Source organism: Pseudalkalibacillus sp. A8, from assembly GCF_045920555.1.
GTDB lineage: Bacteria > Bacillota > Bacilli > Bacillales > Fictibacillaceae > Pseudalkalibacillus.
In genome coordinates, this window is the sequence record NZ_CP174509.1 from 1,499,190 (window position 1) to 1,614,532 (window position 115,343).

The following is a 115,343-nucleotide window of genomic DNA, read 5'->3' on the forward strand; positions in this document are numbered from 1 at the left end:
CCTATACATTAGGAGATTTAAAATCACAAATATCAGCTAATGAAATTGGAAAAAAGAGAGTCTCGGAATTATACAATAAGTACTCTATTGAAGCCGTTGAAAATATTATACAGGCGTGGTCCAGTTATTCAGAAAATAGGATCAAAGACAAAATTAAAGAAATAAAAAATGGGATTTACACTGCTTCTGGCCATCTAGACGATGATGGGGTACAAAAAAATGAATCGATCCACCTTGAAGTTAATATCAAAATCAAAGATGACAAAATGATTTATGATTTTACTAATTGTGCATCACAAGCCAAAGGCCCGTTTAACGTGACTCAAGAAACGGTTAATGCAGTTGCCTATTTCGTGACACGATGTGTAACGGATTCAACAGTGCCTCAAAATGAAGGGGCGTATAAACAGATCGAAGTAAAAACGAAAAAAGGTACGATTTTAAACCCTAACTTCCCAGCACCAGTTAGTGGAAGGTATCACACAATTATGAGGTTAAGTGATATTTGCCTTGAAGCGATGTCTAAGGCAATTCCAGATAAGATTCCAGCCTCCAGTCATGCGCATGCGACAACTATTGCCATTGGGGGGCATAACCCAAAGACAAATGATTACTTTGTATATTATGAATTGAACGGTGGGGGCATGGGGGCACGCCCCAATAAAGATGGACTAAGTGGAATTGATGTTCATGTAGGTAATTGTATGAACGTACCAATCGAATCTGCTGAATTAGAATATCCACTCTTATTTCATAAATATGAGCTACACCAAGATTCAGGAGGGATTGGTGAATATCGGGGTGGATTAGGGGTTGTAAGGGAAATTGAGATGCTTGAAGACAATTTAACATTGACTACTCGAGGCGATGGAGAAACTACAAATCCGAAAGGATATTATGGTGGACATAATGGCCTTCCAGGAAAAAAAATATTAAATCCTGGCACAGAACATGAAAAAAGACTATATGGAAAAACGACTGGTTTAACAGTTAATAAGGGTGACGTCTTATATATTGAAACCCCAGGTTCAGGTGGATACGGTACACCTATAAATAGACCGAAAGATAAGGTTATTCAAGATTGGAAAGATGGTTATATTTCTGATGAAACATTAAAAAAATTAATAATTAACCCATGAATTTTTAATACCAAACCTTTGGAGGTGAAAAGATGCGGTTAGCTAAAAAGATTGCGGTAGTGACCGGAGCTACTGGAGGTATTGGCAAAGCTATTTCTGAAAAGTTCGTTAAAGAAGGTGCTCAACTATTATTAGTTGATATAGATGAAAAGAAACTTGAGGACTTAAAAAATCATTTATCACAATTTGATCAAAAAGTAGAAATACTTGCAGCCGATGTGTCTTTGAAAAAAAGTTGGGAGAAGATCTTAGAAAAAGTAGATGTCTATTTCGGAAAAATAAATGTTTTAGTAAACAATGCAGGCATTAGCGGTAATGAAGGGTTATTAGAAACAACCCAAGACAGATGGAATACTATTATTAATACGAATTTAAGCAGTATATACCTGGGCATGTACCAACTTCTACCTAAGATGATTGAATCAGGTGGCGGTTCAATTATTAATACATCATCAATATTCGCGATTATTGGCTCTGGAAAAAATGCTGCTTATACCGCAGCAAAAAGCGGAATGATGGGGTTAACAAAAACGGTAGCTGTCGAATTTGCTAAAGATTATGTAAGAATAAATACTATCCATCCAGGGGTAATAAGAACACCTATGACTAAAAAGAAGTTAGAAGATCCAAAAATTTTAAATCAATTTAGAACCTTTACACCTTGGCCGGAATTTGGAGAGCCGGATGATATTGCATATGGTGCTGTTTATCTTGCTTCAGATGAATCCAAATTTGTAACAGGTTCTGAACTAGTTATCGATGGAGGTTATGTAATTCAGTAAGAATGTAAAGGTGGCAAAAATATAATGAATAATTTTGAAGGTAAGAGAATTTTAGTTACTGGTGGTGCATCAGGGATCGGTTTAGCCACTGTCAATCATTTTCTAAAAATAGGTGCAAAGGTAGCTTCATTTGATATTAATAGAGAAAGTTTGAACAAACTCAGACATAAAGTAGAAAGTCCCGAACATTTACTAGTGATAGAAGGGGATGTTCGGCAAAAGGATCATATTTCAAAATCTTTGGATTTAATAATTGATAAATGGAAAGGTATCGATATTTTAGTTTATAGTGCTGGCATCTTCCCTGATTGTAGAATTACTGAAATGAGTGAAGAAGATTGGGATCAAGTCCTTGATATTAATTTGAAAGGAGCTTTTATCACTTGTCGAAAAGTAGCTCGAAGAATGATTAAACAAGGTGATGGAGGACATATTGTAACCATTTCTTCTGGAAGTTATCAATCTGCAAGAATTGGTTCTGGTCATTACTGTGCCTCAAAAGCAGGGTTAGTAATGCTCACAAAAGTACTAGCAATCGAATTAGCTAAGAATCGCATTCAAGTTAATAGTATTGCCCCAGGGTTAGTCGAAAGTGAGCGTTTGGATCTAAGTTATATTGAAAAATTTTGTGAAAGGATACCTTTTGCACGACCTGCTAACCCTTCTGAAGTCAGTTCTGCAATCGAGATGGTAACATCATCCCTGAACACATATATGACAGGACAGGTCATTGCGGTAGATGGTGGCTTATCCTCTGGACATTACGGGCTCCCAAATTCAAATAAATCCTTATGATAGTTTACAGATTTAAGTATAGTCCTAGTTTGTTCTAAGAACGAAATATATTTCATTCTATAAAGGAGGTAATAAAATGACCCAAAACAACTTTTCCGAAAAGACAAAAAAGAAGAGTAGCAAAATTTTTGATATTATCGTTTGGATATCCTGGTTAATTTTGATGTGGGGATTTTTAGGATTATTAGCTATCACTTCATCTCCTAAGGATTCCCCAGGTTTACACGAGGCAATTATTTTGGCTTACTTCTTAGGTTTTGGTTTCTTTTTTGGATTGCTTTATTACATTACACTTAAGAGGGGGATTTAATAATGCATCTTGCATGGGGGATTGTACTGGTATTATTAGCATTTGTGATTATAAGTATTGTAGTTAAGAAATACGTTAAAACCGCAGAAGATTATTGGATCATGGGTAGAAAAGCAAAATGGTGGATGTTCACAGGTACATTAACAGCGAGTTATGTCAGTCTATCCACATTTATTGGTGGTGTTGGCTCTGCATGGAATTGGGGACCTATGCCATTCCTACTCTTTTATACTAGTAGTTTTACTTTCGGATGGATCATTGCTGTAATATTAATCGGTTTAAGAATGAGAAAACTGGGTGTTACTAGTATCTCAGAGTATTATAAAGTGAGATTTGGTAACAATGGTAAACTAATGTACGCTGGACTGGGACTTAGTTTAGCAGGGATTCTATATTTCTACTTATTAGTGCAAATTCAGGGTGGTGGTTTAATATTATCAACCATTTTTGAGATTCCATTACCAATTGCGGTTACGATCATGGTTATTATCGTGGCATTCACACTCGGTTTGTCTGGTATGTGGTCTGTTGTTATCACCGATACCTTTGCGATGATATTGTTTATCATTATTGCCATTATCATTTTACCAGCTACTATTTCTGCAGTTGGAGGGTTAGAAACTGGTATTGCAGCGATCTCAGAATTTGGTGGATGGTCTGCAACAGGATCATCGGGATTAGATATGCCTTATTATGTAGGATTTGCTTTAGCTTGGCTTGCAATTGTTGGGGGCTCACCTCATATTATTAACCGTTCGCTCATTGTTGATCATCCCAAAAGTGTAATTAAAGGCTCCTTTATTTCCTATGTAGTAACTGTCGTTTTATCCATTTTAATTTTTATTTCTGCTGGTATGTTGATGGCTGTTATTGAGCCAGGGTCTATGCATCCAGATAGTATTTCTCCTTATGCTTCAATACATGTTTGGCCTTGGATTGTTGGTGTACTTATTATAGGTGCAGCGATGGCAGCCGCATTCACAACTGCAAATACACAAGCACTATCTATTGCACAAGGTATTGTTGACTTATTTAGATATTCATTAAAGCCTGATATGACAGATGCATCTAAGAAAAAATATACAACAGTTATTAGTATTATCGTATTAATAGTTGTTGGTGTAATGGCTTTCCAACAAACATACTTATTAATCATTGCGGGATCTTTGGCAGGAATTATAGCCTCATTAGGTTTGTTCCCAACATTAGTTCTTTCATTATATTGGGAGCGTCTTACCATTAAAGCTGTAAATATTATGATTTGGCTGAGTGTACCACTTGGCGCATTCATGATTATTACGAACAATCTTCTAGAGTGGTTCGCACCTTTCCCAACTGTTTATAGTTTCCCTATTGGTTTTGGAGGATTAATCATATTATCACTATTAACAAAACAAAAACCAGAAGAAAAAGAAGGCTTTAGGTTATTAAAAGAAAAAGGCTTTGCTTCAGAGAAAGCAAAAGTTGAGAAACAGGATTATGGTATTTTAATTGGTGGTTTTATCATTGTAACAGCCGTTTACTTCATGTTACTAGTTATGTTAGGAATTTTATAAGACTTTTAGGCAATAGCTTATTATAGGAGGATATATGTGATGCCTGGATTGTTTGACTTTTTTAGCTACAAAGGTCTTCATCTGAGAAACCGCATCATGATGTCATCGATGTGTCAATACCAAGCAGAAAACAAGGATGGAAATCCGACTGATTGGCATTTTGTCCACTATACGAGTAGAGCCATCGGAGGCATTGGACTTATTTTCTTAGAAATGACCAATATTGAATTAAGGGGAAGAATTTCGGATCAATGTCTAACATTTCATTCGAAGGATCAAGTCCCTCATTACAAACGAATTGTCGATGAGTGTCATAAATATGGATCTAAAATAGGTATACAATTGGCACATGCTGGACGCAAATCTGTCATTGATGGTAATGATATAGTTGGCCCAGGAGATGATCCCTTTTCAGAAGATTCGCCTATACCAAGGGCTTTAGAAATCGAGGAAATTAAAGAGATTATCGGAAAATATGGAACGTCAGCTTCATTAGCTGTACAAGCAGGGTTTGATACTATAGAAATTCACGGCGCGCATGGATATCTATTACATCAATTCATGTCACCAGCTTCAAACCATCGAAATGATCAATATGGCTCGTATCATGTTTTTCCAGTAGAAGTTATTCGAGAAATTAGATCCAATATTCCTAAAGATATGCCTCTAATACTAAGAATTTCAGCAGTTGAATACGGTAAAAACGGTTATGATTTTAATCATATGTTAAATTTTATTCCATATTTTCTTGAAGCTGGTGTTGATATGTTAGATGTTAGTACAGGAGGAAATGATCCTGTAAGACCAAAAGTATACCCGGCATATCAAACCCGTTATGCCCAAGAGATTAAAGAAAAATTCAACATACCTGTCATTTCTGTTGGGAGGTTAGAAAACCCTGATGTCGCTGAATCAATTATACGTGATGGAAGGGCTGACCTTGTTGCCATTGGGAGAGGTCTTCTTAGAGAACCCTATTGGGCCAAAGAAGCTGCGGTGAAACTTAATCAAGAGGTAAAACTACCAGGTGTTTATGACCTCGGTTTTTCTGTGTAAATAACTAATAAATTAACTAAATATTTTAAATATACCCACAATTAATTAAGGGGGAAGACTCGGATTGATTTGGAAGAATGATGTTAAAACTACTGTAATGCTTACGTTTGACTTTGATGCCGAAACGTTATGGATCTCAAGGAATAAAGATAATTATAAAAAACCAGGAACACTTTCACAAGGTGTCTTTGGTGCAAAAGTAGGTATTCCAAGTATATTGGAATTACTACGAAAACATGACATTAAATCTACTTTTTTCATTCCAGGTTTGGTTGCAGAAAAATATCCTGATCGTGTAGAACAAATCCTTGCAGATGGACATGAGATTGGCCACCATGGATATTTACATGAATGGGTAGATCCCGATGATCCAGAAAAAGAAAGAGAGATTTTTATCAAGGGATTAGCGTCTTTAGAAAATATAACAGGTCAAAAACCAGTAGGATTTCGATCACCTGCCTGGGAAACGAGTGACCATATGTTCGATTTATTAATTGAACACGATTTTCTTTATTCTAGTAATATGATGGATTCGATTGATCCTTACCGTGTCGTAAAAAATAACAAGGAAACAGATTTGATAGAAATCCCGGTACAATGGATGCTAGATGATGCGCCTTTCTTTTTGTTTAATGTTACAGGCCCATCAAGGCCCATCTTTCCAGCACAACATGTCATGAATGTTTGGAAAGAAGAATTTCATGCCATTTATAATCGAGGATGTCTATTTAATTTGGTGTGCCATCCTCAGATCATTGGTAGACCGTCTAGAATCGATATGTTAGATAATTTCATTCGTTATATGAAAAGTTATCCTAACGTTGAATTTGCTACCGGTAGTAAAGTGGCCAAATATGTTAGAGAATATTATTAACATGTTTTTACGAATCTTTGGATTACCTAACTTTAGAATATGAACAAAGGAGTCTGTGTATGAAAACTCTAACCTTATCAGGATCTGCCCATGACATAGGCAAGCAGCATGGTGAAATGGGGAAAGATGAAATTATCCAAAGTATAGAAACTTATGAACAGCTTTTCTATGACTATCAATCAATAAATTGGAATCAAGTACAAGAACGCGCAAAGCTACATATTCCAGCAATCGAAAAGTTTGATGAAACATTAATTGAAGAAATGCAAGGTGTTGCTGAAGGTGCATCCTTAGAATTTGAGGACATTTTGGTATTGAATGCAAGAAGTGAAATAGCGCTCACAGGAGATGCGCATTCATCTTTCACAGATGGGTGTACAAGTATTTTTACATGCAGTCCATTAACCTCAGATACGATCATAGGACAAAATTGGGATTGGAAAGCTGCTCAGAAAGATAGCTTGCTATTACTGAAAATTGAAAGAGAAAATCTACCAAATATATTAATGGTAACAGAAGGCGGTATAATCGGGAAAATTGGGTGTAATGACTCATCTATTGGGGTTGGATTAAATGCTCTTCATTCAAAGAAAAAAAGCGATGGTGTACCCATTCATCTAGGGCTTCGTGCTATTTTAAATTCTAACTCATTACACGAAGCCATGGGGAAAATACAGGAAGGACAAATGGCTTCTGCTGCTAATTTTATGATCGGATACAGTGAGGGGAAACATAAGGGATTAGGTTTTCATGTAGAGGTTTCTCCTTTTGGGATTGCTATAACAAATAACGAAGCTGAACACGGTGTTCATACGAATCATATCTGTTCTCCTGAAATTCAAATGAATGTCGGAGAAGGAAACAACTTAAGATATAGTGATTCTGAAATACGAAAAAGAAGAGCAGAACAACTTATCAATTACTCGATAAAAAATGAATTAGTGATAAATGAAGAAACTTTTAAAACATGGTTAAGTGATACATTTAATGCTCCAAATTCGATTAACCATTATATCAATCACCAAGCTCCTTCACATAGACATATTGAAACAGTTTTTTCAATCATCATGAATTTAACAAAAAAAAGTGTCTATATAAGCAAGGGCATGCCTTCGGATGTAAAATATGAAGAATATAGTATCTAGATTGTAAGGAGGGATAATTAATGGTTAATCCTCAAGAAGTGTTTAGTGAGTTAACTGAGCTGAAACAATACCTGGAGGCGTTCCCAGTCATAAACCAATTGCGAACAGATCTTTCAGAAGAAAGCTACCTTGAGATTTTGTCCCAAATGAGAAAGGATGGCTATCGACTATTTGCGATTTACAAAGAACAGGAAGTCATCGCCGTTGCAGGTCTCGCGATGAGAGTTAACTTCTATAATAAAAAACATGTCTTTATTTATGATCTTGTTACTGATTCACAATACCAGTCTAAAGGTTACGGTAATCAACTCCTGAATTTTATCGACACATGGGCAAAATCCCAAGGGGCTCAATTTATAGCGTTAGAATCAGGTATTCAACGCACAAAAGCTCATCGTTTTTATGAAGATAAACAACTTTACGACAAGTGGTGCTATTCCTTCCGCAAAAAACTATAAAGGGACAATGAGAGGTCACTTCTTAAGTTGTTTGTCCATCCCGACTATCAGAGGAATGGCGTAGGGAATCTCCTGTTAAATGCCATATACCGTACTTTAGATGAAAAATGCATTGAAGAGTATTGTTTGGATAGTGGATATCGTCTTGCACAAAAAATATGGAGGAAGAAATTTGGAGAACCTGATTACTGGTTAAAGGATTATTGGGGCGCTGGGTATGACCACATGATCTGGAAAATCAAAGTGAAGGATCGTATTAAACAGGAACAATAAATAATTTTCAATCGATAAATAGGCGCCAGTTAAAGGAATTGGGCTTCTTTTTCTTTTGGATTCCGTCGAAAGGGTTTCAGACGAAAAGAAAGAATTAATAATTATCTTTATAACCTGAGAAAGGAGAATATTGTGATGGCAGTGAAACAAAAACAGATCCAGTACCATGAAATTGCTACCCGGGAAGAGTGATAACTAATGGAATACATGATTAGAGGAAAGAAATTGGTAACTGTAAGCAAGCTCGATACAATCAAAGATGGTGCAATGGTGATAAAAGGTGGAAAAATAGCAGCTGTTGGCCAATGGAGCGAGCTGAAAGAAAGTTTCTCCGGTATAAAGGTGCTGGATTACTCTAAATATATCATCACACCTTCTTTGATAGATTGCCATACACATTTACTAGAGTTTGCTCCTACATCCTTATATCCTGTTACAGCAGAAACTCATTTTTTGGCAGGAAAAGCAATCCTTTTTCAAGCCTTGTCATCAGGCATCACTGCGCTTGGAGAACAGATATGCGGCCACCCGCAATGCGATTTTTCAATTGATGATTACAGAAAAGCAGTTAAGGATTTTCCTATGGACATTTCATTCGCAGCAACCAGCATATCGATTGGCTTTGAACAATTAGCCCATTTTACTTCAGTTACTCAATCAAAAAGTGTTAGTCAACTGGAATTAACCGATCTGAAGGTAGTTCAAGAAATTGCTGAGGAGAGTGACTATCCAGGGGAGAACATTTTTATTAATGCAACACCTGCAAATTTTACGGAAGAACAAGTTCCGAGAGCCGGTCAAATAATCTATTCATTTGAAGAGTTAAAGCAAATAGCAGATACCTACCACAAACTTGGCAAGAAAATCGGAGCCCATGTTGCCGGGGAAAAAGGAATCGAAATGGCTCTGGATGCCGGAATTGATGTCTTGCATCATGCTCAAGGGATAAATGATGAACTAGCAGAAAAAGCAGCGAAGCTTGGGGTTCATATCATAGCGACCCCTATAGGAGGAACCCACCTCCTACCTAACTCGCCAGAAGAAATTCTGAGTTTAATGGAAAATAATATTCCTGTTTCCATATCAACTGACGCTTACCTTCCGCCTCACCCGGATGCTTCCTGGCTGCCTTTCAATGATCGTTCTTTAAAAGGTCCGGATACCTTAATGGCTATTGCCCGCCCCGCTATGAAATTATTACATGATTATGGTTACGATGAAAATGTTCTGCTGGCCATGATTACAGCCAATCCAGCAAAGCTGTTAAGGAAAGATAAAAAGTTTGGAAGATTGGAAGCGGGACTTGATGCTGATTTTTTGGTAGCAGAAGGTGTTCCAGGATTGGAGATTACGGAGAATAGTGATATTAAGAAGGTTTATTTTAAAGGAAAAGAAGTTATAAATCGTGTTAGAAAATAGTATGATAAAAAGGCTTTATATACGGGTTATAAATCTTGTATATAAAGCCTTATTAATATATTTTAAAAGATTTTAAGTAGGTTATTGCATTTCATTCCAAATTTCCCGTCAAACTCAACTCATTACCTAGCTTTTCTTTTCGTGTAATTCTCCCTTTGTAAATTTTTATCGTTAACTTAAACTTAAAGTAATTACAATATTTATCGTTTTATAAATAATTATTAAAAAACATTTGCTTACATTTCCCGTGCACCGTTTCCAAAAATAGAGGCTTACAAAGCTCAAAAGAGTTGGAGCTTTCCATGGTACTCCTCTTATGGAAGTGACTTCAACTATGATTTCAACGTTACACTGGATGAATCTGTCGACCCTCTCGAATACAACTTCAGTACAAAGGACGAGTATGAACAATTTGGGATGCCATTAAACGTGGAGGAGAGGCAGTCGATGGAATTACTGGGCTAAGCTGTTTCCTCCGAAAAGGCGACGATGTCTTTCACACTTATTCAGTCTACGCACACTGGAGTAAATTGGCGGGGCATACTACTTTCTAGATGAAACAGCACTCGGTCGCCAAGAGGAATGGAAGGAGCCAAAAGGTCGTGTGAGTTTTAAAGACGATTCGGATTGAGCCTCGGATAAGTGTAGGGGGTTAATTTTTTCAGAGGGTACACTAAGGTATACCCAATACGAATCATATTTGAGTTAAGTCTTCTCATATGGTCTTTTTCTATATTTACCTAACTAAAGTCAAGGTTGATAGCCTCCTAAATATGTAGATTAATTTTAGGAGGCTAAACGAAATTTGTTCAATTTTCTTGTTCTATAAGTAAAGTGATCCTGACCCAATAATTACTGATTTCCCACCTATTTTAACTTTTGTGATTTCATTTCCTTCTTTTATTATCGTGATATCTATAAAACTCGGTCTACCCATTTCCATTCCTTGTTCGCTTCTTATCGTAGAAATTCCACTATCAACAGAGGGTACGACACCATGCTTGACTAAATAAGCCCCTAAAGGTCCGCTTGCTGCACCTGTTGCAGGATCTTCTGATATTCCCATTGCGGGTGCGAACATCCTGCTATGAACGGTCGATTGTGGTTCTTGTGTCTCAGTTGTAAAGGTGAAAATATGCTTCGTATTTGGGCTCCCGCTAAAATATTTCTCCCATACATCAGTACGGAAATTGATCTTTTTCATCGCAGATAATGATTGTATTGGGATATACAAAAAGGGTACACCTGATGAAACAGTTTGAAGTGGAAGCGATGGATCCAATTCCTCTAAAGAAAGAGACAACAACTCTGCCGCTAGTTCCCTCTCTGAATAGTAGTCACCAAAGGAAGGTAATGGTTGTTCCATTTCTACTTTTGATATGCCGTTATCAACCATTTCTACTGTTACAGGAACATCCCCAACGCCTTCTTCAAAGATCCACTCATTGGCACCTGTTTTCGTATCAATGATATCTTTCTCAGCCATTACGTATGCTGCACCGATCGTTGGATGACCAGCCATAGGCAATTCGACTTGAGGGGTAAAGATCCTTAAACTTTTTTCTTTTTTTGGATCAGTAGGTTTACGGATAAATACCGTTTCCGATAAATTCAATTCCCTTGCGATCCTCTGCATGAGATCAGGACTTAGGTTGGTTTCTTCAAACACCGCCAATTGATTTCCGCCAAAAGGTTTGGTGGTAAACACATCGACTAACGTATAATTCAATGTTTTCATTTTTCTCCTCCTCGAATTTTTTGATCGTCTCCTTGCATTCATCATATGTCACCCTTTTGCATTAATCAAATGAATGTTTATAATAGTTAATATGAATTGAATTAATGAATCTGTCAGGAGGTACTGATATGACCCTACTTCAATATGAAATTTTCAAAGAAGTGATAGAATTGGGGAGTTTTACGAAAGCTGGAGACAAACTGGGTCTTACGCAATCCGCTGTGAGTCATGCTGTAAAGAGCCTGGAAGCTGAACTTGACCTTACTCTTTTGAAGAGAGGACGTTCTGGCGTTTCTTTAACGTTTGAAGGGAAAAGGATCCTTACTTATATTAGACAAATCCTGAATCTAACAGAAAAAATGAAACAAGAGGCTGGCAGGTTAAATGGTTTGGAGATTGGAACGATTCGAATTGGTACGTTTCCTAGTGTTTCAGCGTACTTGTTGCCTTCCATCATAGAAAAGTTTCATTCTACGTTTCCTTCAATCCAGGTTGAATTCTTTGAAGGCGGGTACCATGAACTTAGACAAATGTTATCGTCCAATGCCATTGATATTGGTTTTTTGACGACTAACCATGCTGAGAACCTTGATTTCATTCCATTATTTGACGATCATCTCCATATTATTTTGCCTGATTCACATCCCTTGAAAAATGAAAAACAAGTCAGTGTACAAGATATAGCTGCAGAACCATTCATAATGCCAAAGGCTGGCTGCGATGATTTAATAAAGGAACTCTTCAAGTCGAATAATCTTAAGCCCAATGTGTATTGTGAGATTGCAGATAATCAGACAATTATAGCCATGGTGCAAAAAAATTTAGGGATCAGCATCGTACCGGAAATTGTCATGCACGCTGCTAAAGATTTGGCCTCCGCGGAGTTAAAAGAAGAATCCTATCGGACAGTTGGATTGGCTCTACCCGACCTTGATACTGTTTCTCCAGCGGTTGCAGCATTTATTGAGTTAACGAGGTCCATGATCAATAGAAAGAAATAAAAGCATTGACTCTGTGAAAGAAACTTTTTAAATGCCTGTGAAGGGAAGTCGAACACCTCTCAGGATTTTTTGTATCCAACTTGTGAGGTACCAAAGGGGAAGTCCACAGATGATCATGGGGAAGAGACTGAAATAATGCCAAATGGGGCACCAAAGGTTTTGGGCTCCTTTTTCTTTTATTACCCCGTCTATCAATACAAGTGCATAATCTGGTAGTTTAATAGGATATTACGCTTTGAAGGTGTCCGTTACCATGTGATGGTCCAAACAGAAAAACTTTTAATAATGGTCACGCTTTATAGCATCATAATGTTAAAGGTTTGTCGGAAAATTGATACTATAACTATAAATTGATAGGCTATGTGTGACTGGTGAACACGGATTACCGTGAGGGAGCACATAGTGACGAATAGCCGTTCGCCTAGGTAGAGGTAAGGGAAATTGATCCCTTGCCTCTTTGTGTTTATAGGAGGGATGTAGCTAGTCGCAAATGTGCACACTCCTTGTTAAATTAGTAAACAAAACTAAATTATTATTTTTGTAGATGTAAGATGAGTTCATTCATATTTCTTCTAATATGGTATTCGATTGTATTTTTTAGTAGAGTTGTATCCCCTTTACTTACTGCATCAAAGATTTGTTGGTGCTCGATTTTTACCTTATCATGATGCTCAGTTAGTATAAGCGTTGTTCCAATTGATAGATAGTGTCCCCAGAAAATACGTGCATTTTGTACAACCCTTCTCCAAGGGCACTTTTCAATCAATTTATTGTGGAAGTTTTCATTGAGTCCTGAATAGTACTCTAATGTATCATCGTTCATTTCAATATCTTCCATTTCTATTAAAATACTTTCTAATTCTTTGATATCCTCTTTAGTGATATGGGGGAGGGCTTTTTCTACAGCTAGGCTTTCATGGATTAAGCGCAATGTATAAATCTCTTCAATATCCTTGAGACCTATAGGGTAGACAAATGTACCTCTTCTAGGTTCACTTTTTACAATTCCCTCAAATTCCAGTTTTTTGATCGCTTCACGAATTGGCATTCGACTGACCCCATATCGTTTGGCTAATTCATCTTGAACAATTCGATCACCTTGCTTAAATTCTCCAGTAAGAATTGCTTTTCTTAGGTTATTTGTAACAATATCTTGGGTGGTTAGTTTTTTTCTAATTTGGCTACTCATGGTCTATTCATTCCATTCTTTTTTCTTGTTTGCAGTTTAAATAACTGGTCTATTCTATTAGTAACAAATAATGCGAAAATTCAAAATTGGATCCGATATGAAGAATTATATCACAGAAATAATTTTCGAACAATAAGAAAAATCAGTTTATAACCTTGACATTACAATATTTTTATAATTTAATAAATTCATACGCATCATCTATATAATCATTTTTGTATCAAAATTGGATCCGAAACTAACAGTTTTGAAGGGATAATTGAGAAGATGCTTTTTCGTTTAAAAATAATGTAAGCCTTTTCAAAATGTGATATTTGAACAAAGGATGATTGAATTTGAGGCCGGGAGGGTGCTTTTGTTACCTATCCCTAACTAGACGAAAGGGAGAGAGAGATGAAGATTACTGAAGTGAAGACACAATGGGTTCGAATTCCATTAGAAAGACCAGTTGGATTTTCCATTAAGACTCTTAAATATCGTGAATATCTGCTTGTTCGCGTACGATCAGATGAAGGCATTGAGGGTGTTGGGTTCTGTTTGCAGGATACGAGTGCAAGGCCAGCGAAGGCTGTAGTTGACGAATTATTAGCTCCAATGTTGATCGGGGAAGATCCTAGAGATATTGCAAAGCTGTGGGATAAAATGTATTTTCAAACCGTTCGAGCAGGAAGAAGAGGAAATGTCCTAGTTGCCATATCCGCAATTGATATAGCACTTTGGGATCACCAGGCAAAGTTAGCTGGAATGCCGTTACATAAATTATTAGGCTCCTACAGGGATGAAGTTCCTTGTTATGCATCTGGTGGATATTATTACGAAGGCAAAGAAGTCTATTCCAAATTAGAGGAAGAGATCCAAGGATATATGGATCAAGGGTACAAAGCTGTAAAAATCAAAGTTGGAAGATTGAGTGCAAAAGAAGAAGAAAAGCGTGTAGAACTTACAAGAAATCTCATTGGACCAGATGTGAAGCTGATGATTGATGCAAACCAATCATATCTAGATGTAAACGAATGTCTAGAACTTTGTAGAAGAATTGAAAGATACGACATCATGTTTTTTGAAGAGCCACTTCCAATGGATATGATTGAAGGGTTTAACCGTTTAAGCAAACAGACATCCATCCCACTCGCTACTGGTGAAGTTGGAGCAACTCGCTGGGAGTTCCAAGAATTAATACGCCATGGTGCTTTAAATTACTTACAACCAGATGCGACCCAATGTGGAGGAGTATCTGAGTTTATGAAAATTAGCGTCTTAGCCGGAGCTCAAGGCGTAACCATTACACCACATTATTTCTGGGATATTCACGTTCACCTTGCTTGTGCATCAAGAGAAGTAGCATTTGTGGAAAAATTTGTAGGTACTGATGTCACAAACTTTGACCACATTATGAAAAATCCGTATCAGTTATCATCACAAGGAACCTTAGTTGCTCCAAAAATAGCTGGTTTAGGTATTGAGTGGAATGAAGAAGCTATTCAGAAATACCTAATGGAAGAAAATATTGTTTCCGAGCAAATTAATGTAGCTAATTAAGTTTTTGGGAGTTGGAACGGTTGAGAATTGGGATTGATGCATTAGATAATTTTGTGAATCAATTGCTTATAAAAGCTGGTTTAACAGAAAGCGATGCTGCTAGCATGACCAATGTCTACCGAAGAGCAACACTAAGAGGTATAGGGCATCATGATATCTATGATTTGCCGAAAAGGTTACATGCTCTAAGTGAGGGCTTGGTTAAGATTAAACCAGAAATTACCATGGTTGGAGGATTTAACGCCATCGAAAATTACAATGGGGACAACGGTTTAGGGGAGATATGCACCTCCTTTATTATGAATCGCTCCAAAGCGTTAGCAGATTCATACGGAATAGGTTTTTGTACCATTTATAATAGTAATCACTTTTTGTCCGCTAGTCCTTATGTGGAGCAACTAGCAGAGGATGGTTATTTCTGTATGATCTGGTCTTCTACCCAGCCTGTCATGGGATGGCCGAATTCTGGTGATAAATTAATTGGGAATAACCCGATGGGTTTTGGTACACCGGGAAAAAGTAATTCTATTTTATTGGATATATCAATGGCTTATTCTTCCATTGGTGGATTACATACTACCAACAAAGAGGGGAGAAAGATTTCAAAACACACGGCTGTAGATGTAAATGGAAATTATACAGATAATCCTTTAGAAGCTTTACATGGAGCATCCCTTCCGATTGGAGAGCATAAGGGATTTGGTTTAGCTTTGTTAGGAGAGTTACTAACATCGGTATTAAGCGGTGGAGTCATGATAGAAGAAAAAAGTAAATTGAAGCAATTATTTGGTGAGTACATTCACGCTCAGACGATGATCACTATAAAAACAGATGTTTTTATGAGCGAAGAGCAATACAAACAACGAGTAAATCAACTGCAGGAATTTATTAAGGGAAAAGAAAGTAATGTCCGTATTCCTGGAGAAAGGTCTTTATTTAAAAAGGCTGAGTTGGAGCAGAAAGGTGTATGGATCAATGGAGAGTTAAGAGAAGAATTGAATGTATGGGCTGAAAGATTCCATCTGTCAGCTCGAATATAAAAAAGGAGGATGTAACAATGAAATTACGTTCGATCTTATTTATGGTGTTTTTTGCAGGTATTCTATTGGTAGCTGGATGTAGTAGTGATGAGGAATCATCAGGTAATGGAAAAGGTGGCAATGGTGATCAACTGCGTGTAGGAGGAGCAGCAAATACAACATTTGCATATGGTTTCTTGTCTTCATGGGCTGAAGTAATAGAAGGGGAAAATAACGATCTTGATTTTGTTATTCAAGCAACACCAGGATCCAGTGTGCATTACGAAATGTTTGAAGAGGATCAGTTAGATTTAGGAGCCGGGTTTGCTCCAAATGAATATATGGCGATCCAAGGGGAGAGGGAACCATTTGAAGGTGGCGGCTTTGATAAAACTCGTATTTTATTCCCTACAACCGTATCTCGTGCCCATGTAGTAACTACAGCAGATAGTGATTTAGAAACAGTACATGACTTAGAAGGAATGAAGCTAGGTGTACCAGGAAGAGGATCTGCAAGTACGGTAACAACGGAATACCAGTTGAAAGCCCTAGGTGTAAATGCTGAATTCGTTTATGCTCAACCAGATGAGATTAGAAATATGTTACAAGATGGTCGTGTGGATGCATTTTGGCATTATGTTGGAGCTCCGTATTCTGGTGTACTTGATCTTTCTTCCCAAATTGATTTAAAATTTATCTCCTTTACGGAGGAAGATATCCTTAAAATCGCAGAAGCTGAGCCGTACACAAGTGTTGGCAACATCACTTCTGATCATTATGATTTTGTTGAAGGAGAAGTAATGACTCCTGTAACATTCCCAACGGTTTTAGCAAGTAGTGATGTTAATGAAGATCAAATCTATGAACTTACGAAAGCAACCTGGGAAAACTGGGATGCAATCGTGGAATTAGTTCCAGCAGCAGGGCAAGTAACAATTGAAGATGCGGCAAAATTAATTGGAAAGATGCACCCTGGAGCTATTCGTTATTATGAAGAGCAAGGTGTTGAAATTCCTGACGATATGAAATGATGATGGATGATTAAAGACTTCATTTTTCGTTTTTAACTCATTGGTGAGGGAGTGAAAAAGTTGAAAACTGGCACTGTCTGGTTCATCGATAAATTTTTGCAGGTCATACCAATCCTATTCGTATTAGGATTAATCTCGTATATGTTCGGAATTATCCCTCCTGAAGCATGGCATTTTGAGGCTTTTACCATTATGGTTATTTTAACTCTTGGGTATGAAGGATATATTAGGTCGGGTATGTCAGAGAATAAATACTTTCTTTCTGTGATTGCTTTCTTAATCTACCTTGGTGGTATGGCATCGTGTATTTATCTATTCTTTGAGATACCGAGATTAGAATGGTATTATGGATCGGTTTGGAATACATCGGACATTGTTTTTGGTACGTTGCTGATAATATCTCTACTTGATTTAACGAGACATAAATTTGGTTGGCCACTACCACTCATTGCAGTTTCTTTTTTGTTATATTCCTTATTTGGACACTTGTTACCAACTAGTTACTTTGGGCATACTGGTATTTCCTATGGAAGAGTAATAAGTTTTCTGTATAGCCCAGCTGGAATCTTTGGTATTGTGTTCAAAACCTTTGTGAGTATCATCTTTATTTTTATGTTATTTGGATACTTTCTTCAAAAAACTGGAGTGGGTCAATTTTTAGTTGATTTATCCTTTGCGATTGCAGGGAAATATCGTGGTGGTCCTGCAAAAGTAGGAGTGGTCGCTAGTGCTGTGTTAGGATCTATAAATGGAAATTCCGTTGCGAATGTTGCGACAACAGGGTCTATTACGATTCCTTTAATGAAGAGAACCGGTTATAAACCAGCCTTTGCTGGGGGTGTAGAGTCGGCAGCTTCTACAGGGGGACAAATCCTACCACCTATTATGGGAGCTGGGGCTTTTATTATGGCGGAATTTCTATCGATTAGTTATCAAACGGTATTGGTTGCGTCCCTGGTACCAGCACTTTTATATTTCATCGCTATCTTCTTAATCGTGGATTTAGAAGCGGTAAAGAATAATTTGAGAGGGTTAACAGAAGTACCGAATTTGATAAAGGTATTAAAGAGTTCATATTTAGGTATTCCGATAGTTGTTTTAGTTTGGGCCCTGCTTATTGCTAATTATTCGGTAACTCGTTCAGGCGTTTACGCGGTTGTCGCTTGTATTATTATTTCATGGTTTACCAAAGAATATCGTATGGGTCCTAAAAAAGTTTCAGAAGCGATGATTAAAGGGACAAATAGTGCTATTGGAGTAGGGGCGCTATGTGCCACAGCAGGTATTGTAATTGGAACAGTTTCGATGACTGGGTTTGGGAATCAGTTTAGCTCGGCCGTAGTAAATTTAGCTGGAAATAATCTATTTCTTGTGGCTATCTTTACAGCGATTATGTCGATTATTCTTGGAATGGGCTTACCAACCACAGCAGCCTATATTATTAGTATGTCGGTAGCCGTCCCTGCCCTGACTGCTTTAGAAATTCCACCGTTATCTGCTCATTTATTTGTGTTCTATTTTGCTGTTGTATCTGCGATTACTCCACCAGTTGGGGCAGCATTTTATACCGCAGCAGCGATTGCTAAAGCAGATACCATGCAGACTGGTTTACAGGCCGTTCGTCTCGGAATAGGTGCGTTTACGGTTCCGTTTTTCTTTATTATCAACCCGGTGTTGTTACTGGATGGTTCGATTGGAAGAATTGCTATTGGAGTAGCCACTGCTTTGTTAGGTATTATAGCTGTCACCATGGCGATGCAACGAATTACATTCTTCGGTAATCAATTACATGTGTGGCAATCGATTGCGTTGATAGCATCCTTTATCCTATTAGTTTACCCTTCCCAGCATACCGATATTTATGGATTTGGACTATTCCTAGTCGCTATCCTTGGAGGGGTGAAAGGGATATGGAAATTGTTTAAGAAAAAGAGTGTGGATGGAGATAATAAAGAGAAAATGCTGGTTAAATGAGCACCCAAAAGAGGTGCTTTTTCTTTTTCTGAACAGGGTGGTAAGAAATTTTAAAGCTTTTGTTTTAGTGACTTGTAGTAGTTTTTGTTCGTGATGGATGGGAAGTTGACTGTGGAAGTGGAGGGGGACAAAATTGAACTTGATGAACAGTTATCGTTCATGTTTGATGCTAGAAAAGCGCCTTACTGTTATAACTTTTCTAAACATGATATACGGTTTTTAGTGTTTCTTCCAAGTGAAAGGGCTGATCTTTAATTTTTGACAAAGAAAATTATCGAGAATTGATGCAACAAAATGTAGGGAATTATCTTCTATGCAAAAAATAGAAATTAGTTATATAAGAAGCAATTTCTGTGAAATTCGAGCTCTGTAGCGAAGATCTACAGATTTTTTTTATTTCCATCCCCACTTTCCCATTTTAAATTTATTTGTCTGACAAATAAATTATTTTATATTTAGAATTGACAGAATATTTTATTTGTCTTACAATTAGACACAACACAAAATGATACATAGACAAACGTTGAAACGAGATTAATCAGAAAGAAAGAGAAAGTAGGAGAAATTATGAGCCAAACTAGAGATCACTTGAGGATAAAATCTGTAAAGAGAGAAACTTTATCGAACCAGGTGATCGATCAAATCATCGAATTGCTGTTGAGCGGTCAGTTGAAGCCAGGGGATAAGCTCCCATCGGAAATGGAATTGCTCGATATGTTCATGGTGAGTCGTCCAGTCCTGCGGGAAGCAATCAGTTCACTTGAAACAATCGGGATTGTCCGCAGGAAGACGAGGGAAGGAACGTATTTCACCAATAAAATCGGAAGCAAGCCCTTCAAAATCATGCTGTCGTTATCGGTGGGCGATATCAAAGCATTCATCGAAACGCGGATCGCACAGGAATTGGGCCTTGTCACACTCGCAGCTGAAAAGATCACCGATGAAGATCTAGGAAGACTGAAAGACAACATCGAGAAGATGGAAGCGCAAGTTGGAAGCACGATCGAGCTCGATAAAGAGTTCCATCGCATCATCGCCTATAGTGCGAGCAATCCGATCATCGAAGGGATCATTGATCCTTTGTTGAGTATGATCGATCAGACGCAGGAAACCATCCCGCCAGAGGACCGTGACAAATCGTACACGATCGAACAGCATAAAGAAATTTACGCTGCCCTGGAAAAAAAGGACCCTATTGAGTCTTACTTATGTATGTACCGACACTTGGATCATGCGAGGAAGAGGATCTTTGCTCGACATGAAGCGAAGAAATCTTTTGACCTCGATCAAAAATAGAAAGGATGAAAAGGATGACAAAAGAAAGAAAAGCACCCACAGGCATTTTAGGATTCCCGATTACACCGTTTATTGAAAGCGGTAACATTGATGAAAAGGCGTTGAGCCGCAATATCGAATTTTTATTGGAAAATGATCTGGAAGCGATCTTCATCGCTTGCGGGTCTGGCGAATTCAATGCCGTGAGCCTGAAAGAGTATGAGAGAATGGTAGAATTGGCAACCTCTCTTGCCGATCAGAAAGTCCCCGTCTATACAGGTGTCGGCGGCAATTTATCCGAAGCAGTGGAAAAAGCCGAGATCTCTGCCAAGCATGGAGCTGACGGCTATCTGGTGCTGCCGCCTTATCTGATTGAAGGGGAACAGGAAGGCCTCTATGAGTATTACAAATCGATCCTATTGAGCACGAATTTGAATGCGATCGTCTACCAGCGCGCGAATGCCGTTTTTCAGCTTGATACATTAAAGAGATTAATAGAGTTCCCGCAGGTTGTCGCCGTGAAAGATGGCGTCGGCAATATGGATCTCAATATCGAGCTTACCCAAACGATCGGTGACCGTCTCGGCTGGCTGAACGGGATGCCGATGGCGGAAGTGACGATGCCTGCTTATGTTCCTTTAGGCTTCAATTCGTATTCTTCCGCGATTTCGAACTATATCCCACATATCTCAAGACGTTTCTATGATGCTCTTCTGAATGATCGGAAGGATGAAGTGCGGGAACTCTATGAAAATGTAATTCTGCCAATTAATCGGATTCGAAAACAGAGAAAAGGCTATGCTGTCTCGTTGATCAAAGCGGGGATGGAAATCATCGGATTGCCTGTCGCTAACACGGTAAGACCACCAATCGTCCCGGTTGAAAAAGAGCATTATCAGCAGCTCGAAAAGGTATTGAACAAGGCATTTGAAAAGTACCCAGCCGACAATAAGGTGACCCAATCATAACCAAGCTATTTTTTCGAGAAACAATATCAGAAAATTACCAATACAATAAATATTAATCCTAAATAGGAGGCGAATCATGACCATTCAAACAAAAAGCAAACAACACTTGAACTACATAAACGGGGAATGGATTGCATCAAGCACAAACGAATGGATTGAAAACACCAATCCGGCGAATACAGAAGAGGTTGTCGGTTATGTACCGAAGTCGAGTAAAGAGGACCTGGGCAAAGCAGTGGCTTCTGCCAAATCAGCTAAGAAGGCATGGAGGAAATTATCCGGGGATGCAAGAGGAAAGTATCTGCATAAAGCAGCTGACATTCTTGAAAGCAGATTGGATGAAATTGCCGAATCCATGACAAAGGAAATGGGCAAAACCTTGCCGGAAGCGAAAGGTGAAACAGCACGCGGTGTAGCGATCCTTCGCTATTATGCAGGCGAAGGGCTGCGGAAGGTCGGGGATGTCATCCCTTCGACGGATAGTGAAGCGTTGATGTTTACCACCCGTGTACCACTAGGTGTTGTCGGCATCATCACGCCCTGGAACTTCCCGGTCGCAATTCCGATTTGGAAAGCGGCTCCTGCCCTGATCTATGGCAATTCGATCGTGTTGAAACCAGCGACAGAGACGGCGGTGACATGTGCGAAAGTGTTTGAATGCTTTGAAGAGGCTGGCTTTCCGGCAGGTGTCGTGAACATGGTGGCAGGTCCAGGTTCCGTCATCGGACAAGGGCTTGCCGATCATCCGGATGTGAACGGCATCACCTTTACAGGCTCCAACGCGGTAGGCAAGCAAATCGGTCAAGCTGCACTCGCGAGAGGTGCGAAATATCAGCTTGAAATGGGCGGGAAAAACCCTGTCATCGTCGATTCGGATGCCGATCTTGATCTTGCTGTCGATGCTACGATCAGCGGCGCATTCCGATCAACCGGGCAAAAATGTACCGCAACAAGCCGTGTCATCGTCTTGAAGGATGTCTATGACCAGTTCAAAGAAAAGCTGATTTCGAAAACGAATGAGATCACGGTCGGCGATGGCCTGCATGATGGCATCTGGATGGGGCCAAGCGTCAACGAAGGTCAGCTGAACACGGTCCTCTCCTATATCCAAAAGGGCAGAGAAGAAGGCGCTTCACTCGTTTTAGGCGGTGAAAGATTGACAGCCGGAGAATATGAAAAAGGCTATTTTGTCCAGCCGACGATCTTTGAAAACGTGACCTCGTCGATGACGATCGCCCAGGAAGAGATTTTCGGACCGGTCATCACACTCATCAAAGTCGACACGATCGAGGAATCGCTCGAGATCGCCAACGATGTCGAGTTCGGGCTGAGTGCTTCGATCTTCACTTCCAACATCAAAAAGATGCTGACATTCATCGACGATATGGATGCCGGGCTCGTCCGCATCAATGCAGAGAGCGCAGGGGTCGAATTACAGGCACCATTCGGTGGCATGAAGAAATCAAGCTCGCATTCCCGAGAACAAGGCCAGGCAGCGATCGAATTTTTCACATCGATCAAAACCGTTTTTGTAAAGTAAAAGGGAAAGAAAGCTGCCGCTGGGAACATCGGCGGCAGGCTTTCCATCAAAAAATGAATGAATAAGTGAACATTTGGAATAGGGAATCCGCCAAAGTGTTTAAATTAAAATTTTTATTCATGTAGTATTTTGGTGTTCAACAGCCATGGTTTTTTTAAGGATAATTGTATGCGGTTACAAAAATCGAAAGGGAGAGTGTACGATGAAGAAACTTTTTACGATTTTTTTGGCAGCTGTACTCGCGCTCAGTTTAGCGGCGTGCAGCGATACGACTACCGGGTCAGGTGAAGGGTCAGAGGTGGATGTTTCAAGGATCAGGCTGGTGATCGGTTCAACGTCAACAGGCGGGGATACATACCAGAATGCCGATACGATCAGCCGCTATTTGGAAGATCCTTTAGGTACGAACATCAAAGTGGACGCAGTTGGTGCTGTCCGGGCCTTCCAAGAGTTGGGGAAGGCTAAGGATGACGGCAGTACGGTGATGTTTTTCCATGACATGGCTTATTTGGGCGTCGAATATGGAAGCATCCAGGAAAACAACAAGCTGGAAAATTGGACAATCGGACCTGTCGTTTCGACGAATCCAGGGAATGCCTTTTTAGCGAAAGGGGACGCACCTTATGACACGATGGCGGAATCCGCAGAATGGCTGAAAAACAATCCAGATGAAACGATCACCGTCGCGATCGAATCAGGCGGGGTATCCGAGATCACGTTCGACGGTTACTATCTATGGGTGAAAGAGAAATACGGAACCGAGGTGTCTGACCGCATCAAAGCCTATGTGACAGGCTCCCAGGAGGATAAGAACCAGGCGTTATGGGATGGGAATGCAGACATCATCAACGGTTCGATCGGCGGTAACAACGAATATACGAAAGAAGGCGTAGAAGACGATATCAAGATGAAGTTCCTCGGGATTACAGCCGGGAAACGGGTGGAAGGCTATGACATCCCTACTTTCGCCGAACAGGGGATCACAGTAGACGGAAAAGAGTTCGTCTTCGATAAGGAATTCTTCTTCCTAATGCCTAAGGATGTGGAGGAAGACTTCGCTTCCAAGTTGGATGAAGCTATAGCCGAAGTGGAAGAGAATCCGGACTATGCGAAGGACCTCGCCAAGAACGCGTATATCACGAATTACGTACCGGCAGATGAAGCTAAAGACTACTTACTTGAGAAAAGAGCAACCTTCCAGAACATCATCAAAAACGCACCAGAGTTGGACAAGATCACCAATTGACCGGAAGAGACTGTCTGTATAAAAACCAGACAGCCTCACTCCTTCATTACGGCTATAGAAGAGGTGAAACCATGTGAAAGACCTGGTCACAGTTGAATTGAAGTTCAGTGAATACCATACCATCTTTCCTAAAATCATGCTGACGATCCTGATCTTCCTGGCGGTTTTGATGCTGCTGCTCAATATCGTTAAAAGGATAAGAGAAGGAACGTTGACAGCGCTTCGTTTCCAATTTTTCGTCGACAACTATGACAAGCTGAAGTTTTATGGAACGCTCGTGTTATTGATCGCCTATGCATTCATGCTTGAACCGATTGGTTTTTTACCAGCAAGCATCCTATTCATGTTCTTGATCAGTTTATTATTCATCGGAAATGTAAAAAAGAAATCAATCATTGTATCATTAGCGAACTCGCTGGCGACCTCATTCGCCATCTGGTATCTGTTCGGCCAGCTGTTCGATATTACTTTACCGTAAGGAGGGTGATTTCCAATGGACATATTCGAAATACTCAGCCCGCTTTCAGTCTTGTTATGTTTCCTCGGTGTTTTCATGGGCATCATTTTCGGGGCGATCCCGGGAATGACGGCTACGATGGCGATCGCCCTCTTTCTCCCGATCACCTACTCGCTCGATATGGTCGACGCGATCGCTTTATTGATCGGCTTATATGTCGGCGGGATCAGCGGCGGTCTCGTCCCGGCGATCCTATTGAACATCCCTGGTACACCTTCTTCACTCTGTACCACCTTTGACGGCTATCCGATGACCCAGAAGGGCGAAGGGGAAAAAGCGTTGAAAATAGGGATCACAGCCTCGATCATCGGCGGCTTTTTCAGTTTGACCGTATTGTATTTCTTCGCACCGGTGCTCGCTTCTGTTGCGATCAAATTTTCTTCCGTCGAAAAATTCCTGATCATCGTTTTTGCGTTGACCGTCATTGCATCCATATCAAAGGGCAGCTTGCTCGGAGGGATTTTCAGCGGTTTGATCGGTGTGTATTTAAGCCTGATCGGGATGTTTGCAGATAACAATCAGCTCAGGCTCATCCCGCCGGGCTTTGAAGAGGAATTGACTTACGGGTTTTCCCTTCTTCCGGTATTGATCGGGCTATTTGCGATCGCCCAAATCCTGCAGGAGTCTGAAGAGGGGATGAAGGCTTCTCCCCATCAAACCTTCGATTTCAAAAAAGCGAAGAAGAATCCGTTCACGTTCAAGATTTTCAACGGCCAGATCATCAATACGATCCGTTCCTCGATGATCGGTACGTTCATCGGAATGCTGCCAGGTGTCGGTGGAAGTGCTGCGTCGATTTCCTCTTACTCGCAAGCGAAGAACTTTTCAAAGCATCCTGAAAAACTGGGGACAGGAGAGCCGGAAGGACTCATCGCAAGTGAATCGGCGAACAACGGTCTGATCGGCGGTGCCCTGATCCCATTGCTGTCATTGGGAATACCCGGAGACAGTACGACTGCTGTATTAGTCGGGGCATTGCTGTTACAGGGAATCCAGGTAGGACCATTGTTCATCCCGACCAATCCAGACTTATGGGATGGCATCATCTATGCGCTCATTATCGCGAACATCGTGATGTTTTTCCTGATGTTCTTTTCGATCAGATATATGGCCAAGATCATCTATATCCCGAAATACATCATCTATCCGATCATCATCGTCATGTGCGTCGTTGGTTCATATGCCATCAACAATGGGGTCATGTTCGATGTTTGGACACTCCTGTTATTCGGGTTGGCAGGTTATGTGTTTATGAAAATCGGGATCCAGGTTGCGCCTTTTTTGATCGGCTTCATATTAGGAAAGGAATTGGAAAAATACTTTATTGATAGTTTAAAAGGAAGCGGTGGAGATTTGACGATCTTCTTCACTAAAGGGCCGATTGCGTGGATGTTATGGGTGTTGATCGCGGTTTCGATCATTTATGCGATCATGGATAACCGGAAGTCGAAAAGATCCGGCGACCAGAGCATCACACCCTCAACGTAAGAGAAAGCTTGTTTTATCAAAATTAGATAAGGAGAGGATAGGATGGAGTCTATTACGATGAAAAAACATGCGACGCCGACTATTTTGGAAATGTCCGTCATCCCTGTTGCCGGTCATGACAGCATGCTGTTGAATTTAAGCGGTGCCCACGGGCCTTATTTTACGAGAAACGTGGTTATTCTCAAGGACAGCAGCGGGAATGTTGGCGTTGGTGAAGTTCCGGGCGGTGAAGGGATCCGAAAGACATTGGAGGATTCCAAACCGCTGCTGATCGGAAGTTCAATCGGAAATTATAACAATCTATTAAAAAAGGTGAAGCAGTCGTTTGCCGACCGGGATGCACACGGCCGGGGCAAGCAAACATTCGATCTGCGGATCACGATCCATGCTGTAACCGCATTAGAGGCAGCTTTACTCGATTTATTAGGAAAACATCTTGATGTTCCGGTTGCCGCGTTGCTTGGGGAAGGTCAGCAGCGGGATAAAGTGAAAATGCTCGGTTATTTATTTTACATAGGAGACCGGAATAAAACGGATCTGCCTTACGTCAGCGGAGAGGGTGAAGAGGATGAGTGGCTACGGATCCGTCATGAAGAAGCGTTGACACCGGAAGCGATCGTCAAGCTGGCGAAAGCGGCTGAAAAACGCTATGGCTTCAAGGACTTCAAGCTGAAAGGCGGTGTTCTGGACGGGGAAGAGGAGATTAAAGCGATCCGTGCATTAGCGGAAAGCTTTCCTGATTCTCGTATCACGCTTGACCCGAATGGCGCATGGTCCCTGGAGGAGGCGATCGGGCTATGCCGGGATATGCATGGAACATTGGCTTATGCAGAGGATCCGTGCGGCGCAGAAAATGGCTATTCCGCACGTGAGGTCATGGCGGAGTTCAAACGGGCGACCGGATTGCCGACCGCAACAAATATGATCGCGACCGATTGGCGGCAGATGGGACATGCGGTCCAGCTGAATGCGGTCGATATCCCTCTCGCAGATCCTCATTTTTGGACGATGCAAGGCTCAGTACGGGTTGCCCAGATGTGCCATGTTTGGGGTCTAACTTGGGGATCCCATTCCAATAACCACTTCGATATCTCATTAGCGATGTTCACCCATGTCGCGGCAGCGGCCCCGGGGGAGATAACAGCGATCGACACACACTGGATCTGGCAGGATGGACAGCGCTTGACCAAGGAACCTTTTGTAATTAGTGAAGGTCATGTGAGGGTCCCCGAAAAACCTGGCCTGGGTGTGGAGGCGGACATGGACCAAATCGAGAAAGCCCATCGATTATATGAAGAGATGGAGCTGGATGCCCGTGATGACTCTGTCGCGATGCAGTATCTTATTCCGGGTTGGGCGTTCGATCCGAAGCGTCCAAGCATGGTCCGATGAAATCGCATAAAAGAAATACAGGGAGGCTTCATCTTGAATTTTAACGCTGATCAATTAATCCATTATGTGGACGATATTTTTAAAACAGTCGGCTTATCCTCTGAAGACAGTCATACCGTAGCAGAAAGTCTGGTAGCGGCCAATCTGCGCGGTGTCGATTCCCATGGAATCACCCGTGTTCCGATCTATGTGAAACGCCTGAAAGAAGGCGCGGTCAATCCACGTCCGGATATCAAAGTGATCCAAGAAAGTGATGCAACTCTATTAATTGATGGAGACGATGGCATGGGGCAGGTCATAGGCCGAAAGGCCATGGAGATCGGTATTGCAAAAGGAAAGAATAGCGGCGGGGTACATATCGGTGTAACCAGCTCCAGTCATTTTGGAGCAGGAGCGTATTTTGTAAAACGCGCCGTTGAAGAAGATATGGTCGCTTTCGCAATGTCGAATGCACCGTCGACAATGGCTCCATGGGGAGGAATCAAGCCTTACTTCGGGACAAATCCGTATGCCTTCGGAATTCCAGCCGGCAAACATGAGCCGATCCTATTGGATATGGCAACAAGTGTCGTCGCAAGAGGAAAAATCATCATGTCCGCCCAGGATGGAAGTGACATCCCGACTGGCTGGGCAATTGATGATAAAGGCCGGCCGACTACCGATTCGAACGCCGCATTAGCAGGATCAGTCCTGCCGTTCGGTGGGCCGAAAGGATACGGGATCGCCATGATGATCGACATCATGAGCGGGGTGTTGACTGGAGCCGGGTTTGGTCCTCACATCAATAATATTTATGGAGACTATGACAAACCGCAAAATGTCGGGCATTTCTTCCAGTTGATCGATGTCAACCGCTTCATGCCGGCTGAATTATTCAAGCAACGCGTTGATCAAATGATCGATGAAATCAAATCATCGCCAGCAGCCGAAGGGGTTGAAGAGATATTCGTTCCAGGAGAGATCGAATACAGGACAGAGCAAAAAAGGCTAGAAAACGGCATCGATTTACCGGAAGAAGTCTATGAAGATATCAAAAAAGTCGGAGCGGAATGCGGCGTGGATATACGAGATTATGAGAATGCGAACACCATCCGTTGATCGAACAAACTGGGTGGTAGTGGGGAAACTGCTGCTTTCGGTTCATGGAACAAATAGTTCGGTCGGACGGAAATCAGAAAGGGTGAATCATCTATGTCATTGGATAAGACACAAAACGAAACACCTCATTATATCAAAGTGAATGAAAATGATAATGTGGCGACGATCGTCAATTCAGGGGGATTAAAGGAAGGAACGACATTCTCTTGCGGGCTTCAACTGAAGGAGTATGTGCCAGAAGGCCATAAAGTAGCGTTGACCGATTTCGATCATGATGAAGCGATCATCCGTTACGGGGAAGTGATCGGCTATGCCGCAGCTCCGATAAAAAAAGGCAGCTGGGTGAAAGAAGCGTTTGTGAACCTGCCGACACCTCCTGAATTGGATGATCTGCCAATCGCAACACGAATACCTGAGGAACAGCCGCCATTAGAAGGGTATACATTTGATGGCTATCGCAATGCGAATGGCAGCGCAGGAATTAAAAATATCCTCGGTATTGCGACAAGTGTTCAGTGTGTGGTCGGGGTCCTTGATTATGCCGTTGCAAAGATCAAAAAAGATCTGTTGCCGAAATATCCTAATGTCCACGATGTAGTGGCACTCAACCACCACTATGGATGCGGTGTCGCGATCAATGCGCCTGAATCCGAGATCCCGATCCGTACGCTCCAAAGCATGTCGGCCCACCCGAACTTCGGCGGGGAAGTCATGGTCGTCGGATTGGGCTGTGAAAAACTTTTGCCTGAACGGCTGATCCCGGGTGATGACAAACAGCTCAACATCCTCTCCTTGCAAGACCAGCAAGGATTCACAAAAATGATCGACGCCATCATGGGAATGGCTGATGAGCGGTTGCAAAAGCTGAACCGGCGGGAGCGGGTGACCTGTCCGGTTTCAGACTTGGTGGTCGGTTTGCAGTGCGGTGGGAGTGACGCTTTCTCTGGTGTCACGGCTAATCCTGCTGTCGGATACGCTTCTGATCTGTTGGTCCGAGCCGGTGCGACGGTTCTGTTTTCAGAAGTGACAGAAGTCCGGGATGCCGTCCATTTGTTGACGCCAAGAGCTGTGAATAAAGAAGTCGGGCGTGCGTTGATTGATGAGATGAAGTGGTACGACGAGTATTTACAGAGGGGGATGGCGGACCGCAGTGCCAATCCGTCCCCTGGCAATAAAAAGGGTGGTCTTGTCAATGTCGTTGAAAAGTCGCTCGGATCGATTGCGAAATCGGGAAGCAGTCCGATTTCCGGTGTGTTGTCACCAGGAGAAAAAGCAACAAAGAAAGGGCTAATATTCGCCGCAACACCAGCCAGTGATTTTGTCTGTGGCACATTGCAGCTCGCATCCGGCATGCACCTTCAAGTTTTCACTACAGGCCGCGGGACACCTTACGGATTAGCGATGGCGCCCGTCATCAAGGTATCGACGCGCAATACATTGAAGACTCAGTGGGATGACTTGATCGATGTCAACGCCGGAAGGATCGCGACCGGAGAGGCTACCATCGAAGAGGTTGGCTGGGAGATTTTCCATTTCATATTGGATGTCGCGAGCGGCCACAAACAGACCTGGGCCGAGCACTGGGGAATCCAGAACGACTTGAGCCTGTTCAATCCAGCACCGATCACGTAGTTTCATTTAGGTAGTTAATGTATTTAGACTAATAATTTATTTGAAGTGACCTTACTAGAACGTCACTAAATATATTTCTTTCATTTTTTAACGATAAGTCGTAAAATAACTAGTGTACAAAATAATATTCATTGTTTATGAACTGGAAAATTGTAGCTAGGGTTCCGCTGTAAATATAGGTCTGTGACCGAGGGCTACATCTTTTACAAATGTAAAAGGCACCTATTGACATAAAAGGTCCGAGGGGAAAGGTTCAGCGTATTTGTCATGCGTTGGAATCTTTCCTTTCGGGCTTTTGTATTTTAAAGGAGGTTTTGATCATGAAGAGAATCGATCAATTAAAAGCAGGTGTTGCTGTCATCATTTTGAACGAAGAGAATGAGGTTTTGTTACAAAAAAGAGCGGATGTAGGGCAATGGGGAATCCCTTCAGGTCATATCGAAATTGGAGAAACTGTTTCTGAAGCAGCCATTAGAGAAGTAAAAGAGGAAACCAATTTGGATATTCTGATCAAAAAGTTGATTGGTGTCTACTCCGATCCTGGATCCCAAGTGTTCGCCTATCCAAATGGTAAAGTAGTACATTTTATAACAACTTGTTTCCTTGCTGAAATTACAGGTGGAGAACTTAAATGTAATTCAGATGAATCACTTGAAATCAAGTTTTTTGGATATCGAAGCCTGCCGCAAGACTTATTGAACATGCATCCTCGATGGTTAAAGGATGCACTTGCTGAAAGAGAACAGGCATATATCCGTTAAAGTGAAACCAGGCTCTTATTCAGTTGTTCCATTGACTACTTGGAAGCCTCTGAAAACTTATTACTTAACCCCCAAAATTAAAAGTTCAAATTAATAGAAAAAAAAGAATAACAATAATATTCAGAAAGTTTTATTGACATATAAATCTATTTGTCTTACAATTGAACAAAATTAAGTTATGACAAATTATAAAGGTGAGATTAATGAATTCGAATCAAAAAGAATTAAATATAACATCGGTGAAAAAGAAAACGCTTTCAAAGCAAGTTGTTGACCAAATTATCCAGTTGTTGAAAAATGGTCATTTCAAATCTGGTGACAGATTGCCGCCAGAACACGTTTTGATGGAAAAACTGCATGTGAGCAGGCCGGTTTTACGTGAAGCCCTGAGTTCTCTTGAAACACTTGGGATCATTCATCGCAAAACACGTGAAGGGACATTCTTTTCAAAGAGAATCGGGAGCGAACCATTCTCATTAATGTTAGCGCTTTCAACCGGAGATATCCCATCCATTATGGAAGCAAGAATATCCATTGAACTTGGATTGATTACATTAGCAGCAAAGAAAATCACGGATAAGCAATTAGAAGATTTGAGAAAAACAATCGAAAAAATGGCTGAAAATCCAGATGATTACTCTGGATTTGATAAAGAATTCCATCGAATTATCGCTTACAGTGCAAACAATGCAATTGTAGAGAATCTAGTAGATCCACTATTGAATATGGTAGATCAAGTTTTGAGCCAGGTTTCAGGTGAATATAAAGATCATGAAGCAACACTGGAACAACACATTGCTATATATAATGCTCTTAAAAAACATGATGTATTGGAAGCGTCTTCAAAAATGTATAAGCATCTTGAATACGGCCGCCAAAAAGTCATGGCCATCATTAATAATGAAAAATAATTAATAAATGAGAAAGGGAGTTGTGAAAATGGAAGAGAAGAGGCAAGCACCGACTGGGATTTTGGGATTTCCAGTTGCACCTTATAACAGGGAAGGGAAAATTGACGAAAAAGCGTTGGGTCATACATAGGAAATTTGATAGATGAAGGCCTTTCAGCCATTTTTATTGCTTGTGAATCCGGTGAATTTCAATCTCTCAACAGAACCGACTGTTTTTGAAAATGTAACACCACAAATGACAATGGCTCAAGAAGAGATATTCGGACCTGTTTTAGCATTGATGAAAGTGAGTAGCATTGATGAGGCGCTATCGATCGCGAATGATGTGGAGTATGGATTAAGTGCATCTATATTTACAAGGAACATTCAACATATGCTCTCATTTGTTGAGGATATCGAAGCAGGGCTTGTTCGAGTCAATGCTGAGAGTGCCGGCGTAGAATTACAAGCACCGTTTGGAGGGATGAAACAATCAAGCTCTCATTCCCGTGAGCAAGACCAGGCTGCAATCGAATTTTTCACTCCTTTTAAAACAGTATTTATAAAATAATTGAAAACAGGTGATGGGTATGATGAAGGTATCGATAACGGCAAACAAATTCGATTTGTCAGACAATGATTTGAAACAGATGAGTCAGCTTGGTGTCGATTGTATCGACTTTGGAAATGGCGCATCTTTTCCGGGAGTCACCGAACAAGGCTTCCCTGACCTTGATGAATTATTGAAGCAAAAACGACGGATTCGCTCATGGGGCATGGATATTAACCGTGTGACCTTGCCGGATATAACAGATGAATTTATGAAAGGTAAACAAGGGAGCGAACAGCAGATTGAATACAGTGTCAATGCTGTAAAAGTTTTCGGAGAAGCTGGAATTAAAATTGTCAGACAACGTTATGCTGGAGATGTTTTTCCAGGATTGACCACAAATTATCAAGCCGTACAAAGAGGTGGGGCTATATCACGAGGAGAAAGCCTGGGTTTTACTAAGTTGAAATCTGAAAAACCGACGCTTGAAGAATCGGAGCAATGGCGGAGCAAATTCCGTAAAGTCTACAGCAGAATTGTTCCAGTTGCAGAAGATTATGATATCAAAGTTGGCATGCATCCATCGGATACGCCAAACCACGATACACCATTTGGTGGATTGGGCTACCACCGTATTATTGACGAATTCCCAAATAAAAATGTTGGTTATATTTATTGTGTAGGGACAAGGGCCGAAGAGGGAGGCAGTTCGCTCGTATTGGACGAAATCAATCACTATGGTCGAAAGGGCAGGCTTTTTCTAATACATTTCAGAAATGTACGCGGTAGTTTACCAACAGCAGGTGCTTTTGAGGAAGCTTTGCTCGATGACGGAGACATGAATATGTTCAAGATCATTTTAGAGCTTCGAAAAATAGGCTACGACGGATGTATTAATCCGGATCACGTACCGCTTATGGAAGGTGATGTACCTGATATGAGCAAAAGCTGGGCTAACTCTAACATTGGATGGAGTTATTCAAGTATCGGATTTGCCTATTCTATTGGTTATATTAAAGCTTTACTTGCAGCATTAACAGAATTTGAAGGGTAATGCATACTTTTCTTAATAGTTTTTGAAATTAGTATAAATAAGGGGGAGGTGTTTAAACATCTAGGATCTATTCACGAGTGAGGTTTTTCTTAATTAGCTTCATAATACTAATGTAAGGGGATGTACTAAATTGAAAAAAATCTTTTCATTTGCCCTAGTATTCTTATTAGCGGGAGTTCTTGCAGCTTGTTCAAGCATTCATGAATCAGCATCAAGCTCGTCAGAAGGAACATCAGATTCATCGTCTGATTCTACTGAAAAAAATGAAGGTAAATTCCCGAACAAACCTATCAATATCATTGTTGCATATGATGCAGGTGGCGGAACGGATACGACAGCACGTTCATTACAGCCGTATCTCGAGAAAGAATTGGGAGTACCAGTGAACATTATAAATAAACCAGGTGGCAGTGGCTGGGTTGGTTGGACCGAAATCGCCAATGCCGAACCTGATGGGTACACTATAGGATATCTTAATTCCCCGAACTTTGCAAGCGGTTTAATTAATCCGACAATGGAGCGAAGCATTGATTTAGAAGACTTTACAATATTATCAAACCATGTAGCAGATCCGGGGGCGATCGTAATCCGAGTGGATGAAGATCGATTTACGAACTTTAAAGAATTAGTAGACTATGCGAAAAAACATGAACTAACAACCACAGCAACCGGTGTTGCAGGTGATGATCACTTAGTCACATTAAAATTAAACAAGAAGCTCGGTACAAAATTCAGAGCCATTCAGTTTGAAGGGACAGCTGAATCAAGAACTGCCTTCCTAGGTGGACATGTTGATGTTCTGATCACTAGTGTCGGGGAAGGTTATACAATGCACCAGAATAAACAACTAGAAGTAGTAGCTATAGCAGCGAATAATAAATCATCATTCTTACCCGAAGTCCCTACAATTAAGGAAGCTGGTTTTGATGAAATAATCTCTCAGTCTACGAGAGGATTAGTAGCACCAAAGGGCATCGACTCAGAAAAAGTAGAAGTACTTCAACAGGCGATAGAGAAAGCAATCAAGAGTGCAGAACATCAAAAGAAAATGAAAAAGGTAGGTACCCAGGTTGACTTCGCCAATGGCCAGGATTACATGAAACTATTACAACAGGATATAGAAGATGTCAAAGAAATAAAAGATTTACTAGGGTGGTAATACATGGGGCCCGGGTTGTATAGCCCGGGTCTTTCTATTAATAATCATTATAGTAAGGGAGCTGTTTTGGGTGAAAAACTTTGGAATGTGGATAGGGATTGGCATCCTTTTATTTGCAAGTTTTATATTTTGGGCATCTACACCTTTACAATATTATGGCCAATATGGTCCTGGGCCTGGTTTATTCCCTGCATGGCTGAGTGGTATGCTCGCACTGTTTTCTATATTGTACATTCTTGACTGCTTAAGGAAGGAGAATAATATTTCAATCTCAGACATAATTCCGAAAGGGAAGGTATTATTTCGAATCTTGACAGTCATTGCATCAATTATCGTTTTTATTGTGATCGCCCCTTTCACGGGATATGTGATTGCTGGCATCATTGTGATGGTTATGATGCTCCTTCCTGATTTTAAATGGTACTCGACTCTTGCCATATCAACTACAGTAACCCTAGTGCTGTTTCTTGTGTTTAAAACATTACTCAATATACCGTTGCCAGCAAATAGTTTGGGATGGTAAAGGAGGGGCGATAGTGGACACATTCAGTTTATTGATGACAGGATTTGAGATAGCGTTTACGTGGGAAAATTTATTATTTTGTCTAATTGGAGTATCGATAGGGATGTTAGTCGGCATTTTACCTGGGTTAGGTCCAAGTGCAGGCACCGCCCTGCTCATTCCAATGACCTTTGGAATGGATCCAATTTCGGCAATCATCATGTTGGCTGGGATTTTTTATGGGTCTATGTATGGAGGGACAATTACGACAATTCTAGTTAATGTTCCAGGTGAAGCAGCCTCCGTCATTACAAGTTTAGACGGATATCCGATGGCTAAACAGGGTCGTGCCGGTGTAGCTCTTGGAGTATCCGCAATTGGATCTTTTATTGGTGGTACTGTTGCCATTATCGGTGTTACCTTGGTTGCTCCACAGTTGGTCAAGTTTGCGCTGGCTTTTGGTCCTCCTGAGTTTTTTGCATTGATTGTTTTTGGAATGACGATGGTTGTGGGACTTGCTGGAAAATCCCTCATTCGTGGTTCAATAGCGGTATTGCTTGGTTTGACGTTAGCAATGGTTGGAATGGCGCCAGGCTCTGGAGTAGTAAGGTTTTCATTCGGAAGCATGCATCTAATTGAAGGTTTTAATTTTGTTACGATTGCGATGGGGTTGTTCGGTCTCTCAGAAATATTGTTAGGTATTGAACAGCAGATGAAAAAGCCTGAAAATCCCCCAGTTGTAAAAGGACTTTTTCCTACCAGGAAAGAGTTGAGGCCTTCTCTGATGTCGATTGGGAGAGGGACAGGATTAGGTTTTTTTATGGGGCTCATCCCGGGAACGAGCTCTGTTGTGCCGGCATTAATGTCATACTCTATGGAAAAACGTCTAACAAAAGATCCTAAACGTTTTGGGAAAGGGGCGATTGAGGGTGTTGCTGGACCGGAAACAGCTAATAACTCTTTCTGTGGTGGTGCATTAATTCCATTATTTTTATTAGGTATTCCAAGTTCAGCAACTATGGCCGTATTATTAGGGGCATTCATTTTACACGGGCTTCAACCTGGACCAACGATGTTTGTGCAACACCCTGATTTTGTGTGGGCAGTTATTGCCAGCATGTTCATTGGAAATCTACTATTATTATTCATGAATTTACCAATGGCTAAGATGTGGGCGAAAGTAGCAAGTGTTCCTTTTAAATTATTGTTCCCTATCATTATTGCGATCTCAATTGTCGGAACCTATTCCATCAGTAACAGCCTATGGGACGTCGGAGGCTTGTTAGCGTTCGGCTTGTTGGGCTACTTCTTAAAGAAAGCGGATATTCCTGTTGCACCGATCGCTTTGATGTTTATTTTAGGTGATCTAATGGAAAAATCATTGCTGCAGTCATTAGCTTTATACAAAGGGAATTTTCTCGCAATCTTTACTCGTCCAATATCCGGAACATTTTTAGCATTATCTATTTTGGCAATCACACTCAGTATTTTTGCAGGGTTTAAAAATAAAAAGGATAATCTAGTAGATGTTGAAGCATAAAAAGTGAACTTGCACATAACCCTGTCAAGTAGACAATACAAAAAGAGTATTTAAGCTGCGGCCCTTTCTCGATAATCAATCGGGGAAAGGCCGTTGAATTTTTCTTGAAAGCAATCCTGATTATAAAATAAAATATATTCTTGTAAAAGCTATTAGCTAAACCATTCCAAAACTCGCCGACTCGGCGGGTTTTTATTTTTACTTATTTTAAAAAATTAAATTTGAAAATTTCAAAAAATTAAAAAGGGTAAAGTGCTTTCATGGAGAATAGCATTTATAAAGACTTAATAAAGTCATTGGAAAAAGTAAGTAATTCAAGGAGAATTCGGATGAAAAGAACAGGCGACTTGAAGTTGATCCAGGAATTGAACCGCTTCATCATACTGGATACGATTAGGAAAAAGGGACCGATATCCAGGAGTGACATTGCCAAATTTAATAAATTAAGCCCGACCACCGTCACTTCAGCTGTTTCTGAATTGATCAGAGACGGCCTTGTCCAAGAAGGAGGGACAGGGGAATCAAAAGGAGGCCGGAAACCGATATTAGTCAGGTTTGTTCCTGACAGGCACTTTATCATCGCAGTATCCATTACGAATTCCAACATAACCATCGCTGAAATGAATTTGGATGCCAAGGTTTCGAGGAAAGAAACGTATCCAGTCGGAACATTGAAGGGAAGTCAGCTTGTCGAACACATTATAACAAGCTTAGAAACCTTTTTATTGTACTATCTTGATCTTATTCCATGCATCGGAATATCCATCATTACACCAGGTATCGTCGATCCTGCGAACGGAGTGATCCGTTACAACCCGAAATTGGACCTGAAGGACGTTCCATTGAAAGATATCGTCCATGAAAAGTTCCACCTTAAAACGATCGTTGACAATGATTCGAATGCACTGGTGCTCGCTGAAAAAAACTTCGGTGATTACAAGGATCACAAAAACCTCATCTATATTACGGTTGGAGAAGGGCTTGGTGCAGGGATCTATGTAAACGGTTCCATTTTCAGGGGATTTCATGGCGGCGCTGGCGAGTTCGGGCATATCAGCATCGACCGGAACGGCATCAGTTGTGACTGTGGTAACAGAGGGTGTCTTGAAAACTATGTGAATTGGCCAGCGATCTACTCTAGAATTTTATCTGCCATTGCGCGAGGCAGGAAAACGATCATTTTCGAAATGACGCATGGAGATATGAATCAAGTCACAATTGATACCTTCATAACAGCTCTTCAAAAGGGTGATGGGCTGGCAACAGAAATCATGTATGAAATTGCAGATTATCTCTCAACGGGGATCATCAATCTGATTAACTTGTTTAACCCGGATATCATCATCATCGGAGGGGATGTGTTCTGTCATGATCATTCTTATTTGAAAAGAGTGGAGAACCATGTAAAGGAAAACGGCATGTCGATTTTGACGGATGGTTTGAAGGTGAAGCCGTCATCTCTCGGTGAAAATTTTGAGCTTGTAGGGGCTGCAGCCATCCTATTGAATGAAGTATTTCAATTTTCTTTAGCTACTTAATTTTTGCAGTGGAAAAAGTTATGAGGTCCAACGAAAAAATCGCTTGATAAAACGTGAAGGAATGGAGTCTGATCCATAAAAACTAAAGGGGGAAAATCCAATGAAACGAATGGTTTCACTATTGTTGATGTTGATCATGTTGGCTGCGTGTACGCCAGCTGATACTATTTCATCTAATGAAAAAGAAGGGACAGCAGAGGATCCTGTGACGATTTCATATTTCCGACCAGGACTTGAACAGCCGAATGCCAAGGAACCTGTAGAGGAATTGATTAAACAGTTTGAGGAAAAAAATCCAGGGATTAAGGTCGATATCCAATCGGTTGGCTGGGGAGAATCGTATCAGAAGCTCGTGACCGGTTTCAGCAGTGGAACTGCACCTGATGTCATCCATGGTGGGACTCGATGGGTGGGTGCATTCGCTGCGATGGACGGAATACTACCACTGGATGAGTATGCATCAGAAAGGCTCTCTCTCTATCATGATCCACTTCAAGAGGCAGTGACCTACAAGGATAAAATTTATGCGATTCCGAGATCTTTCTCTGCACGTGCCATCATCTACCGTTCGGACTTGATTCCGGAACCTCCGAAAACCTGGGATGAACTGGTTCAGGTTGCGAAGAAAGTGCAGGAAGAGAATGAGGGAATGTATGGGTTTGCAGTCGCAGGGGCAAAACACGTCTCTACGACAACACAGTTTTTCAACTATGTGTTCCAAAATGGCGGGGACGTTTTTGATGAAGATGGGAACCCGGTCTTGAATTCAAAGGAGGCGGTTGAAGCGCTTCAATACTATGCAGATTTATACACGAAGCATAAAGTAGTTCCAAATCCGATCGAGTACAATCGTGAGCAGCTGCCGGTCTTGTTTAAAGAAGGAAAGATCGCTATGTTCGTTTGTGGTCCTTGGGCAAAGGCCAGCATGGGATTGGAGGCTGACAACCCGGAAACGCCGTTTAAAACAGCGGTGCTGCCGAAAGGAAAAGAGATGTCCAATACCCTTGTTTCCGACTCCTTGATGGTATCTGCGAAGACAGAGCATCCGGAAGCAGCATGGAAGCTGATCGAGTTCATGACATCTCCAGAAGAACAGAAGAAACACGATAAAGAACAAGGCATGGTACCGATCCAAAAGGAAGAAGCGAAAGATCCATTCTTTAAAGAGGATCCATATTTCGCTCCATTTGTAGAAATGGCTACGATGGGTCAAGGGCAGCCAGTGCCTGCAGCATGGGAGCCATTCCAGGATGTCGTCACTGAGGCGGTCCAAAAAGCGTTGAATGGAGAAGATCCGCAAAAAGCATTGGATGAAGCAGTCGAGAAAATCAAGAAAGAGAATTTAGCACCAACAAAGTAGGGCTTCAAGGGGTTGGCTCAAACATCAGCAACAGCATTTCAAGCAGAACCAAAAATTTCTGAATGCTGTTGATTCGCAGGAAGTCGGATACCAATGGGCCATCCCCTTGCCCACCTGATAGGAGGTCTTCAAATTGAAAACAGAAGTGGCAAAACCGATCAAGCCCCTCCCATCGGATAAGGGACGCTGGCGCTTTTCTCCAGAGCATTCTCCTGTACTGTATTTGCTTCCGATGCTTGTGTTCATGGCGGTCATGATAGGTTATCCGATTGGACGTGTCATCTACCTTTCGTTCACACAAAACATTTTGACGAGACCTGATTTGGGTGTTTCGTTCATCGGGTTGGAAAATTATCTAAACTTATTCACATCCGGTGAATTCTGGGAGACTGCATTGAGGACTGGCCTATGGACATCCTTGTCGGTCATCGGCAAGACGTTGGTTGGGTTTTTGATCGCCTGGTTGCTGGCGAAGGATATCGCCTTTAAAAAGTTTTATATTTTGCTGCTGCTGATTCCATGGGTGACGCCGATGGTCGTCGCGGCAGTCGCATGGAGATGGGTGTATGACGGACAGTTCGGGATGCTGAACTGGATTCTGATGGAAGCCAATATCATCAATGATCAGGTTATTTGGCTTGGAGGCAAAATGTCCGCCTTTTTTGCAACCGCCGCAACCGATATGTGGCTGGGCATTCCGTTCATGGCCATGGTGTTCCTGGCAGGGCTGCAAGCGATCCCGGTTGAGCTGATCGAATCTGCTGATATGGACGGCGCATCTTCATACCATAAAATGCGCTACATCATTTTACCGTTGATGAAGCCGATCACCCTAGTCGCTACGACATTATCAGCGATTTGGACCTTCAATTCATTCGGTGTCATCTGGCCGTTGACAAGAGGAGGGCCCGTCAATGCTACAGAGACGTTGATCGTTGATGCCTATAAGCGGTCCTTCGGCTCTTTCGACCTAGGAATGGGTGCAACGATCGCTGTTGTCATATTCCTGATTTTGCTTATGTTCACGATTGCGTATAAACGATTGTTGATGAAACAGGAATCTTAACACCATTGGAGGTGAAAAAGGATGACAAAACACTTGAATCACCTGTTCATCCATGCGACGCTCTTGTTCTTGTTCACTTTGCTGTTGTTTCCGGTCGTCGTCATGTTCTCTACATCCCTTCAAACCTTTGAAAATATTTTTTCATGGCCGCCGGATTGGATTCCGGCAAACCCGCAGTGGGTGAACTATTTCAATGTTTGGTTCGGAGACTATCAATTCAGTTTGCCATTTTTCAATAGTTTATTCATATCCACCTTTACAGCTGTCATTACTATTGTGCTGGCATTTCCAGCAGCTTATGCGCTAACACGGTTCACATTTTTTGGCCAAAACGCTTTATTGTTCATCGTCCTTGTGACCCAGATGTTTTCGCCTATCGTTTTAATTGTAGGGCTCTACCAGCTCATGCAAGCTTATAATCTATTAAACACGTATACGGCGATCATTATCACGAACTGTGCGTTCACGCTGCCGATGGCCGTATGGCTGTTGCATGGCTATCTGAAAAATGTCCCTGTCGAACTGGAGCAAGCGGCTTCAGTGGATGGGTGTTCACGGGTAAAAGGAATCATTAAGATCATCGTGCCATTGTCGGCGCCCGGCATTTCAATGGCGTCCATCTATGCCTTCATCATGTCGTGGAATGACTTATTGATTCCGTTGATTTTCATTTCCAAATCAGAAATGCGGCCGATCAGCCTGGCGCTGACAGACTTTGTCGGTCAAAACGTGATTTATTGGCATGAAATGATGGCGGCTAGCATCATATCGACGGTACCGATCGCAGTGATGTTCAGTTTTGTTCAAAAATACTTCATAAAAGGCTTCATGTCCGGAGCCGTAAAAGAATAGAAGGGAGAGGTTTCAATGCATCATGTTCTAATTCTGGGAGCAGGCACGATGGGGAAGGTGCATGCTGAGGCTTATGCTGAGATGGATAATGTACAAGTAGTCGGGATTGTGGACAGTGATTGTGAAAAAGCTGGCAAGATCGCATCACCATTAGGTGCCCCGATCTTTGCATCAGTCGATGAAGCACTATCCACACTGGATTATTTTAATGTGGTCGATATATGCTTGCCAACGTTAATGCATAAAGAGATGGTCTTCAGGTTTGCGGAAATCGGCATCGATATCATCTGCGAAAAGCCGATTGCCCGTACTCTAGAGGATGCGTGGGAGATCATCGAAGTCTGTAAAGAAAAGGACGTAAAGCTATTCGTCGCACACGTGGTCCGTTTCTTCCCTGAATATGAGCTGGCGAAGAAACGGGTTGAAGAGGGGGCGATAGGGAAACCTGCAGTGGCTCGTACGTTTCGAGGAGGTGTCTTTCCGACAGGCTGGAACGATTGGTATACCGATTTTAACCAAAGTGGCGGCTTGATCCTCGATATGATCATCCATGATTTCGACTATTTGCGATGGATGTTCGGGGAGGTAGAACGAGTCTATGCCAAAAGCTTGTTAGGAAGGAATATGCTGCGTGTTGATTATGCCCTGGTCACCCTTCGTTTCAAAAGCGGAGTCATCGCCCATGTGGAAGGCTCATGGGCTCATGAGGGATTCACAACGAGATACGAGATTGCTGGACAGACTGGAATCATCGACTATGACAGTGCAAAAGAAACGCCGTTCATTATGAAGAGCAAGATGGTTGGAAAGGGGATCGGCGGAGTGGCGGTTCCGGAAAGTCCCTTGAAAAAGAACCCTTATCATATGGAGCTTGAACACTTTTTGTCGTGCATCGAACGAAATGAAGAACCGAAAGTGACTGCAGAGGACGCGTATAAGGCGGTAGAAATTGCGGTTGCCGCCCTTGAGTCGATCCAATCCGGAAAGCCGGTTGCTCTGAATTCAGAAAAGGTACACCCGCGAGTTTAAGGAGGAGTTCTCATGAAAATCGGAATCATAAGTTTCGCACATATGCATGCTTATAGTTATGCCAGATCCATTCAACAGATCGACGGAGTCAAATTGGCTGGTATTACAGACGACAACACTGTCCGTGGTACAAAAATGGCTGACACTTTCCAAACCCAATACTACCGGGATGTCGATTCATTGCTTAGCACGGAAATAGATGCAGTGATCGTCACATCGGAAAACGTCCATCACGTCAATCATGTAGTCGCAGCAGCACAAGCAGGGAAACACGTCCTGTGTGAAAAGCCATTGGCGACCACTATCGGAGATGCCAAGAAAATGATCGCTGTGTGCAAAGAAAACGGCGTCATCCTCCAGACAGCTTTTCCAGTCCGTTTCAATACCTCGATCCTTCGGGCGAAGGAGCTGGTTGAAGCGGGGAAGCTAGGACGGATCCTCGCCATGAAAGGAACAAACCGGGGAACCAATCCAGGCGGCTGGTTCATTGATCCGAAAAAATCCGGCGGCGGTGCGGTGATGGACCACACTGTCCATGTTGTCGATATCATGCGCTGGCTGATGAAAGCAGAGGTAAATGAAGTCTATGCCGAAGTCGACCATCTGATCTCCGAGGAAAAGATTGATGATTGTGGCATTCTTTCATTGGAATTCACGAATGGCGTGTTCGCCACATTGGATTGCAGTTGGAGCCGCAACAAGACATACCCGACTTGGGGGGACGTCACGCTTGAAATCATCGGCACAGATGGCACCCTCTCGATCGATGCGTTAGCCCAGAAAGTGGATGTCTACTCTGATGACAAAGGATTCTTCTGGGATTTTTGGGGGGATGACATGGACTTTGGGTTGATCAAGGATTTTGTTGCAACTGTAATGAACAAGAAACAGCCTTCCATCACTGGGGAAGATGGGATGCGGGCCGTAGAGGTGGCACTCGCCGCTTATGAATCGGCATCCAGGAAAGAGCCAGTAAACATTGGTTGAATAAAGGGATTTTAGATAACTAAAAACGTTTCAATGTGGATTGGAGAGGGTGTGAATGAACAAAGGCATAAATGCTTGGTGTTTCCCTGAATCCTACTCAATAGATGATATATTCAAATCAGCCAGGGACCATGGCTATGAAGGGGTGGAGCTGAACCTCGCTGATGATCCATCTGCACCATTGCCGTTGAATATGAATGAAGGACAATTGATGGATATCAAACAGGAAGCTGTGGACGCTGGACTTTCCCTTCCAAGTTTATCGACAGATTTATTATGGAAGTACCCGCTGACAGATGAGGATGAAAGTGTACGTGAGAAAGGGATAGCCGTTGTTGAAAATATGATCTGGATAGCGGAAGTTTTTGAAGCGAAAACTGTTTTGGTCGTGCCGGGCATCGTCAATGAGCAAGTATCGTACGAAAATGCGTATGGAAGGTCCCAGGAATCATTGAAAAAGTTGCTCCCAATTGCCGAAAAAGCTGGCATTACAATCGGAATCGAGAATGTCTGGAATAAATTTTTATTAAGTCCAATTGAGATGCGTCAGTTTGTCGATGGATTTGAAAGTCCGAACATTGGGGTTTATTTCGATGCCGGCAATGTATATCCTTACGGATACCCAGAACAGTGGATCAGGATCCTTTCTAACCGTATAAAATCAGTTCACGTAAAAGACTTTAAATCAAGTGTTGGAAATATAAATGGGTTTGTTCCACTTCTGGCTGGAGATGTAAAATGGGAACGCGTAACGGAAGCGCTTGATGAAATAGGTTATGAAGGATTCATCATTCCTGAAATCCCTCCACACCAACAATTTCACCACCCCTTCATGAGAATCCTTTCGGAAACGATGGACGAAATCTTTCCTTTTAAGATGCGACAGGGGGGTCAGCATGAATAACATCAAACCCTACGCGATCGGACTGGATATCGGCGGAACCAACATTACCGGGGCAGGCATCGACAAAACGGGAGAGATCCTTGAGAAAATATCCATCGATACAAATCCTGACACCTGTCCAGATGAGGTGTTAGAGCGAGTCTACAGTTTGATTGATAAGCTGTTAGATAAGAGCAATGTCCAGATAGATGAATTGGCTGGAATCGGTGTAGCTGCAGCTGGTGTCATCGACTCGAAAGAAAAGGTGATTGTGTTTGCCAATAATCTTGGTTGGCGAAATGTCTCGATCGGCAGGTTGCTGCGTGAGCGATTTGATCTACCGGTCAAGCTGACCAATGATGCGAATGCAGCTGCCATCGCGGAGTGGATCTGGGGAGCGGGAAAGGGCTGCCAAGATATGATTTATATCACAGTAAGCACTGGGATCGGTTCTGGCATCATAAGCAACGGGCGCTTGATCACCGGAAGCGGCGATAGTAGTGGTGAATTCGGACACATCTCCATCAATCCCGATGGACCGCAATGTTTATGCGGAAACAAAGGATGTATGGAAAGGTATGCTTCAGGAACGGCCATTGCTGAAAAAGTGCAAAGCCAACTTGAGGCAAGGGTGCACCCCCATATGTTATTTGACTATGAAAAAGAAACCCTGATCACGTCTAAAATAGTCGGAAAAGCAGCGGAACAAGGCGACGAGCTTGCATTGAATGCATTCAAAGAGGCAGGCTTCTATCTTGGGATCGGGATGATCAATCTGATCAACCTGTTTAATCCTGAGGCGATCATCCTTGGTGGAGGCGTCATGAAAGCCCGACGCTTTATGCTCCCCACAATCAAAGAAACGATCAAAGAAAGGGGAATACCAGCTTTGACGAAACGGGTGCAATTATCGATTTCCTTATTAGAACAAGAGGCAGGCGTTCTAGGCGGTGCCGGCCTATTCTTTATGGGGCAACCAAGTTTTAGCGATAACTCCGCATTTATGTAAGAAAAATTTTAAAGCAGAAGTATAGTCCTGCCAGGGATTGTAGGAAGAGGATAAGACCTTCCTACAATCCCTGTTTTGTTGTTACCGATGCCGGTATTACGCTTCTTCTGTTTTTAACTCTTCATAATGATTGCTCATCACAAGGATGTGACCGACTAAATACTTCAAAAAGTATATCGGGAATGAATAAACGGGACTCCAATTGCTTGGGTTATAATATCCCAGCCATTGAAAAACCGGTTCACCAATGCATGTTCCAATAATTGAATAGAGAACGGCTTTCAAGATAGGAGACATCCTTGGTTTGACTTGCAAAAGGAACATGAAAATCACTGGAAGAAAGGATAAATCCCAGGGTATGAAAGAAGGTAAGAACGGAACGACTTCATACCGATAATCCCAAAAGCCTAATTCAGTCCCGAAAGAGTCAAGAAGCATTGAGATTGCAATAATATAAAATGCACCACTTAATAATCGATTTGTACTCTCTTTTTTCCTGAATTTTAACCATATCAACCAAGGGAGGATGGAAAGCAAGAAAGCTAAAAACCATTGCCAAGATAGCAGTTCATATTCAAACCATATTTGACGATCTTCTTCGTTAACAAGGGCTAATTTTTTATAAATCTTATCTATTTCAACAGCGACTTTTTCCGGGATAATCATTTTCCCCATCCTTTTCGTAACTGAAAATAGAACTATTAAAAAAGACTCTATTTCCTTTTACCCTATTCTTTGTCTTGTACCTATAAAGGTATACTTCTATATAAATGACCTGATTGTTTGTTATATAAAGGTTCTACAAATCGAAATGTTCATGGATATAATCAAGTCAGTAATCCCGCGTAACCTGTAATAAATTTTCACTCCAAATCAAAAGAGGTGTCGTCCTCTTTCTTCTGTATCGGATTAGGCATGATATTTGAATTATTGGATATTTTAAATAATCAAAGAGAATAAATGGGGATTTAAAAAATAAAGGATATGTAGGAGTTTTTATGCAAATCGTCTACCCGATCATCTTCTTCATCATTTCGTTGAGATGGGGAAAATGGAAGAACTGGCAAAAATATTATCCAACCATCTTATTCATGGTAGTGGGGAATTTATTCTATCTTTATTTATTTAAAGAGTATCCAATGTGGAGATTTGAACATACATTTGAAGAAAAACTACTACCAACGAGGATGAGCATCAATGTGTTGAAAGTTTTTACTTCCTTCCCCATTTTGACATTGATTTTCCTGTCCCATTACCCTGAAGATCGAAATGTGAAAAAGAAAGTTTCATACATAATATTTTGGTCGATTCTATTCGGTGTTATCGAGTATGTTTCTAAACTATTTGGCATGATCAGTTATCATCATACATGGAATATGTGGTGGTCACTTTTCTTCGACTCCGTAATGTTTTCTATATTAGCAGTCCATTATAAACGTCCTATTATCGCATGGATTGTTTCGGGTCTGTTCATTTTATTTTTATGGAAAGTCTTCCATATTGACTTTGAATTACTCGATTAATGGAACAAGTCTTTTTATTTTTACACGGTGGGGATTAAAGATGATGAACTCTTTTCAGAAAGAGTTGGATTAATGAAAATTATCATTTGGTAATCGCTGTGGATACGAAAAGATTGGTGAAGGATTGAATGATGATGGGAAACATTTTTGCCTATTATCCATTTTGAAAAGGTGAATTATAAAACTGATTCATAATATATAGAATTAGATTATTTAACCACTCCCTCAAGGCTTGGCTCTAGGGGAGTTGTTTTTAGGTATGCCAGGTTTGGATACCATTACTAGGTATATCTGAGTGAAAATGCCTATCCCAATGGGAGGGTGTGCGTAGGAATAGGCATTTGCTAAAAGCAGGTGTTATAACCAAAACCGTCATAATCCCTAAACCCTATATGATATAAGATGTACAAAAATAACCAATGGACCTAACTAAGATGGAAGATTTCCACTTTTATAACCCTGTTTCTTTGCATATACGATGTTCGAACAAACAATACTGACTTCATACAAAAGGATCAAAGGGGTCGTCACCAGTACGTGTGATACGATATCGGGCGGTGTAATCATCGCTGCCAAAATGAATAGGATAAGATAAGCGTTTTTCCTCATTCGCTTTAATTTTAACGGCGTTAAAAGCCCTAAGTGGGTTAAAAATAAGACGATCAGGGGTAATTCAAAAACAATCCCGATCGGAAGGATCAACCGGAACATGAAAGAAAAGTACTGATTGATCCCATAGACTTCAGAGGCACCGATTCGCTCTGAAAACGAGGTCATGAATTGAAATACGGCTGGGAAAACCAAATAATAGCTGAAGAGAATCCCAACTACAAAAAGGAAAAAAACAAATGGGATATAGAAAAGCGTTACCCTTTGTTCCATTCGGCTCAATCCCGGTGAGACAAATTTCCAAACCTGATACATGGCAAATGGCGTTGTTATGGCTAACGAGATAACAAAAGAGATCTTTAAATAGACATGGAACGCATCGCCAATCGCAAATACGTTCCAGTCAATCCTCTGCGAGATGGGGGCTGCTTTGATCTGTTGTAAGACGGGTTCTGCGCAGAGGAACCCGAATAGTAAGGATATCACAAACATTAACAGGATCCAGATAAGGCGTTTTCTTAACTCGTTTACGTGATGAATCGGTTGATCTCGCATACTTTTTACCCTTTCATGTGGTCCCCGTTTTTACTTTCCTCCGTTTGGGATGCACCCTCGGTGTCGGAGATAAGATCTCTGGTCGACTTTTTAAACTCTTTCATGGTAAGACCAACAGAACGGCCAAGCTCTGGCAATTTATTGGGTCCAAAAAGGATCAAGAAAAGGACCAGGATTAAAATCAAGCTTGGAAAACCGATATTAAAGGGATTCATAATGGAAGACACCTCCTTAAAATGAAAATTGGACACACCGTTACGTCTTGATATCTTCTACATGGCATTGTCGATTTTTTACAGACAATACGTTCCGAAATAAAAAGAGAGGAGACAGGGCGAAAAACAAATCTCCCACGAGACGGACATCGATTGGTTGCACTTGGAGAGAAGTGATGCATGCACCAATAAGTATGCCGATCAATAGAGAATGAAAGATTGTCTCCATTCTTTTTTCGGAAAAGGTATACAAAAAATCAAATGACTTCGTTAAGACAACAAATCCCCAAGTATAGGAAAAGGCAGCAGTAGGGAAATGGTCCAGTGGATGATCAAAGAGGAAAAAGACGATCACAAACAGCCATATAAGCAGTCGTCTTCCCCAATTCAGGGTTATCATCATGTGTTTCTCCTCCTCGTTTTCGGCTTAGGCGCAGGAGTAGCAAGTCTCTTCCCACCCCGTGCAGCATGTTGAGGCACAAACTGGACACCAGAGTAACACGCATGGAAGGCATCCAGCCCAGGTCCCACATGCCAGGGTGCAAGGGCCACAACATTGAATCAAACAACGAACACTCCAGGTTTTGCATTCCCTTCCTCCGCCATAAGAAAAGTTATCGATGGTGCAATTGCCACAGGCTGCCTGAATGCTGGCATCTTTCACCGGCTCACCGTTCACGATTTGATCGACCAGGGTAATCGTTTCCTTTTCTTCATCCATCTTGTATAAGTAACTTCCTCGACCAAAATGATAGATGGGAACACTTAAGGAATAGTAAACCGAAATATAATTCCCTTTTTGCGTAACGAGTGCTACTAGGGTATTGCCATCCTCTAACATGTGAAAGACGCCTTTAACACTTAAAGCATCAATGGAAAGTTCGGCTTCCTTAAAAGAGAGTGCATTTTGAACATCTGAAGTAAGATATTTATTTAATTCTTTAGGACTCAATTCCTTTGATTCTTTGATTTTCACCTTGGTTCTCCAGTTCTTAGGTGTCAGTGGATCTGAATCCTCTAAGGTGGCGGCCAGTGTGTTTTTGGTAAATCGTTGAGGAAGGATAGAGGTCAATAAGGGAGATAATAATACACCACCCAGAAGGATCCCTCCCTTTTTGACAAACGAACGTCTTCCCTGGTACTCGAGCGGAGTGAGCGACTTCTTTGTAAACCAGGGTACACCTGCCTCCCGGATCGTCCTGGAGATACGTAATGACTTACGAATACCCAATCCTTTAAGGATATACGTTTTTAATTGCATTCCTGTATAGACTTTAGGTGGTTTGTGAACGTTCACTTCAAGGATAGTAGGTTCAAATACCCAGTCGGTTTTGGCTTGATTTAACAGTTTTTTCATCTTAGGGTTATGAAGACTTTGAATCATCAGCCATCCGTTGCTTTCCTTTTCGATCGAAGCTGCCAAATGGCTGCATACTGAACAATTGGAATCAAAAAGTAAATAGCGTTTTACCATATAATCACCTCTTAAATTTTTTAAAAACATCCTATCAAGATGGAATTACAACTTATATTCTCGAGATAAAAGGGTAATGTTATTGTCCATGTAATCGATTGTATACATTTATGGATTTTTTAGAGAGCTATCATAGATGGCTTGTGATTCTAATTTTCTCAATGTAATTGAGGGAAGAATGTTTCATTTTTTATCACTTCTTATTGCAGTGAATTCTCTACAATTCTATTTCTTAGAAGTATATTTAGGTTATATAAAACAACCTTAACGATAAATTATTTATCATGAGGGTCAAAAAAAAAAGATCAGGAAATAGGTATTTCATGTTTTTTTGAAAGTAATTTTCATATTTAATCATTGTTTTAAGACCAGGGTTTACCACTCCTTTTTCAAGTTTCCTTACATAAATTGTAGAGATTCCAATACGGTTAGCCAGTTCTTTTTGTGTGAGATTTTGATTTTTACGTAATTCAATTAAATGTTTGCGTTCCATTTCTTCTCCTCATGATAAATTTTCTATCGTTGAACACACTATACCATGATAAGTTTTTTATCGTCAATGGTATTTTGATAACTATTTTATCTTTTAAGGAAAACGATACATTTTTTATCTATAATATAGAGTGTACAATCTCTAAAATATTCGATTTAAAGTGTTACCTGAAAGGAATGAACCATATGATGGGTTCACGATTGAAAAAACTTCGAGGAAAAAAGACGCAGGAAGAAATTGCTGGTAAATTAGGAATCTCAAGAGCTCGATATTCTCACTATGAAAATAATAGAGTAGAACCAGATTCAGAATTACTGGGAAGGATAGCAGATATTTTCGGTGTTACTACAGATTATCTACTTGGTCGAACGGATATTCCTAACCCAAATTATAAAGAAAATGAAAGATACACATGTCAAAATTATGAAAACCTTTCTGAAGAAGAAAAGGATTATCTTAAACTTCAATTAGAAATTTTCCGAAAGATAAAGGAAAAAGATAAGAATGAATCTGATGGCGGATGATTCTATATAGAATAGATCTTCTTGCGATGGCATCTTTTCTATATGAGAAATAATGACTAATTAATCTATGAATTAAGAACATGACCTTAATTTTATGTTAATTTAGCATGTCAATGACGATAAGGATTCTTGCTCAAGTTAACTTAGTGAAGCTTAATAAAATTACCAGTTGAAGGTTTGTCGCAAAATTGATAATATAACTTTAAAATCAAAAGGCTATGTGTGACTGGCGAACACGGATAACCGTGAGGGAGCACATAGTATCGATAGCCGTTCGCCTGGGCAGAGGTAAGGGATTTTAGATCCCTTGCCTCTTCGTGTTTTCAGAAGGGAGTGTCAGGGAACCGGAATCGATCCATTCTAAGCAGTGAACACAGGTCATCATGGTTGTAGACGTAAGGACAATTATCTATTTGATACAAATAAGACTACAAAAAGAAAAGAGGAGAAGATTCAATGAGCATAATGACGTTAGACAAAGTCAAAACGATCAAGACGTTAAATGGTATTGCAGCAAGCGGACTCAATGTATTCAATAAAGATGGTTTCGGGATCGATAATGATAGTGAAAATCCTGATGCCATTGTTGTCCGCAGTTATGACATGCATTCAATGGAATTTGGCAATAACCTGAAGGCGATTGCACGTGCTGGTGCAGGTGTCAATAATATCCCTGTTGAAAAGTGTACAGAATGTGGCATCGTCGTTTTCAATACCCCCGGCGCTAATGCCAATGCAGTCAAGGAACTGGTGCTGACATCATTGATGGCTTCATCCCGAAATCTTTTTACCGGTATAAGCTGGGTGAAGTCGTTGGAAAGTGAAGGGGCACGAATTCCTGAACTTGTAGAAGCCGGAAAAAAACAATTTGTCGGAAATGAAATAAAAGGAAAAACACTGGGTGTCATCGGCTTGGGAGCAATCGGTGCGCTTGTAGCGAATGATGCACTTGATTTAGATATGGACGTTCTGGGGTTTGATCCGTTCATCTCCGTGGATACGGCTTGGAATTTGTCCCGGAAAATACAACGAGCCATGACCATTGAACAGTTGTTTGCTGAGTCGGATTATATCACCGTGCACGTTCCGTTGACGGATGGCACAAAAGGAATGTTCAATAAAGCAACCTTTGACATCATGAAGAAGGGCGTCAATATTCTGAATTTCTCCCGCGGTGAACTTGTGGACGAAACACATATGGCTGATGCACTTGAAAATGGGAGAGTAGGCAAATATATTACAGACTTTCCAAGCGAAAAACTGCTAAACGTGGAAAATGTCATTTCAATCCCTCACCTTGGTGCTTCTACGAAAGAATCAGAGGAAAACTGTGCGGTCATGGCAGCTCGCCAAACGAAGGAATACCTAGAGACAGGGAACATCAAAAACTCTGTCAACTTCCCGAACGCTTCTCTGCCTTATACAGGAAAACGTCGAATCGCGGGTTTTCACAAAAACGTTCCAAACATGGTCGGACAGATTACATCCATTCTATCAAACCATAACTTGAACATTGCAGACATGGTGAACAGAAGCCGGGGAGATTATGCGTATACGATGATCGATATCGACAATCAAGTAAATGGAGATAACGTGATCGGCCTGGAGGAAGATATCAGACAGATCGAGGGAATCGTTACCGTACGTGTCATTTAACTTCGTACAGTACAGTTCACATATAAAAAAGCACGTGGTTTCACAATAAGAAATCACGTGCTTTTTTTAAAACTTATGTTGACAGATAGAAAAACTTCAAGATATAATTATCTCGAATTCGAGATATTCGAAAGGAACATTATTATGGATCGTCAGGATATTAATCAACATGAAGAGGAATTATCGTTAAAAATTTTCATTGTCTTATCTCGGGCGTTACAATCAATTAGAAAGCGTGTGGAGGAAGACATAAAATGTTTAGGTTTAAATCCAACCGAGTTCTCTGTCCTAGAGTTGATCTATAGTAAAGGGGACCAACCGATACAAAAAATAGGTGGTAAAGTGTTGATAGCAAGCAGTAGTATTACCTATGTTGTAGATAAATTAGAAAAGAAAAAATTGATAGAGAGGAAACCTTGCCCTGAAGATCGTCGTAAAACATACGCAGCAATTACAAAAAAGGGAATTGAATTAATGAATGAAGTTTTTCCAAAACATAAAGCAGCTATGAAAGAAATATGTGGGGGCTTAGATTCTACAGAGAAAGAAATTCTGATTGAAAAGTTGAAAAAACTAGGATACCATGCGCAAAGAATGTAAATTTTTTTATCCTAATATCTCGAATTCGAGATAACTTAATTCGTAATATTTACAAAAGAAAAACGAAAAAGGGAAAACTAAAATAAAAAGATGGGAGTGTGAATCACATGATTAAAAAAACAACTGGAATACACCACATCACAGCAATTGTAGGTCATCCACAGGAAAATGTTGACTTTTACGCTGGTGTTCTAGGTCTGCGCTTGGTTAAAAAAACAGTTAATTTTGATGACCCAGGCACGTATCATCTGTATTTTGGAGATGAAGGTGGAAAACCAGGAACCATTATGACTTTTTTTCCCTGGCCTGATGCTTATCAAGGAAAAATTGGCGATGGCCAAGTCGGGGTGACATCCTATGTCGTTCCAAAGGGGGCGATGCCATTCTGGGAAAAGAGACTTGAAAAGTTTGATGTTCCATTTACTAAAGTGGAACGTTTTGGTGAGCAGTATTTAACGTTCGATGATCCACATGGACTTCACTTAGAAATTGTTGAACGAGAAGATGGGGAAGCTAATAAATGGACCTTTGGAGGGGTAACTTCAGAAGTAGCGATCAAAGGATTTGGGGGTGCCACTCTATTTTCCGCACAGCCAAATAAAACAGCAGAATTGTTAGAAAAGGTAATGGGCCTTGAACTCGTTGGTAAAGAGGGGGATTTTATTCGTTTCCGTTCATCAGCAGACATTGGAAATATCATCGACTTAAAAGCAACTCCAGCTGGAGGAGGGTCAATGGGCATCGGTACAGTGCATCACATCGCGTGGAGAGCCATAGATGACAATGGTCAGTTGGTATGGCAGAAGTATGTTGCAGAAAATGGTTACAGTGTCACCCCTGTTCAGGACAGAAACTACTTTAACGCTATTTACTTTAGAGAGCACGGGGAAATACTTTTTGAAATTGCGACGGATCCACCAGGATTTGCTCATGACGAATCAAGGGAAACTATGGGAGAAAATTTGATGTTACCAGAACAATATGAACCGTTTAGAGGGAGAATCGAACAACATCTAATTCCATTTAAAGTTAGGGAGCTAGAATAAATAAAGTGAAAGGGTGATCTATTTGCTTTCGATAGACCCGGCCCAAAATACCGAAAGAGAAAATTATAAGTTTTTGATTGGAAGTATTATCCCTAGACCAATCGCTTTTGTCACAACGGTTTCGAAAGATGGAATATTGAATGGTGCACCTTTCAGTTATTTTAATATTGTTTCATCCAACCCTCCTATGATTTCGTTAGCCATTCAGAGGCCGGGAGGAAGGCTTAAAGATACATCAAGAAATATCTTTGATACCAAGGAATTTGTCGTTCATATTGTTGATGAAAAAAATGTGGAAAAAATAAATCAGACAGCTGCAAGCCTCCCGCATAATCAAAGTGAAATTGAACTAGCGGGATTAACACCCATCGACAGTGATAAAATTTCAGTTCCAGGTGTCAAAGAAGCAAAAATCCGTATGGAGTGTGTACTCGAGCATTCTATTTCCTTAGGAGGCCTGGATTCTCCAGGGAGTGACCTGATTATTGGAAAAGTCATTCAATTTCATATTGATGATGATATTTATGAAAATGGAAGAATCGATCCAAGAGGTCTAGGTGCCATCAGCCGGTTAGCAGGGCATTATTATGCGAAGATTGGTGAAGTATTCTCAATAGAAAGACCAAAATAAACTACTTTTTAATCCAAATATGGAATGGAGAGGGTAGAATGCTGAAAACCTCAGGTATCCATCATATCACAGCGATGGTTAATGATGCACAAAGAAATATAGACTTCTATGCAGGTGTACTTGGGCTTAGGCTCGTAAAAAAAACGATCAATTTTGATCGCCCAGAAGTGTATCATCTGTATTTTGGGAATGAATCCGGTGAACCTGGGTCTGTTATAACATTTTTTCCATGGCAGAAACAGCTTAAAGGCCGAATTGGTACAGGACAAGTTGGGGTTACAGGTTATATCATTCCGACAAATTCAATGGAATTTTGGGAGAATCGTCTGCAAAAATTTGGAGTGAAGGTTGAGACATCGGTTCGATTTGGAGAGAAGTATTTGAAGTTCAACGATCCAGATGGTCTTCAAATTGAATTGACGGAACGGAATGAAGGACCAACAAATAACTGGAGCTTTGGAGAAGTGGACTCTGAAGTCGCAATTAAAGGGTTTGGGGGTGCCACTTTAAATTCAGCGCAGCCTAATAAAACAGCGAATTTGCTTGAGAATATATTAGGATTCGGAAGCATTGGACAAGACGAAGGTTATCTTAGATTCAGGTCTGAAGCACAGCTTGGAAATACAATTGATATTAAATTATTACCGTCTGTTCGTGGATTGATGGGGGCCGGAACTGTTCACCATATTGCATGGAGAGCAAAAGATGAAGAAGAACATCATAAATGGAGAGCCCTCCTTGAGGAAAAAGGTTATCACCCAACAGAAATTCTTGATCGTAACTATTTTAAAGCTCTCTACTTTCATGAGGAAGGGGGAATTCTCTTTGAAATCGCAACCGATCCACCAGGTTTTACGGTCGATGAACCATTGGAAAAAATAGGTGAAAAATTCATGTTGCCATCATGGTTGGAATCAAAGAGAGATGAACTAGAAAGCGCCTTGCCTTCTGTAAAGGCTCGAGTATTGAAGGGGGAAGATTTATGAAACATATATTTCATAAAGGGAAAGATTCTGATAAACCGACTTTATTACTACTTCATGGTACTGGGGGAAACGAATTAGACCTTTTGCCTGTTGCAGGAAGAGTTGATGATGAAGCTTCCATATTAAGTGTTCGAGGGAATATTTTAGAGAATGGAATGCCGCGATTCTTCAAGAGGTTGGCAGAAGGTGTTTTCGATGAAGAGGATCTTATTTTCCGTACTGAAGAGTTGAATAAGTTCCTTGATGAAGCTGCTGAAAAATATGATTTTGATCGAGGTAATATGATTGCCATCGGTTACTCTAATGGAGCCAATATTGCAGCAAGTTTATTATTCCATTATCAAAATGCATTAAAAGGTGCTGTTCTTCATCACCCTATGGTGCCTAGACGAGGAGTGGATCTTCCTGATCTATCAGGAAAATCCGTGTTTATTGCAGCTGGAACAAATGACCCGATTTGTTCTCCATCTGAAACTTCTGAACTCCAAACATTATTAGAAAAAGCGAACGCAAAAGTTGAACTTCATTGGGAAAATAAAGGTCATCAATTGACAGCTGAAGAAGTTGAAGCTGCAACACAGTGGTACCGGACGATTATAAAAACAGATGAATAATTTTAAGAAAATATCTCGAATTCAATATAATTTAGATTAAAGGTAATAATTCTGGAATATTAGGTGTTATAGAAAATACAGCTTGTTGGTTTATAAGTGTAGGGATTCCAGGGTTCCAGTATGAATTGCAAGGAGCGCTGCCATCATGAATAGGAACTCTATTATAAATCCTCTGTAATGGGGACAATAGCAGAAGAACAGCAAAGCATTGAAAGCCATTAATTTTCAATGGAGGTGGTTCTTATAGGATATCAATAATTAAACTTAGGAGGTGTATTATTTGGGTTTTTTAGAAAAAATATTTGGGAAATCAACAAAGGAGATGGAAACTATGTCAAACGTCAAATTAGCAGTAATTTTTTATAGCATGGGTGGAACAAACTTTCAATTGGCAAAATGGGCTGAAGAAGGAGCAAGAGAAGCTGGGGCTGATGTAAAAGTATTAAAAGTAGAAGAATTAGCACCAGAATCAATCATTGAGAGGAATGAGGCGTGGAAGTCGACTGTAGAAGCCACAAAAGACGTTCCAGTAGCGACATCTGATGATATCGAATGGGCAGATGCTATTATATTCAGTGTCCCAACACGTTTTGGAAACGTGCCGTCACAAATGAAACAATTCCTTGATATTCAAGGTGGCCTTTGGGCGAACGGTAAGACAATAAACAAGGTTGTAAGTGCCATGACCTCTGCGCAAAATCCACACGGTGGTCAGGAAGCTACATTGTTATCATTATATACTTCTATGATGCACTGGGGTGCTATTATTGCCGCACCTGGTTATACGGATCCGGTACTGTTTGGTGCAGGTGGAAATCCATATGGAACAAGCGTAACAGTCGATCAAAATGGTAAAATGGTCGATGATGTTGAGGGAGCTGTCAAGCATCAAGCCAAACGTACTGTTACAGTTGCGGAATGGGTGAAAAATGGAAATCAATAATAAAAAGTACCAATAAATATAGGTAGAGCCAATCAAAACGATTGGCTCTTATTTTGCTGATTTTTTCTTTTTCTTGAGAAAGATATAGATGTTTAGCCAAATAAATAATAGTGGTATGTAACAATACACAAAAATTGAGCCGATGGTCGAAAGTAATGATTCAATGAATTCAATGCTGCTTTTATTTCTTAAATTAATCGCAATGATGAAAATGATGATGCTTGAAATCCATAATGAGGTTTTAGGTTTAAGGTCAACTGTAATCCTCAAGATCCTCGTCCCACTCCACAAACACACACAACATGTAGATAAAATGACCAAAAGCCATGTAAATATATAAATATACTCGAATCGTTCGATTAAAGGCAATTGAATAATTTTTGAAAATATCAAAGTTGGCCATAGTGTAGCCTCCAATTGGCCAACATTAAAATATAGCAATGAGACGATCATAATTATCATATATATGATGGTTGTGTAGACGATGGCAAAATGTGCCCATTTCTGTGACCGATGATTATTCTTAATAAATGGAAAATAAATCAACAAATATTCGGGCCCCAGGAAGTGGGTAATTGTTTGTTTCGATGAAACGATATAGTCACTTATGCTATGACTGAAAAAAGGGAGTAAATTATTCCAGTTAGCAAATTTCAAAGGAAAGTAAAGGCTTAGAAGCAATAGACTTGGTAGAAAAATACTCCAAAAACAAATACCCGTAACTACACGAAATCCCCTTGAAACAATATATGTAACCACCAAGACGATAAGTAGTGATAACTCCCATAGATGGATATGCTGAAAAACCCATACTTGTAAGATTTCTACATATGATCTTATTACAGTGGATACAATTATAATTGTATATCCATAGATACAAAAAGATAAAAAATTCCCTAACCATTTTCCAAACAATTGTTGATGTAAGGATATGATATCTCCATTATTGGAATTTTTTAATAGAAAATAGATCATCACAATGAGCAGATGAAAACTTAATCCAACTATTAAGAGGGAAATCCACGCGTCTTGTTCTGCTCCAATTATTAATTTACTTTGAAAACTCAGCATTCCGATACCAGTCTGTGTCCCATGAATCAGGAAAAATAAAAAAAACGGAGAAACGGTTAAACTTTCCTTTACTTGTTTGCTCATATTTCAACACCTGATTCTTAAGGATAATACTAATTGGTTTGAGTTATACTCCAGAGTAGTTGTTCGGGTCTTCTCACTGTTTTCAACTAAATAGATTTTTTACGTAAATCTTTCTATAGCTTTTCAATATTTATTCACTTGCACATTTTTCTTTTTGGCTAGATACCGTTTCAAACCTTTTTATGAGCGCTACTAATCCTCTAATCGTGAAAAGTGTAAAGTTCACTGAAATAAATGTATGAAGCGCTGTCCAATTTCTCCATTTAAATAGTCTTGTAAATTTTTCTAACAACCATTGCATGATGGACATCGGTATACTAAAGTAAAGACTTCTCAACAAAATAGTAAGAGGTTTGGCATTGTAGGTAATTTGCACCCAGATTATACTTAGGAGTGGGAAAAATAATAAATCATATAGAATATTTGTTTTGAAAATATTAGGGAATACACGGACTGGATATTTCACTCGTCCAGTATTTACGACGTAATTATCAACTAATGTGGATAAGACTCCTTTAGAGAAGAATACAATAATCCAAGTTTTTAAATTCGGTTTTCTAAACAAAAAAGGTAAGGAAGTAATACATAAAGCGAACAGTACTCTTAACATTAACCTTTCCATAGATATACGTCCTTTCTTTACTAGGCTGTTGTTAGTTTGTACAAACGAAAAGGGGGTATGCACAATATCCTTACTTGAGGAGTTATTGCCTGATGGGTCAATATACGTTGATTTTGGGGGTTATCTAAAAACTAAATACGTTGATCCAAAAAACAGGGGCTGTGCCTCTTGGTCAGACTTATGTCCAGTTAAGAACCGAGTCGGTTTACTCTGCTGGTCTTGGACCGGCATCCATCCCGGAGTTTCCTACTGTCATGATCGGGCAAACGGCCACGTCCTCGTTTACACGAATTTGACAGGATAAACGCAAATGATCCTCAATTGCTTCCATTCCTTTATTCGAAAACGCTTCTTTTTCACTATTGGATACATCACAAAACTCGCCTGCCAATATCTCCACCCTGCAGGTCGTACATCTAGCCTTCCCTCCGCAACGATGGAGCACATCTATACCGTTATCTTCTAATGCTAGTACTAACTTTTTTCCTCTTTCGACTTCAAAAGTCCCTCGACCCGGAACCGTTACTTTTGGCATTTTTGACCTCCTGCGAAAAACATTTTGATAATAATAACAAAAATGAATAATGTCTGAAAAGTAACAGAATTCTTTGACTCGAAATCCATTCATTTTTTGATTTTACCTTTAATATTTTGCTTCATTTGTTTTGTTTGTATGAATGATTAATTTTCCAGATTAATAAGCAAATTCTGTATTTATACTACTTTTAGCAGTAGGTGGGCTGCTGGCATTTGGGGCTCACTATACCTCAAACAGAAGCAATATTGCTAGATAATAGGTGATGGTTGACATCACCACCTTCATTTTACTCTGTTACAGAGTCCTGTTTAAAATAGTTTATAACTACTTTAAGGATACTTGATTTTAAAAAATACCCTCTATCAATAAACTGTTTTCAACACTTGATTCCTATTCTCCGATTCCCGATGTTTGTAATTGAATTCTAAGGTCAATATCAAATTCAATCTGTTGATATATGTTTTCATAAAATTCTGCTTCATTCCATCTTTTGCTATGTGTTCTTACTAGATCCCCGGCACCTAGGGGGTCAACCCCGTGATCTTGGAATGTTGACAAAAGATTTGAAAGATCCTTCATTAAATTTTTTTCTAATTCCTTCGTTAATATCTTGACGTCTTCTTTTTTTCGTAGATTCAACCATTCAGGATACTCTTTGACCATTCCATCTAAAGTAATCCTATATTTTATTTTTTGTCCTGATTGGTAAATTGTTTCAATTTTCTTTCCCGAAAGACTTTTTAGTACAGTTAGGCCTTTTTGCGGTCCTTTCCTTACTTCAACTTCCATTTGGCCCTTCATCGACTCTCCTTTTAATATTTTATAAAGAATCATTTCTTTTTGATTTAATACTAATGACAACCTGTCTTTTTTGAAAATAGCATATCTGTTAACTTCAACTTTCCCATTTTGGTTTAAATTTATAAAAGGAATGGATACATCCCTTCCTTCACCATAGTAATCATATAAAAGCAGATGCAGATTGGAAAATGGCACATTCCCTGATTTGAAGTTATTTTGTAACAAATCGGGTAGGGACTCACTCCCCTCTTTTGTCATAATATTTTCTACTGGTTCATCTGAAACAGCAACAATCAAATTACTGTTTATTAAAGGATCTCTACAAATTGTCTTGATAAAATGTGCTATGCCATCTTCCGCTAAATTTCTGCTGAATATCAGCATATGTAATTTACCGACTTCAATTGGTTTAGGGGATTGTTGGTTTATTTCCTCTAGAATGATCCTCGTATTTTTTGCCTGCCCATGTAAAAGATGAATTTTCCCTTGTTTTTGTTCAGTATAATCCGAATAAAGAGCCGTACCTTTATATGCTTCATCTTCTAGGCCAAAACCCATTATGGAAAGAATCTGTAAATCATCAACAACCCTTCCTCGATTACATCCCATCAAAAGAATGAATAGTAAACAGAAGCTGGACAAGATGATTATAATTTTCCCTGTTCGACTACTCATCATTTAGATCCTCCTTGTCTTGAGATGGTGTATATCTTTTTAACGAGAGCGGTTTTAAATGTCTGGCACGAGTCGTGGTATATTGGTATGGCAAACGTAAAAAACTGTCACCAAAACCTTTTATTCTCAAAGGATAAAGAGGAACCAAATATGGGGTACCTAATGATTTTAGGCTTAATAAATGGCCTAAGAGTACAATAAATCCAATAATGATTCCAAAGCCGCCCCAAAAGGCTGCAAGCAGAATAAAGGGAAAGCGTAGAAGACGGACTGTATTCGACATCTTGAAGATAGGCGTTGTAAAAGACGCAAGCGCTGATAGGGCAACAATAATAAGTAATACATTACTCGTCAGGGCTGCTTCCACAGCTGCCTGCCCGATCACAATCCCCCCGACAATGCCTAGCGTCTGACCGATTTTTGTCGGTAAACGGGCACCTGCTTCTCGTAACAATTCAATTGTAATCTCTAAGAAAATGACCTCTAATATTGGGGGGAACGGAACATTAGCCCTTGAGTAGATGAGAGGTCCAAGTAAATCTTCCGGTATGACTTCATAATGAAACGTTAATACGGCAATATATAAGGGGGTGGCGAAGATGGAGAAAACTACACTCATAATACGTATAATTCGAAAGAAAGATCCCACTAGCCATGGAAGATAATAATCTTCAGGAGAAATAAAAAAATCCATCAAGGTGGACGGTCCTGTTACGACATACGGTGATCCATTCGTCAAGATAGCAACTTGTCCACTTATAACAGCATAAGTTACCCGGTCAATACGCTCTGTAGATAAAAACATAGGGAAAGGCGTATTGGAACTATCGGATATCATTTGATCAATTTGAGAGCTGTCGAAAATAACATCGAAATCTATATTTTTCAGACGTTGTCGGATGGTTTGGATGTGTTGTGGATTGGTGATTCCCTCCAAATAACATATAAGTACCTTTGTTTTTGACATAGACCCCATTGTTATTTCTTCAAATACTAATTCGGAGGTTGCAAATTGTTTTCTTAATAGATGGACATTGATATCGATGTTTTCCACAAAGCCGACCTTTGGCCCGACTACACTGAATTCATTTTCTGTGTCATTATTCTCACGAAAGCCGAGATTAGTGTTTTCAATATTTACGGTAAAATAGTGTTTTTCTAAATCTCCTAACTGGATAATGACATAGCCCTTCATAAGACGCTTTTCAATCTCTGTTGCATCATTTGTAACATCGACATCATCGAACGGTACGAAATTTTTCAGATCATCAAACCCTGTGATTTTTCCAGCGTTCTTTTGAATGGCTGGGAGGAGAAGTCGATTGATCTTCTCTGCATCTACCATCGATTTATAATAACTGATTAGAATTTTATTCTGATTTTTTTCAATAGGAGAAAATTGATGAAAGTCACTTGATTTGCTGGCTTGTTGGAAAATTTCGTTTAGGTTTTTTGAATTTGGTTGACTCTGAAGATCCTTTTTTTTGAAAGGTTTTTTAATAAATCCTGGCATATCCTCACCTTTTTATAATATTTAACAATTTATGATTCGAAGCATCACAAGTATGTATAAGAATACGATTCCCTGCTCTTGTTCCTTTATACGGACATCACACTTAGATTTGCACATCCTTCCCAGGTGATTTTTCTTTGCATGGTCGATTGTGTAAACAATGTGAACACCCTTTATTACTTATAGATGCAGGATGAATAAGTGACATCGAAAATAAAAAAATAATGAGGGGGAGATTACCTTTTGAAGGTAAGGGCAGGTGTAGTTGCTTTGGGTTTTGTGTGTTCATAGGTCTGTAGATGGATTGTCCCTTTTTTACCAGCCTTAAATAGTATATAATAATAAGAGAATAGTAGAACTTATTACATGATTATCATTACCCTATAATAGGGTTAAATTGAGATACACCTACTTCTTTTCTGTAAATTTCAGAGTAAGGATGGTAAAAATGAGCAACCGAAGAACTGAAACAGATGTGATTTTGATTGGTGCTGGGATCATGAGTGCAACTTTAGGGTCACTCCTGAAAGAATTAGTACCGGACTGGAAAATTACAGTGTTTGAGAAGCTTGATAAAACAGGAGAAGAAAGCTCTAACGAATGGAACAATGCTGGAACAGGACATGCTGCACTGTGCGAGCTTAATTATACAAACGAAAAACCGGACGGATCCATAGATATCAGCAAAGCGATAAAAATCAATGAACAGTTTCAGCTTTCAAGACAATTCTGGTCTTATCTTGTAAACAGAAAGCTGATCAACAATCCCCAGGACTTCATCATGCCATTGCCTCATATGAGTTTAGTGCAAGGGGAAAAGAATGTAACGTTTTTAAAGAAACGTTGTGAAGCGATGTCAAACAATCCTTTGTTTAAAGGGATGGAATTTTCTGATGACCCTGAACAATTGATTGAATGGCTGCCGCTCATCATGGAAGGCCGTAAATTGAATGAACCTATAGCGGCGACAAAAATCGACTCTGGAACGGATGTCAATTTTGGTGCTTTGACACGCAAGTTGTTTGACCATTTGAAGAGTAAAGACGTCGATATAAACTATAAACATAGTGTAGAGGATATTAAACGTACGAGCGATGGCTCGTGGGAATTGAAAGTGCGGAATGGCGACAGCGGTAAAGTCGTTCGTCAAACGGCAAAATTCGTCTTTATCGGCGGCGGGGGAGGAAGCTTGCATCTCCTGCAAAAATCCGATATTCCTGAAGGGAAAGGCATTGGTGGATTTCCGGTAAGCGGACTATTCATGGTATGCAACAATCCGGAGGTAGTAGCCCAGCATCATGCAAAAGTATACGGGAAAGCTCCGGTTGGTGCTCCTCCTATGTCTGTTCCGCATCTTGACACAAGATATATCAACAACGAAAAATCGTTGTTGTTCGGACCTTTTGCCGGTTTCTCACCGAAGTTTTTGAAAAAAGGTTCAAATCTTGATCTGTTGACTTCTGTAAAGCCGAATAATGTTCTGACGATGTTGGCAGCTGGTGTAAAAGAAATGTCATTGACAAAATACCTTATCGAGCAAGTCATGTTGTCGAAAGAAAAGCGCATGGAATCTATACGGGAGTTCATCCCGGACGCGAAAAGCGAGGATTGGGATTTAGTCGTAGCGGGCCAACGTGTACAAGTTATCAAAGATACTGAAACTGGTGGTAAAGGAACGCTTCAATTCGGTACGGAAGTCATCACTGCAGCTGATGGCTCGATCGCAGCATTGTTAGGCGCTTCTCCGGGTGCATCTACTGCCGTTCACGTTATGCTCGAAGTGATCAATAAATGCTTCCCGCAACATGTGAAAGAGTGGGAATTGAAAATCAAAGAAATGATCCCTTCTTATGGTGTTTCACTGATGGAAAACCCTGAGCTTCTGGACGAACTCCATGCTTCAACAGCCCGGACGCTTGGTCTAAGTGAAAAAGAGCCGGTCTATAGTTAACAGGTGCTGTTTTGGAGTACAGATAGTACAATTCACATTGAAACGCATGTGATTCACACACGAATCATATGCGTTTTTGTTATATAAGGATAATCACAACAACACGCTCAAATTCACACCTCAATTCACAGGGCAAGAATTAAAAATTGTAGGGGCTGTGAATTACATATAATTTGCTATGCGATTTTGTATACGAATACTAAAGGAAACTAGAAAAATATTTTACTGTGTATGTGCGCCCGAAGTCAAAGATGTTATTCAACAATCGGGCAGTTATCATGAATAAGAGGTTACCATATTTAATCCACAAAAGGGCCATATCGTATTATAAGGTCAACCAGTCATTTCTGGTTGGCATTTTTCATGGTTTAATAGGGGTAGCCGGAGGAGAACGAAAGGGCCAGTGGGACTTAACTGATCCCGTCCACAAAACTGTTCCCCTCTACTTGTAGAAACATGTGTGAGGCTGGTTGGGACGTTCCCTTTGGGAATGATCTCGTATAACAAGCGAAGATATGAAACTACAAGAGAGATAGAGGCACCGGCGAAATGAATCGTTTATGGGAGTGATAGGAGAATGAATCCAGTCATCGGTCTGGATGTAGCGAAAGAAGAAAGCCAGATTCAGGCGTATTTACAAAGAAAGAAGCCTTATAAAAAGAGCTTTAAATTTAAGCATAATACGGATGGATTTATGCAATTCCACGCTTTTTACAAAGAAGTAGAAAGAGAAGGACGTCAATCACCTACGGTGATTTTAGAATCGACAGGGCATTATCATGAACCTGTGACACAGTACTTTGATAAGCATGATATCGTGTATTATCTCGTGAATCCCATTGTATCTCATGGGGCAAAGCAAACGGGGATGAGAAAGGTCAAAACAGATGCTTTGGATGCGGCTCATTTATGTGAGTTGTACTATAAAGAAGATTTAGAACCTTATCAGAGAAAAAGTGTTCAAACCTTAAACCTACGTCATCTAACAAGACAACATGATGCGTTAACGGACTCTTATGTCCAAGTGAAATTAAAGTTTCAAACCGTATTAGACCAGCTATTTCCTGAGTACAAAAAGGTGTTTGGACATATCTATTCAAGGGTTTCGTTGACGCTCCTTTTGGATTTTCCTACACCAGAAAAGGTTTTGGCTGAGGATAGCGTGACATTAGGAGAACGTATTAAAACGCACTGTCATACGAGGTCTTATGCGTGGGCAATGACGAAGGCTGAACAGTTGAAAGAGGCAGCCAGGCAGGATCCATTTCAACGGACGCTCTACCAAAGCCAAATCATCAGTTTACAGATGTACATTCATCTTCTGTTGGAATACCAAAAGCATCTATCTGTATTAAAGGAAGAGATAGATGCCCAGGCTCAAGAATTGTATGAATATGATTTAATACGATCAATCCCAGGAATCGGGGACAAGATTGCGGCAACAATCCTGTCTGAAGTTGGGGAAATCGATCGCTTTCATCAATCGCTTATTACCAAAGGAAGCGAGAAGAGGGGAAACCCCACAAGGTCGTTATGGGAGCCTGCATGAACAAACTCATCCATTGGTTATATTATATGCTTAAACGTAAAGAAACCTTTGTATAAGGTTAACACATAAACATATTTCCATAACCTTCCATTAGCATTAGGGAGGTTATTTAGCATGTTATTTTTTATTGTATCATGTTTATAAAAAGAATTTTACCTTAGCTATTGACCTCTTATTAGCTGGTATTGTTGAGTAAAGAAGGGGTTTAAAGGGTATTTATTGAACTCCTAAGTTATTCCACCAAAAAGCCAGTTTTATAAGGAACGAACAAGTGTCAAACGTTGTTTTTCTCAGGTAAAAACGCAACTGACAGCGGATGGTCTGCATGTTCGAGGAATAGAAAAAGTCTCAACCCACTCCTATTGAATGCCCTTGTGTTATTGGCTTCAGCCCTAGGGATATCGAATGAAGTTCAGGTGGTTACTTAAAAAAACGAATGAACATAAATTCTGCAAATATGGCCTTTTTTATAGGGGATTAAGGAGATACATACCTAAAGGCATATAACAACCAAAGTTTGAGTCCATGAGGGGTACTTTCTTTACGTATGCTTATTTTGCAAATCCTCAATTATTTAAGTAACATATTTCGTGTATACTTGTTAACAAGAAATGAAAAGTTGGAGTTGTAAATAAGATGACGATTGCAGAAATTGCAAAACTGGCAGGGGTAGCGAAAAGTACAGTTTCAAGGTACTTAAACGGCGGATCTGTTAGTGAAAATACGAAATTAAAAATAGAACAAGTCATAAAAGAAACAGGTTATGTGCCAAATACGTTTGCTCGAAGTTTAAAAGCAAAGAAGACGTCTATAGTCGGTACAATTGTTCCTAGGCTGAATTCCTATGCGACATCTCAGACATTAATCGGCATAGACGAACATTTAAGAGAAAATAATTATCAACTGCTGATCTCAAATACAAGTCAGGATTTGAACCGGGAAGTTGAGAGTATTTACAGTTTAGCAAATCAAAAAATTGCCGGAATTATTTTATTGGCGACACAAATCACAGATCGCCATTTGGAGGCATTTGATAAAATTAACGTACCTGTTTTGTTAGTAGGACAGCAAAATCATCATTTCTATAGTGTTATACATAATGATGAGCATGCAGGATATGAAATTGGCAAATATGTTATAAGCCAAGGACATAAAAAGATTGCTTATCTTGGAGTTACAGAAGAAGATATAGCAGTTGGCGTTAAACGAAAACGAGGTTTCCAAAAAGCTGTTCGGTATGACAATGAATGCGAGGTTCACTATTTTGAAACCAGCTTCAAGCTTACGGAAGCAATTAAAAAGTTTCCAGCTATATTCGAAACATACAAACCTTCGATCTTTGTTTGTGCAACAGATAATATTGCCCTTGGTGTATTAAAGGCAGCACAAATGAGAGGCTTAAAAATCCCGAAGGATTTATCAATAACAGGATTTGGTGGCTATGAGGTTACTGAAATTATTCATCCCAGTATTACAACTGCAAATTTTTTCTATAAAGAAGCTGGAATACTTGCCGCTAAAAATATTGTAAAATTAATAAATAATGAAGAGATTGAAAAAGTGACTGTTTCAAATTTTGAGCTAATAATAAGAGATAGTGTTGACAAACTTAACTAGAACTTATATACTTTAATCGGAACCGGTTCCATTCCTGTTTTTATCCAAATGGAAGCGGTATCATTTTTTAGCAAAAATGGAACCGGTTCCATCCAATAAATAGTAAAGGGTGAAATTTATGGATTATCCACTACATGCACGAGAAATTCTAGAAGCAATTGGCGGGAAAGAAAATATTTCAGCTGCGGCCCATTGTGCAACAAGACTTCGTCTTGTTTTAAATGATGAAGAAAAAGTGAATCAAGCAAAGTTAGAGGAAATGGACATAGTTAAAGGGACATTTTCAACTGGCGGACAGTACCAGATTATTTTGGGATCAGGAATCGTAAACAATGTATATAATGAGCTTTCCAAACTAATTGGAATGGAGGAAATGTCCACAAAAGAAGTGAGTAGCGCTGGTACAAAGAAAATGAATCCCCTCCAACGTTTCGTAAAAATGCTATCCGATATTTTTGTGCCGATTATTCCGGCAATTGTTGCTGGCGGTTTGTTAATGGGTATCTATAATCTTTTAACAGCTCCAGATTTATTCATTGATAACATGTCAATTGTTGAAGCAAATCCAGAGATGGCAGATTTGGCAGCTCTTATTAATACATTTGCAAACGCTGCCTTTGTATTCTTGCCAATATTAATCGGATTTTCTGCAACACAGCGCTTTGGCGGAAATCCTTATTTAGGCGCAACGCTTGGGATGTTAATGGTCCACCCAGATCTATTAAATGGCTGGGGATACGGGGAAGCATTAACTAACGGAGAAATTCCATATTGGAGTATTTTTGGCTTTGATATTGCCATGATTGGTTACCAGGGCACAGTTTTACCAGTTTTAGTAGCTTCATATATATTAGCAAAAATTGAGACAAATTTACGAAAAGTTACACCATCTTCATTAGATAATCTATTAACACCGCTCTTATCTATTTTTATTACAGGCTTATTAACTTTTACTTTAGTAGGACCAGTTACTAGAACAGCTGGTAATCTTTTATCAGACGGATTGATTTGGTTATATGATACAACTGGATTTATCGGAGCGGCAATATTTGGTTTAGCTTATGCACCAATAGTTATTACAGGTATGCACCATAGCTTTATAGCAGTTGAAACACAGTTGCTGGCAGATCTAGCAAAAACAGGAGGCTCATTCATTTTCCCTGTTGCTGCAATGTCAAATGTAGCGCAAGGCGCAGCAACTCTTGCCGTATTGCTTATTACACGGGATGCAAAAGTAAAAGGAATTGCATCCGCAGCAGGGATTTCAGCTTTATTAGGTATTACAGAGCCTGCCATGTTTGGAGTGAACTTAAAGCTCCGTTACCCATTTATTGGGGCGATCTGCGGAGCAGCGGCTGGTTCAGGCTTCATTGCTCTTTTTAAAGTAAAAGCAATCGCTTTAGGTGCTGCAGGTCTTCCAGGTATTATCTCAATAAAAACTGGCACAATTACTTTTTACATTATAGGTATGATCATTTCATTTACAATAGCGTTTATCATAACAATGATTTTGTCGAAACGACCTGCTAAAAAACAAGGTTAGCATCATCATAAATTTTAGTTTGTCAATCAAAGGGTCAGACCCCTAAAATGCCAAGATAATGGCATAAGAGGGATCAGGCCCTTTTGAGCCACTTTAAGGAATACTAAAGAATCTAAGGAGTACAACGTATGGAATGGACAAAGGAAATGAGATATCGTCGGCTAGAAGATGTAGATGATGATACGGTGAAAAAAATTAGAGAACGTGTATTAAACTGTAAGTGGAGACAAAAGTTTCATATTCAACCTCAAGCAGGGTTGTTAAATGATCCAAATGGTTTTTCCTTTTTTAATGGTGAATATCATTTGTTTTATCAATGGTTTCCGCTTGGTCCTGTTCACGGGCTAAAATATTGGTACCATACAAAATCAAAGGATTTAGTTCATTGGGAAAATGTCGGGATCGCAATTAAGCCGGATAAATACTATGACAGTCATGGAGCGTATTCTGGCAGTGCGATCGAATACCGAGACCAGTTATTTTTAATGTATACCGGTAATACGCGTAATGATAATTGGGAGCGGCACCCTTATCAAGTCATTGCTGTTATGAATAAACAAGGAGAGATTACAAAGCCTTTATCTCCAGCTATAGCTAAAGTGCCGGAAGGGTATACGGATCATTTTAGAGACCCGAAGGTATGGAAATCAGGTGATACTTTCTTTGCAGTAATAGGCGCGCAACGTAAAAATAAAACGGGCTGTGCGGTTCTATATTGTTCAAAGAATTTAACAGAATGGACCTTTTTAGGTGAATTAAAGACAGACTTAGATCATTTCGGATATATGTGGGAATGTCCTGATTATTTTGAATTAGATGGAAATGGGGTTTTTGTCTTCTCGCCGCAAGGACTTAAACCAGACGGTGATCATTATCAAAATATTTATCAATCCGGTTATATAATTGGTGATAAACTCGATTTGGATACACTCACTTTTTCAGATGGACACTTTCACGAGCTTGACCGCGGCTTTGATTTTTATGCGCCGCAAACGACTTATTCCCCAGAAGGAAGGAGAATTTTAGTTGGATGGTTGGGTCTACCTGAAATTGCGTACCCAACAGACCAAAATAACTGGGCGCATTGTTTAACGCTCCCTAGAGAGTTGACGGTAGAAAATGGTAAACTTTTACAAAAACCAATACAAGAATTAAAGAAACTTCGGAAGGAAAAGAGTGTATTTGAGGCGACCATTGCAAATGAAACAGTTAAAGCCTTTACTGGAACTTCTTTTGAATTAATATGTGAAATGGCTGTAGATGACTCAGACATATTTGGAATTGAATTCCGTGCCAAAGGTGATGAAAAAACAATTGTCAAATATGATGCAAAGAAGAAAAAGATTATTTTAGACAGAATGCTGTCAGGACAACCTGTTGGTGAGGCCTACGGTACAAGGAGGCAGTGTTCGCTAGCAGGAAGTAAAATTAAGTTCCATCTATTTGTTGATATCTCTTCTGTAGAGATTTTTGTTAATGATGGTGAAGAGGTATTCACTAGCCGAATTTTTCCGAAAGCTGACAGCAATGAAATTCGTTTTTTTGCAGATGGAGGCAGAGCTAGTTTTAGAGCTGAAAAATGGGAGTTATAAAAAGAGGTGAATCACATTGTTCAAAATGGAAATGGTAATATAAAGGTGATCAATGTGTTACCGATTTAATAACGAAATTTAAAGACCTTGTTAGGATTACAGAAAAATTAATAGAAGAAAATTCTTCACCTAAAAATAGATAAGGAAGTATTCGGAAAAAATTTAGTGACCAATATCATAAAAAAGGCTGTCCAAAGTCTAGGAAATAGACTTTGAACAGCCTTTTTTTATCATTCTTTATTCCAGAAAAGGGCCATTTAACGGAATAATTAAGGGAGGATGTATCATGACCAAACATCAGATTTATACAATGAGTGTCGCAAGAGTCTATCCCCATTATATTTCGAAAGCAGAGAAAAAAGGGCGTACAAAATCAGAAGTCGATGAAATCATCCGTTGGTTGACAGGATATAGCCAGGAAGAGTTAGAAGTACAACTGGAAAAACAGACAGACTTTGAGACCTTCTTTGCGGAAGCTCCCCAATTGAATCCTTCACGGGCTTTGATCAAAGGTGTAGTCTGCGGCGTCCGAGTGGAAGATATCGAAGAACCAACGATGCAGGAAATTCGCTATTTGGATAAGCTAATCGATGAGTTAGCAAAGGGAAGAGAGATGGAGAAGATTTTGCGGAAATAATAATTAAAAACGAAGAAACACTGATTCCATTTATATTATTAAATAATCGGGCGCAATTCTGTAATAAAGATCACCGCTCATTTTCATTTAAAGACCCATATTCTTGAATAAGAGAAGGAAATACATCGAACTCTCATTAACAGGGTAGGTTGAAATGATATAATCATTAAAAAAGCAATGTGAAAATCATTTAAGGAGTAAATAGGTGCTTAAAATAAACAAAAAATCCGATAAATTAATTATTATCGTTCATGAAATATATGGAATTAACCAACATATGGTGGATTTATGTGAATTACTATCAGAACAAAATTTTGATGTCATTTGTCCAAATTTATTAGAACAAGAAATACCCTTTGATTACTCTCAAGAGGTAAAGGCTTACCATAATTTTATGGATAATGTAGGTTTCACAAATGGATTACATAAAGTAAAAAATATATTATTAGATATTCAAGATGAGTATTCAAAAATATTTATCATTGGATTTAGTGTAGGGGCAACGGTTGCTTGGTTGTGTAGTGAGGAAGAATGTGTTGATGGTATCGTTGGATACTATGGTTCACGTATTAGGGACTATGTAAATATATATCCAAAATGTCCAGTGTTGTTATTTTTTCCGAAAGCGGAGAAATCATTTAATGTTGATGAATTAGTTTCAACTTTAGACAAACCAAATATAAATGTGCATATATGTAGGGGTGAACACGGATTTAGTGATCCATACTCTTCTAAATACAATGAAGAATTAGCTCAAAATACATTTAGAGAAACATTGTCCTTCTTCAAAAATTACTAAGTTTTTTGTTCCGCGGGCGCGTTTATTGAGGAACGCGTCTTTTTCTGTATCAGGCCAGATTGTTGAATAAGCCTTTTTAATAATAAACGACTCATTTCAACGTTTAGGTTCTCTTCTTTGTACCAGAGAAGGGATCTTAAAACTTTCATCGAAGCACGGCTATTGTAAGGTATATTTATTTTCTAGTTAAGCTTTTTATGTCAATATCTGAAATTTCTTGATCCTTAACAGACTCTGATTTATGAGATTGAATCGTAACGTTGATGAATTCTTTTGTTGCAGGTGTTACCTCATTAAATGAGTGTGTTATTATTCCGATATCACGGGTTACCCTCGGATTAATGTTTTTTATGATTAAATTATGAGAAACAGAAGAAAGTGTAAAGTTCGAAATAATACCTATACCTAAGTTATTTTTGACCATATTAATTAAAGTTTCAGCATTTTGGACTGTTAGGTTCTCCTTAAACTCAATATGATTTTTTTGAAATATTTTTGTTATAGCAATTTCATGTCCACCTTTACAAAAAATAATTTCATTCTGATATTTTTCTAGATCAATCTTTTTTTCTTGACTTAATCTATGATTTTCAGGAATTATTGCAACCATATAATCATTGTTTATTATTTCAAATTCATACGGATCAAAGGGAGATGCAACGATACCCATATCAACACTTCGATCCTTTACCCATTCTTTTATTTGATTTGAGGTTCCTTCTACTAATTCTATATTAATGAGTGGATATTTTGACCTAAATAATGCAATGGTCTTAGGCAAAATATTTGTTGAAACAGCAGGAAAAGAACCGATTTTAACCTTACCACTGAGTAGTTTATCTTCTCGATTAGCCACTTGATATATTTTGTTCTCAATAACCTTCATTTGCCTCGCCAATATCAGAATTTCTTTTCCCACTTTAGTAAGCATTAATCCATTTTGCTTATCCCTAATGAACAATTTGATATTGAGGGACTTTTCTAAATTTTTAACCGCTTTACTAACTGCTGGTTGTGATATAAATAACTCTTTGGAAGCTTCTGTAATATTCATTTTCTCCGCGACTTTCATAAATATTTTTAGGTTATTCATGTTCATAACCAATAAGTTATACCCCCTATAATATAAATGTATTTGAGTTATATATAAATATAACATACTATGAAGTCACTTCAGAAGAAAAGGGGATCATATTATGTTCAAAGTTTTCTTGGCGATCATCTCTGTTACTCTTGTTTGGGGATATACATGGGTTACGATGAAAATAGCAATTAGTGACATCCCCCCGATTTTATTTTCATCTTTACGTTTATTAATAGGGACGATTCCTTTATTTATAATTCTCATAATACAAAGAAAAAGGCTTTCTATAGGAAAAGAGAATTTAAAAAACTATCTCATAATGAGCTTATTAATGGCTTTAGGCTATCTGGGAATATTGACTTATGGTATGCAATTTGTAGATTCAGGAAAAACTTCTGTCTTGGTGTATACAATGCCTATATTTGTCACCATTATTAGTCATTTTAAATTAAATAAGAGAATTAATATTTATAAAATGGCTGGATTAATATTTGGCCTACTTGGTCTTTTGTTTATTTTAGGATTAGAAATTATTAACTTCGATCCAAAAGTAGTATTGGGAGAGTTACTAATATTACTTTCGGCCATTAGCTGGGGATCAGCAAATGTTTTTAGCAAACTAAAATTCAAAAATATAGATATCATTCATATGAATGCTTGGCAGCTTATTTTAGGAACAATATTTTTATTCATTTTCTTTTTACTATTAGAACCAAACCATTCAATCGAGTGGTCTAATGAAGCAATTTTATCATTATTGTTTAATGGTTTGTTTTCAACTGCCTTTACATTTGTAGTTTGGTTTTGGGTATTAAATAAAATAGATGCTTCAAAAGCATCTATGGCATTAATGTTTGTTCCTATACTAGGGATTTTATTTGGATGGTTACAACTTGGGGAGAAGATAACATTTAGTATAATTATCGGATCATTTTTTATTTGCGCTGGTATCTTTATGAATACGTACAATTTTAAAAGCACTACAACAACAAAGAAACAAGGAGATGTATCATGTGAAAAATGTATTAATGGATTAAGGTCAAAATTCAACTAATCATTTCCTTTCAAACAGTGTCTAGAGGGTGGCAAAGAAATAACTTTTATGCCTTTTAACGTCACCCCTTTCCTTTTTTGCAAACGGATGGCGTTTGTTGAAGAGTTAGTTCCGTTTCGGTAGGTCTTACCTCTAATTAAATGGTTGTTTTTATTCATGAATCGGGCGGTTTTCCGTAATAAGGGAGTTGAAGAAGGAGTTGGAACTACTAAAAAGACATTCTGTTTTCAAGAATGTCTTTTATTAAATTATTATTATATTTTAAATTTCTCTTTTTCAACAATATCCTTAACAATATCTTCAATGGTTACATTTCCTAGTACCTTTTCCATAGCTAATTGAGCTGCTGACAATACAGGAGTGATAGAATTTTGAATGTTCCTGCCAACAAGGCAATCAGGGTGCGGATTTTCATGCACACTAAACAATTCTTTTTCCTGCACAACATCGACCGCTTTATAAACGTTAAGTAATGTTATATAAGATGGTTCCTTGGCTAGTTTTGTCCCTGCAATACCAGGTTGTACTTCGATTAATCCTGCTTTTTTTAGCATACCCATAATTTTTCTTATCAAGGTTGGGTTCGTGTTTACGCTTCCTGCTAAAAATTCCGATGAGCTGATCCCCTCTTTATTTAATTCAATAAGAGCTAATATATGAACACCAACAGTAAAACGGCTACTGATGGACATATCATTCACCTACCTTATATTTTGATGCAAAATTTATTACGCAATATAGACATGTATCTAATTTGATTACAACGTATTATACCTTAAAATTCGTGAAAAATAACAAAGGTTTATTAAATTTGTTGACAAAACAACAAGAAGTATCTACGATAGATACAGGTATTCAAATTAGATACAAGTTAATTAGGTTTTATATAGAAGACATAAAAATATAATTGGAGGAATAGACAAATGAAAATGTTAGTCACAGGTGCAACAGGAAAATTGGGAACAAAAGTTGTGGAGACTTTATTAAAAACTGTACCAGCGGACCAACTGGCTGTTAGTGTTCGCAATCCAGAGAAGGCGGAAGGATTACGAGCTCGTGGAGTAGACGTTCGCCAAGGAGATTTTGATCGTCCAGAAACATTGGACACGGCTTTTGCTGGTATTGATCGCTTATTAATCATTTCTGCGGATGGAGACAATGAAACAAGAATTCGTCAACACAACAATGCAGTAGCTGCCGCAGAGCGTGCTGGAGTAAAATTTATTGCTTATACTAGCATAGCAAACGCAAAGGAAAGTAAAAATTTTCTTGCTCTAACACATCAGACAACAGAAGAAAACATCTTGAAAACAGGCATTCCTTACTCCTTCTTACGCAATAACTGGTACTTGGAGAATGAAATTTCAAGCATTCAAGGTGTCCTAGCAGGAGCTCCTTGGGTGACATCAGCAGGAAATGGCAAGGTAGGCTGGGCACTACAACAAGATTATGCAGAAGCTGCGGCAGCGGTACTCTCTGGTAACGGGCACGAAAACACTATCTACGAGCTTTCTGGCAAGTTATTAACTCAGGGAGAACTTGTATCTGCACTTGGCACTGTATTGAGTAAAGAAGTACCTGTAAAACAGGTTGATGATACTACTTATGCTGACATTATGAAAGGTGCTGGCATACCAGATTTCCTTATTCCTTTTCTTGTTGACATCCAGAAAGGCATTAGAGAAGGTACACTTGAAATCGATAGCAATGATTTCGAAAAACTTCTTGGGCGTCCAGCTACACCAATTAGTGAGGGATTAACTCAAATCGTTAAAGGTATCTCTTAAACAGCATATTTGAACTTAGTTTAAAACCGACCTTCTTCCATTAGAAAGGTCGGTTTTTAATATAAGAATGATGCAATGCCAATTCAGAATAAACAAACAATTATTTGTATTCAATATTTTAACCACTCTTTTCAAGTCAATAATAAAAGAATGTTATTCCATAAGGGCGCTTTTCTGAATAAGGAAAGCGTCTTTCTTCATGAAAAAAGCCAGATTATGAGCTTTTTGAACAGGACAGATTCGTTTAGGGGGATTTATTAATAAAAGGATTTTAAGGATGGGAGTCGAATTTTGGTTTTATAAAGAAATTTAGGGGGGGAGAAATATGCAAAAAGTAGTTGAGGGAATCAATCATTGGATAAAAAGATTACCAGAAGAGTACAACTCTATGTCTGAAAAAGATATTTCTAATCGACCATTACCAAATAAATGGTCTAAAAAAGAGATTTAAGGACATCTATGTGACTCTGCCATAAATAATATTGAAAGATTTATAAAAATTCAATATGAAGAACCAGTGTATGTTATTCAATCGTATAATCAAGACCAATGGGTAATGGTTCAGAATTATCAAAATAGACCACTTCATGAAATAGTAAACCTTTTTCAGACATTAAATAAGCAAATTGTTAATATTGTTAAGAATATTCCTAACGAAAAGTTATCCAACCTATGTGATATAGGAAATAATCAACGTAAAACACTAGAGTGGCTTATACAAGATTATCTTGAGCATATGGAACACCATATTCACAATCAAATCTTGATTGAAAATAACGACTTATAAATTTAATTCTTATTCAAGTAACGGACGCTTTTCTGTAATATGAACTGCACCCTTTTTTATGAATAGGGCCATTTTGTTGAATAAAGGTAGGTATTTCAGAAAGGGAGTTAGAAGTCAATATTATTTGACGTGTTACTGAATAACAGGAATTGCTCAATTTACTAAATATTCATCTTATATCCCCGTACCATACCGTGTTCTCAAAAATAGTAATCGAAAAGAAATATTGAGAAAGTGTATGTGAATAATCTAATGAAAAGGGTTTATCTAGATAGAAAAGATTAAAACAATACCAAAGGGAGTAATCCGACAAACATACAAAGGAGGAAAAATTATATATGCCATATAATAACGAAAGGATAGTCCGAGCTAACGGGGTTGACCTCTGCGTTGAGACTTTCGGTAATCCCAAGGACCCTGCAATCATCCTTATCAGCGGCGCGCCGTTGGCCTGCTCAATGCACTGGTGGGAGGACGTGTTCTGCGAGCGCCTCGCAGCAGGCTCCCGATTCGTTATTCGCTATGACACCCGCGACTTCGGCCGATCTGTCACCTACGAGCCGGGGGACACGCAGTATAGCCTCCGCGATCTGGCTGCGGACGTCGTCGGCCTGTTCGACATCTTCCGACTGGCCGACGCCCATCTCGTAGGTTTCGGAGTAGGCGGATGGATTGGCCAACTGGTGGCACTTGATTATCCTGATCGGGTTACATCATTAACTCTAATTTCAACAAGACCCAACGCTCATGGTCCTACTGATCTCGACCTTCCAGAACATTCGGAGGAGTTCATGGCACACATTAGAGAAGCGCCGGAGCCAGACTGGTCAAATCGGGCAGAAGTGATCGATTACATTGTCGATTTTCAATATGCACTTTCCAATTCACATTTTTTTGACAAAACGACTAAATATGACCTTGCAGGGCGCATCTTCGATCGCAGCACAAACATTGCGTCGAGTATGAAAAACCCACCTCTTATTGACAAGGGCGATCGTTGGAGGGAACGACTCGGAGAGGTGGGTGCTCCAACTCTTGTGATTCATGGTACCGAGGATCCCTTCTTTCCCTATGGAAATGCACTTGCCTTAGAGAAGGAGATCCCTGATACCCAGTTGCTCACCTTAGAAGACACCGGTCACGAGCTTCCTCGGGCGGTCTGGGACGTTGTCATACCAGCGATTTTGCAGCACGCGTCAGACGATTAACACTCGCAAAAAAAAAGCAGGAGAGCATTGGCTTAGATAATGAAGGGGTGTCGGTTTGCAGTCAACCTAATTGTTTATTAAAGAAAAGGGCGCAATTCTTTAAGTGTGTCTTTTTGAATTGGGCAAGATTGTGGTGTAAGAATCGTTGAAGGAGATTGATATGTAAATTCAATTTATTTATTTTCATGATATTACTTGAATTTTAGATAACTGAATGATAATATCAGTAACAATAAAATATTTAAATAAAAATAAATAGCGATAACTTCTTATCCAGAGTGGTGGAGGGATAGGCCCTATGAAACCCGGCAACCATCAAGTCAAAATATTGTCTTGAACGGTGCTAATTCCTACAAAGGTGTCAACCTTTGAAAGATGAGAGGAAAGTATGTAATAATACGAACCTCTCTTTAAACAAAGAGAGGTTTTTTAAATGGAAAGAGGCTTATCGCTCAAAGGAGCGAGATTAAATGGAAAGAGCAGTGTTTGGTGCAAGCGGGTTTTTTAGTCAAAAAGCTTTTATTACAGGTTTTCGTGGTATTGAAAATGTTCGAATAGGACATCTAAGAGGGAAAAATCTAGATATAGTAGAAATATGGATTAATCCCTGGAAGGTATCTTATAATGAATTATTAGAATTGTTTTTTGACTTACATGACCCAACATCTAAAGAAGGAAATCAATCATTGATTTTCTTCTCTGATAAAAACCAATTAACATTAGCTAAACAAAAGAAAAGTGAGCTGAAACATATTTTTAAAGATAAAATTATTACAAGAATTACTCCAGCATGTGAACATATTAATGACCTAAAAGAGATAAAATTTATGTCTTAATAAAAATTTCACATTGTAACCACAGAACATCGCAATAAGTAAAATACTTCCTATTCAGCGGCCTCCGGTTTTTCTTAGGGATATTACTCGGAGCATAATATGTATTTAAAATAATCGAAAAAGTAAGAATAGTAAAAAATATTCTAATTCCTACTTAAATTATAGGAATACACGTATTAAAATTTCGTAAAATAGATTAATAAACGAAAAGGGGGAAAAAGATGAACACATTTCTTATCTTCGTAAACGTCGCGGTATTATTATTGCTTATGTTTGGTTTGTTCTTAATGCAAAAGAAGCATGTATCTTTTTCAAAACGCGTATTCACAGGCTTAGGTTTAGGTATTATTTTCGGTTATATAATTCATGCAATCTATGGAACTGGGCATGAAGTTACAGTCGGAACAATTGATTGGTTTAGCATTGTTGGCAGTGGTTATGTAAAACTATTACAAATGGTTGTAATGCCGCTGGTATTCATTTCAATTGTCGGAGCGTTTACGAAATTAAGATTGACTAAAAATATCGGGAAAATTAGTTTCCTTGTCATTGGAATACTGCTTGGAACGACTGCTATTTCGGCAGCAATTGGAATTGGTTCCGCGTTAGGATTTGGACTTGATGGCATAGAGTTAACTGCTGGTGATGCAGAGAACGCTCGAAATGAGCAATTACAGGAACGTGCTGTGACTGTAGAAAATATGACGATTCCTCAACAAATCCTTGAGTTAATTCCAAGCAATCCATTTCTAGATTTAACAGGTGCTCGTGCAACCTCTACAATTGCAGTTGTATTTTTTGCTGTATTTGTCGGGATTGGCTACCTTGGAGTAAAACGAAAAGATCCTGAGCCTGCTGAATTTTTTGCGAAAATTATCGATAGTTTATACGCTGTTATCATGAGAGTTGTAACGTTAATTCTCCGTCTAACACCATATGGTATCCTGGCAATTATTACAAAAGTTGCTGCTACAAGTGATTATGACGCATTCATGAAATTAGGCAAGTTTGTTGTGGCTTCTTATGTGGCATTAATTTTGGTGTTTATTGTGCATTTACTGTTGTTGTCATTTGCAAAACTAAACCCTGTAAATTATGTAAAAAAAGGGCTGCCAACTTTAACATTTGCCTTTACATCACGTACAAGTGCTGGAACACTGCCGATGACAATTAAGACACAAACAAAGGATTTTGGTGTTTCGGAAGGGATTGCAAACTTTGCTGGTTCCTTTGGACTTTCAATTGGTCAAAATGGATGTGCTGGTGTTTATCCGGCAATGTTAGCCGTTATGGTAGCTCCAGCCGCCGGTGTTGACCCTACAAGTCCATCATTTATTATTTCTCTAATTTTGGTAGTGGCAATCAGTTCATTTGGTGTCGCAGGTGTCGGGGGAGGAGCAACCTTTGCAGCTCTCATCGTACTATCCGTCATGAATCTTCCAATTGCGATTGTTGGGCTGTTAATCTCAGTTGAACCTCTTATCGACATGGGCCGTACTGCTGTAAACGTCAGTGGAGCAATGACATCTGGTATCCTAACAAGCAGAGCCACAGGAGAATTCGAAAACGAAGTCTACCAGCAGCAAAATGTTGTAGAAGCGTAAATTAAATTGGTGACAGGCACCATTCATGTACAAATAATACATTTTTTATGTGCTAGACCGACAGTGCTCAAATGTTAGTACCTGACCCCATACATTTTATTCTGAATATCATATTTGGCTATCCAATTTTTAGCTGAAATAAATCATAGGAAATTACTTTATAATTAATTCTAATTTTTTTGAAAGGCTCGCTTAAGTTGACAAACCAGTTCAACCATAAATGCTCCGAGTGTATTAACTGTGGTAGAGCCATGCTTAGAGAAAAAAGAGTCCCAAGTGAAAAGCATTTGGGATTCTTTTTAGTTGCATTAGTGATTTTGTGTATATCCAACTAATAAGGTGATCCAGGAGCCCAAGGCAATTAAAAATTAATATCGTTTGCTTTACATTTACATGGTATAGGGATTCGTGATTTCTAATTGTCCCTATTGTGGATTTAAAACAAAGTGAAACCCTTTAAATAGGAGTTTTTCTTATTAAGCAATCGGGCGCTTTCCATGAACAAGGATAAGTGCTCATTTTTCATTTTAGGTCCATATTCTTTAAATAAGGAAAGAGAAGGTAATTCACCTTGAAAGGTAAAAGTTATGTAATAAAAAGAGAAGCTTATTGGAACAAGGAAAATTATCTAAAACAAATAAAGTAACAAGGCTAAGAAGGATGTTCTATAAATCTGTTAAAATATAAATGAAATCTTAACTGATATATGGGAGGTAAAATGAAAAAAATAAAGGATTGGGCAAAGAACTTAAAACGACAAATTTTTATTCTATACTTTGCTTATAAAGATGAAAGAGTACCTGGGTATGCTAAAGTATTTACAGCTTGTGTTGTAGCATATGCGTTCAGTCCTATTGACCTGATACCTGATTTTATACCGATTCTTGGTTACTTAGACGATGTAATTATTGTTCCATTAGGGATAATGTTTGCGTTAAAAATGATACCAAAGGATGTAATATCGGACTGTGAAGTTAAAGCAGAAGAAAGGATAAATAATGGTAAGCCGAAGAATTGGATAGTTGGTTCACTAATAGTTTTGATATGGAGCGTAATGATATTATGGATTATTTTGAAGGTATATCGATTCTTCAGCTAACGGGTACGTTAGTTTAATAAGAATTAAGTGGTTTTATGAGTGAGGTCAGATTTTAGTTATTCAATTAAAGGGCGTAATTCAAGGGTATTTAATTGCGTTCATTGTTCCGTTAAAGGAGGCGTTGATTCGAAAAAAGGATTACGCGCCTATTTGTTTACTATCTAACTATTGGGCAGGATTCTAGAGTAAAGGTTTTGTCTACTTAATCAAAGATGATGTGGTGGGAAGGAAAAATGAAGACTTATTTAGACATAGCTGTTTTAAATAATATAGCTTGGTGTGAAATTATATGTAAGACTCATCAAATAGAATACTCGTCAAGTAGGCATGTGTGGGGCATACTATCTAAAGCACCTCCGTTTTATCCGGATATCATTACATCAAGTAAGGCTGCAACAACTAAAGAAGTGGTTGATTTCATGGGAGATAAGAACATTCTATCTATCAAAGATAGTTTTGCGGATCTTAAATTGCAGCCATACGGATTTAAGCAACTATTTCAGGCAGAGTGGATTTATCATCCTCCTATTTCTATGCCTAAACTTCTTGATTCGCCTTGGCGTGTTATAGCAACAGAAGATGAATTGAAAAAGTGGACCTCAGTTCATGGATCAGAACAGGTAATAAAGAAAAATCTTTTGGGGCGAAATGATGTGAAAATCTTCATCCATGAACATAAAGATGGTATATCGGGATTTATTGCTAATTTAGGTGCTGATGTTGTAGGAATATCCAATGTGTTTTCAAATGGATATATAGAAAAGGACCTGTGGTCAGATATCGTTCATGTCGTTTCAACTGTATTTCCTGATTTATCAATGGTCGGGTATGAACACGATGATGATCTCAAATCTGCACTATCCTGTGGATGGGTGTCACTAGGTCCACTATATGTTTGGGTAAAATCATGATTTAATTTAAATAAAAAGTAAATTAATTGGTATACCCTAGAAGTAAATATTGTTTGTAAACATCAAATGAAAATTTCTCGTTAATCAATATATAATTCAAGAAAAGGGGGCCGCTCGACAAGTTCTGTTATAAGCGCTTTAAAGCGTGAAATACAGAGGATTATTGTGTTTAATCCTAACTTTACAACGAAGGATGGGAATGACGGAACCATGTTTCCCGAAACCATCCCGTCAATACTCCTGCATGCGTCATGACTGACAGGTCATGGGGTTTGAAGAACAGGTGGATTCGGCAGAACGAAGGCTGAAGCCAAAAGGTATGCCAACGGATATGCCACACGGCTGAAAAACTGGATAGGGTGAGAATCGTTCTTTGAGATAGGAACTGACGAACTTCCGAAGGTACGGGTCTAGATTTTCAACATGGGGAAACCCATGTCCCATCTCACGATGGGGTGAGTGGCGTAGAGTAAAAGTGCCCCCTCTGAAATACGCTATACCGAACAACGGCGGTATCCAGCTCACAGGCTTACAGGAAGCACCTACATCTAGTATGGATAGCTACGTTGTAAGGGACTTGGAAAGCAAGGGACGTTGAAACAAGGGCTGTCACCTAAAATGGTTGCTATAAGGCAAATGCTGAAATACATTTATCCTTGTGAGGGTAGGGGCATGACTTATGAATCACCTGTAATGGGAGTGGAGGAATAGCCCCAAGTCTAATAAATGAAACGATTATTTTCCAAAAGTGAATGGCACCGATCGGGTAGGACAGTGGGAACATCACTTCCGTAAGGAGGGATGCCACAGTGCCAACGCTGCGAAACTGGGATTATTACGGTATGACGGAGACATTTACGGGACTATATGAAAAAGCTAGCGACGGAGAAACGTTTTCGTATCTATACGACACCATCGTATCAAGAGAAAACATCCTCCTAGCCTACCGCTCAATCAAAACCAACAAAGGTTCCAAAACACCCGGTACCGATGGAAAAACCATCGACGACATGAAAGAGCTATCAGAGAACGACCTTGTTACAAAGGTCCGAAACAAACTCAAAAACTATCACCCGAAGAAAGTGCGAAGGAAATGGATTGAAAAAGAAAATGGGAAATGGAGACCTCTTGGTATCCCCTGTATTCTGGATAGAGTAATCCAACAAAGTTTTAAACAAATCCTCGAGCCCATCGCTGAATCCAAGTTCTACAAACATAGCTATGGATTCAGACCCCTTCGGTCTGCTCATCATGCTATGGCAAGGATACAATACTTGATTAATCAAGCGCAACTACACTTCGTAATAGATATAGATATCAAAAGCTTCTTTGATAATGTTAATCATACACTATTGAACAAGCAACTATGGAATACGGGTATACAAGACCGTAAGGTGCTAGCCTGTATATCAAAAATGATTAAAGCAGAGATTGATGGTGAAGGAGCCCCAGAAAAAGGGACACCACAAGGTGGGATTTTATCTCCCCTTCTATCAAATATCGTGCTAAATGACTTGGATCAATGGGTTACAGGACAATGGGAATTCTTCCCGCTAACCAAATCGTTTAAATCAGATGTTGGAGCGAGACTTGCGAAGAAGCGTACAAACTTGAAAGAGGGATACCTCGTCCGCTATGCGGACGATTTCAAAATTCTCTGTCGAGATGGAAAGACTGCCCAACGTTGGTATCATGCCGTTCGGCTATTCTTGAAAGAACGTCTACATCTAGACATTTCTCCAGAAAAGTCCCAGATTGTCAATCTGAGAAAAAGAGAATCCGAATTTCTAGGATTCACAATTCGTGCGAATAAAAAGGGTGAAAAGCGTGTCGCACATACGGGCATTGTCTCTTCTAAAAAGAAGAAAATCAAACAGGAAGCGAAAAAGCTTATCCAAAGATTAAAAGCTTCCCCTACTGCTCAAAATGTCCAGCGCTTTAATAGTTTTGTGTTAGGGCTTCACAATTACTTCAAACGAGCGACACATGTCAGCCTAGAGTTCTCACGTCTTGCCTTTGATTTAAAACCATTCTTGTATAACCGCCTTCGACAAATTGGTACAGAGGAACATCCGTTTAATCCACCACCTATTTATAAGAAGCTTTTTAGCTTAAAGACAAAAACCATCAAGATAAATGATATGTATCTCTTCCCAATAGGTAATGTAAAAACTGTCAACGCGATGAACTTCAGTCCAAAGCTTACGCTTTTCACCGATGAAGGTAGAGAGCGTTTCTATAAGAAACTTCGACCGGATATTCAAAATGAAGTCAGTCAATTGATGAAAGCAGTTCTGCCCAATCGAAGTATAGAATACATGGACAATCGGATTAGTCGCTACAGTATGAAATTGGGGAAATGCGAAATTACAGGGCAGTATTTGCTTGCCCATAATGTCCATTGTCATCATTATCTCCCGAAACATTTTGGAGGCAATGACCAGTTTCATAATCTCCGTATCCTCCATGAAGATGTTCATCGCTTAATTCATATGAAGGATGATCAAAGGATTGACTCATTCCTCTACAAGCTGGGAATAAATCAACCGATGCTAAACAAGATTAACCAGTACCGCAAGGTGTGTAAATTAGATAGCATCGAATCTTCCCGTCTCGAAGGGTAACAAGGAACTTATAATCTAGTACATTTTATTAGATGGAGCGCCGAATGCTGGGAAACTAGCACGTTTGGTGTGGAGCAGGGGAAAAGCCGGAGATAACTTCAAACGCTTACCTATTGCTGACAATAGCTGAAGATCGAACGGATGATTTCCAGCTATTTTTTTTGTTCCGTTAGGCGGATTAATGGAATAATGTTAAAATTTATCAATAAGGTACAAGGGACCCGGCACCTTGCACCTGAAAATTATTCTGAAATTTATAAAAAGTGGTTGAATATATGGGTAATATGATGTAGGATATAAGTAAGCGCATACAGAGCGGATTGTTACTGTTAAATCAGGCAAAACCGATTCCTTTTCATAAGGGAGGGTTTTGCCTTTTTTGTTATCGGAGGTGGAAGAAGTGAAGATTAATAAAATATTGAACAACAATGTCATTGTCTCCATAAAAAACAAGCAGGAAGTGATCGTTATGGGGCGTGGCATTGCCTTTAATAAACGGGTTGGAGAAGACATCGATGAAGATAAAACAGAGAAAATCTTCACTTTGGAAGACCAAGATATTACAAAGAAATTTAAGACTTTGATTGCAGATATCCCATTGGAGTACATGGAATTATCGGAAAAGATTATTCATTACGCCAAGCAAAAGCTTGGGAAGAAACTGAATGATAGTATTTACATCTCTTTAACCGATCATATTCATTTTGCGATTGAGCGTTATCATAATAATCTTCCAATCAAAAATGGATTACTCTGGGAAACGAAGAACCTCTATAAAGAGGAATTTGAAATCGGACTTGAAGCATTAAATATGATTTGTGAACGATTCAATGTCATTTTGCCTGAAGATGAGGCGGGTTTTATCGCACTGCATCTTGTGAATGCCCAGCTTAATGAGGACATGACAAATACTGTTGACATGACAAAGGTGATTCAAGACATTTTAACCATTGTTAAATATAGCTTCAAAATCGAATTTGATGAGAACTCCTTGAATTATCACAGGTTTATTACTCATTTGAAGTTCTTTGCTCATCGGTTGGTGAAAGGTGAGCATTATAAAGATGGGAAAGACGACCTTTTAAATGTCATTATGAAGAAGTATCCTGATGCTTATCAATGTTCCTTAAAAATCAAAAATTTTGTAGAAAAGCAATACAGATATGAGTTGACAGAAGAAGAAATCCTTTATTTAACGATTCATATTGAACGCGTAGTAAAAAAATAAAGATTGATTCCATTTTAGGATTGTTACTTGCGAGGCAAAACCTAAATTACGGGAATGACAGGCGTTGTATGTCTAGTCTTCACGTGGTTTAGGTTTTTTCTTTTATAAAAAAACGTTATCAAATCATCAGGGGGTGTATGGCATGAGCCATCAAAAGTTAGCAAGAAAAATTTTAGATTTAGTTGGCGGGAAGGAAAATGTTAATAGCGTTTTCCATTGTATTACTAGACTTCGCTTTAAGTTAAAAGACGAATCGAAAGCAAAAACGGATGAACTGAAAAATTTAGATGGTGTTGTAACTGTTATGAAAAGCGGTGGGCAATATCAAGTCGTTATAGGAAATCATGTTCCAGAAGTTTATAAGGAAGTTGCAGCAATTGGAGGCTTTTCTTCAAAACAGAGTCAAGATGAAACAGCAGAGGATGAAGACAAGGGAAATTTATTGTCACGTTTTATTGACCTGATTTCTGGGATTTTCACACCGATTTTAGGTGTATTGGTAGCAGCAGGTATGATTAAAGGTTTTAACGCTTTATTTGTAGCCCTGGGTTGGTTAACCAATACAAGTGGAACTTACCAAATATTAAATGCAACAGGTGACGCGCTGTTTTACTTCTTGCCGGTTATTCTTGGTTATACAGCAATGAAGAAATTCAAGGGGTCACCGTTCTTAGGAATCGTAATTGGTTCTGCCCTCGTTTATCCTAATCTTTCGACATTAACTTCAGGTGAACCGCTTTATACATTATTTGCAGGAACTTTATTTGAATCGCCGGTATTTATTGAATTTCTAGGTATTCCAGTAATTTTGATGACCTATTCATCAAGTGTTATTCCGATTATTTTAGCATCTTTTTTCGCTGCAAAAGTAGAACGTGGATTTGCTAAAGTAGTACCTAGTGTTGTTAAAGCTTTCTTAGTTCCAACATTGACATTGCTTGTAGTTGTGCCGTTAACGTTTATCGTTATTGGTCCAATTGCCACATGGGCAGCAAATTTTGTTGGTCAAGCAACAATTTGGGTTTATGATCTAAGTCCGATTATTGCAGGAGTTATACTTGGTGCTTTCTGGCAAGTATTTGTTATTTTTGGTTTACATTGGGGTCTTGTTCCAATTGCATTTAATAATCTGGCAACACAAGGGTTTGATCCTATCTTAGCAATGATATTCGCCGCTTCTTTTGCTCAAACAGGTGCTGTTCTTGGTGTCTGGTTAAAAACAAAAAATCAAAAATTAAAGACACTTAGTGCCCCTGCATTTATCTCTGGTATCTTTGGTGTAACAGAACCAGCAATCTATGGAATTACACTTCCGAAGAAAAAGCCATTTATCATCAGCTGTATTGCGGCTGGTATTGGTGGGGGAATGATTGGACTTTTCGGAACAAAATTACACGTGATGGGTGGCTTAGGGGTATTTGGATTCCCAAGTTATATCCATCCTGAAGAGGGCATGAATAGTGCGTTTTGGGGTCTGGTAGCAGCTGTTGTAGCTGCAACTGTATTAGGATTTGTTTTAACTTATTTCTTTGGAGGTGTGAACAAAAGGGAAGCACCATTAGAAAAAAACAAAAGTACAACCAATAAAAGTGTGAAAATTGACAGTCCATTAAAAGGCCAAATCGTTCCATTAAGTGAGGTTACTGACAAGGTTTTTGCTTCAGAAGCAATGGGAAAAGGAATCGCGGTATTACCAACTGAAGGACGTGTTGTTGCGCCAGTTAGTGGAATTGTTACGACATTATTTAAAACAAAACATGCAATTGGTCTTACTTCAGAAGAAGGAGTAGATATCCTGATTCATGTAGGGATCGATACAGTTCAATTAGATGGTGAACATTTCTTTTCCCATATCAAACAAGGAGATAAAGTAAATTCAGGAGATCTCCTTGTAGAATTTGATATTGAGAAAATTAAAGAAGCAGGCTATGAAGTGGTGACACCAGTGATCATTACAAATCATAACGATTTTGAAAGCTTAGAAGTAACACAAGTTAAATCTGTAGACGTCAATGATCATTTAATAAAAGTAACTGAAGAAAATACTGTAGAGGTTAATGAAAATAATCTGATAAATGTCAGAGCTTAACAAGTAAATAGATATGGTTTTTGCAAATTAAAAACCATATCTTATCTTTATTGAAAAATTTGGAGGTAGTATGATGAAAAAAGTAAACGGTTTTCCAGACAACTTTCTGTGGGGCGGAGCCATTGCCGCAAACCAAACTGAAGGTGCATACCTTGAAGGGGGAAAAGGATTAACAATTGTAGATTTACTTCCAACAGGAGAGAAGCGTTGGGACATTATGAATGGAAAGATTGAAAGTCTTGTGCCAGCTGAAAATGAATTTTATCCAGGCCATGAGGCAATCGATTTCTATCATCGTTATAAAGAGGATATTGCTCTTTTTGCTGAGATGGGCTTTAAAGCACTACGTTTATCTATTTCATGGGCAAGGATTTTCCCAAATGGTGATGATGATGAAACACCAAATGAAGAAGGTCTAAAATTTTATGACGATGTATTTGATGAACTCCTAAAATGCAATATTGAACCTGTCGTAACCATTGCTCATTTCGATGTTCCGATCAATCTAATAGAAAAGTACGGAAGCTGGAGAAATAGAAAACTTGTTGGACTCTTTGAACGTTATGCAAAATCCATTTTTAAGCGCTACAAAAATAAAGTAAAATATTGGATGACATTCAATGAAATCAATATGCTGCTTCACTTACCTTTCATCGGTGCAGGCCTTGTTTTTAAAGAAGGAGATCATAAAAAACAAATTCAATTTCAAGCGGCTCACCATCAGTTACTTGCTAGTGCACTGGCTGTGAAGGCGGGACATGAGATCAATCCCGAATTCCAAATTGGCTGTATGTTGGCTGCTGGAATGACGTATCCATATACATCAAATCCTGAGGATGTATGGGATGGGATGGATAAAGATAGAGAATCATTCTTCTTCATTGATGTACAAGCGAGAGGGGCATATCCTGGTTATGCGAAACGCTATATGCAAGAGAATGGTATTGAAATTGAAATGCAATCAGAAGATGAAGAAATCTTAAAGAGCGGAACCGTTGATTATATTGGATTTAGTTACTACGCTTCACGCACAACAAGTACAGATCCTGAAGTTCTTAAAAATCAAACAGCAGGAAATGTATTCGGTTCAATAGAGAACCCTTATCTGAAAAAATCAGAATGGGGCTGGACCATTGACCCGAAAGGATTTCGTATTACCATGAACCAATTATATGACCGTTATCAAAAGCCTTTGTTTGTTGTAGAAAATGGATTAGGTGCTCATGATGTTCCTAATGAAGATGGAGAAATTCTGGATGATTATCGAATTGATTACTTACGTAAGCATGTAGAACATATGAAAGAATCGGTTAAAGATGGGGTCGAACTCATCGGTTATACAAGTTGGGGACCAATTGATATTGTAAGCGCGTCAACGGGTGAGATGAAAAAACGATACGGTTACATATATGTGGATAAAGATAATGAAGGTAACGGGACATTAGACAGAAAGAAAAAGAAAAGCTTTTATTGGTATCAAAATGTAATCAAGTCAAATGGTGAAGATCTATAAGAATTAGGAGGTAAGACTATGAGTGAAAAATATCATTTTCCAAATAATTTTTTATGGGGCGGTGCGACAGCTGCCAATCAATTAGAAGGTGCATACCAAGAAGGTGGAAAAGGTTTGAACCTTGCAGACGTCCTACCTGGTGGGAAAGTTCGTCTTAATCTTTTATCGCAACCAGGTTTTGATTTTGAAATGGATCAAGAAAAATACTCCTATCCAAACCATGAGGCGATTGATTTTTATCACCGTTACAAGGAAGATATTGCTTTGTTTGCAGAGATGGGCTTCAAAGTATTCCGCATGAGTATTGCGTGGAGCCGTATTTTCCCTAAAGGGGATGAGCTTGAACCGAACGAAGAAGGACTGGCTTTTTATGATCGTGTATTTGATGAACTTCATAAACACGGAATCGAACCGCTGGTAACGATAGCTCACTACGAAACACCATTACACTTGATAAAAGAATATGGTGGGTGGAAAAATCGTAAGCTGGTTGAGTTTTTCAAGCGTTATGTAACGGTTGTTTTCAACCGCTATAAAGATAAAGTGAAATATTGGTTAACGTTTAATGAGATTAATGGTGCCACCCACTTCCCGTTGTTTGGGCTTGGATTCTCAGCATTAAGTGAAGAAACACGTCTTCAAGAAAGCTTCCAAGGGCTTCATCATCAGTTTGTAGCAAGTGCCATTGCGGTAAAACTTGGACATCAAATCATACCGGAATCACAGATAGGTTGTATGCTTATATACGCACCAACTTATTCGTATGATTCGAACCCGGAAAACGTTATGCACGCTTTAGAGGATGGAAGAATATTTAATTTCTTCTGCGGAGATGTACAGGTTCGAGGAGAGTATCCGACATTCATCAATAGATACTTCAAAGAAAACGATATTATGATTGATATGCACGAAGGTGATTTGGAAACGATCAAAAAAGGAACGGTCGACTTCATTTCATTCAGTTACTATATGTCAAGAACGGAGAAGAAAGATAAAACACCAGAAGAGATCGGGAAAGGAAATCTAATTGGCGGCGTTCAAAATCCATTCCTAAAAGCAAGTGATTGGGGATGGGAAATTGACCCGACTGGCCTTCGTATTGCATTGAATGAGTTATATGACCGTTATCAAAAACCACTGATGGTCGTTGAAAATGGGCTGGGCGCATATGATAAAGTTGAAGAAGATGGAAGTATCAATGATGATTATCGGATTGATTATTTACGTGATCACGTTAAAGCAATGGGCGAAGCAATTGAAGATGGCGTGGATCTCATTGGATATACATCATGGGGCTGCATCGATCTGGTGAGTGCCTCAACAGGACAATATTCTAAGAGGTATGGCTTCATTTATGTTGATAAGCATGATGACGGAAGCGGAACGCTAGAAAGAAGGAAAAAGAAATCATTCTATTGGTATAAAGCTGTTATCAGTAGCAATGGAGAAAATCTATAAAAAAAGAGAGTTTGCTCTTAAGAGAGAACAGGACTATTCGTTTCTGTTCTCTTTTTTGAGGGACGGGGGACCTGTCCCTTGTCCCTCACACAACTGAATGGTAGTAATGAATTGTACGAAGTAGAAGCAGCTACTTATTTCAAAAAAATGAAAAATGATACTAAGGTTGGATTGGTTCCTAACACAGGTCATACGGCAAATATAGACCAGCCAGGAATATATAATAATATGCTTGAAAGTTTTTTAGAAGATATTAACTAACAAAGAAAATAATTATACACTCTTGTTCCACATAGGGGATCTTTAATGGAAGAACGCGGGTATGCCATTTATTCAATAGCAACAATCTTTTAGAAACAGCTTTTAATATAATATTCATGAAACAGCCAAGTTTGAATCGACTGTACGACCCATAGTTCCGGCAGTGTTCAGTTTTTTTACCAGACAGTCGAAAAGTAAACACAAAAAAACTTTTAAATTACTTAAACACCAGATCCTTCAAAGTAGATATTTTCTAGATTTTCATTGAACTTAATACTCAGAGCTTTTAAATTTGCTTTTACGTATGGAAAAAATGATAAATAAAAGTGGTATGTAGCTATATATAAAATAGAAACCTACCTCTGAGGTGAATTTCCCCAGTGCATCTACTTTCAGACGGTCATCAATTAAGATGCTACAAAGTAATATGAATAGCATAATCGTATATAATGATTTCCTTGGTTTAATTTTCGTTATTTTCTTTAAGATCCTCGTACAACACCAGATTGGAATACAGACGGTTGGAAGTATAACCAAAAGCCAAGTAAAGATAAAAATAAATTCAATTCGCATGATAAAAGAAAATTCAACAATCTTAATCATGGCTAATGTCGGCCATAATGTATGCTTAAGTTGACCTTGGCTAAAATAAACGAAGGTTATTAATGTAACTAATAGATATATGAAAGTTGTAAATGCTAATGCTCCATGTGCCCATTTTGCAGATTTAGAAGGGTGCTTAATAAATGGGAAGTAAATCAACAAGGACTCAAACCCAATAAATATAAGGAAAGATGCTTTAGAGGATTGAGCTATTTCCAGAATTGAATGGTTAAAAACCGGCATTAGGTTTCTAAAATTAGCATATTGAAAAGGAAAATATAACGTTAACAGAAGAATAGAAGGTAGAACCACTCCTAGAAAGCTTATTCCCGTCAATGTTCGGAATCCTCCGGTAATGATATAAATGATTAGACATGCTAACCCTAGACTAAGCTCCCAAGTTTTGATCATTGGGAATACCCATACCTGTATAGCTTCTATATAAGTACGAAAAACGGTGAGAGCCAAAAGTAAAAAGTATCCAATTACAATAACCGATAAAAAATTCCCGATTTTTTCACCAAACGAAATTTGATGGATTTTTAACAAGTCTTTGGTAGGGTTACTAACCATTTTTAGTATCATCCATAATATAATATGAAGGCTTAGACCAGTGATAATAACTGAGATCCATGAATCATGTCCAGCATTTTCAATAATCGTATTCTGAAAGCTTAGAAGACCAATTCCTGTTTGAGAGGAGTGAATCAAAAAGAAAACAAAAAAAGTAGAAACTAAATAGTTTTCTTTATTTTTTTGCTCCACTATCCTTCCACTCCCGTCTGTAGAAAGTTCACCTTCGTTTCAATTTCAAATTCTAAATTTGGGTATTGATCATTAAAGCTATTTTGCGTCCAATCCCGTTTTTCACTTCTAACTAAATCTCCAAATCCCACAGGATCTACTTGTTCCTCTTTAAACTCTTCCAATAACCTTTCAATTTTTGTGCTTAATTCTTTTTCGATCTTTTTAGATAATTTATCTACATCTTCCTTTTTAGAAAGATCAAGAGATCTTGGGTAATCTTTAATAAGAGCAAACAAATCAAGTTTAATTTTCACCTGTGGCTTTTGATGAGTATTTTTAATGGAGACTTTTCGTTTTCCATACATAATTTTTAGAAAGATTTTCTCTTTCTGTTCGCTGATGAATTCATAAGTACCACTAATATTTTTGTCTTTAATGATCTTAAAGAGGAACGCTTCCCTATCCTGAAGGAGCATCATCAATTTGTCACCCTTAAAAATTCCTAAACCATCAACCATTATCTTCTCAGATTCATAAATGGTTAAGACCGGCAAGTAAACATCTTGCCCAGCACCATAGTATTGATTTAATACTGTATGAATGTTCGTTTGTGGCGTATTCCCGTATGTTATATTTTGTTCAATTACATCAGAGAGATAATAGGGTGGAAATCTCATAGAAAGATTAAGGACTTCAGCAGCCTCCTGCTTTGATATTGCCATTTTTGCATTGCTTTCTACGATTGGATCTCTGACAAGCGTACCAATTAAATCTTTAATGCCTTCTTTTGCAAAAGGTTCTCCCATTATTATTGTTCTTGTTTTTCCAATTTCAACAGGGTGTTGTACTTGTTGCGTAAACGTCGTAAATATTCCATTTGCAGTTTCGGATTCTGCTGTAAGAAGCTTTACTGGTGCCCCTGCTGGTACATCATAATGAACATGGAAAGAGGCGCTCCCTTTTATTTTATCATCTTCAAGATCATAGCCTAATGATTCAATTATTTTTAAATCCTCGACTATTTTATTCCTAGAGCATCCTACTATTAACAACAGGACACATAGGATTTTTAAAAATTTCATCATGGCCCACAACCTCTTGAAAAAGAACTAAGTTATTCGTTATTATAGTCATCCTCGGTGTCTTTATGCTTTTTGACATTGTACCTATGCAACTTTAGAGGTCTAAAGAAGGTAAACCGTTTAGTCGTGACGCTTAAAGAAGACCGAATAAAACTATCGTTTAAATCTCTGTACCTGAATGGGTATAGAGGTGCCAAATAGGGTGTGCCAAGAGATTTTAACCTTATTAGATGGCACAGGATAAAAGTAAGACCCAGAGTTACCCCAAAACCTCCCCAAATTGCAGCTAAGAGAATAAGTGGGAATCTTAATATCCGAATGGTATTAGACATCTTGAAAATAGGAGTAGTAAAAGAAGCAAGTGCTGAAAGAGCTACGATGATTAATAAAATGTTACTTGTAAGTGCAGCTTGAACAGCAGCTTGCCCAATTACAATACCTCCAACAATTCCCAGAGTTTGGCCAACTTTTGTCGGAAGTCTGCCTCCTGCTTCTCTCAAGAGTTCTATTGTAATTTCTAAAAATAAAGCTTCCAGTAAAGGAGGAAACGGGACATTTGCCCTTGACATGATTAACGGGGTTAACAGATCTTCCGGAATGATTGCAAAATGGTGTGTTAATACTGCGACATAAATTGGTGTTGCCAAAATTGAAAAGAGGACACCTATAAATCGTATTAATCGAAAGAAAGACCCTACTGACCACGGTGAGTAATAATCCTCTGGTGATATAAAAAAGTTAAATATACTAGTAGGTCCTGCGATAACATAAGGTGAACCGTCACTAATAACGATTACTTGTCCAAGTAAAAGCATATAGATTGTACGATCCAAACGTTCTGTAGACATGAATAGCGGAAAAGGTGTATTTGCGTTATCAGAAATAATCTGATCTAGAATTGAACTATCGAATATAACATCCATATCTAAATCCTCAAGACGTTGTTTCATGGTTTGAATGTGCTGTGGATTTGCAATTCCATCAATATATCCAATCATAACCCGAGTGTTTGAAAGAGATCCTTTAGTAATTTCTTTAAAAACAAGATCTTCGGATGTAATTTGCCTTCTCAATAGGCTGAGGTTTGTATCAAGATCTTCGACAAAGCCCACATTTGGTCCGATGACACTATATTCATGGTCAGCATTATTAAAATCTCTATAACCCTTCGTTCCATTCGAAAGATTAACCAAAATACCTTTCTCAGGAGTTTTCGTTAAATGAATGAATATGTAGCCTTTTTTAAGTTTGTTTATGAATACTTTAGCATCGGAAGTGATTTCTCGATCTTCTATAGGTATGGCATTCATCAAATCCGAAAGCTCTGTAAATACCTCCTCTGTAGATTGAATATATGGAAGGAGATGATGATGTATTTTTTTTTCATCAATAAGACTCTTATAATAGGAAAAATATATGGGTGACCCATTGACGCTTTTAGTGGAAAACTGGTAAAAATCATCAGATTTAGATGCCTCTTTAAACAACTCATGTATCGAATTGTTTTTTTGTTTTATGAAATTCCACAAGGATCCATCACCTCCCCATATGAAAACAATCAAGTATTATTCTTGGATAGTTTAGGCAATTTCTGGTGTTTTTATTTATTTATATTCGATGAACACTCATGCCGATTTGGACACAAGAAGAGGGGATTAAAAACAAATTAAAAAACGTCACATATTCAATAAAATACACTCGTTTGGCGAATGATCATTTCGATTAGTAAACCAGCAACCTTTGATTTCCTAGGTTTCACTCATTATTGCGGGAAAAGTAAACAAGGGAAATTTCGGGTGAAACGGAAATCGAGTAGGAAGAAACTCCAAGGTAAATTAAAAGAGTCTAAAGAATGGCTGGAAAAGAATAGAAATAAAAATATCCATGTGATCATGGATAGATTTAGACGCTCGCTTAAAGGTTATTACAATTATTACTGCATTACCGATAATATCCAAAATGTTAGCAACTTCAAAGTCAAAATCGAGAACTTATTGTTTAAATGGCTCAATAGAAGGAGTCAAAGGAAATCCTTTACTTGGGATAAATTCAAACTATTTCTTGATAAATATCAACTACCTTCACCAAGAATTAAAGTGAATATATGAATTAAGAAAAGAGATTAGCTACATTCTGTGAATGATGACTAGGAGGAGCCGTGTGCATTGGAGCAGCCGTCAAGGCTGAAAATCTTATGGAGTGAAAGCCTCCTGTTGTCAATTGACCGATTCAGACAACTAGCATATCCGATGCGTGAGGAGGTAACAAATCACGTTCTGCTCGGACGTAAAAGCCGTAGCTGCCTATATTACTCAGAGAATATAAGGTAGGAACAGTCAGTACGGCAAGCAAACCTAGAGGCCAGAAGGATTTAACGAATACTGCAGTCTCGAAATGGCTCCCCCTTCAGAAGCTGTTGAAGGGAATGTTGCGATTCGCCGACCTGTTGATGCATTGGGGAAGGCCGAAGCCCTATAGGAAGAAACGGTTATAAGCACTATAGGGGAAGCCGGGATATGGGCTCTAGCATCTAGGGAAAGATTTTCAGAGATAACGACGGGAAGGTCCTACTTCCAGCTGGGACGACAACAACCAGCAAAGACCCGTTATATAAGGTACCACCGAAATTGACAGGAGGATTTAGGACTGACGGATGAGGTCGTAGTAGCTAAGAGGAAAAGGTAATGCTTTTCTAAATATGTAGAAACATATTTCAACAATGGTAACACCAAAGTTGAGCAAAGGACCTCTGGGCACTTGGATGCCATGGGATGTGAAATAGGACACAGAGCCTTAAGAATAACAGTTATTTGTCCCGAATATGGCTAATTATGTAGTAAACCTTGTTATTGATTGGGGAACATGGGTGTCGCCATTTAATCCTAGGATAATAAGGGAAGGCTCATTTATTATATATCCAAGGTCAGAACCGGACTCGGGAAATCCGACCGTCCGGGATCGCAGGGGGGCTTCAGGAAACGTAGCTTTAATTAGTGTGCGCGCCTGAATTCTATCCAGACAATAGTGCAAGCGCGGTTCTGGGAGGGGATGGAGTTCAATTTACCGTAAGGTAGAAAGGCTCCCTTCTACTCGACTAAAGTAGCTGCCTTTAATCATTTGTTGTATTTCTTATACATATATTTAATACCATTTTTCTGATTGTTACCATCCCTAAAGCATGTGCCGAGAAGTTACCATTTCTTGATTAGCACCTGCCACCGTTTCTATTTATGTGACCAATTAGACACAGGTGGTTCATTAAACCAATTTTTCCTTATTAATAACTTCAGCCCTTTCTCTGAGTAGTCTTCAACCATTTTGATTAGTTCCTTTAAAGAATCTATATGATCCTTTTTATAACTGGATACCACTGCATTTTGTAGATTGCTTATACTTACTGGATTTAGGAACATTATTAAGTTTGCCATTAATTTATCTGAAAAAGGTGATTCCTTTACTTTAATAACGTGAGCCTCTAGTCCAGTTGTAGTTGGAATTCCATTTTCTCTATAGATATCGGATAAAGTGGCTGATTGATAAAATGCTAACTTTTTCCCATCTAGTATAAATTTCTTTGTGTCCATATCCTCTACGACTTCAGAAAAACCGATACAAAGAGCAACTCCAACATTGTTACATTGAAGGGAACTGAACATATTTGCCAATTCTACCGCATTAAGTGGCCGTTGCTGAGTTGATGCAACTTTGAATAGTTTCCCATCCCTTTCATCTGCTTTTTTGTAAGAGAAGGAATTATTTTGTAATAAATCTTTATCATTAAGCAATTTTAATAAAGAAAAATCTAATTGAATTACATCATTGAGTAGTTTTTTATAAAAATTTTTTACTTTATAATCTGTTAATTCAACATATTGAACAGCAAGCGCTCGCAATCCATTACTCGTTATATGCTTTAAGATTTCTATAATTAATTGGTCTGAAAATAGCTTTGTTGTTGAACTATATATATCATTTTCCCTGAAGAACGGTGTATCTTTATAACCTTCCTCAGACAATAATTGAGTAGCCTCTTGTTCTTGATATGTAGAGATTTCATATATTTCATTTAAAATATTCCTTAAATCAGTATCCTCAGAAGTTTCACTAAGATATTTTAATAATAAATTGATCATGTTTGAACTTGATTGTAAGTACCAAAGGAATCCTAATTCATTTACGTTCATTTTATACCTCCTAAAGACCCAATTTCTTTTTTTAGTTTGTCAATAAAATTCTTGATTATTCATGAATCAGTAATTCTTCCTAAACACACATAGAGTTTCCGTGTATAGGATTGAACCTTTCGAAAAGGAACAACATTTTATATATCTGACCAAACTGATGTTGGTAATATAATGATTCAAAAATATTGAAGTGAATATCTAAAACGAACTTCCTTCAAAAAGTCGAAAAGAAATACAATCAATTCAATATAAAGAACTGTCTGAAACAATCAAGATAGATTTTATAATCAAACAAAGAAAACAGCATCCAAAAAGGCTAACAAAATTTATTCGTTTTTTACAATTCGATAATACTTGGAATGGTCTTTATCTTCCATTCGATGAAGCTTAGCAACTAATCTGTTATTCCGTTAAAGGGAGCTTATCTGAAATAAGAAAAGCGTCTTTCTTCATAAAAAGGGATTTATGTTCGATGAACACTCATGCCGATTTGGACACAAGAAGAGGGGATTAAAAACAAATTAAAAAACGTCACATATTCAATAAAATACACACGTTTGGCCAATGATCATTTTGTAAAATCAATCTCGCCTGAATACTTGTACATTGACACTTACCTATTAGTAAGTTAATATTTGGATATGGAAAACAGAAAAAAACAAATCATAGATTTAGCAATAAAGTTAGTACAACAAAAAGGGTATGTAGGGTTCAGCTATGATGACATATCTAAACAACTAGGCGTAACCAAGGCAAGTATTCATTATCATTTTGAAAAGAAGGAGGATTTAGGGGTTGCCATTACCGAACGGATTACAAAAAGCTTGGAATACTTTTTGTTGTCAATTAAAAATTCTTCGGTTTCAGCAGAAGAAAAGTTAAAACAATTCATTCAACAACAGGCTAAACGGTTCGAGTGTACTGAAATATGTCCGATTTCATCTTTGCAGACGGATTATGAATCACTGCCAAATATTGTTCAAAATAAAATTAAGGAAGTCAGTAAATTGGAACTCTCAATTCTCAAAGAACTTGTTGCAGAGGCGCAAAATGAAAAAAGCCTAAATGATTCTGATGACATACAATCGGTGGCGGTAACTATATTATCTAGCATTAAGGGAGCATTATTATATCGACGTGTGCTGGACGACGATGTATTAGTCGATGTACTAAACCAGTTAAACCGTTTTTTTAAAAAATCATAAGAACGGTTTATTTTATAAATGAATTTTTACCTTCTAGTAAGTAAGTAGATCTCGAATATTATTTTACGTTGCTTTTTTAAGGTACATATAAGTACCTTAAATGAAACAAAAGTGAACAATTAAAAAAATATCCTCGTTGGGATAGAATAGAGTTCAATAAAAAATAAAGGAGTACTACCTTATGAGTCAAAGAGTTGCCTACTATGATGTGGCCCCCGAAGCTATGAAAATTATGATGGATATGGAGAAGTATACTAAATCTACAGGGACAGAACGTAAACTCCGTGAACTTATTAAAATTCGTGCTTCTCAAATTAACGGTTGTGCATTCTGTATCAATATGCATACATCCGACGCTCGAAAAATGGGCGAAACTGAACAACGAATTTATTGTTTAAATGCTTGGAAAGAATGCGATTTTTATTCAGCTGAAGAGAAAGTGGCTTTAGAACTAACCGAGCATATCACCCTGATTCCTACAAAAAGAGTGCCAGACGATCTATACAAGCGTGTCCGTGAACATTATGACGAGAAACAATATGTTGACCTTGTACTAATTATCAATCAAATCAATAGTTGGAATAGAATTTCTATTGCAATGGGGAATACAGCTACTAAAAATTAATAATTACACTTGACGAACATCAAAATGGTGTTCGTTTTTTCATCCCTTTTTACTTACAGTAATCGGTGGCTTTGTATAATTCCTCTTCAGTAGATTCTTTCATATGTAGTGCAGTAGGGTATTCTTAAGAATAAATATGGATGGCTTCGGGGGTCAATAGACCCCCTTAGGTAATAGCCACTTTCTTTTCCTTCAACCGGATAATTCAACCTTTTTCTTTTCATAATGTTCGATGAATTTGAAACAAGGCGGTAAAAACAGGAGGACGACAATGATCCTGAGCACCTGAACGGCGACGACGAAGGTCGAATCTCCATCCAACAGAACTGACGTGGTTGCCATTTCCGCAATCCCACCTGGCGCAAAAGCCAAGGTGGCTGTCACGAAAGTGATTTCTGTCAGCTTCGATACGATGAACGAACAGCCGAACATTGCAAGGATGAACCCAATTGTACATATCAATGCAAGGTTGACGATTTTCCCCAGCCCGATCAACATATTCTTATGGAACATGGCGCCGATACTGGAGGCGATCAAAATTTGTGCAAGGATCATGAACGTGGTCGGCCACCAGGCGATGAGATCATGACCGACCATCGAAGAGCCGGCTGTCTGGAATATCGCTACACCCAGCATGCTTCCAATTGTCCAAGGAGCTGGGAATTTCAGCTTTTTCCCTAAAATAGCCCCTCCCCATGCTGCGAAAACAAGGGCAAAGGTCCAAAACAGTTGCGTGAACTGGAATTCCGGTGCAGCCATCATTAAAGCACTATTCGCTGCACCAGAGTGGTGAGGCGTCACCAACAAATAGGAAACAATCATCGGGATCATCAAAATGACGAGGAAAACGCGTATTGTCTGAATGATGCTTACGATTGCCGTATTGGCCCCGACCTCTTCGGCGATACTGGGCATTGCCGTAAGTCCCCCAGGGGCAGTACCGTAAAAGCTTGTAAGCATATCTGTCTTACTGAATTTCCAAAGGACATAACCAGAAATGATGGAGAAAATGATGGACATGATCAGCATGAAAATAATGGCGAGGGAATTTTCCATGAAGACGCTCATAACGGACAGATTGATTTTCTGTCCCAATTCGATCCCTAATAGGCATTGTCCAATACAGGTCCAAAATTTCGAGATTCCTTGTTCGTTAGTTTGTAGAAATTGAGGTTTACGATAGGAGAGTAAAGTCGCAACTACTAATGACCCGATCATCCAGCCGATTGACAGACCTGTAAAAGAGAGTAGGAAACCACCGATACTGCTCAAAAGGATGAACATCATGTTGCGAAAAAATATGTTGTTTTTGTTCATAATTCAGTTCGCTCCCTTATATAAAAAATATAGTATACTTTTTGGTATAAATAAAATATTGGAATCGAATGGATATCGATAAGTTTTCATTATATCTGGGAGGGATGCTGATGGAAACGCGTGATTGGTCGATCTTGCAGATTTTATATCGGGAGAAAAACATTACGAAAGCAGCAAAAAGGCTTTATATATCCCAGCCTGCTTTGACCAACCGACTGAAACAGATTGAAAAAGAATTCGGTGTGAAAATCGTCAACAGAGGAAGGCGGGGAATCCAGTTTACGTCCCAGGGGGAGTATCTGGCAAAATGCGCAGATGAAATGTTGTTGCGGATCCGGAGCATCAAGGAAAATGTACATGACATGAAGGACATTGTGTCAGGAACATTAAGGCTAGGGGTATCGAATTACTTCGCCCATTATCAATTGCCTGGCGTTCTGAAGCTTTTCAAAGACAGGTTCCCGAATATCGAATACAAAGTCACATCAGGATGGAGCAGTGAGATTGCACCGTTATTGCCTAAGAAGGATATCCATATTGCATTTGTGAAGGGAGATTTCAATTGGGTGGATGAAAAACATTTATTGTTTGAAGAAACGATATGTATCGTCTCCAAGGAACCGATCCATTTGGATGAACTCCCCGAATTGCCGAGGATCGATTATCGGTCCGAATACTCTCTAAAGAGCGTAATCGATGACTGGTGGTCTGAAAATTATCCACATCCCCCATTGATCAATATCGAAGTGGATAAGGTCGATACGTGTAAGGAGATGGTGCTTAACGGTTTAGGGTATGCGATCATGCCGAGCATGATTTTAAGAGATACGGAAGGATTATATACCATCGATCTGAATACAAAAGAGGAAGAACCATTATTGAGGAAAACGTGGATGCTATACCATAAGGAATCCTTGAATTTGAATATGGTACGGGAGTTTGTCAGATTCATAGAAAGCATCGACATGAATGAAGACTTTTAAAATTAGATGCCGCTATGTTGTTGATATTTCAATAGCGAAATTTCGTAGAAATCAACAATGAAGAGTACAAAGCCTAAAATCAAGTCATTCTATTGACTGAAAAAACTATTTTCTCTATCATCAGCACAAACCGATCTCCTGCTAGTTTAATAGAATAGAGTATCATGCTCTTGGAGGTGATGCTCTATTGAGAAACATTTTGTTCGTTATCAATCTTATTTTCCTCCTTATGAAATTTTCCAGTTGTGTCCAATCTGTTCGCCGCATGAAGCGATCCTGAATCGATGTATAGATGATCGGCCGAAAAAGGAACGGAAGGCCAATATATTGAACTGGCTTAAGGGGATAAAATGGTGATTTACTTTGTACTTATCATGATTTTTTGTTTCTGAAAGTTTGTGGGAAAATTACTGGAACCGTTTCAACAACACAGATCTATTTCGACGCTTTCCTCCCTTATGGAGGAGAGCAATGGGCGGTACAGGGAACAGAGCTTCAGTTCACTTCAGATAACTTGCTGCTTCCATTAATTATCGTAGTCAACGGACAGTAGAGGGCAAAGAAACAGATAGGTTGTCTATGGACGCTTCATACGGACAGTCGAGGGCAAAGAAACGGATGGAGTTGCTCTATGGACGCTTCATACGGACAGTCGAGCGGAAAAAACGGATAGAGTTGCTCTATGGACGCTTCATACTTGCGGATTGCTAGCGGAAAGCGAGTATATTTCTCAAGCTATTACAATAGTTTTTTGATAAAATATTTTTAAAATTCAATTTTCCTGTTGACAGGTCGAAGTGTAAGTAGTAAATTATGAATCATATTAAAAATTTCATCTGAACGAATTTTTCTTATCCAGAGAGGTGGAGGGACTGGCCCTGTGAAACCTCGGCAGCAGGCTTTTAGAGCACTGTGCCAACTCCAGCAAGCATCCAATGCTTGAAAGATAAGAAGAGCCGAGTGATTCTGTATTCTCAACCTCTTCTTTTTAAGAAGGGGTTTTATTATTTTATAAAAGGAGGATGCACGTGTACCACCGACTCTAAATGAATAGTGATTTCTTATCCAGAGAGGCAGAGGGACTGGCCCGATGAAGCCTCGGCAACAGACTTATCAAAGTACTGTGCCAATTCCAGCAAGCTTTTACGCTTGAAAGATAAGAAGAGCCTTAGACGTGACCAACGACCTCTTCTTATTTTCAGAAGAGGTTTTTTCTTTTTCAAAAAAACTTACAACAATCCTTGAGGAGGAGAAGAAATGACAAAACGAATTCTGTTGAATGCATTTGATATGGCTTGTGCAGGACATCAATCACCGGGGTTATGGGCGCACCCGGAGGACCAATCGGACCGTTATAACGACATCAATTACTGGGTGGAGCTCGGACAACTGCTTGAAAAAGGGAAATTCGATGGACTGTTCCTGGCGGATGTCGTCGGTGTTTACGATGTGTACAAAGGAAGTCGGAACGCTGCAGTACGCCAGGGTGTCCAGGTTCCGGTCAATGATCCGCTTCTGCTTGTTCCAGCGATGGCGCAAGCGACCAAGAATCTCAGTTTCGGCCTTACGTACACGTTGACCTATGAACAGCCTTACACGTTGGCAAGACGGTTCTCGACACTTGATCATCTGACAAACGGACGGGTTGCCTGGAATATCGTTTCTTCCTATCTCGACAGTGCTGCACGGAATTATGGACTGAGCCAGCAGATCGGGCATGATAACCGTTATGAGCTTGCGGAGGAATTCCTGGAAGTGGTCTATAAGCTGTGGGAAGGCAGCTGGGAGGACGATGCGGTTAAGCACGACAAAGATACGAGAGTGTTTGCCGATCCTGAAAAAGTGCATGAGATCGATCATGATGGGAAGCACTTCCGCGTCAAAGGTATTCATCTCTGTGATCCTTCACCGCAACGTACGCCGGTCCTTTACCAGGCAGGAGCATCACCTCGTGGAAGGAAATTCGCATCACACCACGCGGAATGTGTCTTTGTCGCAGGTCCGACACCACAGATCGTAAGAAAGACGGTCGATGATATCCGTCAAAAGGCAGAAGAGAGTGGACGTGGTCGGGATAGCATCAAGGTATTCACTGTGTTTACACCGATCGTCGGCCGGACGGAAGAAGAGGCGAAACGAAAGCATGAAGAACAGAAGAGCTACGTGAGCTATGACGGAGCATTGGCGCTCCTGGGCGGTTGGACTGGGATCGATTATTCACAATTGGAACCGGACCAAACACTTGAATATATCGAGAACGATTCGATGCGGTCAGCGGTTGAAATCTTTACGACAGCCGATCCGGAAAAACGATGGACGGTGGAGGAACTGGCGAAGCATGTCGGGCTTGGTGGACGCGGACCTCTTGTCGTCGGCTCACCGGAACAAGTCGCTGATGAACTCGAACGCTGGGTAAGGGAAGCGGATGTCGATGGCTTTAATATCGCTTATACATTGGCACCGGGAACATTCAAGGACTTCATCGAGCTGGTCGTACCGATTTTACAAGAAAGAGGCCTCGTTCAAAAGGATTATGAAGAAGGAACCTATCGGGAGAAATTGTTCGGATCTGGGAAGACACACCTCCCTGACACACATACTGGAACACAATATCGTAAGCGCAAAGAACTTGAAACGGTTTAAAGGCGGGATAGCATGTTAACTTTCTATTTTATCGGACTTGCAGCATTTTGGATTGTAGGACTTGGACTATGGAATCACCTATACCCGAAGGAAAGTAAGGAGGGGAAATCATAAATGGGATCATACGCGACATCATTTATCTGGATAACGATCACACTGCTCATCGCTTATTTCATATTCGTCATCTGGCTCGGGAAGAAAGGAGCTGTCCATAGCCGTACGCTCGTCGGGTTCACAATCGCGAAAGGGAAGGTGAATCCGTGGATCGTCGGGATGAGCTTCGGGGCATCCTATGCCAGTGCCAATCTTTTCCTCGGGGTGCCAGGTTGGGCGTATACGTACGGGTACTCTGCGTTATGGTGGACCCTCGGCTGTTTCGGCGTCTCCTGGTTCGGACTGCTCTTGTTCGGCAAGACATTCTGGAAATACGGTCAAAAAAACGGAGGGGTCGTAACGCTCCCGGAATGGCTCGGTTCTCGTTATAAAAGCAGCACCATCCGCGTCCTCGTCGCGTTGTTGATCCTGTTCAACGTTTATTATATCGTCGGTCAGAACGTCGGTCTTGCGACGATGTTCGAAACGATCATCGGTATCCCATATACGTGGGGAGTCGTACTTGGAGTAGTGATTACGATCCTTTATGTCGGCTGGGGCGGTGCATTCGCGCAGTTGGTAAGTGACGGCATCCAGGGCATCATCATGTCGATCACATCCGTCGTCATATTCGTTTCATTGCTATGGACGATCGGAGGCGGCCTTGGGGTATTCGGTAAGCTCCAAGGACAGCTTGCTTCGGCAAGTCCGCAATTGCTATCCGCGACATCAACAAGTGACGGTCCTTTTTCAAGCGGATTTTCGATCCTGTCCATCCAGTGGCTGTTGTTCAGTTTCGTACTATTGCCGCATCTGATGAATAAAATTCTGACGCTCGATGATGCGAAACAGCTGCGGCCGTTCACACTGTCTGCCGGGATCTCATTGTTCTTGTTGTCGACGCTGACGGTCTTTGCCGGTCTTGCTGCCCGTGTCATCCTGCCGAACTTGGATGCAGCAGATAAGGCGATTCCGTTGTACCTGATCGAGGCATTTCATCCGATCGTCGTTGCAATCATGGTGACAGGCATCATTTCAGCGATCCTTTCGACGACGGACAGCCTGTATCTTGGGATCTCGTCAAGTATCGGGAACGATCTTTTCAAGCCGTTGGTTGGACCGTTTTTGTTGAAAAACAAACATGTGACGGAAGGGATCGTCGATGATCGGGCCATGAAGATTTCGAAGTATTCGCTTATATTGATCGGTGTCGCATCGCTGTACTTGTCGATCGAGCGACCTGAATCCTTGGCTCTGTTGACCCAATTCGGAACATCTGCGATCATCAGTGGGATTGTCGCTCCGATTGCACTCGGTTACTTCTGGCCATATGCCAATAAATATGGCGCCATTGCATCCGTAATCGGGGGAGCTGGCCTTTACATTATTCTGACCAGTCTCGGTATTGTTGAGAATCTGTTCATCGCTCTCTTTTATGGATCGATCTTCGGTTTTCTCACCATGGTCACGGTATGCCTCGGTACCCAACCAGCAGTGAAACGGAAGCTTAAATACGCAAGTACAAATTCATAATCTCGCATACTAACAAAAGCCTGAGGGACATTTGCGCCCCCTCAGGTTTTTCTGGTAGATACCCCACGAATAGAATTAATGAATGAGCCGACTAGTCCCACTATCAAACCAACCACCGTTCCAGTAAGTAAACTGCTGATGAATCCAAACATTCTCGTGATCAGAGCGTTTGTTGATACGGATACATCGCTTAAAGTACTACCTAAAGTAGGTGACGAATCAAAAACTGAGGTCCATAACAGTTGGTGGGTGAAGCCTAATAGGATTCCGTAGAATATTCCAATCAATAAAAGCGGTTTAAAGGGCTTGGTCGTTTTCTTCACTACAACTCCTAACCAAATTAGCGGGGGAATAAACACAAGCAGCATATTGGACAGGCCCCCAGGTTCCACCCAATTCAGATCATGAGCGATTACACGAGGAATCCCTAACAATGCTAATAAAAAGAGTGTTACTACAGGTAATCCTAACCTGTTCTTTGACTTGTTCATGATAATAGCATCCTCCATGTATGATTTTTCGATGTATATTCAGATTACTATGCAGATGGAGGCAGAAAAACAATCCAGGGCCATATTTTTAAATAAGACTTGAGACTGATACATGTTGCGTTTGGTAATGGAGGTAATTAGGCTCAAGTACGGCCAAAATCAGCTCAAGTACGGCCATAGAGACCATATTAGAGTGAACATCTAATATGGTCTTTTTCCATTCAGACTATATAGAGTATAATCTTGCAAACTTTGAATTTACAACATTTACACATTGGAAACACTTACATTGGCTTGATATAAGCGTTATTATATAGGTAGATGATGATCATCACTTTCATTGAAGTACAAATATGCAAAAATAGATTTGTAGATAAGGGGGATCCCCATGGTATTGGATAAAAGGCGTGCACACTTGTTATCCATCATTCAACAATCCTATACTCCCATCCCGACAAAAGAATTAGTCAGAAAGATGAGGGTTTCTCAACGCACTATCTATTATGATCTCCATCAAATCAACAATTGGCTGGAAAATCAGGACTTGGAGCCGGTCCAGAATATCCGTGGCAAGGGCCTATACTTACCTGGGAAAACAAGGTCCAAAGTAGAGGTTCATCATGAAGATGGGTTTGATGGATGGCAATATCAATTATCCAAACAAGAGCGTGAACAGCTGATCAAAGCTATCATTCTACTTGAAGAGCAGGAAGCCTCTATGGATCGATTTATAGAGGTCACTGGTATGAGCCGGGGTACTGTTGCGGAAGCCCTCAAGTCGATCAAGCAAGAATTCAGTAGAAACGACCTCAAGCTACACTACAAACCCGGATCAGGCTATGTGCTTGATGGCTCTGAGGAAAACAAGAGAGGAATGTTATCAGACCTTCTCTCCACAGTCCTTTCACATAAAGAATGGCCTAATGTTCGAAATGAAATCCTTCGAATGATCCAGCTTGAGGATATAGGTTCGACGCAGGATAAGAGACGTTCAGTCAAAACGCTATTATATGATGCTGAAAAAGAATTGGGATTGACGCTTACCGATGAGATGGTCGAGATCTTATCGCTTCAAATTTTCATTATCCTAAAGCGGATCCATCTGCAAAGATTGGTTACTGTCGACCCTGAAGAGAAGAGCGTTCTCCAACAGACGGAAGCCTATCAGGCTGCCTTGCATATCGCGAAGAAACTGGAAGAAATGTGGGAAGTCCATTTTCCTGAAGATGAGATTTGCTTCATCACGATGAATCTTCTTGGCTCGAAAGTCCATCATGATGATTTCAGCCGTTATGCACAAAGTGAACTGGAGGGGCTTCAACAAGTTGTCAGCAGAATGGTTTCGGACTTTCAAACCTATGCTTGTGTCATTTTTGATGATCGGCAGGGGCTTAAAGAGAATCTCATTTCGCATATTAAACCGACCTATTACCGCTTGAAATATGGCGTAAAGATCGGGAACGAATTGTCCCAAAGCATCCAGGAGAACTATCAGGATATCTATCATTTGACGAAAAGGGTTATGCTTCACCTGGAGTATTATGTGGGCCAATCGATTCCTGATGAGGAAATCGCCTACATCACCTTGCACTTTGGAGGCTGGCTTACAAAAGAAAAGAAGCAGGTTGAGACGAAATACAGGGCGATCATCGTGTGTGAGAATGGAATCGGCACTTCGAACATGCTGAAAGCACAATTGGAAAACCTGATTACAGGACTTGAAGTCATCGAGACGCTTTCCATGAGAGAGTTCCAGAGGAATGATTACGATGTGGATGTGATCTTTTCCACAAATTTCATCAAACCGAAAAGCATTCCAGTCATCCATGTACCGGCCATTTTATCCACTACTGAAAAAGAGTACGTCTTCCAGCGGATGAATGAGCTCTTTGGTCAGGATACAAGGTCGAAGGATTTGCCGGATCGGGTGCTGGAAGTCGTAGAACGACACGCAATTATACACGAAAAAGAGGAATTGAAGAGAGAATTATCGGAGTTGCTGAAAACAAAGTCACCAAAAACAAAGGAGCTGCGGAAACCTATGCTCAATGAATTATTAACAGAGAAAACGATCCAGCTCGAAGACCGTGTAGCTGATTGGGAGGAATCGATCCGGCTCGCTGCACAACCTTTGGTCGATCTGGATTCGATCCGTTCGGATTATGTAGAGGCAATGATCGAAAATGTGAAGGAGCTTGGCCCGTACATTGTGATCGCCCCGCGGATCGCAATTCCACACGCCAGGCCAGAAGCAGGTGTCGAGCGATTGGGGATGAGCCTGTTGAGGTTGAAAGAGCCTGTCTATTTTTCCTCACAAACGAAACATCAGGCGCAGCTCATCATCGTGCTGGCGGCAATAGACAACCAGACGCATCTTAAAGCGCTGGCTCAATTGACAGAACTGTTATCAAACGAGGAAAACGTCGATCGGTTGATTTTATCAGAAGATCGCACGAGCGTGGTTGAATTGATCAATCAAGCTATTACTGCTTAACAATAAAGGAGGACTAGAAAATGAAAAAGATATTAGTGGTATGCGGAAATGGTTTAGGAAGCAGCATGATTGTGGAGATGAATGTAAATGCGGCTTTGAAGGATATGGGGAAAGAGGCAGAGGTGTCACATACGGACCTCGCTACAGCGAAGACAGAACAAGCCGATTTATATCTGGGGTCTGAAGACATTGTGGAAAGTTTGGAAGATGGAAAGAAAAACGTAGTCAAGCTTAAGAATTTGATGGATAAAAACAAGCTCCGTGAAGCGTTAGAAAACAATTTGTAATCCAATATAAAATGAAGGGGCGGTAACCATGGTTGATTTGATAATGAATGATATTTTAGGTACGCCTGCGATCCTGGTCGGACTATTTGCGTTGATCGGTCTGCTTGTCCAACGGAAAAACTCCGGGGACGTCGTTTCAGGAACGCTGAAAACAGTATTGGGATTTGTCATCCTCGGTGCAGGTGCAGGTGTACTCGTCCAATCGTTGGATAAGTTCAGCAATATGTTCAATGAAGCATTTTCGGTAGGCGGTGTCATACCGAACAATGAAGCGATCGTTGCGCTTGCCCAGGAAAGCTTCGGTACTGAGACGGCTATGATCATGCTGTTCGGCATGATCGTCAACATCCTGTTGGCGCGATTCACTCCATTCAAGTACATCTTTTTGACAGGGCATCATACGATGTTCATGGCGTGTATGATTGCGGTTATTTTAAAAACAGGAGGATTATCCGGAGTAACAATGGTGATCATCGGTTCGATCATCTTAGGTTCATTGATGGTCCTTTTTCCTGCAATGCTGCAACCGTACACCCGCAAGGTAACAGGTTCCGATGATTTCGCGATCGGTCACTTCGGTTCCATCGGTTATTTTGTATCGGCAGCGGTTGGAAAAGCTGTCGGAAAAGGATCCAAGTCCACTGAAGAGATCAAGGTTCCTAAATCACTTGGCTTTCTTCGTGACACCTCTGTTTCCGTATCATTGACGATGGTCATCCTATTCTTCATCGTAGCGGGTTTTGCGGGATCCTCGTACATTGAAACAGAATTAAGCGGAGGACAAAACTTCCTTGTATTCGGCTTTATGCAGGGTCTTACTTTCGCTGCCGGCGTGTATATCATTCTTGCTGGTGTCCGCATGCTCCTTGGTGAAATTGTGCCAGCGTTCAAAGGTATTGCTGATAAAGTTGTACCGAATGCAAAACCAGCACTGGATTGCCCAGCTGTCTTCCCATTTGCAAGTAATGCAGTCATCATTGGATTCTTATCGAGCTTTGTCGCTGGGTTAGTATGTATGGCATTCTTGCCTTTATTAGGATTGAAGGTGATCGTCCCAGGGTTGGTACCCCACTTTTTCACAGGTGCTGCGGCAGGTGTTTTCGGAAATGCAACTGGGGGAAGAAAAGGTGCGATCATCGGTTCGATGGCGAATGGCGTCATGATCAGCTTCTTGCCAGCGCTGTTGTTACCGGTGCTCGGCTCCTTAGGATTTGAAGGTACGACTTTTGGAGATACAGACTTTGGTGTAGTCGGAATCGTACTCGGAAATCTTATCCGGGTGATCGAATCGAATATCCTTGTCGTCCTCGTGATCTTGGGAATCCTTGCGCTTCTATTCTGGATCGGATGGAAATCAAAAGCGAATGACAATAAAAATAATACAGAAGCGGCGTAATTTAAGCCCATGATTTAAAGATCGCAGGTGGTTTCACAAACGAAATCATCTGCGATTATTCTTTTTTCAGTGTTATGACGTTATCGGTAAAGTACGGTGTTTCATGGATACGACAAAAATCCATGCCATAGAAAGTAGTCTATTATTCGATAGAACTCTTGTAAGATAGAGTTCAAATAGATTATCTATCATGGGAACAAACAGATGAACTTTCTAATAAGTATTATTTAAAACTCTGGGTAAAATAATAGCCATAAAAAGAAAGGAGTGAGAACATGCCAGAAAATGATAATACAAGACAAACAGCGGGATCTGACATTAATCAAGGTTTGACGAACGTTGAAACGGGACAAGATAAAGCAAAAAATAAAAAGGGTAAAACAAATTCCGAAAAAATTCGTTACGACCATGCTGACGAAATATATGAATAATTTACAGGAGGGTCAAAACTTAACTTTATAGTGGTTTTGGACCCTCCAAGTTTTTGATTATGAATATTCTCCACAAGCTTTCATTGCAACCCATTCAATATAACGAACTTCATCACTTAATAAAGGACGACCGATTTTTGATTGAAATTCAATAATTAAACTACGGTAAATGTCCTCATAAACATCCAAAGCTGTCATTTTATACACCTCACATAAAAAAATAAATACATTTTAATAAATGTAAAACTATGTCTATATTTTACATATGGCTGACAGGATAAAGCGATATTCAAGTCAGTTTTGCCTTTCGAGGAGGGTCCAATAAATAAACCTCAAAATTTCGACAGCCTTTTTTCAAAACCTGTACCTTTTGTAATGTAACTGAATGCTTAATTGACGGACAATGTTCGTCATTATTTTTGATATATAGACATAAGGCAACTTTATAAATTCTTATATATGGTGATAACGCATCACTAATAATAAACAAGCTTAATTGTCAAATAGTTAAATAACACCAAACTACCATTCTTAATTTTTTTTCTGTTTGCTACTATTATTTTATTACTGAATTTTAATAATAGAAGTCATTTATGGTAAGAAACATAAAATAAAAAAATACTCATCACGTGTTGCATTAAGAAAGTAATGAGAGTAAATCGATCGTCTCAAATTGGTTTTCACTTTTCTGGGGTGTTTTCTTCATTAATTATTTACTCAATACTCGGTAAAAGACTGTCAATTAAGAAGGAGAAATATGAAGTGCAAATAAGAAATTACCAGTTTAAAAGGAGGGGATAAACGTTGGGTAACATTTATATCACCATTGTTGTACTTTACTTGCTACTAATGATCTTGATGGGCATCTACTATGCAAAAAGAGAAGTTAAAACGAGTGAAGACTTCATGGTTGCTGGCAGACGGCTCCCTAGAATTGTTCTGATCGGGACCCTTTTGGCTACTTGGGTTGGATCCGGAACCGTTGTTGGAGGAGCGAGCTTCATTTATCAGTATGGGCCACTCGCTTCAATCATTTACTTTGCAGGTGCTCCGATAGGTATATTCATACTATACTTCATAGCGGATAAAGCTCGCTCCTTGAGTAAATATACCATTCCTGAGATGTTAGAAATCAAATTCGGCAAGAAAACAAGAACGATTTCAGCTCTTTTTATCTTACTAGCTTATGTAGGAATAACTTCTTATCAATTCATTGGCGGAGGTTATGTCCTGAATATCACCACTGGTATTTCTGTTGAATTAGGTACCTTGATTACTGCTGCTGTCGTTATTTTCCTTGCAACTACCGGTGGCATGTTTTCTGTCGCTTATACTGATTTTCTAAGTTCCTTCCTTATTGTTACTGGTTTCATTATAGGTATTCCGTTTGCATTATCAGCTGTTGGTGGGTTCGATGGATTGACAGCTGGATTAGCGGATCATCAATTAGCATGGGACGGCGGATTGACTGTTCCGCAGTTGTTGGGCTTTTTCTTACCGACTTTTCTTTTGATACTGGGTGATCAAAATATGTACCAACGTTTTTCATCTGCAAAAACTCCTGCTATTGCCAAGAAATCTGTTATGGATTTCTGATCGGTGATGTTTTGATCATGGGACTTGCTATTATACTTGCAACTTGCTCCATCGTCCTTTTCCCGAATATTCCTCCAGATACCGCGATACTAGAACTTGCCGCAAGTGGATTGCCAATAGGAATTGGATCGCTGATTCTTGCAGCATCAGTCGCTTTTATCATTACCACTGGAAACTCCTACTTATTATCTTCAGCTGGGAATCTTGTATATGACTTGATTCAGGGGGCTAGAAAGAATGTAATAGCAGAAAATAAACTGCTTAAATTAAACCGTTATATCGTTATCCTTCTAGGAGTCTTTGCTTATAGTCTTGGCCAGTTCTTTCCTTCAGTGTTATCGATTCAAATGTATTCTTACACCATGTATGGAGCTGCAATCACCCCAACAATTTTGGCTAGCTTTCTATGGAAGAGGGCTACTACACCTGGGGTTTTATCTTCCATAATCATTGGTGGAGCAGCAACGATATTTTGGGAAATAGGGCTTCAGAAACCAATGGATTGGAACAGTGTACTGTTCTCATTACCTTTGTCAGTTATTGCGTTAATTGTTGTAAGTCTGTTAACTACACCTACAAAGCTGAAAGTCGATCCAGCAACGAGTATTCATAAATAAATTGGAGGGTTTTATCTATGGACATTAAAAATCGTATTGTTCGTTTTAGAAATCATCTTGAAGAAAATGGCCTATCTACTGCAGTTGTGATGTTACCGGACCACCAATATTACTTGACTGGATTCAAGGCGCTGATTTATTCAAGGCCGATTTATCTTGTTGTCGACATTGATAAGAGTACTTTGATTGTTCCTGGGTTAGAAGAGCTTCATGCTATCCAAGAAGCAGAAGTGGACCATATCGAGGTTTATTATGAACATCCTGAAGAAGTTAAAACTGACCAAATGACCGTTGTAAGGGAAGTCTTATCTCAATATTCCCAGGGGACTCGAGTAGGATTAGATCTTGGCAGCGCCCCTGCAAGTCTGTATCATTTCATCAAAAACTTGGGATTTTCCATTTCGGATGTTGGAGAAGAGCTCGTACGTATGCGTTACATTAAAGATGAAGAAGAAATCGATATGATGAAGAAAGCTGGAGAATTGGTCAATCTAGGTGTCAAAACGTCCATTGAAGCTTGTATGGAAGGTATCAGTGAACTGGAAATCGATTCAAAGGGGGATCTTGCAATATACACGAAAGCATCAACTGAATACCAAGGGGCGACATTAGATCTTATCGTCATGTCACCATCTGGTGAAGTACGAACAACCTTACCGCATGTTTTTTCAAATACGAGACGCTTTGAAAGAGGAGATGCTATTATCCATAGTCGCCAGGTTGCACTTAATGGGTATAGGGCAGAGTTGGAAAGGACGATCTTTGTCGGTGAACCTGACGATGAACAAAAGAAGATATTCGAGGTAGCTACAGAGGCACAATTGAAAGCATTGGATTTTATCCGTCCCGGAGTCACTGCTGCTGAAGTAGATAAAGTGGCAAGAAAAGTCATAGAAGAATCAGACTTAGGACAGTATGCTGTTCACAGAACTGGGCATGGATTAGGGATATCCGCACATGAGGAACCATATGTCCGTT

105 protein-coding genes, 6 pseudogenes and 4 riboswitches (2 of these 115 cut by a window edge) are annotated in these 115,343 nt (G+C 39.5%); of the genes and pseudogenes, 87 read left to right on the forward strand and 24 right to left on the reverse strand.

Features of this window, described 5'->3' with window-relative positions; genetic code table 11:
• From ACJROX_RS07795 to ACJROX_RS07850, 12 genes and pseudogenes are all read left to right on the forward strand, one after another.
• A protein-coding gene (locus tag ACJROX_RS07795; protein ID WP_408010183.1) for a hydantoinase B/oxoprolinase family protein crosses the window boundary here: on the forward strand, window positions 1–1,139 show its 3' portion. The gene continues 541 nt to the left of window position 1, outside the view; only the last 1,139 of its 1,680 coding nucleotides appear in the window; its start codon lies off the left edge, out of view; the stop codon is at window positions 1,137–1,139.
• 32 nt (window positions 1,140–1,171) lie between these two features.
• Window positions 1,172–1,921 carry an SDR family NAD(P)-dependent oxidoreductase gene (locus tag ACJROX_RS07800; protein ID WP_408010184.1) on the forward strand — a complete coding sequence of 250 codons (750 nt, stop codon included), beginning with the start codon at window positions 1,172–1,174 and terminating at the stop codon, window positions 1,919–1,921.
• 24 nt (window positions 1,922–1,945) lie between these two features.
• Window positions 1,946–2,716, forward strand: coding sequence for an SDR family NAD(P)-dependent oxidoreductase (locus tag ACJROX_RS07805; RefSeq protein ID WP_408010185.1), 771 nt, complete (start codon window positions 1,946–1,948; stop codon window positions 2,714–2,716).
• Between the two features lie 76 nt (window positions 2,717–2,792).
• Window positions 2,793–3,026, forward strand: coding sequence for a hypothetical protein (locus ACJROX_RS07810; protein ID WP_408010186.1), 234 nt, complete (start codon window positions 2,793–2,795; stop codon window positions 3,024–3,026).
• A gap of 2 nt (window positions 3,027–3,028) precedes the next feature.
• Entirely contained in the window at window positions 3,029–4,582 is a 1,554-nt protein-coding gene (locus ACJROX_RS07815) for a sodium:solute symporter (RefSeq protein WP_408010187.1), read from the forward strand.
• 39 nt (window positions 4,583–4,621) lie between these two features.
• Window positions 4,622–5,638, forward strand: coding sequence for an NADPH dehydrogenase (locus ACJROX_RS07820; RefSeq protein WP_408010188.1), 1,017 nt, complete (start codon window positions 4,622–4,624; stop codon window positions 5,636–5,638).
• A 64-nt stretch (window positions 5,639–5,702) separates the two neighbouring features.
• Window positions 5,703–6,512 (forward strand): polysaccharide deacetylase family protein, encoded by an 810-nt coding sequence (locus tag ACJROX_RS07825; protein WP_408010189.1) that lies wholly within the window; start codon window positions 5,703–5,705, stop codon window positions 6,510–6,512.
• Between the two features lie 59 nt (window positions 6,513–6,571).
• The gene (locus ACJROX_RS07830; RefSeq protein ID WP_408010190.1) at window positions 6,572–7,657 is read left to right on the forward strand and encodes a C45 family autoproteolytic acyltransferase/hydolase; all 1,086 of its coding nucleotides are present in this window, start codon (window positions 6,572–6,574) and stop codon (window positions 7,655–7,657) included.
• A gap of 20 nt (window positions 7,658–7,677) precedes the next feature.
• On the forward strand, window positions 7,678–8,115 hold the full coding sequence (locus ACJROX_RS07835; protein WP_408010191.1) for a GNAT family N-acetyltransferase: 438 nt from the start codon (window positions 7,678–7,680) through the stop codon (window positions 8,113–8,115).
• Window positions 8,116–8,139: 24 nt separating this feature from the next.
• Window positions 8,140–8,388, forward strand: a pseudogene (locus tag ACJROX_RS07840) (GNAT family N-acetyltransferase); the annotation flags it as partial.
• 198 nt (window positions 8,389–8,586) lie between these two features.
• Complete coding sequence (locus tag ACJROX_RS07845) at window positions 8,587–9,807, forward strand: amidohydrolase family protein (protein WP_408010192.1); 1,221 nt, start codon at window positions 8,587–8,589, stop codon at window positions 9,805–9,807.
• Between the two features lie 264 nt (window positions 9,808–10,071).
• Window positions 10,072–10,272, forward strand: a complete 201-nt coding sequence (locus ACJROX_RS07850) for a DUF899 family protein (RefSeq protein ID WP_408011606.1) — start codon at window positions 10,072–10,074, stop codon at window positions 10,270–10,272.
• A gap of 358 nt (window positions 10,273–10,630) precedes the next feature.
• Here ACJROX_RS07850 and ACJROX_RS07855 read toward each other — a convergent pair whose 3' ends face one another.
• Window positions 10,631–11,545, reverse strand: a complete 915-nt coding sequence (locus ACJROX_RS07855; RefSeq protein ID WP_408010193.1) for a PhzF family phenazine biosynthesis protein — start codon at window positions 11,543–11,545, stop codon at window positions 10,631–10,633.
• A gap of 128 nt (window positions 11,546–11,673) precedes the next feature.
• Between ACJROX_RS07855 and ACJROX_RS07860 the strand changes: the two genes are divergently transcribed.
• Window positions 11,674–12,546, forward strand: a complete 873-nt coding sequence (locus tag ACJROX_RS07860; protein WP_408010194.1) for a LysR family transcriptional regulator — start codon at window positions 11,674–11,676, stop codon at window positions 12,544–12,546.
• 532 nt (window positions 12,547–13,078) lie between these two features.
• On the opposite strand, the gene ACJROX_RS07865 is transcribed toward ACJROX_RS07860, so the two are convergent.
• Window positions 13,079–13,735, reverse strand: a complete 657-nt coding sequence (locus ACJROX_RS07865) for a GntR family transcriptional regulator (protein WP_408010195.1) — start codon at window positions 13,733–13,735, stop codon at window positions 13,079–13,081.
• Between the two features lie 393 nt (window positions 13,736–14,128).
• On the opposite strand from ACJROX_RS07865, the gene ACJROX_RS07870 reads away from it, so the two are divergent.
• The 21 genes and pseudogenes from ACJROX_RS07870 (at window position 14,129) to ACJROX_RS07970 (ending at window position 36,910) form a co-directional block, all read left to right on the forward strand.
• Entirely contained in the window at window positions 14,129–15,274 is a 1,146-nt protein-coding gene (locus ACJROX_RS07870; protein WP_408010196.1) for a mandelate racemase/muconate lactonizing enzyme family protein, read from the forward strand.
• Between the two features lie 20 nt (window positions 15,275–15,294).
• A complete protein-coding gene (locus tag ACJROX_RS07875) occupies window positions 15,295–16,314 on the forward strand; it encodes an Ldh family oxidoreductase (protein WP_408010197.1) in 1,020 nt (339 codons plus the stop codon).
• A gap of 17 nt (window positions 16,315–16,331) precedes the next feature.
• Complete coding sequence (locus ACJROX_RS07880; protein WP_408010198.1) at window positions 16,332–17,324, forward strand: TAXI family TRAP transporter solute-binding subunit; 993 nt, start codon at window positions 16,332–16,334, stop codon at window positions 17,322–17,324.
• Window positions 17,325–17,384: 60 nt separating this feature from the next.
• Entirely contained in the window at window positions 17,385–19,298 is a 1,914-nt protein-coding gene (locus tag ACJROX_RS07885; RefSeq protein WP_408010199.1) for a TRAP transporter permease, read from the forward strand.
• Between the two features lie 567 nt (window positions 19,299–19,865).
• The gene (locus ACJROX_RS07890) at window positions 19,866–20,594 is read left to right on the forward strand and encodes a FadR/GntR family transcriptional regulator (RefSeq protein WP_408010200.1); all 729 of its coding nucleotides are present in this window, start codon (window positions 19,866–19,868) and stop codon (window positions 20,592–20,594) included.
• Between the two features lie 14 nt (window positions 20,595–20,608).
• Window positions 20,609–21,541, forward strand: a complete 933-nt coding sequence (gene kdgD / locus ACJROX_RS07895; protein ID WP_408010201.1) for a 5-dehydro-4-deoxyglucarate dehydratase — start codon at window positions 20,609–20,611, stop codon at window positions 21,539–21,541.
• Window positions 21,542–21,617: 76 nt separating this feature from the next.
• On the forward strand, window positions 21,618–23,081 hold the full coding sequence (gene gucD, locus ACJROX_RS07900) for an alpha-ketoglutaric semialdehyde dehydrogenase GucD (RefSeq protein WP_408010202.1): 1,464 nt from the start codon (window positions 21,618–21,620) through the stop codon (window positions 23,079–23,081).
• A gap of 202 nt (window positions 23,082–23,283) precedes the next feature.
• Window positions 23,284–24,327, forward strand: coding sequence for a tripartite tricarboxylate transporter substrate-binding protein (locus ACJROX_RS07905; RefSeq protein WP_408010203.1), 1,044 nt, complete (start codon window positions 23,284–23,286; stop codon window positions 24,325–24,327).
• A 73-nt stretch (window positions 24,328–24,400) separates the two neighbouring features.
• Window positions 24,401–24,805, forward strand: a complete 405-nt coding sequence (locus tag ACJROX_RS07910) for a tripartite tricarboxylate transporter TctB family protein (protein WP_408010204.1) — start codon at window positions 24,401–24,403, stop codon at window positions 24,803–24,805.
• 15 nt (window positions 24,806–24,820) lie between these two features.
• Window positions 24,821–26,332 carry a tripartite tricarboxylate transporter permease gene (locus tag ACJROX_RS07915; protein ID WP_408010205.1) on the forward strand — a complete coding sequence of 504 codons (1,512 nt, stop codon included), beginning with the start codon at window positions 24,821–24,823 and terminating at the stop codon, window positions 26,330–26,332.
• A gap of 42 nt (window positions 26,333–26,374) precedes the next feature.
• A complete protein-coding gene (gudD, locus tag ACJROX_RS07920; protein WP_408010206.1) occupies window positions 26,375–27,724 on the forward strand; it encodes a glucarate dehydratase in 1,350 nt (449 codons plus the stop codon).
• A 33-nt stretch (window positions 27,725–27,757) separates the two neighbouring features.
• Entirely contained in the window at window positions 27,758–28,822 is a 1,065-nt protein-coding gene (locus ACJROX_RS07925) for an Ldh family oxidoreductase (RefSeq protein ID WP_408010207.1), read from the forward strand.
• Between the two features lie 93 nt (window positions 28,823–28,915).
• Window positions 28,916–30,454, forward strand: a complete 1,539-nt coding sequence (garD, locus tag ACJROX_RS07930) for a galactarate dehydratase (protein WP_408010208.1) — start codon at window positions 28,916–28,918, stop codon at window positions 30,452–30,454.
• Between the two features lie 320 nt (window positions 30,455–30,774).
• Entirely contained in the window at window positions 30,775–31,215 is a 441-nt protein-coding gene (locus tag ACJROX_RS07935; protein WP_408010209.1) for an NUDIX domain-containing protein, read from the forward strand.
• Window positions 31,216–31,418: 203 nt separating this feature from the next.
• A complete protein-coding gene (locus ACJROX_RS07940) occupies window positions 31,419–32,126 on the forward strand; it encodes a FadR/GntR family transcriptional regulator (RefSeq protein WP_408010210.1) in 708 nt (235 codons plus the stop codon).
• A 28-nt stretch (window positions 32,127–32,154) separates the two neighbouring features.
• Window positions 32,155–32,327, forward strand: a pseudogene (locus tag ACJROX_RS07945) (dihydrodipicolinate synthase family protein); the annotation flags it as partial.
• Window position 32,328: 1 nt separating this feature from the next.
• A pseudogene (locus ACJROX_RS07950) lies at window positions 32,329–32,676 on the forward strand (aldehyde dehydrogenase family protein); the annotation flags it as partial.
• A 22-nt stretch (window positions 32,677–32,698) separates the two neighbouring features.
• Complete coding sequence (locus ACJROX_RS07955) at window positions 32,699–33,709, forward strand: mannonate dehydratase (RefSeq protein WP_408010211.1); 1,011 nt, start codon at window positions 32,699–32,701, stop codon at window positions 33,707–33,709.
• 130 nt (window positions 33,710–33,839) lie between these two features.
• Window positions 33,840–34,868: a tripartite tricarboxylate transporter substrate binding protein gene (locus ACJROX_RS07960; protein WP_408010212.1), complete on the forward strand. Its 1,029-nt coding sequence runs from the start codon at window positions 33,840–33,842 to the stop codon at window positions 34,866–34,868.
• 70 nt (window positions 34,869–34,938) lie between these two features.
• Complete coding sequence (locus ACJROX_RS07965) at window positions 34,939–35,391, forward strand: tripartite tricarboxylate transporter TctB family protein (RefSeq protein ID WP_408010213.1); 453 nt, start codon at window positions 34,939–34,941, stop codon at window positions 35,389–35,391.
• A gap of 13 nt (window positions 35,392–35,404) precedes the next feature.
• Entirely contained in the window at window positions 35,405–36,910 is a 1,506-nt protein-coding gene (locus ACJROX_RS07970; RefSeq protein ID WP_408010214.1) for a tripartite tricarboxylate transporter permease, read from the forward strand.
• Between the two features lie 50 nt (window positions 36,911–36,960).
• On the opposite strand, the pseudogene ACJROX_RS07975 reads toward ACJROX_RS07970, so the two are convergent.
• Window positions 36,961–37,056, reverse strand: a pseudogene (locus ACJROX_RS07975) (IS3 family transposase); the annotation flags it as partial.
• A 183-nt stretch (window positions 37,057–37,239) separates the two neighbouring features.
• Between ACJROX_RS07975 and ACJROX_RS07980 the strand changes: the two are divergent.
• The 8 genes from ACJROX_RS07980 (at window position 37,240) to ACJROX_RS08015 (ending at window position 45,634) form a co-directional block, all read left to right on the forward strand.
• Window positions 37,240–38,448 carry an ROK family protein gene (locus ACJROX_RS07980; RefSeq protein WP_408010215.1) on the forward strand — a complete coding sequence of 403 codons (1,209 nt, stop codon included), beginning with the start codon at window positions 37,240–37,242 and terminating at the stop codon, window positions 38,446–38,448.
• 100 nt (window positions 38,449–38,548) lie between these two features.
• A complete protein-coding gene (locus ACJROX_RS07985) occupies window positions 38,549–39,808 on the forward strand; it encodes an ABC transporter substrate-binding protein (protein ID WP_408010216.1) in 1,260 nt (419 codons plus the stop codon).
• A gap of 133 nt (window positions 39,809–39,941) precedes the next feature.
• Window positions 39,942–40,874, forward strand: a complete 933-nt coding sequence (locus tag ACJROX_RS07990; RefSeq protein ID WP_408010217.1) for a carbohydrate ABC transporter permease — start codon at window positions 39,942–39,944, stop codon at window positions 40,872–40,874.
• A 21-nt stretch (window positions 40,875–40,895) separates the two neighbouring features.
• A complete protein-coding gene (locus ACJROX_RS07995) occupies window positions 40,896–41,726 on the forward strand; it encodes a carbohydrate ABC transporter permease (RefSeq protein ID WP_408010218.1) in 831 nt (276 codons plus the stop codon).
• A 15-nt stretch (window positions 41,727–41,741) separates the two neighbouring features.
• Window positions 41,742–42,755 (forward strand): Gfo/Idh/MocA family protein, encoded by a 1,014-nt coding sequence (locus ACJROX_RS08000; RefSeq protein ID WP_408010219.1) that lies wholly within the window; start codon window positions 41,742–41,744, stop codon window positions 42,753–42,755.
• 12 nt (window positions 42,756–42,767) lie between these two features.
• Window positions 42,768–43,742: a Gfo/Idh/MocA family protein gene (locus tag ACJROX_RS08005; protein ID WP_408010220.1), complete on the forward strand. Its 975-nt coding sequence runs from the start codon at window positions 42,768–42,770 to the stop codon at window positions 43,740–43,742.
• Window positions 43,743–43,797: 55 nt separating this feature from the next.
• On the forward strand, window positions 43,798–44,646 hold the full coding sequence (locus ACJROX_RS08010) for a sugar phosphate isomerase/epimerase family protein (protein WP_408010221.1): 849 nt from the start codon (window positions 43,798–43,800) through the stop codon (window positions 44,644–44,646).
• The gene (locus ACJROX_RS08015) at window positions 44,639–45,634 is read left to right on the forward strand and encodes an ROK family protein (protein ID WP_408010222.1); all 996 of its coding nucleotides are present in this window, start codon (window positions 44,639–44,641) and stop codon (window positions 45,632–45,634) included. The genes ACJROX_RS08010 and ACJROX_RS08015 overlap by 8 nt, the downstream gene beginning before the upstream one ends.
• Window positions 45,635–45,730: 96 nt before the next feature.
• Here the strand turns inward: ACJROX_RS08015 and ACJROX_RS08020 are convergent, their stop codons facing one another.
• Window positions 45,731–46,300, reverse strand: coding sequence for a CBO0543 family protein (locus ACJROX_RS08020; protein ID WP_408010223.1), 570 nt, complete (start codon window positions 46,298–46,300; stop codon window positions 45,731–45,733).
• 332 nt (window positions 46,301–46,632) lie between these two features.
• Here ACJROX_RS08020 and ACJROX_RS08025 point away from each other — a divergent pair, with 332 nt between their 5' ends.
• Window positions 46,633–47,157 (forward strand): CBO0543 family protein, encoded by a 525-nt coding sequence (locus ACJROX_RS08025; protein ID WP_408010224.1) that lies wholly within the window; start codon window positions 46,633–46,635, stop codon window positions 47,155–47,157.
• A gap of 429 nt (window positions 47,158–47,586) precedes the next feature.
• On the opposite strand, the gene tatC is transcribed toward ACJROX_RS08025, so the two are convergent.
• From tatC to ACJROX_RS08050, 5 genes are all read right to left on the reverse strand, one after another.
• Window positions 47,587–48,321: a twin-arginine translocase subunit TatC gene (tatC, locus tag ACJROX_RS08030; RefSeq protein WP_408010226.1), complete on the reverse strand. Its 735-nt coding sequence runs from the start codon at window positions 48,319–48,321 to the stop codon at window positions 47,587–47,589.
• Window positions 48,322–48,326: 5 nt separating this feature from the next.
• Window positions 48,327–48,536, reverse strand: a complete 210-nt coding sequence (tatA, locus tag ACJROX_RS08035) for a twin-arginine translocase TatA/TatE family subunit (RefSeq protein WP_408008251.1) — start codon at window positions 48,534–48,536, stop codon at window positions 48,327–48,329.
• Between the two features lie 40 nt (window positions 48,537–48,576).
• Window positions 48,577–48,939, reverse strand: a complete 363-nt coding sequence (locus ACJROX_RS08040; protein ID WP_408010227.1) for a hypothetical protein — start codon at window positions 48,937–48,939, stop codon at window positions 48,577–48,579.
• Between the two features lie 24 nt (window positions 48,940–48,963).
• Window positions 48,964–50,010, reverse strand: a complete 1,047-nt coding sequence (locus tag ACJROX_RS08045) for a hypothetical protein (protein WP_408010228.1) — start codon at window positions 50,008–50,010, stop codon at window positions 48,964–48,966.
• 244 nt (window positions 50,011–50,254) lie between these two features.
• Window positions 50,255–50,503, reverse strand: coding sequence for a helix-turn-helix domain-containing protein (locus tag ACJROX_RS08050; RefSeq protein ID WP_408010229.1), 249 nt, complete (start codon window positions 50,501–50,503; stop codon window positions 50,255–50,257).
• 185 nt (window positions 50,504–50,688) lie between these two features.
• Here ACJROX_RS08050 and ACJROX_RS08055 point away from each other — a divergent pair, with 185 nt between their 5' ends.
• From ACJROX_RS08055 to wrbA, 8 genes are all read left to right on the forward strand, one after another.
• Window positions 50,689–51,027 (forward strand): helix-turn-helix domain-containing protein, encoded by a 339-nt coding sequence (locus ACJROX_RS08055; protein WP_408011607.1) that lies wholly within the window; start codon window positions 50,689–50,691, stop codon window positions 51,025–51,027.
• 212 nt (window positions 51,028–51,239) lie between these two features.
• A riboswitch (ZMP/ZTP riboswitch) is annotated at window positions 51,240–51,318 on the forward strand.
• 165 nt (window positions 51,319–51,483) lie between these two features.
• Window positions 51,484–52,683, forward strand: a complete 1,200-nt coding sequence (locus ACJROX_RS08060; protein ID WP_408010230.1) for a phosphoglycerate dehydrogenase — start codon at window positions 51,484–51,486, stop codon at window positions 52,681–52,683.
• Window positions 52,684–52,827: 144 nt separating this feature from the next.
• Window positions 52,828–53,283, forward strand: coding sequence for a MarR family winged helix-turn-helix transcriptional regulator (locus ACJROX_RS08065; protein ID WP_408010231.1), 456 nt, complete (start codon window positions 52,828–52,830; stop codon window positions 53,281–53,283).
• Window positions 53,284–53,390: 107 nt separating this feature from the next.
• Window positions 53,391–54,329, forward strand: coding sequence for a ring-cleaving dioxygenase (locus tag ACJROX_RS08070; RefSeq protein ID WP_408010232.1), 939 nt, complete (start codon window positions 53,391–53,393; stop codon window positions 54,327–54,329).
• 22 nt (window positions 54,330–54,351) lie between these two features.
• Entirely contained in the window at window positions 54,352–54,960 is a 609-nt protein-coding gene (locus tag ACJROX_RS08075) for a flavin reductase family protein (RefSeq protein WP_408010234.1), read from the forward strand.
• A gap of 38 nt (window positions 54,961–54,998) precedes the next feature.
• Entirely contained in the window at window positions 54,999–55,946 is a 948-nt protein-coding gene (locus ACJROX_RS08080; protein WP_408010235.1) for a ring-cleaving dioxygenase, read from the forward strand.
• Window positions 55,943–56,560: an alpha/beta hydrolase gene (locus tag ACJROX_RS08085; RefSeq protein ID WP_408010236.1), complete on the forward strand. Its 618-nt coding sequence runs from the start codon at window positions 55,943–55,945 to the stop codon at window positions 56,558–56,560. Before ACJROX_RS08080 ends, ACJROX_RS08085 begins: the two co-directional genes overlap by 4 nt.
• Before the next feature lie 331 nt (window positions 56,561–56,891).
• On the forward strand, window positions 56,892–57,503 hold the full coding sequence (gene wrbA, locus ACJROX_RS08090; protein ID WP_408010237.1) for an NAD(P)H:quinone oxidoreductase: 612 nt from the start codon (window positions 56,892–56,894) through the stop codon (window positions 57,501–57,503).
• A gap of 48 nt (window positions 57,504–57,551) precedes the next feature.
• Here the strand turns inward: wrbA and ACJROX_RS08095 are convergent, their stop codons facing one another.
• From ACJROX_RS08095 to ACJROX_RS08115, 5 genes are all read right to left on the reverse strand, one after another.
• Window positions 57,552–58,658 (reverse strand): GerAB/ArcD/ProY family transporter, encoded by a 1,107-nt coding sequence (locus tag ACJROX_RS08095; RefSeq protein ID WP_408010239.1) that lies wholly within the window; start codon window positions 58,656–58,658, stop codon window positions 57,552–57,554.
• Between the two features lie 130 nt (window positions 58,659–58,788).
• On the reverse strand, window positions 58,789–59,280 hold the full coding sequence (locus ACJROX_RS08100) for a CBO0543 family protein (protein WP_408010240.1): 492 nt from the start codon (window positions 59,278–59,280) through the stop codon (window positions 58,789–58,791).
• 205 nt (window positions 59,281–59,485) lie between these two features.
• Window positions 59,486–59,815 (reverse strand): 2Fe-2S iron-sulfur cluster-binding protein, encoded by a 330-nt coding sequence (locus tag ACJROX_RS08105; RefSeq protein ID WP_408010241.1) that lies wholly within the window; start codon window positions 59,813–59,815, stop codon window positions 59,486–59,488.
• Between the two features lie 393 nt (window positions 59,816–60,208).
• Window positions 60,209–61,294, reverse strand: a complete 1,086-nt coding sequence (locus tag ACJROX_RS08110) for a Ger(x)C family spore germination protein (RefSeq protein ID WP_408010242.1) — start codon at window positions 61,292–61,294, stop codon at window positions 60,209–60,211.
• Window positions 61,287–62,807: a spore germination protein gene (locus tag ACJROX_RS08115; RefSeq protein ID WP_408010243.1), complete on the reverse strand. Its 1,521-nt coding sequence runs from the start codon at window positions 62,805–62,807 to the stop codon at window positions 61,287–61,289. Before ACJROX_RS08115 ends, ACJROX_RS08110 begins: the two co-directional genes overlap by 8 nt.
• Window positions 62,808–63,204: 397 nt before the next feature.
• Between ACJROX_RS08115 and ACJROX_RS08120 the strand changes: the two genes are divergently transcribed.
• From ACJROX_RS08120 to ACJROX_RS08150, 7 genes and pseudogenes are all read left to right on the forward strand, one after another.
• On the forward strand, window positions 63,205–64,758 hold the full coding sequence (locus ACJROX_RS08120) for a malate:quinone oxidoreductase (RefSeq protein ID WP_408010244.1): 1,554 nt from the start codon (window positions 63,205–63,207) through the stop codon (window positions 64,756–64,758).
• Window positions 64,759–65,335: 577 nt separating this feature from the next.
• A pseudogene (locus ACJROX_RS08125) lies at window positions 65,336–66,363 on the forward strand (IS110 family transposase).
• Between the two features lie 580 nt (window positions 66,364–66,943).
• Complete coding sequence (locus tag ACJROX_RS08130; RefSeq protein WP_408010245.1) at window positions 66,944–67,924, forward strand: LacI family DNA-binding transcriptional regulator; 981 nt, start codon at window positions 66,944–66,946, stop codon at window positions 67,922–67,924.
• Between the two features lie 118 nt (window positions 67,925–68,042).
• Entirely contained in the window at window positions 68,043–69,467 is a 1,425-nt protein-coding gene (locus tag ACJROX_RS08135) for a sucrose-specific PTS transporter subunit IIBC (RefSeq protein ID WP_408010246.1), read from the forward strand.
• Between the two features lie 128 nt (window positions 69,468–69,595).
• Window positions 69,596–71,059 carry a sucrose-6-phosphate hydrolase gene (locus ACJROX_RS08140; RefSeq protein WP_408010247.1) on the forward strand — a complete coding sequence of 488 codons (1,464 nt, stop codon included), beginning with the start codon at window positions 69,596–69,598 and terminating at the stop codon, window positions 71,057–71,059.
• 286 nt (window positions 71,060–71,345) lie between these two features.
• Window positions 71,346–71,696 carry a DUF2200 domain-containing protein gene (locus tag ACJROX_RS08145; RefSeq protein ID WP_408010248.1) on the forward strand — a complete coding sequence of 117 codons (351 nt, stop codon included), beginning with the start codon at window positions 71,346–71,348 and terminating at the stop codon, window positions 71,694–71,696.
• A gap of 205 nt (window positions 71,697–71,901) precedes the next feature.
• Window positions 71,902–72,495, forward strand: a complete 594-nt coding sequence (locus ACJROX_RS08150; RefSeq protein ID WP_408010249.1) for a dienelactone hydrolase family protein — start codon at window positions 71,902–71,904, stop codon at window positions 72,493–72,495.
• Window positions 72,496–72,670: 175 nt separating this feature from the next.
• Here the strand turns inward: ACJROX_RS08150 and ACJROX_RS08155 are convergent, their stop codons facing one another.
• Window positions 72,671–73,600, reverse strand: coding sequence for a LysR family transcriptional regulator (locus tag ACJROX_RS08155; RefSeq protein ID WP_408010251.1), 930 nt, complete (start codon window positions 73,598–73,600; stop codon window positions 72,671–72,673).
• A gap of 91 nt (window positions 73,601–73,691) precedes the next feature.
• Here ACJROX_RS08155 and ACJROX_RS08160 point away from each other — a divergent pair, with 91 nt between their 5' ends.
• Window positions 73,692–74,633, forward strand: coding sequence for a DMT family transporter (locus tag ACJROX_RS08160; protein WP_408010252.1), 942 nt, complete (start codon window positions 73,692–73,694; stop codon window positions 74,631–74,633).
• Between the two features lie 254 nt (window positions 74,634–74,887).
• On the opposite strand, the gene ACJROX_RS08165 is transcribed toward ACJROX_RS08160, so the two are convergent.
• Window positions 74,888–75,325 (reverse strand): Rrf2 family transcriptional regulator, encoded by a 438-nt coding sequence (locus ACJROX_RS08165; protein ID WP_408010253.1) that lies wholly within the window; start codon window positions 75,323–75,325, stop codon window positions 74,888–74,890.
• A gap of 231 nt (window positions 75,326–75,556) precedes the next feature.
• Between ACJROX_RS08165 and ACJROX_RS08170 the strand changes: the two genes are divergently transcribed.
• The 14 genes from ACJROX_RS08170 (at window position 75,557) to ACJROX_RS08235 (ending at window position 92,038) form a co-directional block, all read left to right on the forward strand.
• The gene (locus ACJROX_RS08170) at window positions 75,557–76,420 is read left to right on the forward strand and encodes an SDR family oxidoreductase (protein WP_408010254.1); all 864 of its coding nucleotides are present in this window, start codon (window positions 75,557–75,559) and stop codon (window positions 76,418–76,420) included.
• Window positions 76,421–76,745: 325 nt separating this feature from the next.
• The gene (locus ACJROX_RS08175) at window positions 76,746–76,871 is read left to right on the forward strand and encodes a hypothetical protein (RefSeq protein ID WP_408010255.1); all 126 of its coding nucleotides are present in this window, start codon (window positions 76,746–76,748) and stop codon (window positions 76,869–76,871) included.
• Window positions 76,872–76,937: 66 nt separating this feature from the next.
• Window positions 76,938–77,207, forward strand: coding sequence for a hypothetical protein (locus ACJROX_RS08180; protein WP_408010257.1), 270 nt, complete (start codon window positions 76,938–76,940; stop codon window positions 77,205–77,207).
• A 338-nt stretch (window positions 77,208–77,545) separates the two neighbouring features.
• A complete protein-coding gene (locus tag ACJROX_RS08185; protein ID WP_408010258.1) occupies window positions 77,546–78,415 on the forward strand; it encodes an alpha/beta fold hydrolase in 870 nt (289 codons plus the stop codon).
• Window positions 78,416–78,681: 266 nt separating this feature from the next.
• Window positions 78,682–78,797, forward strand: a riboswitch (SAM riboswitch).
• Between the two features lie 88 nt (window positions 78,798–78,885).
• Window positions 78,886–79,251: a peptide-methionine (S)-S-oxide reductase gene (locus ACJROX_RS08190; RefSeq protein ID WP_408010259.1), complete on the forward strand. Its 366-nt coding sequence runs from the start codon at window positions 78,886–78,888 to the stop codon at window positions 79,249–79,251.
• A 221-nt stretch (window positions 79,252–79,472) separates the two neighbouring features.
• The gene (locus ACJROX_RS08195; protein WP_408010260.1) at window positions 79,473–80,855 is read left to right on the forward strand and encodes an L-cystine transporter; all 1,383 of its coding nucleotides are present in this window, start codon (window positions 79,473–79,475) and stop codon (window positions 80,853–80,855) included.
• A gap of 718 nt (window positions 80,856–81,573) precedes the next feature.
• Window positions 81,574–81,954, forward strand: a complete 381-nt coding sequence (locus tag ACJROX_RS08200) for a YkvA family protein (RefSeq protein WP_408010261.1) — start codon at window positions 81,574–81,576, stop codon at window positions 81,952–81,954.
• Window positions 81,955–82,187: 233 nt separating this feature from the next.
• Window positions 82,188–82,865, forward strand: a complete 678-nt coding sequence (locus ACJROX_RS08205; RefSeq protein ID WP_408010262.1) for a hypothetical protein — start codon at window positions 82,188–82,190, stop codon at window positions 82,863–82,865.
• Between the two features lie 809 nt (window positions 82,866–83,674).
• Window positions 83,675–85,489 carry a group II intron reverse transcriptase/maturase gene (gene ltrA, locus ACJROX_RS08210; protein ID WP_408006423.1) on the forward strand — a complete coding sequence of 605 codons (1,815 nt, stop codon included), beginning with the start codon at window positions 83,675–83,677 and terminating at the stop codon, window positions 85,487–85,489.
• A gap of 400 nt (window positions 85,490–85,889) precedes the next feature.
• On the forward strand, window positions 85,890–86,717 hold the full coding sequence (gene licT, locus ACJROX_RS08215) for a BglG family transcription antiterminator LicT (protein ID WP_408010263.1): 828 nt from the start codon (window positions 85,890–85,892) through the stop codon (window positions 86,715–86,717).
• Between the two features lie 142 nt (window positions 86,718–86,859).
• Window positions 86,860–88,806 carry a beta-glucoside-specific PTS transporter subunit IIABC gene (locus ACJROX_RS08220; RefSeq protein ID WP_408010264.1) on the forward strand — a complete coding sequence of 649 codons (1,947 nt, stop codon included), beginning with the start codon at window positions 86,860–86,862 and terminating at the stop codon, window positions 88,804–88,806.
• A 73-nt stretch (window positions 88,807–88,879) separates the two neighbouring features.
• Window positions 88,880–90,319: a 6-phospho-beta-glucosidase gene (locus ACJROX_RS08225; RefSeq protein WP_408010265.1), complete on the forward strand. Its 1,440-nt coding sequence runs from the start codon at window positions 88,880–88,882 to the stop codon at window positions 90,317–90,319.
• Between the two features lie 18 nt (window positions 90,320–90,337).
• Complete coding sequence (locus ACJROX_RS08230; protein WP_408010266.1) at window positions 90,338–91,777, forward strand: glycoside hydrolase family 1 protein; 1,440 nt, start codon at window positions 90,338–90,340, stop codon at window positions 91,775–91,777.
• A 111-nt stretch (window positions 91,778–91,888) separates the two neighbouring features.
• Entirely contained in the window at window positions 91,889–92,038 is a 150-nt protein-coding gene (locus tag ACJROX_RS08235) for a hypothetical protein (protein WP_408010267.1), read from the forward strand.
• Window positions 92,039–92,308: 270 nt separating this feature from the next.
• Here the strand turns inward: ACJROX_RS08235 and ACJROX_RS08240 are convergent, their stop codons facing one another.
• Genes ACJROX_RS08240 through ACJROX_RS08250 form a run of 3 tightly spaced genes read right to left on the reverse strand, consistent with a single transcriptional unit; the run spans window position 92,309 to window position 95,999 of the window.
• Window positions 92,309–93,406, reverse strand: coding sequence for a GerAB/ArcD/ProY family transporter (locus ACJROX_RS08240; protein WP_408010268.1), 1,098 nt, complete (start codon window positions 93,404–93,406; stop codon window positions 92,309–92,311).
• A complete protein-coding gene (locus ACJROX_RS08245; RefSeq protein ID WP_408010269.1) occupies window positions 93,406–94,473 on the reverse strand; it encodes a Ger(x)C family spore germination protein in 1,068 nt (355 codons plus the stop codon). The genes ACJROX_RS08240 and ACJROX_RS08245 overlap by 1 nt, the downstream gene beginning before the upstream one ends.
• Before the next feature lie 29 nt (window positions 94,474–94,502).
• Window positions 94,503–95,999 (reverse strand): spore germination protein, encoded by a 1,497-nt coding sequence (locus ACJROX_RS08250; protein WP_408010270.1) that lies wholly within the window; start codon window positions 95,997–95,999, stop codon window positions 94,503–94,505.
• A gap of 363 nt (window positions 96,000–96,362) precedes the next feature.
• On the opposite strand from ACJROX_RS08250, the gene ACJROX_RS08255 reads away from it, so the two are divergent.
• Window positions 96,363–96,578, forward strand: coding sequence for a hypothetical protein (locus ACJROX_RS08255; protein ID WP_408011608.1), 216 nt, complete (start codon window positions 96,363–96,365; stop codon window positions 96,576–96,578).
• 1,116 nt (window positions 96,579–97,694) lie between these two features.
• On the opposite strand, the gene ACJROX_RS08260 is transcribed toward ACJROX_RS08255, so the two are convergent.
• Complete coding sequence (locus tag ACJROX_RS08260; RefSeq protein ID WP_408011609.1) at window positions 97,695–98,255, reverse strand: DUF3231 family protein; 561 nt, start codon at window positions 98,253–98,255, stop codon at window positions 97,695–97,697.
• Window positions 98,241–98,666 (reverse strand): annotated as a pseudogene (locus ACJROX_RS08265) (DUF3231 family protein); the annotation flags it as partial. The pseudogene ACJROX_RS08265 and the gene ACJROX_RS08260, both read right to left, overlap by 15 nt.
• Window positions 98,667–99,295: 629 nt before the next feature.
• On the opposite strand from ACJROX_RS08265, the gene ACJROX_RS08270 reads away from it, so the two are divergent.
• Window positions 99,296–99,859, forward strand: a complete 564-nt coding sequence (locus ACJROX_RS08270) for a TetR/AcrR family transcriptional regulator (RefSeq protein ID WP_408010271.1) — start codon at window positions 99,296–99,298, stop codon at window positions 99,857–99,859.
• A gap of 181 nt (window positions 99,860–100,040) precedes the next feature.
• Window positions 100,041–100,484, forward strand: a complete 444-nt coding sequence (locus ACJROX_RS08275; RefSeq protein ID WP_408010272.1) for a carboxymuconolactone decarboxylase family protein — start codon at window positions 100,041–100,043, stop codon at window positions 100,482–100,484.
• 192 nt (window positions 100,485–100,676) lie between these two features.
• Here ACJROX_RS08275 and ACJROX_RS08280 read toward each other — a convergent pair whose 3' ends face one another.
• Entirely contained in the window at window positions 100,677–101,801 is a 1,125-nt protein-coding gene (locus ACJROX_RS08280) for an AbrB family transcriptional regulator (RefSeq protein ID WP_408010273.1), read from the reverse strand.
• A gap of 110 nt (window positions 101,802–101,911) precedes the next feature.
• Between ACJROX_RS08280 and ACJROX_RS08285 the strand changes: the two genes are divergently transcribed.
• The 4 genes from ACJROX_RS08285 to ACJROX_RS08300 all read left to right on the forward strand — a co-directional run bounded on the left by ACJROX_RS08285 (window position 101,912) and on the right by ACJROX_RS08300 (window position 107,053).
• Window positions 101,912–102,784, forward strand: coding sequence for a LysR family transcriptional regulator (locus ACJROX_RS08285; RefSeq protein WP_408010274.1), 873 nt, complete (start codon window positions 101,912–101,914; stop codon window positions 102,782–102,784).
• A gap of 382 nt (window positions 102,785–103,166) precedes the next feature.
• The gene (locus ACJROX_RS08290; RefSeq protein WP_408010275.1) at window positions 103,167–103,337 is read left to right on the forward strand and encodes a hypothetical protein; all 171 of its coding nucleotides are present in this window, start codon (window positions 103,167–103,169) and stop codon (window positions 103,335–103,337) included.
• 295 nt (window positions 103,338–103,632) lie between these two features.
• A riboswitch (SAM riboswitch) is annotated at window positions 103,633–103,737 on the forward strand.
• Window positions 103,738–103,842: 105 nt separating this feature from the next.
• Window positions 103,843–103,947, forward strand: a riboswitch (SAM riboswitch).
• A gap of 94 nt (window positions 103,948–104,041) precedes the next feature.
• A complete protein-coding gene (locus ACJROX_RS08295) occupies window positions 104,042–105,427 on the forward strand; it encodes an LLM class flavin-dependent oxidoreductase (protein WP_408010277.1) in 1,386 nt (461 codons plus the stop codon).
• Between the two features lie 114 nt (window positions 105,428–105,541).
• A complete protein-coding gene (locus ACJROX_RS08300) occupies window positions 105,542–107,053 on the forward strand; it encodes a sodium:solute symporter family transporter (RefSeq protein WP_408010278.1) in 1,512 nt (503 codons plus the stop codon).
• A gap of 41 nt (window positions 107,054–107,094) precedes the next feature.
• Here ACJROX_RS08300 and ACJROX_RS08305 read toward each other — a convergent pair whose 3' ends face one another.
• Window positions 107,095–107,544 (reverse strand): hypothetical protein, encoded by a 450-nt coding sequence (locus tag ACJROX_RS08305; protein ID WP_408010279.1) that lies wholly within the window; start codon window positions 107,542–107,544, stop codon window positions 107,095–107,097.
• A 388-nt stretch (window positions 107,545–107,932) separates the two neighbouring features.
• Between ACJROX_RS08305 and ACJROX_RS08310 the strand changes: the two genes are divergently transcribed.
• From ACJROX_RS08310 to ACJROX_RS08325, 4 genes are all read left to right on the forward strand, one after another.
• Entirely contained in the window at window positions 107,933–110,038 is a 2,106-nt protein-coding gene (locus ACJROX_RS08310; protein ID WP_408010280.1) for a BglG family transcription antiterminator, read from the forward strand.
• A gap of 20 nt (window positions 110,039–110,058) precedes the next feature.
• Window positions 110,059–110,325: a PTS sugar transporter subunit IIB gene (locus ACJROX_RS08315; protein WP_408010281.1), complete on the forward strand. Its 267-nt coding sequence runs from the start codon at window positions 110,059–110,061 to the stop codon at window positions 110,323–110,325.
• Between the two features lie 28 nt (window positions 110,326–110,353).
• The gene (locus ACJROX_RS08320; protein ID WP_408010282.1) at window positions 110,354–111,721 is read left to right on the forward strand and encodes a PTS ascorbate transporter subunit IIC; all 1,368 of its coding nucleotides are present in this window, start codon (window positions 110,354–110,356) and stop codon (window positions 111,719–111,721) included.
• A 275-nt stretch (window positions 111,722–111,996) separates the two neighbouring features.
• On the forward strand, window positions 111,997–112,152 hold the full coding sequence (locus tag ACJROX_RS08325; protein ID WP_408010283.1) for a hypothetical protein: 156 nt from the start codon (window positions 111,997–111,999) through the stop codon (window positions 112,150–112,152).
• Between the two features lie 57 nt (window positions 112,153–112,209).
• Here the strand turns inward: ACJROX_RS08325 and ACJROX_RS08330 are convergent, their stop codons facing one another.
• The gene (locus ACJROX_RS08330) at window positions 112,210–112,350 is read right to left on the reverse strand and encodes a hypothetical protein (RefSeq protein ID WP_408010284.1); all 141 of its coding nucleotides are present in this window, start codon (window positions 112,348–112,350) and stop codon (window positions 112,210–112,212) included.
• 606 nt (window positions 112,351–112,956) lie between these two features.
• Here ACJROX_RS08330 and ACJROX_RS08335 point away from each other — a divergent pair.
• The 3 genes in view from ACJROX_RS08335 to ACJROX_RS08345 are tightly spaced (at most 17 nt apart) and all read left to right on the forward strand, a layout consistent with a single transcriptional unit that may run on beyond the window.
• Window positions 112,957–113,748 (forward strand): sodium:solute symporter, encoded by a 792-nt coding sequence (locus tag ACJROX_RS08335; RefSeq protein ID WP_408010285.1) that lies wholly within the window; start codon window positions 112,957–112,959, stop codon window positions 113,746–113,748.
• A gap of 17 nt (window positions 113,749–113,765) precedes the next feature.
• On the forward strand, window positions 113,766–114,365 hold the full coding sequence (locus tag ACJROX_RS08340) for a sodium:solute symporter family transporter (protein WP_408010286.1): 600 nt from the start codon (window positions 113,766–113,768) through the stop codon (window positions 114,363–114,365).
• Between the two features lie 17 nt (window positions 114,366–114,382).
• Window positions 114,383–115,343: the 5' portion of a M24 family metallopeptidase gene (locus ACJROX_RS08345; RefSeq protein ID WP_408010287.1), read on the forward strand. 170 nt of this gene lie beyond the right edge of the window; only the first 961 of its 1,131 coding nucleotides appear in the window; its start codon is at window positions 114,383–114,385; its stop codon lies off the right edge, out of view.

Bases quoted from the DNA above. Each gene is read 5' to 3' on its own strand.
- ACJROX_RS08050 (WP_408010229.1), bottom strand. From the start codon at position 50,503: ATGGAACGCAAACATTTAATTGAATTACGTAAAAATCAAAATCTCACA.
- tatA (WP_408008251.1), bottom strand. From the start codon at position 48,536: ATGAATCCCTTTAATATCGGTTTTCCAAGCTTGATTTTAATCCTGGTC.
- ACJROX_RS07905 (WP_408010203.1), top strand. From the start codon at position 23,284: ATGAAGAAACTTTTTACGATTTTTTTGGCAGCTGTACTCGCGCTCAGT.
- ACJROX_RS08140 (WP_408010247.1), top strand. From the start codon at position 69,596: ATGGAATGGACAAAGGAAATGAGATATCGTCGGCTAGAAGATGTAGAT.
- ACJROX_RS07815 (WP_408010187.1), top strand. From the start codon at position 3,029: ATGCATCTTGCATGGGGGATTGTACTGGTATTATTAGCATTTGTGATT.
- ACJROX_RS08080 (WP_408010235.1), top strand. From the start codon at position 54,999: ATGCTGAAAACCTCAGGTATCCATCATATCACAGCGATGGTTAATGAT.
- ACJROX_RS08000 (WP_408010219.1), top strand. From the start codon at position 41,742: ATGCATCATGTTCTAATTCTGGGAGCAGGCACGATGGGGAAGGTGCAT.
- ACJROX_RS08185 (WP_408010258.1), top strand. From the start codon at position 77,546: ATGCCATATAATAACGAAAGGATAGTCCGAGCTAACGGGGTTGACCTC.
- ACJROX_RS08245 (WP_408010269.1), bottom strand. From the start codon at position 94,473: ATGATGAAATTTTTAAAAATCCTATGTGTCCTGTTGTTAATAGTAGGA.
- wrbA (WP_408010237.1), top strand. From the start codon at position 56,892: ATGTCAAACGTCAAATTAGCAGTAATTTTTTATAGCATGGGTGGAACA.
- ACJROX_RS08130 (WP_408010245.1), top strand. From the start codon at position 66,944: ATGACGATTGCAGAAATTGCAAAACTGGCAGGGGTAGCGAAAAGTACA.
- ACJROX_RS08195 (WP_408010260.1), top strand. From the start codon at position 79,473: ATGAACACATTTCTTATCTTCGTAAACGTCGCGGTATTATTATTGCTT.
- ACJROX_RS08160 (WP_408010252.1), top strand. From the start codon at position 73,692: ATGTTCAAAGTTTTCTTGGCGATCATCTCTGTTACTCTTGTTTGGGGA.
- ACJROX_RS07855 (WP_408010193.1), bottom strand. From the start codon at position 11,545: ATGAAAACATTGAATTATACGTTAGTCGATGTGTTTACCACCAAACCT.
- ACJROX_RS08205 (WP_408010262.1), top strand. From the start codon at position 82,188: ATGAAGACTTATTTAGACATAGCTGTTTTAAATAATATAGCTTGGTGT.
- ACJROX_RS08270 (WP_408010271.1), top strand. From the start codon at position 99,296: ATGGAAAACAGAAAAAAACAAATCATAGATTTAGCAATAAAGTTAGTA.
- ACJROX_RS08135 (WP_408010246.1), top strand. From the start codon at position 68,043: ATGGATTATCCACTACATGCACGAGAAATTCTAGAAGCAATTGGCGGG.
- ACJROX_RS07860 (WP_408010194.1), top strand. From the start codon at position 11,674: ATGACCCTACTTCAATATGAAATTTTCAAAGAAGTGATAGAATTGGGG.
- ACJROX_RS08330 (WP_408010284.1), bottom strand. From the start codon at position 112,350: ATGACAGCTTTGGATGTTTATGAGGACATTTACCGTAGTTTAATTATT.
- ACJROX_RS08165 (WP_408010253.1), bottom strand. From the start codon at position 75,325: ATGTCCATCAGTAGCCGTTTTACTGTTGGTGTTCATATATTAGCTCTT.
- ACJROX_RS07955 (WP_408010211.1), top strand. From the start codon at position 32,699: ATGAAGGTATCGATAACGGCAAACAAATTCGATTTGTCAGACAATGAT.
- ACJROX_RS08300 (WP_408010278.1), top strand. From the start codon at position 105,542: ATGGGATCATACGCGACATCATTTATCTGGATAACGATCACACTGCTC.
- ACJROX_RS08275 (WP_408010272.1), top strand. From the start codon at position 100,041: ATGAGTCAAAGAGTTGCCTACTATGATGTGGCCCCCGAAGCTATGAAA.
- ACJROX_RS08055 (WP_408011607.1), top strand. From the start codon at position 50,689: ATGATGGGTTCACGATTGAAAAAACTTCGAGGAAAAAAGACGCAGGAA.
- ACJROX_RS08020 (WP_408010223.1), bottom strand. From the start codon at position 46,300: ATGATTATCCCGGAAAAAGTCGCTGTTGAAATAGATAAGATTTATAAA.
- ACJROX_RS08280 (WP_408010273.1), bottom strand. From the start codon at position 101,801: ATGAACAAAAACAACATATTTTTTCGCAACATGATGTTCATCCTTTTG.
- gucD (WP_408010202.1), top strand. From the start codon at position 21,618: ATGACCATTCAAACAAAAAGCAAACAACACTTGAACTACATAAACGGG.
- ACJROX_RS07935 (WP_408010209.1), top strand. From the start codon at position 30,775: ATGAAGAGAATCGATCAATTAAAAGCAGGTGTTGCTGTCATCATTTTG.
- ACJROX_RS08145 (WP_408010248.1), top strand. From the start codon at position 71,346: ATGACCAAACATCAGATTTATACAATGAGTGTCGCAAGAGTCTATCCC.
- ACJROX_RS07890 (WP_408010200.1), top strand. From the start codon at position 19,866: ATGAGCCAAACTAGAGATCACTTGAGGATAAAATCTGTAAAGAGAGAA.
- ACJROX_RS08065 (WP_408010231.1), top strand. From the start codon at position 52,828: ATGGATCGTCAGGATATTAATCAACATGAAGAGGAATTATCGTTAAAA.
- ACJROX_RS07845 (WP_408010192.1), top strand. From the start codon at position 8,587: ATGGAATACATGATTAGAGGAAAGAAATTGGTAACTGTAAGCAAGCTC.
- ACJROX_RS07820 (WP_408010188.1), top strand. From the start codon at position 4,622: ATGCCTGGATTGTTTGACTTTTTTAGCTACAAAGGTCTTCATCTGAGA.
- ACJROX_RS08010 (WP_408010221.1), top strand. From the start codon at position 43,798: ATGAACAAAGGCATAAATGCTTGGTGTTTCCCTGAATCCTACTCAATA.
- ACJROX_RS07915 (WP_408010205.1), top strand. From the start codon at position 24,821: ATGGACATATTCGAAATACTCAGCCCGCTTTCAGTCTTGTTATGTTTC.
- ACJROX_RS08315 (WP_408010281.1), top strand. From the start codon at position 110,059: ATGAAAAAGATATTAGTGGTATGCGGAAATGGTTTAGGAAGCAGCATG.
- ACJROX_RS07830 (WP_408010190.1), top strand. From the start codon at position 6,572: ATGAAAACTCTAACCTTATCAGGATCTGCCCATGACATAGGCAAGCAG.
- ACJROX_RS07810 (WP_408010186.1), top strand. From the start codon at position 2,793: ATGACCCAAAACAACTTTTCCGAAAAGACAAAAAAGAAGAGTAGCAAA.
- ACJROX_RS08085 (WP_408010236.1), top strand. From the start codon at position 55,943: ATGAAACATATATTTCATAAAGGGAAAGATTCTGATAAACCGACTTTA.
- ACJROX_RS08225 (WP_408010265.1), top strand. From the start codon at position 88,880: ATGAAAAAAGTAAACGGTTTTCCAGACAACTTTCTGTGGGGCGGAGCC.
- ACJROX_RS07800 (WP_408010184.1), top strand. From the start codon at position 1,172: ATGCGGTTAGCTAAAAAGATTGCGGTAGTGACCGGAGCTACTGGAGGT.
- ACJROX_RS08005 (WP_408010220.1), top strand. From the start codon at position 42,768: ATGAAAATCGGAATCATAAGTTTCGCACATATGCATGCTTATAGTTAT.
- ACJROX_RS08310 (WP_408010280.1), top strand. From the start codon at position 107,933: ATGGTATTGGATAAAAGGCGTGCACACTTGTTATCCATCATTCAACAA.
- ACJROX_RS07835 (WP_408010191.1), top strand. From the start codon at position 7,678: ATGGTTAATCCTCAAGAAGTGTTTAGTGAGTTAACTGAGCTGAAACAA.
- ACJROX_RS08115 (WP_408010243.1), bottom strand. From the start codon at position 62,807: ATGCCAGGATTTATTAAAAAACCTTTCAAAAAAAAGGATCTTCAGAGT.
- ACJROX_RS07985 (WP_408010216.1), top strand. From the start codon at position 38,549: ATGAAACGAATGGTTTCACTATTGTTGATGTTGATCATGTTGGCTGCG.
- garD (WP_408010208.1), top strand. From the start codon at position 28,916: ATGTCATTGGATAAGACACAAAACGAAACACCTCATTATATCAAAGTG.
- ACJROX_RS08040 (WP_408010227.1), bottom strand. From the start codon at position 48,939: ATGATGATAACCCTGAATTGGGGAAGACGACTGCTTATATGGCTGTTT.
- ACJROX_RS08060 (WP_408010230.1), top strand. From the start codon at position 51,484: ATGAGCATAATGACGTTAGACAAAGTCAAAACGATCAAGACGTTAAAT.
- ACJROX_RS07870 (WP_408010196.1), top strand. From the start codon at position 14,129: ATGAAGATTACTGAAGTGAAGACACAATGGGTTCGAATTCCATTAGAA.
- ACJROX_RS08325 (WP_408010283.1), top strand. From the start codon at position 111,997: ATGCCAGAAAATGATAATACAAGACAAACAGCGGGATCTGACATTAAT.
- ACJROX_RS08045 (WP_408010228.1), bottom strand. From the start codon at position 50,010: ATGGTAAAACGCTATTTACTTTTTGATTCCAATTGTTCAGTATGCAGC.
- ACJROX_RS08015 (WP_408010222.1), top strand. From the start codon at position 44,639: ATGAATAACATCAAACCCTACGCGATCGGACTGGATATCGGCGGAACC.
- ACJROX_RS08070 (WP_408010232.1), top strand. From the start codon at position 53,391: ATGATTAAAAAAACAACTGGAATACACCACATCACAGCAATTGTAGGT.
- ACJROX_RS08175 (WP_408010255.1), top strand. From the start codon at position 76,746: ATGCAAAAAGTAGTTGAGGGAATCAATCATTGGATAAAAAGATTACCA.
- gudD (WP_408010206.1), top strand. From the start codon at position 26,375: ATGGAGTCTATTACGATGAAAAAACATGCGACGCCGACTATTTTGGAA.
- ACJROX_RS08230 (WP_408010266.1), top strand. From the start codon at position 90,338: ATGAGTGAAAAATATCATTTTCCAAATAATTTTTTATGGGGCGGTGCG.
- ACJROX_RS08025 (WP_408010224.1), top strand. From the start codon at position 46,633: ATGCAAATCGTCTACCCGATCATCTTCTTCATCATTTCGTTGAGATGG.
- ACJROX_RS08285 (WP_408010274.1), top strand. From the start codon at position 101,912: ATGGAAACGCGTGATTGGTCGATCTTGCAGATTTTATATCGGGAGAAA.
- ACJROX_RS08320 (WP_408010282.1), top strand. From the start codon at position 110,354: ATGGTTGATTTGATAATGAATGATATTTTAGGTACGCCTGCGATCCTG.
- ACJROX_RS08100 (WP_408010240.1), bottom strand. From the start codon at position 59,280: ATGGAAAGGTTAATGTTAAGAGTACTGTTCGCTTTATGTATTACTTCC.
- ACJROX_RS08220 (WP_408010264.1), top strand. From the start codon at position 86,860: ATGAGCCATCAAAAGTTAGCAAGAAAAATTTTAGATTTAGTTGGCGGG.
- ACJROX_RS07805 (WP_408010185.1), top strand. From the start codon at position 1,946: ATGAATAATTTTGAAGGTAAGAGAATTTTAGTTACTGGTGGTGCATCA.
- ACJROX_RS07980 (WP_408010215.1), top strand. From the start codon at position 37,240: ATGAAAAGAACAGGCGACTTGAAGTTGATCCAGGAATTGAACCGCTTC.
- ACJROX_RS07880 (WP_408010198.1), top strand. From the start codon at position 16,332: ATGAAATTACGTTCGATCTTATTTATGGTGTTTTTTGCAGGTATTCTA.
- ACJROX_RS08105 (WP_408010241.1), bottom strand. From the start codon at position 59,815: ATGCCAAAAGTAACGGTTCCGGGTCGAGGGACTTTTGAAGTCGAAAGA.
- ACJROX_RS07865 (WP_408010195.1), bottom strand. From the start codon at position 13,735: ATGAGTAGCCAAATTAGAAAAAAACTAACCACCCAAGATATTGTTACA.
- tatC (WP_408010226.1), bottom strand. From the start codon at position 48,321: ATGCGAGATCAACCGATTCATCACGTAAACGAGTTAAGAAAACGCCTT.
- ACJROX_RS08170 (WP_408010254.1), top strand. From the start codon at position 75,557: ATGAAAATGTTAGTCACAGGTGCAACAGGAAAATTGGGAACAAAAGTT.
- ACJROX_RS08295 (WP_408010277.1), top strand. From the start codon at position 104,042: ATGACAAAACGAATTCTGTTGAATGCATTTGATATGGCTTGTGCAGGA.
- ACJROX_RS08110 (WP_408010242.1), bottom strand. From the start codon at position 61,294: ATGAGTAGTCGAACAGGGAAAATTATAATCATCTTGTCCAGCTTCTGT.
- ACJROX_RS08340 (WP_408010286.1), top strand. From the start codon at position 113,766: ATGGGACTTGCTATTATACTTGCAACTTGCTCCATCGTCCTTTTCCCG.
- ACJROX_RS08200 (WP_408010261.1), top strand. From the start codon at position 81,574: ATGAAAAAAATAAAGGATTGGGCAAAGAACTTAAAACGACAAATTTTT.
- ACJROX_RS07940 (WP_408010210.1), top strand. From the start codon at position 31,419: ATGAATTCGAATCAAAAAGAATTAAATATAACATCGGTGAAAAAGAAA.
- ACJROX_RS08190 (WP_408010259.1), top strand. From the start codon at position 78,886: ATGGAAAGAGCAGTGTTTGGTGCAAGCGGGTTTTTTAGTCAAAAAGCT.
- ACJROX_RS08305 (WP_408010279.1), bottom strand. From the start codon at position 107,544: ATGAACAAGTCAAAGAACAGGTTAGGATTACCTGTAGTAACACTCTTT.
- ACJROX_RS07995 (WP_408010218.1), top strand. From the start codon at position 40,896: ATGACAAAACACTTGAATCACCTGTTCATCCATGCGACGCTCTTGTTC.
- ACJROX_RS08255 (WP_408011608.1), top strand. From the start codon at position 96,363: ATGGATAGATTTAGACGCTCGCTTAAAGGTTATTACAATTATTACTGC.
- ACJROX_RS08095 (WP_408010239.1), bottom strand. From the start codon at position 58,658: ATGAGCAAACAAGTAAAGGAAAGTTTAACCGTTTCTCCGTTTTTTTTA.
- kdgD (WP_408010201.1), top strand. From the start codon at position 20,609: ATGACAAAAGAAAGAAAAGCACCCACAGGCATTTTAGGATTCCCGATT.